Genomic DNA, 115343 nt, shown 5'->3' with positions numbered 1-115343 from the left:
GCAAGACAGATCCGCCCGTCTGCTGTGCCAAAATACACCATTTGTCCGTCAAGTTCACGAAGAGCTCCGGATGATGTATGAGGAGATGCGACCCTTTGGTCCCACCGATATAGCGTGTGTTGAAACCGAGTTGCGCGTTGATCGTGTCAATCCACGCGCCGCCTGCATTGATGATCAGTTCGGTATGTACATGTTCGACTTTATCGCTGGATATATCCCCGAGGGTGAGAATGCCATCCCTGAAGGACGAAGCGTGCGTGTAGGTTCTGACCGCACAGCCGGGGTTGAGACGAAGTCCGTCTTCAACACATTCGAAGCCCAGTCTCTCCGGCTGGGAGATAGCTGCGTCATAATAACGCCCGGTTGCAATGACCTTGCGGGTCATATGTGGCCATCTACGCCTGACAGCCCTGCCGAACGACAGATGATGTCGCGGCATGACCCGCTCGCGCCGACCGAGAAAGTCATAGATCTGCATGCCGATCTCGGTAATGATCACTCCCCTGTCAGCCAGTCTGGTCTTGATCCCGCAAAAACGCTTGATTGAAGGCAGGATCCCTCCGAACCAGGAACATATAGGGATGACCGTTGGTAGTGGTGTAACCATATGGGGCGCATTGCGAAGCAGCAGGTTGCGCTCGAGAGTGGATTGCGCCACGAGACGGAATTCGCCTGTTTCAAGATACTTGATCCCGCCATGGATCAGTCTTGAAGCGCTGCCGAAGCCCCGGTGCAGATATCTCCACGGTCAATCAACAGGACATTGATACCCTGAAGGGCGAGTTCCCGGAACAGACCGGCGCCATTGATCCCTGCCCCGATAATCGTGACATCAAAACGAGTGGAACCGACCTGTGGGGCGCTATGAATCATCAGGGCTCTCGATCTGTCGAAAAGTGTGAAGCGGCTTGTGTGTGGCGCGCAGACATTTGGTGCCTAGTTTCCGCTTTCGGATGCATCCGGCCTACATTGAGGGCCGTGCAGAGAAGGCCAGTAAGGTTCCAGAAGGCGGGCTGTGGCTCTGTAGCGGTCATAGACATCATCATAGAAGCCCGAGAGTTCAGTCCGGGGCGTAAAATGATGGGGTTGCATGGCAAGCGAGGCGACTGCCTCTTCGAGAGAATTATGGATCGAGCAGGCAACGCTTGCGGTCAGGGCCGCGCCGAGGGCGCCGGCTTCACGCACGGGGGATGTCATGACACGACGCCCCAGAATATCAGCAAAAATCTGACCTATCTCGGCCGACGGCTTCCTCCTCCTGAAATGCCGATAGAGGTGACCGGGCCCGTTTGCATAAGATCGTCCACGTGATGACGATGATTGAAGATTGTTCCCTCAATCATGGCCTGGAAGAGATCCACGCGGTCATGCCAGGATTGCAGACCCAGAAATGAAGCCGTTGCCGGCGCTTCGAAGGGCGACCCGAAAAGATAGGATGGTAGAGCGGGATCTGACGGGATGCACGCTGGCTTTCAAATCTCCCGATACAGGAATCGATGAGCATCGCGGCAGAATCCGGGGTATCCGGCGCGACACAGCGCGCCATCCACTCCAGATTGCTTGCCGAGGCCGGAGAAATAGCCATGCAGTTCCACAGACCTTTACGATATCCGGCTCGGCAGGCCCATTCCGATCCGACAAGAGGACGGTCTCTTATGACTTCGTTGATCGAGAATGTACCGGCCGTTACGGTCATGTCTCCGGGAGAGATCTGCCCAAGACCGACAGCCGCTGCTATGACATCATGCAGTCCTGCCGAGACAGGCGTACCTTCGAGCAGACCCGTCAGACGGGCTGCTTCTGCTGTCACTTTCCCGGCCTGATCGCAGGAGCTCAGCATGGGGGGTAACGCGCTGGCGATGTCTTCAAGACCAAGAGCTTCCAGAATCTCCTGACTGTACTCCTGTGTGTGAAGATCGGTAAAAGCAGTACTGGCTTCCGTCAGTTCGGTCGCAATCTGGCCGGTGAGACAGAATCTGAGCCAGTCCTTTGCAAAGAATACCGTTCCTGCTGCTCTATAGCGCTCTGGTTCAAAATGTTTGATCCAGGCCAGCAACGTATTGGCAGAATACGGATAAGGCCGCTGACCTGCGATGGGCATCAACGCATCCAGCTGTCCCGAGCGCTTCCATTCTCCATGGAGGGCAAAGGCGCGACTATCAAGGGACATGATGCCATGACCGAGAGGTTGTGCGCTTCGATCAAGCAGAAAGAGTCCGTCACCATGAGCTGTGACTCCTATTCCGGCAATATCTGCCCCGTTACAGTCGGCATCGTCTAGGGCATCGCGAATGGTTTTGGCCACCAACCGCCAGGCTTCGTTCATATCACGCTCGACATGACGAGGCGTTTTTGTAAGCTGGGGAATACGGACCTGGCCTGTTCCGGCAATACGGCCATCGGGAGCAAAAACGACTGATTTGGCTGTCGTTGAGCCACAATCAATGCCGATCAGATAGGGCGCGCCCATCTTTCCCTCTCTGTTCATATGGCGGGCTCTCCGGGAAAGGCTGAGCCAGCATCTGTTCTAGAGAGAATGCATATGTTATTAAAATCACAAAATTGTGTGATGTGTGATATAAATAGGTACAGCCTGCTTTACCTTCTTGTGAGGTAAAACATCGTATTACAGGAGTTTCATCTATAACTTCGACAGGATACACCTTGTTATAATGATACATTTGTGATATTTTTTGTTATCTTGTTTTTGAGTATAGTTTATCCTGTCAATTATTGTACCCTCGTCAAAGGCAGTCTGAGAAAATGAGTGATGACATCAGGTCAGCGCCCTCCATGGAGAATTTTCCGGGAATCAAGCGTCAGAACCTCAAATCGCGTCAGCAGCAGATTCTGGATCTGCTATTCGAGCAGGGTAATGCAAGTATAGAATCTCTGGCTGATCATTTCGATGTCAGTCGAATGACCATCCATCGTGATGCCCATGCCCTGGCAAATCAGGGCCTGATCGACAAGATCCATGGGGGTATCACGCTCAAGAACCGTGCCCGTACAGAAAAGAACGTTGCTTATCGACAGCACCGTGCGGCGAATCTGAAGAAGACAATCATCCAGCGCGCTGTCTCAATGATCGAACCTGGGCAGGTCATTATCCTCGACGACTCAACGACCGTTGCCGAAATGCTTCCGCTTCTTCCGGCCAGGGCTCCACTGACAGTCATCACCAATGCTGTTGGTGTGGTGCAGTCCCTTGCGCCCTTCCCTGGCATCAAGATTATCTGTCTTGGCGGTGATTACAGTAATTCACGCAATGCATTTTTCGGGCTGGTATGTGAGCAGGCTGCGCGCTCCTTGCGTGCCAATATCATGTTCATGTCAACATCCGTTGTTTCGGGCGACACAGCGTTCCAGAACGATCAGGATGTCGTCAAGATCAAGCGTGCACTGATGGCGATTGCTGACGAAACCGTTCTGCTGGTCGATAGCACAAAATTCCGTCAGGGGGGGCTGCATCGCCTTACCTCTTTGTCGGATTTCGCACGCATTCTTACTGATAGCCAGATCAAGCCCGAGACGCTGTCCGAGCTTGAAATGGCGAATATACCGATCGAGATCTGCTGATCTCCCCCTGATAATTCAGAGGAAAGACCAGGGACAGAACTCTCAGGCGGCGTTTTCAAGCGTCGCCATATCGATGACGAAGCGGTATTTCACGTCTGATTTCATCATCCGTGAATAAGCTGTTTCGATTTCATCCATGGCAATCATCTCAATATCAGAGGTGATGCCGTGTTTACCGCAGAAATCGAGCATTTCCTGCGTTTCTGCAATGCCGCCGATCAATGAGCCGGAAAAATTACGGCGTTTCATGATCAGGCTGAATACGGCAACAGGCAGAGGCTTTTCTGGTGCCCCGACCTGAACCAGTGTTCCCTCGCGCTTGAGCAGGTTGAGATAGACGTTGATATCATGATCAGCGGCGACAGCATCCAGAATGAAGTCGAAACTTGCATTCTGTTTTGCCATGGCATCGTCATCTTTCGATAGCACGACCTCATGTGCACCGAGGCGAAGTCCGTCTTCAACCTTGCTTTGTGACGTGGTGAACAACACGACATGAGCACCAAAGGCACGGGCGAATTTCACGGCCATATGACCGAGGCCTCCCAGCCCCACAACGCCAACGCGCTGGCCAGGGCCAACCTTCCAGTGACGCAGTGGGGAATAGGTGGTGATCCCTGCACAAAGCAGCGGTGCAACTGCTGCAAGATCGAGATTTTCAGGTACCTTCAGAACGAAAGCCTGATCGACCACGACTGCTTTTGAATAGCCACCATAGGTGTTGCCACGACCATGACGGTCATTACCATTGTACGTACCGACAAAGCCGTTTTCGCAATATTGCTCAAGACCATCCTTGCAGCTGGCGCACTCGCGGCAGGAATCGACCATACAGCCGACTCCCGCCAGATCACCAATCCTGAATTTCCTGACATTGCTGCCAACCTCGCTGATGCGCCCCACGATCTCGTGGCCAGGCACACAGGGATAAACGGTGTTGTGCCATTCATTGCGTGCCTGATGAATATCCGAATGGCAGACGCCACAATAGAGAATGTCTATACGGACATCATCAGGCCCAGTATCCCGGCGATCAAATCTGAAGGGGGCCAGGCGGTCGGTCGCCTTCTGTGCGCCATATCCAATGCAAGACAGCATGGGTTTTCTCCGGTTTCATTGTTCTGAAAATTACGAAAAGCGGATTGCAGGCCCGGACGGGCCTGCATGCGCTGGTTACGTAACATAACATGGCAACGCCGCCAGAGCGTTTGGGTTCGGTTCAGGAAACCAGAGGGTTTTTCTCCCGGTTTTCACGAAACCGTGAAATCTTGATATAAAGCGTCGGCAATACAAGAAGAGTCAGGGCGGTGCAGGAAATCAATCCGCCAATCACGACAGACGCGAGAGGTTTCTCGACTTCTGCTCCTTCGCTCATTGAAAAGGCCATTGGAAAGAAACCAAGACAGGCCACCGTTGCTGTTGCCATGACAGGTCTGAAGCGTTCGCGTGCGGCACTCACAGCTGCCGAAACGGCATCGAAGCCCGCAAGTCTTTTCCCGCGGATATATGAGATCAGTACGACGCCATTGAGCGTTGCAACGCCGAAGAGCGCGATAAACCCGATCCCTGCGGAAATACTGAAGGGCATGCCGCGCACCCACAAGGCGATGATCCCGCCCGTTGCTGCAAAGGGCAGATTGACGAAAACGAGCCCTGCCATCCAGATATCGCCCAGAGCGAGTATGAGCAGACAGAAGATCAGGACCAGCGTGATCGGTACAACAATGGCCAGTCGCGCAACAGCGGTTTGAAGATTGCGGAACTGACCGCTCCATTCGATCCGGTACCCTGGTGGCAGTGTGATCTGCGTCCTGACAGCCCTCTGGGCTTCCTGGACGAAGGAGCTGAGATCGCGACCGCGCACATTGGCTTGTACCATCATGCGTCTTTCACCCTGATTGCGCCTTATGGCAGCGGGACCATCACGCATGGTGATATGGGCAACCTGATCAAGACGTACCGTATGGTCGTCACGTGTGAGAACGGGCAGAAGCCGGATATCGTCAAGTGTCTGACGTGCCTCAGGCATGATCCGCACTTCGGTAGGAATAAGGGCGTCCTGCAGTGAAACCGGTGGACCGATATGGCCGCCGATTGATTCAACCACATCGAGCACTTCGGACGTGTCGACATTCAGGCGAGCGGCGGCTGTGCGGTCAGCATCGATATGCAAGTAGGATATTGTACCAACATCCTGAGGTGCCACATCCGCTGCCCCCTGGACATGATCAACCACACTTGCGGTTTGAGCGGCAAGCTGCATCAGCTTGTCGATGTCAGGACCATAAATCCCTATGGCAATCTGCGAGCGCACACCGGATTGAAGATCGTCCATGCGCATCTGGATTGGCTGGCTCCATGAATAAAGGGAGCCCGGATTGTTCTTGCGTAACGCGGTATCAAAGGCGCGTATCAACCCTTCCTGGGTCTTGGCCGTCTTCCATTCCGAACGTGGTTTGAGCAGGACATAGGTATCTGACTGCTCTCCACCCTGAGGGTCCGTCGGAATGGCCGACGTGCCGCTATTGCTGACCAGCATCCTGATATCGGGGAACTCGCGAAGAGTCCGTTCAATCTGGGTGATGGAACGTAGCGAGGCATCGAGCGAAATTCCGGGCAGGCGTGTGGAGGTGACGATCAGATCGCCTTCCTGGAGCTGCGGAATGAATTCCCCTCCCAGGCGTGTGGTCAGCCCGGCAGACATGACAAGGATGACAAGGGCAATTCCTATGACGACCCTGCCATGGGCTACACACCAGCGTGAAGCCGGAGCAAAGCCACGTCGCAAAAAACGGATGAAAAATGTATCGTGTTCTGTCCCTATGCTGTTTTCATCGGAGATCTGGTCATGTCCTGTTGCATGTCCCGACCGGATACGCATGAGGAGTGCGGCAAAGGCAGGCACAGCAATCAGGGCATAGATCAGGGAGGCAATGAGCGCGAGAATCACGGTCTGTGCCATGGGTCTGAACATGCGTCCTTCCACGCCCTGAAGCGTCAGAACAGGCAGATAGACCATGATGATGATCAGAATGGCGAAAATAACCGGCCGGGCTACTGTCCTAACAGTATCAGCAATACGCTGTGTCAGCGGGACATTGGCTGCTGCCTGGCTGGAGAGGACGCTTTCTACAATTACCAGCGCACTATCGACCACCATACCGAAATCGATAGCACCCAGGCTGAGCAGATTGGCGGAAATGCCGAGATGGCGCATGCCGACCATGGCCGCAATCAGTGAGAACGGAATGACCGAGATGATGACAACAGTGGCCCGCCAGTCGCCAATCACGACAAGAAGCACGAGAAGAACCAGCAAGGCGCCGAGAGCGAGGTTTTCCTTCACCGTATGAATGGTGACGTCGGTCAGAGTGGCGCGACTGTAGAATGGTTCGAGAGTGACTCCCTGAGGCAGGGTTGAAATGATACCGGGTAGGGCATTCTGAATACGGGCCAGTGTGGCTTTTGCATTGGCGCCCTGCTGTAGCAGCACCACGGCGGCCACGATCTCGCCTTCTCCGTCTCTCGTAACACCACCCAGTCGGGGAAGATTGCCTTCCTGAACCTTGCCTACATCCCGTACATGAACAACGCCCCCGTTGGGCATGGACCGGACCTGAACCTCACCCAGCTCGTGCAGATTGTCGATCAGCGATCGTCCTACGATAACATGCTGTTCGTCGTTATGTTCGATCCAGGCACCGCCGGCAGCTTCGTTGTCACGATCAACGGCATTGAAGACGTCCGAGACCGAAACCTGGAATTGCCGTAACGCCATGGGGTTGAGAGCAACCTGATAGGTCTGGGAAGCGCCTCCGTTGATATTCACGTCAATGACGCCCGGAATGAGTCTGAGCTTTGGCACGACATTCCAGGTCATGATCCGGTTAAGGGCAGCCAGAGAGCGCCCCTTGCCATGAATCTGTACCTGCAGGATCTCACCCATACCGGTCGCCATCGGTCCCATGGTGATCGCGAGACCTTTTACCGAAACGGCTGAGCGGGCCTGTGGCAGGCGTTCGGCGACGAGCTGACGTGCCCGGTAAATGTCCGTACCGTCATTAAACTGCAGATAAAGGACGGAGACTCCGGTGCGCGAAACCGAGCGCATTGAGGTCATTCCAACCAGACCGGACATGACTGTCTCGATCGGAAAGGTAACGAGCCGCTCAACCTCTTCGGTCGGCAATCCCGGCGCCCTTACCGAGACAAGCACCTGCCGTGGCGAGATATCAGGGACAGGCTCGACAGAGAGCGATCTCAGATCAGCGATACCGGCAATCATGAGCAGAACGACGGCACCAAGAATAGCGGCGCGGCCTTTCAGCAGGGCAAGCATGAAACGCATGATCAGCGCTTGCTCTCTTCATGACGGGCCGGGGGCGTCAGGAGGGCCTGGGATTTGAGGACAAAACTGCCATCGGTGACGACATTTTCACCGGAATGAAGCCCTTTGGTCACAACGATCATACCATCCAGATCAGGGCCGATTGTAACCTTTCGGGCTTCGTAATGCGTGTCGTCTATCCTGACGAAAACGCATTTCTCGCTGCCGATTGTCTGGATGGCGGCTTCCGGAATCAGCACCCCTTTCACGGTATCCGAGGAAAAAAGGCGCGTCTTGACCAGCATTTCGGGACGTAGCTGACGTTTCTCATTCTCGACGAGACTGCGCACCAGAACATGACGTGTCATGGGATCGACACTGCCCTCTATCAGATCGATATGAGACGCAATCGGCTGAGTATCGGGTGTAGGCCAGGTCAGTTGACGGCCACCACGACTGAGCCGTGTCGCCTGTTGTTCGCCGACCTGGGAGACCACCCATACCTTGCTCAGATCGTCAATTTCAACAGCAGGGGCCGTCCGGTTGGAAACCTCCTCGCCAACACCGACTGTTATCTTGTCCACGATACCGTCGATGGGAGAAATAACTGCGGAATGAAGGCCGTCAGTGCGCTCGGAGGAAGAGCTGAAGCGAGCGAGACGTTCGCGTTCATTCTGCACGATGGCCTGACTCCGTTCGACTGTACCTTGCGTTTCCCTGAGGCGGGAATAGCGTCTCTGCGCCTCGCCCTGCGAGACGGCGCCTCCCTGCAAGGCGCGACCGCGCTCATAGGCGAGACGGGCATCGTCACGCAGTGCCTTGGCCTGCTGGAGAGAGGCTTCAGCTGATAACAGGCGTTGATGTGCGTCGCTGAGACTGAAATCGTCATAAGTGAACAGAACCTGCCCCTTTTTGACGAGCTCTCCGGGCGTTACCAGAACCGTTTGTACCCTACCCTGCCCCACCGGATGAATACGGGCACTTCGTCTGTCATCCTGATCAATATAGGCGGGCACATCGATATGTGGCGGCAGAGCGCCAGGCTCAGATTTTGCCGTATGAATGGCCTCGCTCCTGAGAGCTTCTTTTGCAATCACGATCGGCTGGTTAGGCCAATTTTCTGTCGATTGAGCCTGGGCAACGGAGGCATAGAGAGGAAGGGTAAACAGGAGACGCAAAGGAGAAAATTTCATGGATAATGTCCAGCCATCAGGCTCATTCTGATCATGGCCGCATGCCAGATGACATCAGCCTCCGCTCGTCTCTGACCGGCATCAAGCGCTGCCCGTCGGGCGCGCAGATATTCGATAACCGGCGTTTCACCCACGCTCCAGGCATGCTCGAGATCGCTGGCGCGAGCATCCAGCGCTTGCTGTGCCGTATTTGAATGACGAAGCATGGTCAGGGCAGAGGCCAGACTGGCACGTGTCCGACGATATTCGACAATCACCTGTCTCTGGGCCAGAACGGCGTCTCGCTCCGCGGCTCCCATCGCCTTGACCTCTTTCATGACGATAGGCGTGTTGCGCGCCTCACTGGGGAGAGTCATCGAGAACTGCAGGCCCACCTGTGTGTCCCAGGGGCTGGCGTACTGGCCCTGCTTGAGCACCTGCACGCCAACCTGCGGAGCAGGCATGTATGAATGTCTGGCAAGGCTGTAGGAGGCTTTGGCGCTTTTTGTAACGGCCTGAGCCATCTCGATGCGGGGATCCTGCGAAGGTCCAGTGTTAATGTCCGAGTACCGAGCATACGTCCGTCAAGTGACAGAATATCAGGAATATCGTCTGTGCCGGTCAGGGCTTCGAGTTCGGCGCGAGCGCTTTCCAGTGCCTGTTCTGACTGGGCAATCTGGGCGTCGAGATCGCCTTTTTCGCCAATAACGGCATCGAAATCGGCAGCTGCAATTTCTCCCGCGGTCAATCCCTGATGGGAGCTATGAGCCACCCGTTCCAGCAGCTGACTGGTCGCCTTCAGATTACCGATTTTTTTTTTGAGAAGAGTCGCGTTACTGGCGAGATCAAGTACACGAACGGCGCTCAGAAGATGCTGTACCTTGATCCTGGCTTTTGCAACGGCTTCGTCTGCCAGTGCGGTCCGCATGGTCGCCGTACCTTGTCCCGGCAACCATAATGGTACGCTGATGCTGCCCTGATAGGTCGTGTAACCGACATTGGAACCTATAAAGTGATCATCCAGATATTGCCCGGCGATGATCGGTCCGTCCGGAAACCAGGATTGGGCAGCACGGGCGTTCCTGGCAGAGGCCTTGGCATCAATGGAGAACGACCGGTTTGCCGGATCCCTGTCCCAGGCTGACTGGATGGCTTCGTGAAAGCTCTCTGCCAGACAGGGCGGGGCCATGGCCAATGCGCCCATGACAAGCAGAGCGCTCCGCAACAGGGAGCCTCCGGGAGAGATGGAACAAGCCCATGCCCTGACATGGCGTCGGGACGACCTAGGAATCACTGACATGGGAAATGATATTAGGGACTAACTTCCCATCGTCCGCGACAAATCTTGGCTGAACAATAAAATAAATAATAATAACTGGCAGACAGAAAGTTTCGTTGCCATGATTGCAAAGCGCGAAACCAGACCCTGTATGATCAGGTTTCGAAAATAGGATCCTGCCTACCTGTTATTCAGTGTCAGTCGTCGAGGCTTTGCACATGCGAGACCTTGCCGAAGCGATCATAGTAGATCACGGCATTGCCCCGACGCTGCGCGTAGCCGTCAGGTGTTCCGTCCGGACGTTTGAAGAGGATACGATTGGCATCTGGCTGTTCGATGACCTTGTCCCCTCGGGGGCGGAACTTGAACATGCTGAAATCGGCCTCAGCCTTGGGCAATGCCGAAGACCGTGCAAGCTGATGCATGTCCGGCTTCTTCTTGCTGTCATCGTCATCCTGAGCGCAGGCTTGGCCGAGGGGGACAATCCCCCCGGCCAGCATCACTCCCAGAGCGGCGCACAGTTTTACCTGTTTCATGCTTGGTTTCCTGTATCAGCCTCTACGTGGAGCCTCACGTGATGTGCCTGCTGCGGTAACATCCGCAGCGCTCCAGCCACCACCAAGAGCCCGGTAAAGGGTTACCAGATTCTGGTAACGGGCGAGTTGCACAACAATGAGGTTTTGCTGCGCATCGTAAAGAGAGCGCTGCTGGGTCAAAGTCGTGAGGTACGGATCGATACCGGTACTGTAGCGCATCATGGCAAGATCGAATGCCTGCTGCGATGAGCCTACCAGAGCCTTGAGATGCGAGTCCTGTGCGAGATAGGTCTCGCGTGCAGTAAGCGCATCCGACACCTCCTTGAAAGCAGTCTGAACGGTTTTCTCGTAGGTGGCGATCTGGGTCAGACGCCGCGCCTTCGAGACTTTCAGATTGCCTTCGTTCTGACCCCAGGTGAAAATCGGAAGCTCGATATTGGGCGATACCGACCATGTCTGGGCACCGGGCGTGAAAAGATGCCTGAACTGTAGCGAACTCACCCCTTCCTGCGCAGTCAGAGTGACCTTGGGGAAAAACGCTGCACGGGCCGCACCGATATTGGCATTGGCGCCCATCAGATTATGCTCAGCAGCCTGAATATCGGGGCGCTGTGCGATCAGATCTGACGGCAGGCCGGCCGGAAGATCGCTGAGCAGGGTCTGAGACCCGAAAGGCTGTGGGGGGGGGAGCGTGTCTGGCAAGGGCACTCCGACCAACAGCTGCAACTGATGTTCGTCCTGAGCCATCTGGCGTTCATACTGGGCCTTGTTGCTGGCAGCCTGCTCGACCTGGGTCTGCGTCTGGGCCAGCGTCAGGGCATCCGCCTCGCCATGATCGTATTTCAGCTTGGTCAGGTTCAGGGTTTTAGTCTGGGATGCCAAGGTTTCGTTCGTGACACGCACAAGCTCCCTGTCTGCCAGCCAGGCAAGATAGGTGTTGGCAACCTGTGATACCGTACTGATCAGTACGGACTGGGCACTCATACGCGTACCGAGAAGCTCTTCAGCCTGTTGTCTGGACAGGTTGCGAATACGTCCGAAGAGATCGATTTCATACGCTGAGAAGCCAATGCCCATGCCATAATAGCGGAGCATTGAAGCACCACGTCCTAGACCGGGCGCGAATGAGAATCCTGCCGTGTCAGAGGGAGAGAAATACTGTCCCTGTCCTGATACCCCAATCGGCGGAAAGAGCGAGGCGTGCTGAACTTCATAACTGCCTTGGGCTTCCATGATGGCAGCAGCCTGGCTTCTCAGATCACGGTTGTTTTTCAGGGCCAGTTCAATCAGGGCCTGCAGACGTGGATCTGTGAAGAAATGCTTCCAGCCGATATCCGAAGCCGCCTGCCCGATGAGAGGCTGTGTCTTGCCTGAATCCCTGGGATAGGCATTCTGGACTGGCTGCGACGGGCGCTCGTATTTGGGCGCCAGATTGCAGGAGGTCAGCATGGTGAACGCCATAAAGACGCTCACCGACTTGAGTTTCCTAAGCTGGCTCATGCGCCCTCTCCCTGCGCAGCTTGATTGCGGCTTTCATAAGGGTCCACCCGATCCTTTATGCGCTGTACACGGAAGAGGCGCAGGATAACGACGAAAAAGACCGGCACAAAATAGACCGCCAGAATGGTGGCAGAGAGCATACCGCCCACCACGCAGGTACCGATGGCGACACGCGCTGCCGAGCCTGCTCCCGTGGCGATTGCCAGCGGAAACACACCACAGACGAAGGCGATCGAAGTCATCAGGATTGGTCTGAGACGTTCACGACCTGCCTTGAGTACGGCTTCTTCCAGACTGTCGCCGTGTTCAAAGAACTCTTTGGCGAATTCCACGATCAGAATGGCGTTCTTGACAGAGAGACCAACGGTTGTGAGCAGTCCCACCTGGAAATAGACGTCATTATCCAGACCGCGCCACAGGGTCGATCCAATTGCGCCCAGCACGCCCAGAGGAGCCACGAGAAGCACCGAAATGGGGATCGCCCAGCTTTCGTACAGAGCGGCGAGGCAGAGCAGGATCACCACCGCAGCGAGGGCATAAAGAGGCCCCGTTGCACCGGCAGAGGCAACCTGTTCGTAGGAAATGCCGGTCCATTCGAAGCCGATGCCTTTCGGCAGGGTTGCCATGATCTTTTCCATCTCAGCCATGGCGGTGCCAGTGCTTGAGCCCGGAGCAGGCTGGCCCTGCAGTTCGAAGGCGTTCAGGCCGTTATAGTTTTCGACTTTCTGGGGGCCAACGACCCAGTTACCTGAAGCAAAGGCATTGAACGGTACCATGGAACCCGCAGTATTGCGGATATACCATTTGTTGAGATCTTCCGGACGCATGCGCGCCCATGATTCACCCTCGATGTAGACCTGTTTCACGCGGTCACTGCGCATGAACTGATTGACGTAGATCGAGCCGAATGCACCCTGGATGGTCGTATTGATTTCGGCGTTTGTGACACCCAGAGCATTGGCACGGGGGCGGTCGATCTCAAGATGATATTGTGGCTGATCTTCAAGGCCCATGGGACGTACCGCCTGAAGCAGCGGGTTTTTGGCCGCAGCGCTCAGAACCTTGTTGCGTGCATCCAGAAGAGCCTTGTGACCGAGATGACCATTATCCTCTAGCTCCAGATCGAAGCCTGCGGCGTTACCAAGTTCCAGCACGGCTGGCGGATTGATCGCATAGATGATTGCCTCTGGGTCCGTCCAGAAATGCTTCATGATCTTTCCGGCAACAGCCATGGTCGTATTCTGGCTGCCCGGACGTTCATCCCACGGCTTGAGACGGACAAAGAAGGCACCTGCGCTCTGCCCTTGGCCAGCAAAGTTGAAGCCATTGACGGCAAAGACAGACTCAGTGATGTCGCCGTAGTTCTTGAGAACGTAGTCAGTAATCTTCTTGTTAACGGCTGCTGTCTGGGCATCGTTTGCACCAGGCCGCATCGTCACCTGGCCGAAAATAATACCCTGGTCCTCATCGGGCAGAAATCCGGTCGGGACACGGGCAAAAAGCAGGACCGTACCAATCGTGAGAATGGCAAACAGCACCATGCTGAGTGCACGCCGGCGAACGAGGAAATTCACCCCTTTGAGGTAGCCCTCGGTCATACGGTCGAAGTTTCTGTTGAACCAGGCAATCGGACCACGTTCCGGCTTCTCGTGCGTCGGCTTGAGCATGGAGCCGCAGAGTGCGGGGGTCATGATCATGGCGACGAGAACAGAGAGCCACATGGCCGCGACAATCGTGATCGAGAACTGACGATAGATCACACCTGTTGAGCCATTGAATGCTGCCATTGGCAGGAACACGGCAGTCAGAACGAGCACGATACCGACGAGCGCGCCGGAAATCTCGTCCATTGACTGTCGGGATGCTTCCTTGGGTGACAGGTGCTTTTCGGTCATCACGCGTTCGACGTTCTCAACCACCACGATGGCGTCGTCGACCAGCAGACCTACCGCAAGAACCATGGCCAGCATGGTCAGGGTATTGATCGAGTAACCCATCGCAGCAAGCACGCCGAATGTTCCCAGAAGCACGACCGGCACGGCAATGGTCGGAATAAGCGTTGCGCGGAAGTTCTGCAGGAAGATGAACATCACGACAAAGACGAGCGCGATGGCTTCAAGCAGGGTCTTGACGACTTCTTCAATCGACAGGGTGATGAAGGGCTCCGTATCCAGAGGATAGACGGTCTTCAGTCCCGGCGGGTAGTAGCGCTCAAGTTCGGCAAGTTTTGCATGAACGGCCGCTTCAGTCGTGATCTGGTTTGCGCCCGGAGCGAGCTTCAGTGCCATACCGACAGTAGGCAGGTTGTTCCAGTGCGAAGTGAAATTGTAGTTCTGGGCACCAAGCTCGACCCGTGCGACATCCTGAAGCAGAACCTGCGAACCATCCTGCTGGACTTTCAGAACGATTTTCTTGAACTGGTCGGGATCGCTGAAGCGTGTGGGGCCGATGATCGTGGCGTCGAATGCCATTTCCTTGGTAGAGGGCAGCCCGCCCAGCTCACCTGAGGATACCTGGATATTCTGCTGCTGGATCGCGGTCTGTACGTCACTGACATTCAGCGAGTATTTGAACAGCTTGTTAGGATCCATCCAGACACGCATCGCGTATTCTGTTCCGAACAGGGTGTGGTCACCCACGCCTGTCACGCGCGAGAGCGGATCAGAAATGTTCGAGGCCACGTAGTCGGAAATATCCTGGCCGGTCATGCTGCCATCGGTGGAGATGAAGGCAATAACAAGCATGAAGTTCTTGACGGCCTTGGTGACACTCAGTCCCTGTGCCACGACTTCCGTCGGCAGACGGGGTTGTGCCAGCTGCAGCTTGTTCTGTACCTGAACCTGAGCGATGTCGGGACTGGTGCCCTGCACGAAGGTCAGGTCGATTTCCATATGTCCGCTGCCGTAAGAGGAGGCAGAGAGATATTCGAGCCCGTCCAGACCGGACATCTGCTGAAGGATTGGACGTACAGTCGTATTATTGACCGTATCGGCCGAGGCTCCGGGATAATCGACCGTGATGGCGATCTGCGGAGGGGCGATAGAAGGATACTGGGCAATCGGCATGCGCAGGATCGCGACGCCGCCGACCAGCATGATAATCAGCCCGATGACCCAGGCAAAAATGGGTCTGTCGATGAAGAAACGTGACATGAGGAGCTCTTATCCTGCGTGCGCGGCTGATTGTCTTCCGTCTTCTCGACAGGTTTGACAGTCGCGCCGGGATGGACCTTCTGAAGGCCCTCTACAATGATGCGATCACCGTCTTTCAGGCCACCAAGCACGACCCAATCGCCACCAAGGGCACGATCGAGCTGGATCGGACGAATGGTGACCTTGTTGTCCTTGTCGAGTGCGTAGACGAACGGATCGCTTTTGGAATCCCGCTGCATCGCAGGCTGGGGAATGGTGATGGCCGTCGGATCGACACCTTCAGCGATCTCGGCATGAACATACATGCCGGGCATGAGCAGGCGATCCGGATTCGGAAACTCGGCGCGGACGACCATCGTCCCGGTCGCGGGATCAACCGTGACTTCGGTCAGGCGCAACTGACCTGTTTTGTCATAGCTGCTGCCATCTTCAAGCATGAGCTTGATGGCAGCGGCATTGCCTGAAACTTTCTCCAGTTTGCCAGAAGCAAATTCGCGACGAAGACGCAGCATATCCGACGTTGCGAGATTGACGTCGACATAGATGGGATCCATGCGGGTCACGGTAGCAATTGCGTTCACCTGCCCTGCCGTGACAAGCGTACCAGGTGTCACGAGCATACGACCGATGCGACCATCGATCGGCGAGCGAACCTGTGTCCAGTCCAGATTGACTGCCGCGCTGTCGACATTGGCTTTGGCCTGCGCAATATCGGCTTCAGCCTGTTTCGCAGACGAGAACGTATTGTCGTATTCCTGCTTGCTGACCGCATTGGCTGCAGCAAGGGGGCGATAGCGATCAAGCTGGGCGCGGATGCTCAAGGCAGCAGCCTGCGCATGCAGAAGCTGCGCCTTGGCCTGATCATAGGCAGCTTTGTAAGGAGCCGGATTGATAACGTAGAGCAACTGTCCTGCCTTGACGTCCGTACCCTGCTCAAAGGTACGTTTGAGAATGACACCACCGACCTGAGGGCGTACCTGCGCCTGTTCGAAAGCTTCGACACGTCCAGGCAGGGAGGTGCTTGTTTCGAGAGGATGCGGGTGTACGGTATAGACACCGACCGTCTGGGGTGCTGGTGGCGGGGCAGCAGTCTTATGTTTGCAGCCTGTCAGATCAAGCGTCAGAAGAGCAAGGGGAATCAGACGCAGGGAAAGGCTGGTTGAGGTCTTCAGGGTCCACGGTGTTCGTGGAGAGAGAGACGATAATACTCGCATGCTGGCGCTATCCAAAAATACCAATGATCTCAAGTGTAGCCGCCAACCCCGCGCTTGCGTAAAAAAGGTTTTCGGAAACTCTTGAGTTTCTCATGCATAGGGAACTATACGGTTTCCGAAACCTGGTCAACGGACCGGATGCAGCGCCGGAGCGGTTTGTTCAATTACTATGTCAGATGTGATTTCACCCTGCCCTAACGCATCAATCAATGATCCCCTGACCCAGGGAAGGCGTCATAGTGGTCGGCCTCCTGTGCTTTGTGAAGCAGAAAGACGTGACCGGATCTTCGATGCTGCCGAGCAGGTCCTTCAGAAGCATGGTTATTCGGGCGCGTCGATGGACCGGATTGCCCAGTGTTCGAACATGTCGAAAAAAACTCTCTACCATATGTTCAGCTCGAAGCAGGAAATGGTGGAGCAGCTTCTGCGGGATCGTCTGCTGCTCTCGGGTCTGCGTGATCTCGAGCTTCAGGGCGAGACGATCGAGGACAAGCTGGTTTTCGGGCTTCAGGCTCTGGGCACAACAATGATGGAGGAAAAGCGGCTCAATCTTATCCGCGTGGTTATTTCCGAGGTTTCACGAAACCCGGAGGCGAGCCGGTTCGTACGCGAATTCTTTTCAAGCGAAAACGGGCCATTTCCACTGAGGCTCTGGCTGGAAAAATTCTGTGATCAGGGCCTGCTCGTCATTGAGGATGTGGAAGAGGCCTCGGATATACTTTTTGGCGGGGCACTGGCGACATTTGTTCTGTGTGAGTTGAGCCATTGTCGGCCAAGGCAATACTGGCGTGAAAATCCGGAATATCTCCACAAGGTTGTGGCGATGTTTCTCAAGGAACTGAAAAAAGAAAACGGGGCCTGAGCCCCGTTTTTTCGGACTGATGCGATCTGATCTGTCAGGCAACCAGACGTCCGTCCTTGTCGACCAGCTCGATTGGATAATCGCCTGTAAAACAGGCGTCGCAATAACGCCCTTCAGCAGCCACACGTCCTTCGTGACCAAGTGCACGATAGAGACCGTCGAATGAGATGAAAGCGAGGCTGTCAACGCCAATCACTTCAGCCATTTTTTCGATCGTGTGGGTTGCTGCAAGCAGCTGACTCTCTTCGGGGGTATCGATACCGTAAAAGCAGGGGTGCTTCGTCGGGGGGCTGCTGATACGCATATGGACTTCGCTTGCTCCGGCGGCGCGTACCATATCAACAATCTTGCGAGAGGTTGTGCCTCGTACGATCGAATCATCAACCAGAACCACACGCTTGCCTTGCAGCACAGGCGTATTGGCAGAATGTTTCATGCGGACACCCAAATTGCGGATCTGGTCTGTCGGCTCGATGAAGGTACGCCCGACATAATGGTTTCGGATGATACCCATTTCAAACGGGATACCGCTCTCTGCAGCGAACCCCATGGCGGAGGGTACCCCGGAATCGGGTACCGGAACGATAACATCGGCTTCCACGCCACTTTCCCGGGCCAGTTCGACCCCGATCTGTTTGCGCGCTTCATAGACAGAATGATTTTCGAGAATGGAATCAGGGCGAGCGAAATAGATGTACTCGAAGACGCAGAAGCGCGGACTCGTCTGGGCGAAGGGGCGCATGGAACGTACGCCATCATTGTCGATAATGACCATTTCGCCTGGCTCGACATTACGGACGAACTCAGCACCCACAATATCCAACGCACAGGTTTCGCTCGCCAGCATCCAGCCTCCATCGGCAACGCGACCGAGGATAAGAGGGCGAACACCGAGAGGGTCACGAAGTCCCACTAGAAAATCCGGACTGAGGGAAACAACCGAATAGGCACCCTTGACCTGTTTGGCTGCGTCGACAAGCCGTTCAAGCACGGTGGCGTAAAGCGAGATTGCGATCAGATGCACGAACACTTCGGTATCTGTCGTCGACTGGAAGAGGCAGCCGCGCTTGACCAGGGCCTGACGAAGTGTCGCAGCATTGGTGAGATTGCCGTTGTGAGCAACTGCAAGACCGCCGAATTCGTAATCAGCGTAGAGTGGCTGCACGTTCCGTAACAGCGTCCCTCCGGTTGTGGCGTAGCGGTTATGGCCGATTGCAGCGCTACCCTGGAGCGAAGCCATGACACGGGTACCACTGAACACATCGCCAACGAGCCCCAGTCCCTTGTGCTGACAGAATTTTTGCCCGTCATGCGTGACAATGCCTGCGGCTTCCTGACCACGATGCTGAAGTGCATGCAGACCGAGTGCTGCGAGTGCGGCCGCGTCGGGCGCCCCCCAGATACCTACGACGCCACATTCCTCATAAGGACGGTTCGAAGCTTCAAGTGTGTCGGGTAACATAATCTGGTGGCGCTCCTTTGCATGGTCACGCATAGGCGGTCGAGGCTGGGTCGATCAGAAGGCTGCGTCATGGCCTGTTGCGGGCGGCAAGGCAAGATGAAGTTGCTCGAAATATGGTGTGAGACCCTGCAACATGTGCACGCCTGCCAGTATGTAAGGACCGGACCGGCTTCCTGCAACGAGAGCGTGAGCAGTAATTTCACCACCGACCGCAAGGAGTGCCATGTAAAGAACCACAAGCACGAGCGCGCCGCGAATGACACCGAAGCCGCAGCCGAGAAGCCGGTCCGTGCCCCCAATCAGAACGCTGCGCAGACCCGTCGCAAAACGTTGGGCGATTGTCGAGAATACGAGCAGGAGCACGATGAATGAAATGATATAGGCCAGAGCACTGGCGGCAAGTCCGTCATGGATATGGAGTAGCAGCCACGGAAGAATGAGCGGTGCAATGCGTGTTGAAGCGAAAAGAGCTCCTATCCAGGCAGCCAGACTGAACAGTTCACGGGCGAATCCCCGCATTCCACCCCAGAGCTGAAAGAGCCATTATGAAAAGAACAATCGTATCGGCGATATTTTCCATCATGGAAGCTTGGTTGAGGACGGTCGCCAGAACTTGCGTGTTGTTTGCGGGCTCAGCGGAATGTCGCGGTTGATCTGGGTCAGCAGGTTGCCCAGTTGAAGACGATGGTCGATCTCGCGCCAGACATCTGCTGCCTCGATTCCCCGTTTCCCCCAAAGGCGCATGAGCGCCTCGAGAAACGCCGCGCTCTCGTCAACAAGATCCTGAGGCTGTTCGAGAGTGTAAAAAGTCGTGCAGCGTACGATGGCATGGGCAAGATCCCGGCGTAGCTGTTCGTCGGAAAGAACGACTTTTTCCAGCTTTCTGACGTGGGTGCCTGTACGTTTCCCCTTCCCTTTCGCTGTTGTCACGCTTCGGCCTTCCTGATCACTCCTGACGACAGGAACGATCTGATGGGCCTGAGCGATGCTGTCTAGGATATGGGGAGAGACCATGCGTGCCTTCATACTCCAGCCATATGAACTTGCTGGGGCAATCGTCAATATGATGCGCGTTTTCTGAGTGTTATTTACGTTATCAAATCATTAATGAGAGACTGATCTTGAGAAAACATTAACGATAACGACCCCGAAAATGATGAAGCCAAGCCCGATCATGGCGGGTATGTCGAGAGCCTGACGAAACTTCAACCAGCTGATGGCCGAAATCAGGACGATCCCGACCCCTGACCAGATTGCGTAGGCGATTCCTGTCGGCATGACGCGCAGGGTAAATGACAGGGCGTAAAATGACACACTATAGCCAAGGATCGTGAGAAATCCTGGTATGGGACGGCTAAAGCTGTCGGACAGTTTGAGCATTGTCGTTGCAAAAACTTCCGAACAAATGGCGATGAAGAGGAAGAGATAGGTCATGGCGCTTCCGTCGGGGCCTCAATTGCATCAGCCAGGCTTGCGCAATAGGCTGTGTTACTGCTCGAAACCTGCTCTATCAACTCCATTAAAGCTGTCACGCCGGATCGGGATTATGACGCATGCTGCAGATGCTCCGGTCAGAAATCTTCATCCTGTCCGAAGCATCCGGGCGATATCAGGTTGAAAACATATCGGGTGGAGCAGGTCAGACTTTTTCTGTTTCCTGAGCAGAGACATAAAGTCTGCTGCCGCCTGTTCTGAAGGCTTCCTTCATCTGCTCCATACCCTGCTCGCGCTCTGCATTGCGTCGTATGTCATGACTGATTTTCATAGAGCAGAATTTCGGACCACACATGGAACAGAAATGAGCGGTCTTGTGTGCTTCTTTCGGCAGGGTCTCGTCATGGAAGCAACGCGCTGTGTCCGGGTCCAGCGCAAGATTGAACTGGTCCTGCCAGCGGAATTCGAAGCGCGCGCGCGATATGGCATCGTCACGGATCTGCGCCGCAGGATGACCCTTCGCGAGATCGGCGGCATGGGCGGCGATCTTGTAGGTGATCACCCCCACCTTCACGTCTGACCGGTCAGGCAGTCCAAGATGTTCTTTCGGCGTGACATAGCAGAGCATGGCGCAGCCATACCAGCCGATCATCGCTGCACCGATGCCAGAAGTGATATGGTCATAACCCGGGGCAATATCGGTTGTGAGCGGCCCAAGCGTGTAGAACGGAGCCTCGCCGCATTCGCGCAGCTGTTTGGTCATGTTGATTTTGATCTTGTGCATCGGCACATGACCTGGCCCTTCGATCATGACCTGACACCCTTTGGCCCAGGCGATGCGGGCCAGCTCACCTAGTGTTTCGAGTTCAGCGAACTGGGCCGCGTCATTCGCATCGGCAATCGAGCCGGGGCGCAGTCCGTCACCGAGCGAGAACGAGATGTCGTAGCGACGCATGATGTCGCAGATCTCGTCGAAATGTTCGTACAGGAAGTTTTCACGATGATGGGCCAGGCACCAGGCCGCCATGATCGAGCCTCCGCGGGAGACGATGCCCGTTGTGCGACCGGCCGTGAGAGGCACATGGGCGATGCGTACCCCTGCATGGATAGTGAAATAATCTACCCCCTGCTCTGCCTGTTCGATCAGCGTGTCGCGGTAGATTTCCCAGGTGAGATCCTCGGCAATACCGCCTACTTTCTCGAGGGCCTGGTAGAGAGGTACGGTGCCGATTGGTACCGGGGCGTTGCGCAGGATCCAGTCGCGGATATTGTGGATGTTACGGCCGGTTGAAAGGTCCATGACTGTATCTGCGCCCCAGCGAATGGACCAGACCATTTTTTCGACTTCCTCCGCGGCGGAGGAAGTAACGGCTGAATTGCCGATATTGGCGTTGATTTTGACCAGGAAGTTGCGCCCGATGATCATCGGTTCAAGTTCGGGGTGATTGATATTGGCCGGAATGATGGCTCGACCCGTGGCGATCTCAGAGCGTACGAATTCCGGCGTGATAAATGCCGGAATTTCCGCGCCAAAATCCTCTCCGTCTGCACGGCGCTGCTCGGCGCCTTCAACCATGCTGGCACGACCCAGATTCTCACGATGCGCGACGAAAATCATTTCTTCTGTGATGATGCCGGCACGGGCAAATTCATATTGTGTGACATAAGGTGCACCAAGGCCATCGAGCACCTTGTGCGGCGCCGGACAATGGGGCACGGCCTGTGCGCCATTGGCAAAGCCGTTATCCTCGGGTTTTATCGCGCGTGTCTCGACAACCGGGGTGAGACCGCGCCTTGCCAGCCAGGGGGTACGCAGGGTCGGCAGACCGAGCGAGACATCTGCATGATAGGCCGGATTGGTATAGGGGCCGGATGTATCGTAGACCCGCACAGGTGGCTCGTTTGCGCTTGGATCAAGATCGATCTCGCGAAACGGCACCGTGATATCACTTCGGTCTTCCGGGCTTGAAAATATCTTGCGTGAGCCGGAGATAGGTCCCGTCGTGACCTGCCCATGGGCAGGCGCCTGATCGCGTGATGCGACCTTGTTCTGTGTTTTAAGCGTTGAGTCGTCCATTTTATGTCCCCTTGCGGTGTGGGGTTATGTCCGACAGCGCAAGAGCAGGATGAACGGGGTCGCAATACGGGACTGGCCGCTCACACCAATCCCTACGCCGGTACGAACCGGATCAGGTTCTTCGCCCACATGCCGGGGCGAAAGGGTCGCTGCGCTGCGGGTGAACCGCCATCAGCCTCTCAGCCTCTTGTCGAGGCCCCCCCTGGTATGGTGTGAGTGTTGCGTTGTTGGCGGCGGCCTGTCAATCGAATTGAAGCAGGTTCTGCCAAAGTTGCCGGTACCGGCCGGTTTCAGGCACGGATACGCGAGGCCCGTGCCGACATGGGCTTGAGCTGACCGATTTCCTGATCATGCCGGCTCAGTCCTGCTGCTGTGATATGAAAGCGCCCGTCCTGCCCCAGTGCGACAAAGCCCATCTTTTGCAGACGTTCAAGGCAAGGCTGATCACGGAGAGCTTGCGGTCGGCCGATCCCTTCGCACAGGAGCGTACGATGCAAGGTCGAGCGGCAGCAGGTTTCCAGATAGGGTTCATCCCACATGATGGCTTCTCCAAAACAGGCATCATGACGACCACCTGACAAGCGGGTGCCCTCTTTCCATGAATGCGACCCGACGGGCAACCGATTTAAATGGCTGTGCGCTATGGCAGGCATCATTTCGACCAGAGCGTTTCAGCGGGACGTGATGCTGGATTAAGGGGCTCGACCCAACCCGGCAGCGGGTTATAGAAGGGCCACGACCGACGCTCACACGCTCAGGATACAGCATGGCCATTTCTCCTTTTTCGCATCTTGCGACAAAGCTCTTCCATGGGCTCGACCCCGAATCTGCCCATGAGGCAGCAATCGAGAGCCTGGCCCTTGGTCTGGGCCCGACAGCACCGAAGGATCTGCCCGCTCTCAGTACACGCTGTATGGGGTTGCGGTTTCCCAATCCGATCGGTCTGGCGGCTGGGTTTGACAAGAATGCACGTGCCGTCATGGGGTTGGCCCGCATGGGTTTTGGCCATGTGGAATGCGGTACGGTCACGCCCCGCCCCCAGGACGGAAATCCGAAGCCTCGTCTTTTTCGTCTCTCCGAAGATGCTGCGATTATCAACCGGATGGGCTTCAATGGCTGTGGTATTGACAGTTTTGTCAGACGCCTGGAGCGGTTTCGAGGGTTACAGGCAAGCCGCAGTGCGCGCTGGCGTGCAGTACCGGTCGGTGCCAATCTCGGTATAAACAAGACAGGAGCTCAGCCACTCGAGGACTATCCCTATCTCGTTTCACGGGTAAGCACGCTGGCCGATTATATCACCATCAATCTCTCATCGCCCAATACCCCAGGCCTGCGTGATTTGCAGAGTGCGTCCAGCCTTGGAGATATCCTGAACGCAATCGGACGTAACAACGCGACCGTGCCGCCGCTTCTTGTCAAGCTGGCGCCAGATCTGGATCCGCAGAGTCTGCCTGATATCGTTGAAGCTGCTGTAGAGGGGGGGGCGTCAGGCTGATCGTCAGTAATACGACAATCAGCCGCCCGCCATCGCTTTGTTCGCCTCAGGCAACCGAGACAGGTGGTCTGTCCGGGCGCCTCTGGCACAGCTCGCCCTCCAGATGCTTCGTCATGTCGTGCCTCTGGTCAATGGCCGCATGGCAGTCGTCTCATGTGGCGGTATTGAAACGGGTTTCGATATCTTCGAACGACTGAAGGCCGGGGCTGATATGGTCCAGATCTACAGCGCCCTTATCTATCATGGCCCTGCCTGGTGACCCGATTGAAGAAAGAGCTTCTGAAAGAGCTCTATAGAGGCGGATATGACTCAGTCGATGATCTCAAAACGATATCAGGCTGAGTGTACAATCCGGAACGAAGAAAACCACCATGTGTTTTCATCGTTCCAGTCCCTACGACCGTCGATTTGAAAAGGCAATTATCGGAATGTCAGCTTTGAAAAAGCGACTAGCTACACGGCTTATCTATGTTCTTTGCCTTGTTTCTGTTCTTGCAAGCCTGCCACGTCTGGCTGCTGCTGCTCCGACAGGCAACGCAGCAGGCTCTGCGCTGGTACCTTCTGCGGCTGACGGTTACGGGTGGACGACGGTTTCTGCCAGTCTCAACAAACAGATCGTATCGTCACAGAACCGCCTGAAATATATCTATACCCAGCTCAATCGTACCGACATTGTGCTCGGAAGCGAAACGCTTTCTGATCTAACGGATCAGCTGGATACAATTGCAAGTACTGTTCAGGTAATCCAGACCCAGGCCACGTCCTACCAGACAGTTTACCAGAGTTATCTGGAAATCATCGGTCCGAAAGTGGAAGGCGAAAGCCCTGCGATTGTTGCGCAGCGTGAGCATCTTCAGGCTGTTGTGCAGGATATCAAATCGGCGATCATGCAGGCCAAGCTTTTGGGCTTGCAGGCCAAGCAGGTCGGGCTTGAAGTGGCCCGTCGTGGCGCTGTGACCCAGAAAGCGCTGCTTTCGGAGCACATGGCATCTCCCTTGTCTTTCCAGTTCTGGCGCGATCTTGTGAACGAAGGGCCGGAACTGCGGCTTACTTTCGCGCCGCCGGTCAACAATGGGTATGCTGGTGTTCTCTATAACTGGCCGCTGACCTTGGGGGCGCTTGTCGCGGTCTTCATTCTAACGGCACTGTTCTCGCGGCCGGTGTACTGGTTTTTTCGTCAGGCTGAGGCGAGAATTGTGCATCGTGCCACAGGCGAAGCCCTTCCTGAAAGCCATAGCTCGACCATTCCTGTCGCACTCAGTGGCCTGTTATGCGGGATCGTGATGTTCCTTCTCTGGGAGATCATTGCGGGTATTCTTGATCTGGATGCAGGCCGCAGCCCGGCGCTGCTTCGCGGTATTGCCGGAATTATGCCCCTTTGCGGCTTTGTACTGGGTGCAGGTCTTCCTGCCCTGAGTCAGTTTACAGCTGTTGATGGTGCCGCACAGCGCTCGGCCAGAGCACTATGGGGGGTGGACTGGTGTGTTGCCGTCTTTGTGCTCATCCAGACCATCTTCATCATTGTGGGATCTGAAAACGCTTTTCCGGTTACCGCCCGTCGCTTCTTTGAAGCAACATTTGCTCTTGTGGTGACTCTTCTTTTCGTATGGCTCTGCAAGCGCCTGAGCCAGAGAACGGACGCCCGACTGGCTCCTGCTATCTATGGCCTGGGCTGGCTCGTTCTGATCGTATCGGCTGCTGCAATAGCTCTTGGTTATCTGGCTTTTGCTTTCGCGGTTGCTGTCTGGGCAATTACTCTCTCGGTCAGTTTTGCATCTCTGATGCTGATTGCCATTGCGACAAAAGAGTTCACATCGAGAACTTTTTCTGCTGGCTCTCCGATATCGCGTCGCCTGTCCCGTCTAGGGGTACATCCGAACAGGGTGGCACAGTTTGGTGTCCTGCTATCCGGCCTTGTCAATATTGCTTTGATCATTGTGTTTGTGGCGATCTGCTTGTCCAATGGCAGTCTTGATATTCCTGTTGTTGCCGACCGTGTGCAAAGTCTGTTTGTGGGGCAAACAATCAACGGTGTGCAATTCTCGCTGAATACAGCCGTTTACTGTATCATTATTCTTCTGGTCGCCTATTACGCCATCAAGGCGTTCAGTAAGTGGATGGAATCCAGACTTTTCCCGACGACCAATCTTGATATTGGCGCCAGAACGTCAATTCTAAACATATTTTCCTATGTCGCCTGGATCGCCGTGTTTCTGCTCGTATTGTCAGAAGCCGGGGTCACAGTAAAAAACCTGACCTGGGTTGTCAGTGCGCTCTCGGTCGGCATCGGTTTCGGTTTACAGGCGATTGTCCAGAACTTCGTATCAGGCGTTATCCTTCTTGCAGAACGCCCGATCCGTGTTGGTGATCTGATTGAACTTGGCGGTATAAAAGGGGACGTCAAACGGATCAGTGTGCGCTCAACGGAAATCGGACTTGGCGACGGGTCGACCATGATCGTTCCGAACTCGCAATTCATCACCTCAGCCGTGCGTAATGCAACGCTGGGTACCTCGCTCAGTGCTGCTTCGGCTACAGTAACGATTTCGCCGCGTGCTGATGCCACCAAGGCACAGATGGCCCTTATGGAGATGATGAAACAGCGTGAGGATATCCTTCAGAACCCGCCACCCGGGGTAGCCATTTCCGCTATTACCGAGACAGGCATTACCCTTGCACTTTCTGCCAAGGTTTCATCCGTGCGGGATGTTGGTGGCGTAACCAATGCCATCATGCTGGATGCTTATCGTGTGCTGCAGGAAGCCGGACTGGAGCTGGGTAAACCCGCCTGATCCAGACTGTGTGAACACGAACGGCATAAGAAGCCCTCTTCTGCCGTTCGTGTTAGTCAATGTGAGTTATCAGTCTTCAGGCCGCGTGGTCGCGGTCCATGAGAAAGCCGGTAACCAGGGCTTTCAGCGGGGTCAATCGTTCTGCGATTGCCAGCCCGGCTTTACGCAGTGCCAGAGCCGGTCTGGCATCATGGGTATAGAGTGATGCAATACCGTTGGTCGCAGCGAATAATGGTGCTGTAGCCCGTCGGTGGCGTCGTTCGAAGTTGCGCAAAACACTGGTACTTCCCGGATCACCGTCGCCCCTTGCGATCTCTTCGCACAGGATCTCCTGTCCACGAAGACCAAGATTGAATCCGTGCGCTGTAATCGGGTGCATGCCCACTGCAGCGTCACCAATCAGGGCAAGACGTGTGGTCTCGAAACGATGAGCGAAAACAGTTTTCAGAGGATAGGTGCAACGTGCGCTTTCGAGCCTCATATCTCCCATACGGCTCTGGGTGCGACGAGTAATGTCCCTGTCGAATTCGGCCTTGCTCATGGTCTTGAGGACAGCAATATCTGCAGGGTCCAGCGTGAGAACGAGCGATGAGAGATGGCCAGGCTGATCATCATCGGCGACGGGCAGAAGAGCAATGGTCTGTCCCTCGTCAAACCACTGGAGTGCAACGCCATCATGCGGTTCCGGATGGCGCATCCGGCAGACAAGGATTTCCTTTCCGAAATCATGGATGATGGCACCAATCCCACGCGTCTGTCTTATGCGTGAGAAGCGTCCGTCGGCGGCAATGAGAAGACCCGACCGGATGAGTGTCCCGTTATCCAGAAGAGTCATTGCTTCGTCGCGGTTGCCTGAGGTCGCTACAACGCTTCTGCCTGCCAGTATCGTGATCTCAGGTCTCTCCCTGACCACCTCATGAATTGCCTTGCGGATGAGGTGATTTGGAACCAGATAGCCAAGTGCATCAGACGTTGTCTCCGGTGCCCTGAAGAGGAGCGCAGCTGAATGATTGCCTGGCGCTTCCTGACCTGTCTCGATACGTGCAGTACGCAACGGAGAAATAGCGCCTGCCGGAATATGTGGCCATATTCCGTTCCGCACCAGCCAGTCTCGCGAATGATGGGTCAGGGCGATTTCACGTCCGTCAAAGGACGGGACTGCCAGCGTGGTCTCCGGGGCGGGATCGACAATGGCCACACGCAATCCGTTCTCCGCGAGTGACAGTGCACAGGCCAGGCCGGCCGGACCTGCGCCAGCGATGGTTACATCATGGAATTGTGTCACCGATCCGCCTCGAATTTGACGGGTTCCCCTTTGTAGAAACCCATGAAGTTGTCGATATCAGGGCGCTTGCTGCCTTCTACCGGCTTGTCCGGTGTGCCAACAAAGAGGAAGCCAGCGAGGCGATGTGTTTCACTCAGGCCCAACGCCTCACGAAAACAAGGCTGATCGGCGAAATCTCCTGAAACCCAGAAACCGCCAAATCCTTCTGCATGCAAGGCGTTAAGGACGTTCATGGCTCCGGCGGCAACGGACATCTCCTGCTCCTGAACCGGAATTTTGCTTTTCGGCTCCAGTGCCATGACCAGAGCAATCGTCATGGGCATTTCGGAAAAACGCTCACGACGCTTGGCGATTTTCTTCTCTGGTACCTCAGGATCGACAGATATCATGGCCTTGACGACCTGTTCCGCGAATTCCGCGCGGTGTTTTCCCTTGATGACGATATAACGCCATGGCCTGATCTTTCCGTGATCAGGCGCCCTGAGTCCCGCAGATAATATACGTGCGATCTGCACCTTGTCGGGTGCAGGCGCAGTCAGATGGTCGGTAGAAGCTCTGCTCAACAGGACTTCAAGGGCGGGAGAGGATGGGGGGGCACTGCTCATGAGCGTTAGATGGCAAGTTCCGCCTCTCGCGCCAAGAGGCCCATCGCGTAATCGCTTCGAATAGTTTAGGGTGGTTTTCATGACAGACGCCAGACAGTCCCGCATCCACCGCAAGACCGGTGAGACCGATATCTCCGTTTTCGTCAATCTTGATGGAAGCGGGCAGGCCGATCTCGATAGTGGAATCGGATTTTTCGATCACATGCTTACCGCCTTGGCCAAGCATGGTGGTTTCGACCTCGAAATCCGCTGTCATGGCGACCTTCATGTGGATGGTCATCATACAGTTGAGGATATCGGTATTGCGCTTGGCAAGGCTTTTGCCCAGGCCCTGGGGGACAAGCGCGGGATCACGCGTTTCGGTCACGCCCTGGTGCCCCTTGATGAGGCGTTATGTGAGGTCGTTGTCGATATCTCGGGTAGACCATATCTGGCGTGGAACGTCACTTTCGTGCGTGAACGTATCGGAGAGATGGACACCGATCTTTTCGAAGAGTTCTATCGTGCGTTTGCCATGGCCTCCTCGATGGCTTTGCATGTGACCTGTAAGGCTGGTCGTAACGCCCACCATATTGCAGAAAGTGGATTCAAGGCTTTTGCCAGAGCACTGCGGATGGCCGTCGCACTTGACCCGCGGGCTGCGGGGAGTGTTCCCTCCACGAAGGGGGTCTTGTGAACTATTATCAGGCTTACCGCCTACAGAACGCCGATCCGGCCATGATCAGGCAGGGTTTTTCGTGGCGCTTCCTTATTCTTGGTCCTGTGGCTCTTCTTTTCCCAAGATGCTGGATCTCGTTTGCCCTGACGGCCAGTCTGAACATGCTTCTGCTCACCTGTGGTGGACGTGGCGGCACGTTTTTGACCCTTGCGGTCAATCTCACACTGGCATTCTTTAGCGCCGAGCTGATTGGCTGGGAAGCACGGCTCAAGGGTGGCGTGTGCCAGGGGGTCTGGCTCGGCCGCTCAGAGGATGATGCCCGGCTACGTCTTGTTGATAGAATGCGGATCTCTCAATGAACAGGATTGTCGTAATCGATTATGACGGTGGCAATCTGGCATCGGCAGCCCAGACAGCACGTCATGTTGTTCGTGAAAACGGGTTTCGGGCTGAAGTTGTGATTTCAGGAGATCCAGAAATGGTTCTCAGGGCTGATCACCTGATTCTCCCGGGCCAGGGTGCTTTTGCTCATTGCGCAGCTGGTTTGCAAGCCGGGCTGCGTGAGGCGTTGATTCAGGCTACCGAACAGGGAACACCTTTTCTGGGTATTTGCGTCGGTATGCAGCTCATGGCGGAATGGGGTCTCGAGCATGGGCGTACCGCCGGACTGGGATGGATAAGTGGCCAGATCGACAAAATGAGTTTTGCGCTCGATGCCGGACTGAGGCTGCCTCATATGGGCTGGAATGTACTCGATTTCGAACCCGGCGCGCACCCGCTGACCCGGGATCTGCAAAAAGGCGATCACGGCTATTTCGTCCATTCCTATGCTCTTGCTGGCTGGGATGAGGCGGATATTGTGGCAACAGCCGAGTATGGAGGGCGTGTACCTGCCATCGTGGCACGAGGTAATCGCTGTGGTACCCAGTTTCACGTCGAGAAAAGTCAGAAAACCGGTTTGACCATCATGAAAAATTTCCTGAGCTGGAAGCCGTGACCTGTAGTGCCGAGCGCCTGACCCGTATCGATGAGACCGACATGGCGGCATTGTGCGAAATCACAACGGCGACCATTCTGGATGGCGGTGGACTGGGCTGGTTGACGCCGCCGGGGCGCGTGGTTCTTGAGCGTTATTTCAACGGACTGCTTCTCGTACCGGAAACAAGATTCTTTGTTGTGCGCGACGAGACAGGCCAGATCCAAGGATGTGCCCAGCTTGTCCGACCGCCGCGCAACAACGAAGCCCAGGCCCAGACCGCACAGATCCGGGGCTATTTTGTTGTTCCCTATATGAGGGGACGCGGTCTGGGGTATGTGCTGGCTGATGCTGTCATCAGCGCTGCAACCGCGATGGGATGCCGGGTGCTCAATTGTGAAGTCCCGGAAACGCAGGAATCAGCTCTTGCCATGTTCCGGTCTTTGGGGTTCGAGCATTGGGGTACACATCCCTATTATGCCCGCAATCATGAAGGGACGGTAAAGGGTATCTTCATGACCAAACGTCTTGAAGCGATGCCTTCCCTTCACAGACACAAGAAACACCCGGCAAAGGATATTGGTGTGGCGAATACAGATAAACTGCAGAACCGGAGCCTCACACTTTATCCTGCCATTGATCTCAAGGATGGTGCTTGCGTCCGGCTTCGTCGTGGCGAGATGGATGATGCAACGGTCTACTCCGATAATCCTGCCGCCCAAGCCCTGGAATTTGCGCGAGCGGGGTGTTCCCGGTTGCATGTAGTCGATCTGAATGGGGCGTTTGCCGGTCGCTCGGCCAATGGAGCAGCCGTAGAGGCTATTTTGGCTGCGACCGCCCTGCCCGTCCAGCTTGGTGGTGGCATTCGTGATATGGCTGGTATTGCGCGCTGGCTGGAAGCTGGTCTTGACCGGGTTATTCTGGGTTCCGTAGCGGTCAAAAATCCAGATTTGGTTCGTGAGGCGTGTAAGGCGTTTCCGGGGCGGATTGTAGCGGGTATCGATGCAAGACAGGGACGTGTTGCCACTGAGGGCTGGGCAGAGGTTTCGGAACTGAATGCCCGTGATCTGGCCTTGCGCATGCAGGATGCAGGAGTGGCTGCGGTCATTTTTACCGAAATCACACGTGACGGTATGCTCGAAGGGCTTGATCTGGAGCAGACTGCGGATCTGGCTTGCCGGCTTTCAATACCTGTCATCGCCAGTGGCGGCGTCGGATCAGCACAGCACCTGCGCGACTTCCGGGCCGTTGCACAGGAAGTACATGGGCTCGAAGGTGTTATTGTCGGGCGCGCGCTTTATGACGGGCGTATCCCGCTTGCTGAAGCAATCAGCATTGTTGAGGGGGATTGATGCTCAAGCTGCGTGTTATTCCCTGTCTTGACGTCAAGGATGGTCGTGTCGTCAAGGGAGTCAATTTTGTTTCACTGCGCGATGCCGGAGATCCTGTCGAGCAGGCAGTCGTTTACGATGCAGCTGGAGCAGATGAACTGACTTTTCTTGATATCACTGCCAGCGTTGAAAACCGCGACACCATCTACGATGTCGTCAGACGTACAGCTGAGCGTGTTTTTCTCCCTCTGACCGTTGGAGGTGGTGTTCGTGCACCCGAAGACATGCGACGCCTTCTGCTGGCTGGCGCTGATAAATGTGCAGTCAATTCAGCGGCTGTGGTGAACCCGGATCTGATCAATGAGTCAGCCAACCGTTTCGGCAGTCAGTGCGTGGTGGTAGCGATCGATGCCCGCTCCGATGGAAAAGGGGGTTGGGAAGTTTACACCAAGGGTGGAAGGGAGCCGACCGGCATTGATGCCATCGCCTGGGCTACAGAAGCACAGACGCGCGGCGCTGGTGAAATTCTTCTCACCAGTATGGATCGGGACGGCACCGGAGAAGGTTTTGATCTCGAATTGCTGCACCGGGTGTGTAGCAAGATCACGATCCCCGTGATCGCCTCTGGTGGCGTGGGTAAACTGGAGCATTTCGTTGAAGGTGCGAAATCCGGTGCCAGTGGTCTGCTTGCGGCCAGTGTCTTCCACTTTGGCACTTTTGGTATTGCCGGAGTTAAAGCCGCTCTCGAAAATGCCGGCTTGCCTGTTCGACCTGGCAACTGAATTCCAGGATTCTTTCTCTAGATAACGGCGGATAACAATTCATGGCGCTGGCAACAAAACGTACGACACGCAAAACCGAAGGTGGCAGCGGCAAGAAGAGTGGCGAAAAACGCTCGGTCGCCAAAACCGCCGTTACCAAAAAACAGCAAGGCAAGAAGGTTGCAAACAAGCAGGTTGTTGAAAAGGGGCAAGCAATAGATGCACAGGTTCTTGACCGGCTTTTTGAAACGGTAGTCTCACGTCGAGGTACAGACCCTTCCCTGAGTCATTCGGCACGTCTGCTTTCGCGCGGCCGGAAAAAGATCGCGCAGAAATTTGGTGAAGAAGCGGTCGAGTGTCTGATCGAAGCGGTCGCCGGCAAGCAGTCTGAACTGGTAAGTGAAAGTGCGGACGTTCTGTATCATCTGATCGTCATGTGGGTTGATGCGGGTGTGATGCCTGAACAGATCTGGCAGGAGTTACAGCGGCGCGAGGTGATGAGTGGTGTAGAGGAGAAAGCCTCCCGTTCTCAAAAAGAGGAGATATGACAGGATGAGTGTTGATCTGAAGCGTCCCTATGATCCCGAAAATATCTTTGCAAAGATCCTGCGGCGGGAAGTCCCGGTGCAGATCATTTATGAAGATGAATATACCCTCGCCTTTCCTGACATTGCCCCTCAGGCCCCAGTTCATGTGTTGATTATTCCAAAAGGGCCGTATGTTTCGTCGGCCGATTTTGGAGCTGTAGCGAAAGATGCGGAAATTGCGGGGCTGGCGCGTGCAATTACAAAGGTTGCAGAGCAGCTGAAGCTTTCCGGCTCAGGATACCGCTTGATCAGCAATACGGGACCGGATGCTGGACAGGAAGTGCCGCATTATCACGTGCATCTTCTTGCGGGTGAAAAGCTTAGCTCAAAACTAGTCAAAAAAACTTCCAATTAGTCTCTTGCGAGATGCTCTCTGATGTCATAGAAGGCACCTCGCCTCGTCCCATTCGTCTAGAGGCCTAGGACACCGCCCTCTCACGGCGGCAACAGGGGTTCGAATCCCCTATGGGACGCCATTGATAACATTGAGGTTTCTCTGTTATCCACAGGCGGGTTATTGGTCCACTTGGACCACTACAGCTTGAACCCCTCCGCGATATTCTTCAGATAAGACGGGTCAAACTTCCGATAGACTCGACGCAGTGTCTGCGGATCTGTAGCCAACCAATCCGAAGTCTGGTCGATCGGTACGCCATCCATCGCAAACCACGATGCCAGAGAATGCTTCAGGTGATGTGGTGTCGGCTTCCATGTCAGCCCTGCCCTTTCGCAAGCCTTGCTGAATGACCAGCGCAGCCCACTCGGAATCGGCTTACCGTGCCAGTTTACAACGTAGTCACCATTCCGCTCCTGATAGGCTGATTCCATCTCGTCACGCAGGGCTCTGGTCATTGGGACAGTTGCGCGCCTTTTTCGTGTGAGCGCGCGGCCTGGCTCCTGAAAGTCTATCATGTTGGTGGTCCAGTGGACCCGGTCCCAAGTCAGCGCCAGTATCGAGCCTTTACGCGCACCGGTGTAAATGGCGAGCGCCATGAACAGGCGGACATGAGGTGTCTTTGCTGCCTCGATAAGGCGTCGGGCTTCTTCCTTTGTGAGGAAACGATCGCGCGGGGCGCTGTCTCGTGGCGGTTCGATCTCTGGCGGGCGGACAAGAAACCCGTCTTTCCAGGCCCGGCGAAGCGCTGCCCGCAGAACGTTGAACTCACGGCGCAGTGTGCCGGCAGAGACCGGCACGTTCTCGCCTCCGTTCTTTTTCACGCGCCCGCTTGCATATGTGTCCCACCGCTTCTGGTCGATCTGGTCGATGCGAAGATGACCGAAAGCGTCTGCGAGTGGCACCACGGCCTCTTCCAGCCGCTTGATTGCCGATATCTTGCCGCGCCTGCTTTCGACGTATCGAGACAAGCACTCCGTCATGGCTGCTTTTATTACCTCGGCTGATGCCATCTTTGTTCTGACCATTGATACCCTGTTCAATGCGCCCATCACGCTCGAAAACTGGTCGGCAGACCGGGCATGGGAGGCGGCTGCGATTGAACAGGTCCAAACCCGCATGTCGATCGATGGCAAGCTGAACGCCGGGTGGGTGCCGAACCCTGTTGATATGACGCTGAATATCCAGCCCAACTCACTGAGTATTCCTGTATTCGAGGCGCTCCAGACGGCCCAGGCCACGGCCCGCACACCGTATCAGCTAGGCGCTGAAATTACCCTTCCCGGCCTCAAGCGGAAATACACGCTCACCACGGGTTATTTGGTCACAGGCTCTGTCATGCCCGCTGCCGGTCGCCTGCTCGAAGAACGCTCTTTCACGCTCCGCTGGGAACGTGTGATCGGGCTTGGCATCTGATGGCACTCAAGCAAACGGAACTGACGCTGACAGACGGCGGCGTCGATAAGCGCTTCATCATCACCCGCATGACCGCCATGCAGGCCGATCGGTGGGCGCGTCATCTGGTCACGGCCCTCACCCGCGCAGGCGTGCAACTGCCGTCCGAGGCGATGGAAATGGGCATGGCTGGCCTTGGCGGAATTGCCCAGGCGCTCTATGGCCAGCTTGATGACGAGGCGGCTGACGTAGCCATTGCGGAGCTGCGGAAGACGGTCAAGATCGCTCGTGATCCATCAAACCCGGCTGCGACGAGCGGGCTAACGGAATTCGACATTGTGGATGCGGAGGCCCTTGGCAAGCTCGATCAGGAGGCATTCCGTCTCCATGTGGATTTTATCAGGGCCGCCGCGCGGTTCATTTCCCCGCTCGTGGGAATGCTGGTGCCGGTGGCAAGTCCAGACCCCTCGCCCGCTGCGTGAACGTGTCCCGCCCGATCGCCTATGTGGTCGGGTCGGGCCTTGCCACGCTGCATGAGCTGGAAACAATTTATGACACCGAAGACCTGCTTGACCTCATGGAGATCGGACAGGTGCGGGATTTTAACGGAGGGTAAGCCTGATCAGCGTGCGGCCTGTTCAATCGCATCCTGCACAAACTGGTTCAGGCTTACGCCGCGAGCCGCCGCCGCAGTGACGGCCTGAGCGTGGACACCCTCAGGCACCCGCACCTGAAACTTGCCGGAATAGCGCCGAACCGGCTCAATCCCCTTCTCAGCACACATCTCAAGAAATACGCGCAAGGACGTTTCACCCTCTGCGACCAGACCGGCCACGCTATCCGCATAAAAATCAGCCCCACCATTAAGCCCTAGGAATTCGCCCCGGAACATGCCGATCTCAGGGTCAAACTGGATGACGGCCTGATGGCCGCCGATGGTCATGGTGTTGTTCATGGCGTTACTCCGTTTGCTTCGAGCCACTTCCGCACCGCTGCGACGGCTCCCTTGTCGGTGTCCGGCTTGGGGTGCGGACGGTGGAAAACCCTTACTTCACCGAACAGGAACACACCGACGCGTGAGCCTTTGCGTTCACTGATTTCAGCGCCCAGCACTACAAAGAGGGCTTCGATTTCACTCCATGCTACGTTTCCCGAAACGGGGCGCTTGAAGATCAGTTCGAGGGTGCGGCGGTGCTTGGCTTTCATGAGTATTTTAGTGCTAACTTTTAGTACTAAAGGCAAGCGAAAAATAACCACTTCGCCGGATAAATGCTGTAATGTTTTGAATGGAGGAAAAATGTCTGGAAAATACGGCCTACGGTTTGCAAGAGCGTGCGTCAGCTACGCAGAAGCAGCTCGGGAAAATAAAACCGAGCCCCGTCAACCTCACTTGATGAGACTCAACAAGTGTTGAGCCGGATCATGAAGAGTACCGATCCCCATTTCGACTAATTTGGCGACGACTGCTTTCAGCGCTTCTTCAGATAGGCCACGCAAAAGACTTTTTGCTTCAGCTTTCTTCGCCGCAGGCTCGGAACTTGCGTCGATCCTGGCGGTGACAAGCTCTCGAAGGGTTTCTGCCTCAAGCCGCACCGTGACTACGTTGAGAATGGCGCTTAGGCCGCCGTCATCCTGAAGGAAGTCGAGGCCTTTGGGGGTGATCTTGAAGGCAACTCCGTCGACAGTACCCGTTTTCTTCGCATCTTCGCATCTTCGCATCTTCGCCGGACACCGAAACACACAGGCCATGTCCCTCTAGGTAGATCAGGTTTTGTGCAATCTCCAGGTACTGATCGGAATCCCTATTAAGCAAATGTAAATTTTCTGGCTCCGGAAACGTCTTTGCCATCTCGTGTAGCAATTTGCGCTGCAGCCCCCTATCCATCCATGCAACCATAACCGTTCCCTCAATTCAGATACTTCATCACCTCGAAGGTCTGGGCTTAGCGGCAGACAGAACCATCGTTCAAGAAATCCACGGCAGACGTGTCCCCATGTAGCGCTCTGGCGGCCATTATACCGCAGGCACCGTTTGGTTTCTTTAGATATTCTTCTGCCACACCGCTTGCACAGGCGTTACATAATCCAAGAGCAAGTAGTTTCTCTGTCGTCTTCTGGTAGAGAATATCGTAGGCATTCTCTGCAGTATCATTCAATGTCAACTTGTAATAAGGGTCAGACGTTGTTTTACTGATGGTACAATTCAGGATTTTCACGCGATCGGCTGGATATATTCCGCCGCCATGCACAGCATAAGTAAGCGGCGTTCCGTCTGGTTTCCCCTCGTATTCGTGGAGCATTTCGACTATCTCACCCGCTTTGCCGTATTCAGGATGGTCGGGGATAGAGCTTAGCAATACGCCCTTGCAATCATCAGCGAATGCAAATGTTGGAGCCAGGAGAGCCAGAATTCCGACGAGTGATCCTAATCTTTTCATTGGGAATACCTCTCATATCGCTTCTATACTGCTTTTACTACAAAGCACTGTGCAACACGACCGCACCGCATAGAGTCTTGTCAATCCGGCGCTAGTCGAGGTACTTCAGGACGATGAAGGTCGGGGCGACTGTCTGCGCACCGGAAATAGCCGTGTAAGAAGTCGGGCTTGCGCCAATGACTAGCGCCCTGTGCCCAAATCTCAAATGGCTGCGAGGGTCCATAAACACGGTGCTATATGACTGCGTGGTTCCTGGGATGACAGTCATCAGGAGGATCGTGTTCTCATCAATCCATTGTTTGCCGCCCCACTGGTCGGAAATCAGGGCTGTGTAGCATTTTCCCTTGAGGGCATAAGGGTCATCAAAAGCCATTAATGGGGCCATTGCGACAGGATTTCCACCGCACTTGCTCACAAGATCTGCGCCGTAACGTCCGATGGAGTCGAGTGTTTGTGCCTCATCCTTTCGTTTCTTGTCTTGGGCAAGATATTCACCATAGACCTGTTCGGCATTTGCTCCACCATGAACGGCAACTGCCTCACGGAATATCTCTTCAGCCTCCATCCTTTGCGATGGCGGATTCTGCCTACGGCATCGAAGATAGCGCCGAGGTCTGCGGCGTCGAAACCGAAATGTTTCCCTGCCTTGTAATAGGTGCCAATTACATCGGGAGCGACCTGCCCCGCTTTTGATAGGACCGATGACCATTTTATAGCCTCGTCCCCATTCGGAAAACCCGCAGCAATAAGCTTGTCGCGCTCCTCTGCGGTAAATCCGTTCCGCGCCCATCCGTTCTGTGACATTGGGTAAGCTTGCGCACTGAATCCATTAGAGGCATCGCCGTTTGCGTAATCAGCCTTATCTTGCGCGACGGTCTCCCCGCAAAGAGTGGCGCATATCATTAGCGCCAAGAGCGTATCCGTTGCTTTGCGAGTAAGTTGCCGACGCATGGTCTTACGCATCCTTGTAGTTTATATTATGCCTACATATCAGTAATAAATCGGTTCCATAATGTGACCATCTGCCGATATCGGTATTGTCACACGGTACAGCGTTAGAGCGTCTGAACATTTCCGCATGTAAAAAGAGCCATCGCTATCGTTTGGTTCAGACAAGCAAATATCTTGTCTTATAAGTTCGGTTTCGGCCGATTTGAACGCCTGTTCACCTTGCACATGGTTGTCTGCGGGATTGGTGCTGTATCGGATCATCTCTCCCTGCAAAAGCCGGAGCAGCGTGCCTTTTTGATCTTCAGGAAAGGCTATGAACACAGGCACATGCGGATGGCTAAAAAGTTTGGCGTATGAGGGGATTTTATTGAGATTATGTTCAGCAACGCCACCTATAAGCAAGCCAAGCAAGAGCCAAGCAGAGTTTCGCATACTGAAAAATTCCAAGTTGAATTGGGTATCTAATCTAAGCGTCCGTCATTTTTCCGTCAATGTAACAGACCTGAGTTTGCAGAAGATCAGCGTCAGAAAGCGCCCTGCCCTTGCGTAACCCTTGCTTCTGTATGGCCCGATAGAGCATACCTGCCTGGTCAAATCGAATTATTACACCCGCATGGCTTCTGGCTGTGCGGGTTTTTTGCGTTTGGAGCTCTGAATGTCCGTCATCGATCGCTTCGTTGTTGAGCTGGCTCTCGACCCGAAGAAGTTCTCCGGTCCGGCGAAGAAGGCGGTCGAGGATCTTCGCACGTTTGAGAAGCAGGCCGGGAATACCGGGAACAGCATCGAGGGCGTAGGCCGCAAGGGGGCGGATGCCTTCGCTGGGGTGCGTCGGGAGGCGCTAGCCATGTTCGCCGTGTTTACCGCTGGTCGGAGCCTGAAGGCATTTGTCAGCGATACGACCAAGGCAAACATGCAGCTCGACTATATGTCGCAGCGCCTGAACATGGACCCCGGCGGCCTGACACGGCTTGAGACGGCGGCGAAAGCGGCGGGCGGGACGTTGGGCGAGGTCACGCAGTCATTCGCAGCTCTTCAGCAGCGTTTGACCGATCCTCAGCAATGGGCCCAGGTGACGCGGGCGTTCACGCAGCTTGGCGTTTCGGATTTTACTGACGAGCACGGGCGGCTCCGGGCGGATATCGTCTTACGGCTTAATCAGGCATTCATGCCAATCATGTCGATAATGCTGTCGCGACTGGATACCTGAAGGATCTCGGGTTTGGTGATGGCGTCATCAATCAGGCGCTCATGGACCCGGCTAAGCTAAAAGAACTGCAAGCTGAAGCAGCAAAAATTCCCGCGCTCAGTCGGCAGCAACTAGAAAATTCTCGCGAGCTATACCAGAGCTTAACCATTCTAAGGCAGGAATCAGAGCAATTCACTAACTCCCTTGTGGCCAACCTCTCGCCAGAGCTAACGCAGGTTATTCGGCAGTTCATGGATTGGGAGCATGAGCATCCCAAAATCGCGGCTGGCATTGGCGGCATCACGCTTGCCGTGAATGAATTGACTCAGGCATTCGGAGGGCTCGGCGGCATTCTGGCAAGCATTGCAGGATATCGCATATTGAAGGCGATGGGTGGCGGGGCTGGTGCAGTCATGGGCGCCAGTGGGGGCGCATCGGCGGCGGGGGCAATAGCTTCAGCGGCTGGCGTAGCTGCTCTACCTGCAATCGCCGGTGGAGCAGCCGTTTATTATGGAATGCAGGGGGAAAAAGCCACAGAAGCCGAGATAGCACAGTCGAGGAAAGACGCAGATAAGAACAAGGATGAAAGGCGCAGATATCTTTATAAATCTCTGATAGATGCGAAATTTTCGAGAAATGCGGCACTCGGAATCGTCGGAAATATTGACCAGGAGAGCCAGCTCAACCCTCTTGCAAGAGGCGATGTCGGCCTATTCGGTCCGCAGGCTTTCGGCATCGGTCAGTGGCATAAACAACGTGTAAGAGAAATAAAAAACAGGTTTGGCATCGACGTAAGGTCTGCAAGTTTCAAGGATCAGGTTCGTGCACTGATCCTTGAAATGCAATCAGGCGACGACGCCGGGGCAAAGCAGGCCGGGGTGTTGCTAAGCAACCCTGAAATTTCAGTAGAAGAAGCAACATAAGCAGTCAGAAAACACTTTGAGAGGCCGCGCGATGCTCAAGGCAAGGAAGATGCTTGGCGTACTGCTCTCGCCAGAAAAGCGCAGGATGCCATACCTGAGGACGTAAATAGTATTCAGGTCGACGCCAACAGCTCGGCAATTTCGCAAGCCGCGAAAACGTTCGATAAGACGAATAATACCCTCCCCAAAGCCGAGCAGGATGCAGCGGTAAAGCGGCTGATTTCCATACAATCGGCACTCAAGGACCAGATGGAGCAAGTTCCCAAGCTCATCGGGACCGACCCATCCGCCCAGATGGCGGCGTCTGTCACGGCGGGCTACAGCCCCGGCTCTCAGAACAACCAGACAACGACGAACAACGCCACCAACTTTCACGGCGATATCGTCATCAACACGCAGGCGACTGACGGCAAGGGCGTGGTGGATGCGTTCAAGGATCACTTCAACCGGCGCAGCATCCTGGCCGTGAACTCACCGGGGCTTCAATAATGGCTTTTCCTGACATTCCTCTTCCGTCCGTCTGGGATATCCCTGTTGCAGTCGGCGTCCCTGCCCTGCTTGGGCAATCCATCGGCGCGGGCTGAATATGCATCGGCGAGAAGGCATACGGCTGTAAGCGCCCTGCGCGAATGTCTGTTTCTTGGTTAGACGTCCTCAACAGCCGCCCTTCCGCTCCCCCCTCCATCCCGGACAATGAATTCCGGTATGGCTTCCTATGCGCTGACCTACTTCGGATGGCTTATATTATCGGAAGTAGGTTTGATGTGCGCGAAATAGCAGCGGATGGGCCGGAAAGCGTGCTTCAGGGGCTCGCCGCTCTTACCAGTGTGCTCCAAGCCGGCCGGCAGCTTTCGCCTCATCTCGGACGTCAAAGCATCAGCATATAGCGTCCAAAAGCGGACGCCGCTCGCTAAGAATAGGCGCAGTCGCTCTCCAACGTCAGCGCCCTACCTCGTCGGGAACGGCGGTGAGAGCCTCGTTGACAACGATCTGCAGCTGATCCCGTCCGAAACCGTCACGCGCCTGAATGGCCATGCCCTGCATGACAGCGGTCACAAAGCACGACAGCCCTTCCGCCTGCTCCCGCTCAACCCATCGCTGTAACGTATCGGCAAGAAGCGCGCGAAACTGTGCGCGACGCCGCGCCAGATCGCGCGCCAGGCCCTCAAGGTCGGGATGGTTCGCGATCATGCCGGTATTGAGCATGCAACCGACCTCGCCCTCGGGGTCAACCAGCCCGCTCGCCGTGCCGTCGAGGAGAAGGCGAACCGCTTCGCGCGCAGAACGCGCGCCTTCCATGAAAGACAAATCCGACGCGCCGCGCTTGTCCGCATAGCGATTCAGCGCCTCGCGATAGAGCGCTTCCTTGTTACCGAATGCCGCATACAGGCTCGGCGCACCGATGCCGAGTGCTGCCGTCAATTGCTGAAACGACACACCCTCGTAGCCGTGCTTCCAGAACATGCGCATGGCAGTCTCAAGCGCCGCATCGCGGTCAAAGCTTCGGGGGCGCCCTCCAGCGCGTTTTACGGCGTTTTCCATAACGATCATTAAACAACGTTTGACAGCCCGATTCAATCTCGACATTCTAGAACGGTCGTTACAGAATATGGGATCAGATAATGTCGTCCAGCAAACCCGTCGCCGTTATTACCGGCGCCTCCTCCGGCATCGGCGCCGTCTATGCCGATCGCCTCGCCGCCCGCGGCTACGACCTCGTGCTGGTCGCGCGCCGCGCAGAGCGCCTGCGGGAGGTGTCGAAAAAAACAGCGACACGGCATGGCGTCGGGATCCGAATTTTGAAGGCCGATCTTACGGTTGAGGCTGATCTCGCCTCGGTGGAGGATCTTCTACGCTCGGACGATCGTATCGCATTGCTGGTGAACAATGCGGGTAACGGCAAGCTAAGCAGCACGGTCGATATGCGCGATGCCGATGCGAACGCGACGCTTGCGCTCAACGTCGTCGCGCCTACCCGCCTGGTCCGTGCCGTGCTGCCCAAACTCGTCAAGCGCAACTTTGGTGCGATCATCAATATCGGCTCGGTCATGGCGTTTCATGCCTTGCCGATCACGACCCTCTACAGTGCCACCAAGAGCTATCTCCTGACGTTCAGCCAGGGCCTGAAGGGCGAGCTTGCCGAGACCGACGTGCGTGTGCAGGTCGTACTCCCGGCTGGCACCGCGACCGAGTTCTACGACCACACGGGCATTCCGCTCTCGGCCTTCGATCCGGCTGCGATCATGACGACCGAGAATCTGGTCGACGCCGCACTGGCTGGGTTCGATCAGGGCGAGGACGTGACGCTGCCGTCCGTTCATGATGCGGGTCTGTGGGCTGCCTATGAGACCGCGCGTTCGACCCTGTTCGGCGCGACACAGACCGGTGATCCGGCACCGCGTTATGCGGCCGACTGAACCGTAGCCAAATCAGCAGGAAAGGTCCGCTTCCCGGCAGTTGAGATGGGAAAGCGGATCGTCTGCGCTCCCACAATTTTATACATGGAGCTCTGGAATGGCCTCCAATATGCCGCCCTAGTTCCGATTACCAACATACATCATCGGAGTAGGGACGAAGGCCGCCAAATGGCGACGGATAGACTCTGAATTGCGTCGCGAAGACCTTGCCACGGCACGGCTGTGCTCAGTCTGGGGCCGAGATTGTCTTGTCGTAAGCAATTAACCCATTCCACGGGATGTTATCTGCGTTCCTGCAAAAAAAAACATAAAACGGAAGTGGAATATTATTTTCACTATGTTTGCATTGTAATTAAGCAACAGCACGATACAAATGGTAGATTAAGATCATTCTGACATTGCATCGGTGTAACCAACAATCTCAATTGGTGTTCGTACCTTTGAGGAGTAGGTCATCTTGCACGCGCCCTTTCGAAATTCAGAAACGTATCCGAAAGAAAAGAGCCCGAAATTTGCTGCCGTAGGTTTCTGTTTGATCGTTGGGGGCATCCTGCCTTTGTCGCTTTCGGTAGAGGCGGCAAGTATCCAGCATTCCACGCACAGCAAGGCTGGAAACGCGCGGCACCAGGCGAAGGCGAAAGGGCCGGAAAGCCCTCATGGCATTGCGAAAGCCCCCCGTAAAAGCGCCTCGGTGCACGCTACGCCAGTCGTACCAGAGGCATCTGCCACGCGAACCACGCCTTCGCTCGCCTCGGTTACAACGCCTTCGGCCGGTTCTGACGTAATTACGGTTACAGGTACACGCCTTACTCAGTCTCGCCTGACCAACGTTATGGCAGGTGTCACAGTAAGCGCGGCACAGCTTCAGCGCCGTGGTTATTACGATCTCGGAACTGCTCTTTTGCGCGAAAATACAGCCTTCAGTGTGAGCGGGACATCCCCGATCGGAAGTCAAGGCAGCTCTGCTGGTCAGTCTTTTGGGGAACTGCTTAATCTCGGTTCCCAGCGGACGCTTACGTTGATCAATGGCATGCGGTTTGCCGGCGGCTCTTCCGGTGGATTTGGTTCGCAGGTGGATGTCAGCGCCCTCCCCCTTCACTCATCAAGAGTATCGAGACAAAACTCGGTGGAGCTGGAGCTGCCTACGGCGCAGATGCCGTTGCAGGTGTGGTCAACTACATTCTCGATGATCATTATAAGGGTGTCAGCCTTAATGCTCAGGGCAACTGGTCCCAAAAGCTCGATGCACCAGGTGAGCGTGTCGCATTCAAAGCTGGTACGGGTTTCGATCATGACAAGGGCGGTCTCGTTTTCGATGTCGAGTATCGCAATATCGGTGGCATGGTTGCCAACGACCGTCCCGATGTCTTTGGCCGGAATGCGACGCTCTATACGCGCGTCCCACTCGGTCAATCATCACCGTATACCTACATCCTCCAGCCTGGGAGCCGTTTGACGCAGGTCACGGTGACCGGTGTCCCGCAACTAACGGGTCAAGCAAATCCTATCTATACCGGTTCAGCGGGGGCCGCTCTCGCTGGGCAGGCCAATGACGGCATTACCAACGGGTTGAGCAATGTACCGCTGACTTTCAGCCCCAATGGAAGATCCTTGGTGCCGCTTTACGCAAATAGCTATCTGAAGCGCGACGGCACTCATGGAATTGGCGGCAACGGTGTAGCATTGCAAGACTACAATCAGCTTGTCGCCCCTAATAACAAGCTTAATCTTACCCTGCTCGGTCATTACGATCTGACAGAACATCTGCATGCCACATGGCAAGGATGGTACGCGCGCGGTACGGCGCAGAGCCAGGTCGCTCAGGGAACCTGGAGCACGCCTCTCTTCGATAGCCCACTTACCCAGAATACGGGTGGGCAGCTCGATAGCTCGTATTACTCAACTAACGGGACGTGCTCGACGCATTGCGTCAATGGTGCCTATCAACTCAGCACGAGTAATCCCTATCTGACATCTGCTGAGCGATCAACGATCCAGAATGCGCTTATTGCAAATGGCCAGGATCCCGGCACTTTTTATCTCTCACGCCTTAATCAGGATCTGGATGCTGGCCTGTACACGACGACAGTGCAGACCTATCGTTTTCAGGGCGGATTAAACGGTGATTTTACCGCATTCAACCGTGTTTTTTCATGGAAGGCGCAAGGCGAATATAGCCGTTATCTCGATAGCACCCTTCAGCCATCGATCGTTACCGCGAACCTCGTCAACGCCCTGAATGCAACAACCGATAGCAGCGGTAATATAGTCTGCGCACCAGGTTATCAGAACGCGCCTGTCGCAACCCGCAGTTCGACCTGTGCTCCGCTTAATCCATTCGGGTTTAACCAGATGACGCCTGGCGCGCGAGACTATGTTATCTCGGATGCGCGTTATCGCGACAAGAACGCACAACGCGATCTCCAGGCGGAGATAAGCAGCACTGTTTTCAAGCTACCAGCTGGCGATATTCGCTGGGACCTGGGTTACGAACATCGTCGCGAGTCTTATCATTACGATTCCGGTGCATTCTTCCGCGGCTGGCAACAGCCGGATGAAACCTATAGGCAATATGGTAATTCTGCTCCGGTCCCGAACAGTGGCGGTGCTTATCAAACTCATGAGGCTTTTGGTGAACTCGATATACCTCTCGTTTCACCTGATATGCACCTACCTGGCGCGTATAGCCTCTCAGCCACCGCGAATGGTCGCTTCATTCACAACTCTATCACCGGAAATTACTGGACGTATATGTTTGGCGGCGCGTGGTGGCCGACGAGAGATTTCGGTTTTTCTGGTAATGTTTCACGTTCGGTTCGCAATCCGTCAGTAGGCGAACTCTACCAGCCTCGCCAGACCGACTATGAAGCAGGCACTGATCCATGCTCCGATGCAGGATCACGCAGGGGCCCAATCCAGCTATGCGCGCAGCGAACTGCGCCAAGGCAGGCATCAAACAGCCATTCACATCCAATTATAATTTCTTCACGATCCCGGGAACCGTTGGCGGGAATTCTCACCTCAAGAATGAGACCTCAAAAAGCTATACGGCTTCGGCAGAGTTCGCCCCACATTTTATACGCGGTCTCGATGTGAAGGCGTCGCTTGTGGACGTAAAGGTAAAGAACGCCATTACGAGCCTTGAACCGGATGACCTGATGGCAGCCTGCTACGATTCGTCGTCCTATCCGAATAACGCTTATTGCAACGCTTTCCAGAGAAGCTCGGACGGACAGCTCGCAAACTTTCAGGCAGGTTACTTTAACATTGCTCAATATGAGACGCGCGCGCTTCAGAGCTCGATGGATTATTATACGCCGCTGTCGCGCTTTGGCTTGTCGCAGAATGCCGGTGATGTCGAAGTGAGCGGCAACTATACGCATTATCTCAAGAGCCAGCAGAGCTATCTCGGCAACACCTATCTTTTGAGTGGAACAACGAGCGCACCGAACGATCTATTCACCCTGAATGCGAATTACATCAAAGGCCCGTTTTCGGGACAGTGGCAGACGATCTGGTACGGTAAATCAAATTATAAAGTTCAGGTCCCTGCAACGACATATGAGAATAACAAACGGCCATCTTTCGCGTACTTCAACCTTTCACTTTCCTATCAAATCACCAAGAATTTCTCCGGGAGCTTCGTTATCAACAATATTACCGGGGCTCTGCCTAAATATCCCGGCACATATAGCGTGACACGGTATTACGACATGCTGATAGGCCGCTCGTTCCAAATGAGTATTGGGGCGCATTTCTGAGCGAGATAAACCATGAAACTGAGAATTTCTTACTACACAGGACTTCTGTCGGCACTCGCCGTCTGCGCATTCAGCATTTACACGCCCGTGCGAAGCGAGCCCATAAAAAGCACTGTAATAGCATGGCGCGAGGGAGACATCGAAGATGCCTTTGCGGAGGCGCAGGAAAAACATCGACCCGTGTTACTCTATTGGGGGGCCAAGTGGTGCCCTCCCTGTAATCTTTTAAAGCAGACCCTGTTCAAGGATCCGGGTTTTATCGCTGAGACAAATGAGTTCATCCCTGTTCATCTCGACGGGGATGCAAAAGACGCCCAGATTTGGGGGGAACGTTTCAGGATCCAGGGCTATCCAACGGTAATCGTGCTTTCGCCGAACCGTACAGAGATAACGCGCCTATCCGGCGGGTCTATGGCTGCCAGCCTGACCGAGACATTGAAGATTGCAGCGAAGCGCACTGCTTCGGTCGACGATCTGCTGAGCAGGGCTGCCGATCCAGCCCATTTGTCACCTGATGACTGGTACCTTCTGGCAAATTTCGACTGGTTCGATGATGCACAGCGTCGGGGCGATTTTGAGAAAAAAGTTATCACGTTGACGTACCTGGCTGCCTCGGCCCCCACGACTGCAATGCAGAGGCATTTCGCCCTTACCGCCCTGATCGAAGCTTCTGGCAATCAACATCCTTCCAAGCTCACACCGACGCAGCAAAGGCAATTGCGTACGATTCTTCCTCTAATTCTCCCGGATGCATCTGAAGTCAGAGCTAATCGTCAGGAACTCAGCGACAACGTAGCGTCGCTGATACTAGCATTACCTGATCGCGCAGTAAGGCGAAGCCTAGCTAGTCAGTTGACAGTCGCGCTCGACCGTTTGGCTGTAGACACCGCCATCTCACCGGCGGAGAGGCTATCGGCTATTGGTGCGGAAATAGAGTTATCCAAGGCTGATAACAGCGGTAAGATATCGCCCAAGCTGCTTGATAAACTTCATCAGCGCATCTCGTCTGCCGATAAGACAATCACCGACCCGCTCATGCGGCAGGCAACGATGCCAGAGGCGGGACAATTGCTTAAAGAAGCAGGCGAACTGGGAGCTGCAGCTAAACTTTGGGAAGCTGAACTACCCCGTTCAGTAGCACCCTATTACTACATGGCAGACCTTGCGGATCTGGCCGAGTCCCTTAAGGATAATCGTGCCGCAGTGGGGTGGTTGGCCAAGGCGGCAGGTAGTGCACAAGGGCCAGCAACGCGGCTTCAATGGGCAGTATTATACTCGCGCGGTGTGATCAGACTGGCGCCGGACGACAAAGCGGCGATCAGCCGCTCAGCAGACACAGTCGTTGCCGCCTTGCGTGCTAATACCAGCGGATACGCAGCACGTTCCGCAAGGAGGCTCAAAGACTGGGGTAGTATGTTAGAAGCGTGGAGTATACGCCATGACGGTGACGCTATACTCGTGCGTGTTAGTGCGGAATTGGATGATGTCTGCGCGCGTGGAAATTGTCGTAATGTAATAAGACGCTTATAAATGGTCGTCTGGATGTCATGCATCAGCGTTGTTTTCTCAAGGATGGATGGTCTGGCGGCCAGCAGATTGGATCACCAGACGATCATGATTTACGCGACCTACCTGAAGGCGCACAGCACGGCCTCGAGCCTGCGGGTAAAAAAGGGGCTCCAGGCCGCCTGATCGGGCGGACCAAAGGCGGCGTGAGCACGAAGCTGCACAGCGGTGACGGAGAGGAATGGCCGCCCGATCAGGTTCGTCATGACGGCAGGCCAGATCAGCGATCACACCGGGTCGCTGCCCTGCTGGACGATCTGCCCGCTGTAAAGTGGCTCCTGCCTGATTGCGGCTATGACGCCGACTGGTTCAGGGAAGGGCTGGAGGAAAAGGGGATCAGACCCTGAATCCGAGGCCGGAGATCCCGCACGACGCCCGTGAATTACGACAAACGCAAATACCGGCGCCGCAATTGTATCGAGATCATGTCCGGCCGGCTCAAGGGCTGGAGGTGCGCTGCCACACGCTACGACAGATGCCCGACCGTCTTCTTTTTCGCAGTCTGCCTCGCCGCTACCGTCATGTTCTGGCTATGTGTCCTGAGCCCAAGATGAGCAGTTGAATAAACCCCTGCCCTCCCTACACGACGGAATGTTGCCTCAAACACGCCGCTTCACGGTATCAGACCGGTTTGGGAGTGCGAAATGCTGAATGCACAGATTGCTCGCATACGCTCTGGCCTGGGCAAGGTCGAAGGTGCTCTGCATTCTCATCAGCGTTTCGGCTCGCACGCCAAAGGCCTTTTCGAAGCGGATTGCCATCTCTGCAGTTAGTCCGCACCTTCCATTCAGCAGGGCGCTGATCGCCTGGCGGGAAACGCCCAAGTGCTCGGCGACAGTGTTGATCCTGAGATTCTGAGGCTCAAGAAGCTCGGTCTTGATCCAGTCCCCGACATGGACTGCAAGTGAGCTATGCATTTTAAGCGCCATGGTAGTCCTCCAACGCCATATCGCAGAGTTGCCCCTGCTCGTTGAGACGAAAAGTAAGCCGTCAGTTTTTAGTGACGGTCACGGACCAAGTGCCTGCCTGCTCTCCGACCAAAGGATGCAGGCCATAATTTGGAGGCACCTTGAGCTCGTCAAGTGACTCCGCAGCGTTGATGAATGCGAGCATCTTTCGTAATCGGTTTACGTCGCCGACCAGCCCTTTGGCATTTCCCGTCTCGAAAAAGCGTCGAAGGCCTTTGTGGCTGATACTCTCGATCTCCATATATGTAAGGTATGGCATTACGTCGATAACGTAAAGATGATCGTTACGTCGCGCTCGTGTTTGGCGTAGAGTGATAAGATCGATGATCTCAGAAAACGGCTGTTTCCCGCCATTTACCTCCTTCCGTTTCTTTTGATTAGCGGAAGTAGGTTTAAGGCTTCGAATTGGCGAAGGATCGACCGAAAAGCGCACCCCAGAGACCGAAGCCGCGGGTTTCAATCTTCACGCGGCGCTGCGCGTCCGCGCTTGATTCCCGCACGATGGGATTTGCCGTCCATCCGGCGCGCGCGCGCCGCCCGACCCGGGCGGGTAGGCACCCGAAACGCCTGACGATGGGCGGCTTCGCGGATCATCATGGCCAGACGTTCGATTGCGTCCTCGCGATTGCGGACCTGCGTGCGGAAGCGCCTGGCCGTGATGACGACCACGCCATCTCGCGTCGCCCGGCTACCGGCAATTTCCAGCAGCCGCACGCGCACCCGTTCGGATAGGGATGCGGAACGCGCGGCATCAAAACGTAACTGCGCTGCGGTCGCAACCTTATTGACGTTCTGCCCGCCGGGCCCGGACGCCAGGATATAGCTGATCTCGAGTTCATTGTCGGCAAGGGACAGGCCGGGGAGAATAGGAATTGCCATGACGCATCCCATAGCATATCGCACCGGGAAATACCCGCATGCGCTGTGCATGAAGCTTTCAGGCGCCTCCATAAAGAGGTCGGTTACCCCGCATCCTCCTCTATGCGCGTGCCGCAGAGCATGCCTCTATCGCGGTTGCTTTTGGGTGCGGTCGAGAGCAAGCGACCCCACTGGCTTCGCCATGCACATTTCAAATAAGAATTTTAGGGCGTCCTCAGATAAGTTCATCGCGATCGGGAATACTTTCATCAATTCAGGAACTTTCAGTTGCCCGCTTTGAATCATTGTCTCTTGGTGCGGCTCAAGCATTTCCTCTACGTGACGAAAGCTCAGCGGGAAGCAGAAATACAGCCATACCGCATGAGAGATCAGTTCACGCGGCAACCGGTGCCGTTTGCAGCTCGCAGGTGACGCTCTCATCACACGCATCTACCATGCCCGACCTAACGTGATATCACCCTTTCACCCTGCCTACAGCGCACCAGTCACGCCGCAACCCGCAGGTAACCGATAAGAAACTTGTATTTTAATGTAAGACGCAGTTGAGGCCAGCAGAACTATCTTTTCCGAAAATATCGTTTCCATTTGGGAGTGATGTTTTTTCGGAAACTATGCTTGGGTTACCAGGATATTTTTGGCCATCGAATCTCAATACTGCGAAAGAACTCTTCTCATCACGAGCGGAAACATGCACGGCCATATCACGCCAACCATGACTTGAAGATTGGAGTAATATTATTGGAAGTTTGACAACAGTTAATCTGGACACAAGTCGTAACTTGTTATTTTCCTTCCCGTATGATAATATAAGCGTAGTGCACCCACCGGACCCACAGTAGTTGGTTCCGTCTAAATATGCGATTATAGTATTTTCCTGTATATTCATATTGACACGAGATATCAGTATATTGCTATTTTTCCATTCATCTTCGGAAATAGAATGAAGGAGGGCGGATGAAATGCCATCCTTTAGCGAGCTAATCTGGGTACCAGATATGCCTGCCTTTCCACAATCAGGAATATTCTCTGCTTTGGATAAATCGTTTGCAAATGCATTATTACATACAAGAATAGAAATTAAGACAAAAGCTTTTTTCATCTTCACCGCACCTTAATAGAGAACGATTGAGAGCGATTTCATTATCGTCACTAGATTCTACTAATATTTGAAGAGGACCGATGTTGCCTTTCGTGGGGTCCTGACGAAATAATAAACAAGTGATTTAACTGACGACCAGTCTTTACGCTCTCAGAAATATCCCCGGCTTCTGCAGGTGCTCCGACAGGGCTATTGACCGGTGCTGTCACGGCTGTTCGTCGCCTAATACGCTTTCGCTGTCACAGCCCCATTGGGAACGATCAATCCCTTGTTCCAATGATTTGAAGCCTGCGCTACGCAACTTTGACTGGATGGCGTGGATCCGGTCATCGATCTCCACTGTATCGACCGTCGTGAAATCGTCGGTCAGCTTCAGTAGCAGCCCCTCTCCGAATGGGGTTATATCAGGCTCATCCCTGAGCAATGGAATGATTGCCGGGTTGCCGAAATACTGCAACGGTCCAATCACGGGGCTGCCAGTCTCAGCAAGGTTTTCTCCTCTCAGCGTCGGACCATACGTGCAGCTTCTGTATAAAAAACTTGTTGTTACCCTGACATCGCTGCAGAAGCGGAAGCGCGACAGAAAGAAGCGCAAGACCTGCAGAGCGACTTCGCCTCCAGCCCATTTCTCATTGGCCTGACCTTGTCCGAATCCCCCACAATAAAAAGCGAGTGTTCTCAGGTCATTCACACGTGTCTGATAGGAGGGAGAGATAATTGAAATGCTGCAGCGGTCCTTCGATTTCCTGATCTTGAAGCCATCACTGAATATCGAAGTAAAACCGGTAGAGGAATACGAGCCCGGTAGGAGACGATTATCGCCGTTACTCCCGACATTTCGAAAGCCGTCGTTTTTTGAATCTGATTGCGCCAGAGCACACATGGCGTCGAAATTCGAGAAATCTGCCTCAATACCGAGATTGCCATGGCGTGGCCTGCGGCCACTGACCGAGCACGGCATCTGCCAGGGGGAGTGCTGCGCAAACTGGGTTATGAAGTCGCGGCACCAGGCAATATGTTCTGAAGCTGTCAGGATGGGATCGACACCAATTGCCTGAATTAAGAGTTTGTTTTCGAATGTCATTATGGCACATCCATTGTGTCAGGGCCTTCGCTCAATGGAGCAGAGCGACCGCTCTCAATGTCTGAATATCACTTTCTCAGCTTCAGCTCACTTACTTCAGTTAATGTGACATTACCTGTGCCTCACACCATTTTCCGCTAACAAGCGTCAGTTGACGGGATCTCATCGGGACAAAAGGTTTGGTCCATTCAGGTGGGTAAGTCTTGGTTCTTCAACAGGGCAGCGGATCGACCAATATATTGCGGCTCTTTCATACGAGCTGGATGCTAACGAGAAATGCATATACTCCATGTCGATTGTAGCCCCAGAAAGACCAGCAAGGGTCGATGCATTCCGGCGGGAGTTGCTGCACAGCTTCGTGCTCTCGGGCCTGAGAAGTTCGTGACCAAACGCACTATCAGTACCCTGTTTCCATTCGATCATGTGGTAATCGAGAACCGGACAGTCGCCTTGGGTCCAGACGGAAAAAAGGATTTCATTGCGGATAGAACCCTTCTGGTCGATGTGGCAGCAGATGGCATCACACTGGGCAAGGAGGCGCAACAGTCTGATTTTTTCATCCCCCTATCTCAAGGCTGTCCGGGGATGTATCGGCCTTCAAAACATACAATCTATTCCGGTCAGGCCACCCTCTCTGACGATTCTGGCGCTCAGACAGTTGCACTGGAGCAGGCTCCTTCAGGAGTGGCTACAGATCTCCGGGGCAAAACAATTCTTAAAGAGCGAGCCGCCGGAGCCAATTATGACGCCTGAAAGTGTCACGACCAAAGCTCACCCCCCCTTGGCGGCGATCAGTCTGGACAGGAATAGCCCGCGCGCACTGAGCGAACAGATCGCCCTGCACATTGAAAGGGCCATTATCTCGGGCGCACTTCCTGCAGGAACCAGACTTCCTTCCTGGCGTGATCTCGCGACGCAGCTAGGCGTGGCGCGTGGCACGGTACGCGCGGCGTATGACAGTCTGATCGACCGCCATCTGCTTTGTGCAGCGGGCGCTGCCGGAACGCGGGTGGCGGAACGTCTCCCCACGGCTCTCCCTGCCTGTCTCGACAGTCAGCTTCATGGTTCGTCTGATGGAACGGCCGCCCGAGCAACCGGCGGATACGGGCCGCTTGCCCTGTTCCAGTACAAGAGTGACCGGCCGCTTGCGTTTCAGATGGGTATTCCGGCGCAAGACGCTTTTCCCGCCACGCTCTGGGCGCGGCTGCACCGCCAGGGTGTGCAGGTCTCAGCGCTGCAGGCAGGCGCGATGGACCCGCGCGGCTTGCCGGAACTGCGCGCTGCCCTGGCATCGCATCTCGCCTTGGCACGCGGTCTGACCTGCACGCCCGATCAGATCCTTATCACGACTGGCTTTCGCAGTGGCCTCGCATGGTGCTGCGTGCCATTGATTGCGCCGGAAAGCAGGTTTGGGTGGAAGATCCGGGCTTTCCCGTCACACGAATGGCGCTGGAAAGCGCCGGAGTACATCCCGTTCCGGTTGCAGTAGACCATGAGGGGATCGATGTGGCGCAGGGGCGTGTCATGGCACCTGCCGCAGCTTCCGCCCTTGTTACACCAGGACAGCAGGCCCCGATGGGGGTTTCTCTGAGCCCCGCACGGCGCAAGGCCCTGATCGACTGGGCAAGGGAGAGCCACAGCTGGATCATTGAGGATGATTATCTTGCCGAACTGCATCTTGAGGGACGCGCGCTGCCCGCACTGGCCTCGGGCGATGGTGCAGACCGTGTGATCCATATTGGCACGTTCAGCAAGACACTCGCCCCCATGATAGGGCTTGGTTTTATCGTGGCACCCCGGGGTCTGGTTAAACGCCTTACCGAAATGGCCTGGTGGCTTGCAACACCACCCAACAACGCTGTCCAGATTGCCCTGACACGCTTCATGCGCGATGGGCATTATTTCAGGCATCTGCGCAGGACACGCCAGATCTATACCGAGCGCCGGTCGCTTCTGTGCGATACCTTGCAGCGATGCAACGTCCCTGTAGCACTAGGTGCAGGGCTTTCCGTCATATTGCCCCAGCCATCCGGCTTTGATGACGCCCGCCTTGCCCTTCAGGCGCGTGAGGCATTGCTGGCTGTCTCTCCTCTGTCAGCGTGGTTTGCAAAAGGATCACGGGCTCGATCGGGCATCATTCTTGGTGTCGCGAATATTCGCTCCGAGCGGGTCGAGGCTGATTGCCATCACCTTCTCACCCTGATGCGCAGCACGAGCTAGCATATGACGCTGATCACCGCTGTGCCTGACACCCTCATATTCTCCTGACAACAAGGATCCATCCCATGCCCGATTTCCGCCATGGCCTTACGGCTCTCACCCTGCTTGTGCAATGCTTAGCAATTTCATCTGCCTGCGCAGAGACACAACCTGTGCCCGGTTCGGCAGCCTTTGTTGCGGAGGACCCTGCTCTCAAGGCAATGATTGGACGCCCTGTGCCGGCCATGAGCTGGCAGACGCTGGATGGCCAAATGCTCGACATGTCAGGACTTACACGCAAGGGCCCGGTCTATCTCAAGCTCTGGGCGACATACTGCATTCCTTGTCGTGCTCAGATGCCGGGTTTCGAGGCGCTCTATCAGCGGTATAAATCGCGCATGAGCGTCGTTGCCGTCGATATCGGTTTTGGTGAAAAACGGGAGAAGATCGCCGCCTTTGTGCGTAAAACCGGGCTTACCATGCCGGTCGTGGTTGATGACGGAAGGCTGAGCGACTGGCTGAATATCCGTGCGACACCCCTCCATGTACTGATCGATCGTGATGGGCGTCTGGCCTATCTTGGGCATCAGGACGGTTCGGCACTTGAAGCCGCACTTGAACGTATCGCATCCGCCCCCCGTAGAGCGAAAGACCTTCAATCTGCAGACGTCACCCGCATACAGCCTCTCGAGGTTGGCGCCGGGGTACCGGATGTGAAACTGACTGATGCAGCGGGATCCGAGACGACTTTGCGTCCAGCGGGCACAGGCCGCGCTCAGGTCGTGATCTTCAGCGCCCCCTGGTGTGAGAGCTATCTTGCCACCATGGACCCCCCAACTGCACGCCACTGCGCCCGCACAAGAGAACTTGCTCAAAAGCTGATGCCTCGTTCCGGCATCGAGTGGACAGTAATTGGCGCCCGGCTTTGGACCGAGCCAGGGGATATGGCGGCGTTTCGTACCCTGTTCGGCCCCGGCTTCAGGGTCTTGCTGGATCGTGACAATCTTGCCTTCAGCGCTTCGGGGTGCGACAGATCCCGGCCATTGCCTGATCAAGAAAGATGGTCATCTGGCAAAGATACTCGACGGTTCGCGGCCTGACCTAGCCACAGAACTACAGAATTTTTCTGTCCAGAATCATTGAGAGCATTCGGTTGTTCCGGGATCAGGTCCGGTAAAGGCGGCTGATGAGAGCGTCGTCCGTTAGCTGCAGACGGTACTGTCGTTCCCTCAATGAGCTGATAGCCAGTAGAATGTAGCTGGATTTCTGCTTTCCGCTGAGCTTTTTTGCGGAGGAAATGCGGCTTGAACGGGGTATTTTGATCACTCATGAGACGATCCGCCGCTGGAGCCTGAAATTCGGTGCAGCCTGCACCCGCTCTTTACATCGCGGAAAGTCCGGTCTGGCGATCTCGTGCATTCAGACAAGGTGCTGATCGAGATACGTGATCGGGTCCACAGGCTCTGGCGGGTAGTAGATCAAAACACTTATGCTTCCGGCGATATTCTGCAGAAACGCCGGAACACCAGAGCCGCAAGGCGTCTTCTGGCCCTGCAAAAACGCGAGAGCAACCTCCAGACGTTTCGCTTAATGGGCAGGATGGCGCTACCAATCTATCTGCACCAAGCCGACGTTGCCAACCATTTCGCTTTTTTCCATCTCAGCCATGAAGCCGAAATAGCACCCAGACGCGGTTCGAGCCATGCCCTAAAGAGCTGCATCACCCTCTCCCAATCACGATCCGCTTTGCCTGCCTTTCGGAATATTTTCCGCCATTGATCGCAGATACGAATGAGGTCCAACATGGTGATAGACTGCAGTTTCATCATTCCCCACCTTGGGCTAAGAACTCATCAATCAGATAACGGCATTCTTGTTTGGGTTTTGCAACGAAACTGAAGATAAGCGCCCTGTTCTGACTGGTGGATAATCGGATGCAGCGCCTGCTGCCGTTGTATCGCAGGAGCCACTGCAAATCTCGTGCGGGAAGGAAAAACACGCAACCATTTTGCGATCATGTCAGAGAGACACAAGGACTGGAGGTGGGTCATGACATGCTCTTACAGATCGAACATCTTCTTCTCAGCTATCTGCCTCATTACAGCCGTCATCTCCCGGCTATGAGACCTGAGTTTAGGCACCCATGATCGAGGCGGTCCGTCCGAAAGGCAAAACTCTGCCTGGTAAACTGCGACGGACAATATCGACAATTTTCTGGTGCTACCAAAATGGGGTGAAGTGGCGAGTCATTCCTTCAGAACTCGCCACTTGGGGGATTACAGCCTAACTTTTGATCGCTGGGTAAAATCCGGGGTCTTGTGGGTTCGCTTTGAACAAATGAAGGGCACGGCCCGGTTCTGGATATAGTCTTCCTTGCTAGCAGATAACGCTTTTGTTGCTTGCACCATGCTCCATGCAGACAACCTGTATGTCCATTGCTAGACTTCTTGGCTGCGCAGTCCGGAAGAGATTTCTGTATAAACACCAATGCACAAATAGTCTGATTATACCTTTGCCTTTAGCGCATATGGTGGTGATGGCTAAGTGCCGTGGGTGATGTCACGTCAACTGGGTATGCCTGCATCTGAGGCTACTCTTCTACAAAATGGTGGTAAGGATCCTGAATTGCCACCAGTCCTTCCCCATCTCCACATGTGGACGCCACGGGATGCGGCCGTTCCCCGGCATCGTCGAGGCGATCAACTTTGCTGTTTTGCCTGTCGGGTGGTCTGGGGACTGACACAAAAGTCCGCATCCTCAGTGGGTTATTCTTCTCAAAAAGCGCTGGTTCATCGAGACAATGAATGGCGAGAGAGTGGAGATGGGCCCTGGGAATATCCATTTTGGTTAGGATCAGGGAACATCCGATGCAAAAGGAGACTTATCTGGACAATTCGGTGATACACCCTGCTATCGGATGCTTGTCCAGCTTCAGGAATCACCGGCAGCTCAAACAAAGGATCCGTTCCAATAATGACACGGCCAACAATGACCAGACGAACAGTTTTCGGAACCGGTGCAGCTCTGGCTGCAATGCGTATGCGTAAGGCGAGTGCTGCGTCTTTGAACGAAAATCCGTTGATGCCCGCACGCCTGCGCTCCCCCGGCCCTCCTGAAATGGTGCAGGTATCGTCGCCGCAGATCCATCACTCTGATGCAAAACCTGTTTTGGAAGCGGCACGGCTTTTCTCTCTTTACAGCCAGGCAAGCTGGAGCGAAGGACCCGCCTGGTGGCCGCAACAGAGAACGCTGATATGGAGCGACGTGGTAGGGCGCCGTGTACTGGGCTGGCGTGAAGATGGGGCTGTTGACGTTTTGCTCGACGCTACGCCTTTTATCAATGGTAATGCTGTGGCACCTGACGGACGAATTTTTCACTGTGAACATGGTCATCGCGCCATCAGTTGCTCTCGCGGTGCGAGAAATCCGATGGTCGTCGCCACTCATGCCAGCGGACAGCGTCTTAACGCGCCTAACGATATCGTCATCGCGAATGACGGGACGGTCTGGTTCAGCGAGCCTACTTTCGGTATCGAAAATCCCAAGCAGGGAGTTCCGTCCCGTTCCGAAAGCGGCAAAACCTCTGTTTGCTGCATCGGGTCCGATGGGATTACGCATCGTGTTGCTGACATGACCCAGCCTAACGGCGTCGCATTCTCCCCAGATGAACGCGTTTTCTATGCATCCCAGACGCCTGAACACAATGAGGGTGAGATTGCCATCTTTGCATTCGATCGCGAAGGCCCTCGCCTGTCTAACCGGCGCCGCTTTGCTGTAGTTCCCCATGGTATACCGGACGGATTCACCGTTGATCGGCGCGGATGGGTCTGGAGTAGCTCTGGGGTCGGTGTTGAGGTGTTCAATTCATCCGGTCTTCATCTGGCTACTGTTCCGACACCGCACCTCTGCAGTAATTGTGAATTCGATCATGAACAGAACCGCTTATTCATAACAGGAGCGGAATCACTGTGGGTATTACATCTCAATGCTTAAATTATTGAAGATATGACCGTGATTTCTGTACAGGAAGACGTCGATCATAATAACTACATTTTTTTGAATGAGGCGATCGGTTTCAGCCTGTGGTTCCGGGCGGCTCACTGTTCATGTCAGGTAAGCCGTCCGGAACATTTGAAACTTGTATCGCTAAATGCCTGGTTCAGCCAGTTTTCGGATCCAACCAGGTGCCGGCTGAAAAAGTGTGATTCTGGGCACAGGACCTATTAATCTATTAAATAGAGCCAGAAGATGATGGTGGCAGTGATTGTAATGTAGGAACTAGACTCTAGGGCCCTGTTGCAGCGGATCGCAACGTGGGGCCAGGCTTTGTGTATCAGAATATAATCTTGATGCGGGTGCGTTGTTTACAGGGGCTTTTGTCGTGCCTGACGGCTTTTTCCGGCCTGGATGCAGGACTTCATGCTCTTTGCCTGCAAGGCATCCCTGAATCTGTCGCCATCTTAGCTCCGGTCGGCGGTTATGAAGAGTCTCAGAGGGCGGCCCGTTCGCATCGGTAATGGAGTTAATCCTGATATTCATGCTGTTTTTTCGCCAGTCTGGCGATCTACATCCTTTTTTCCACTGGCGGGCCAGCAAGGAGGACATGCCTTTAAATAGATCGCGTCGATTATCACCGCCTTACCTATGGAAACCTCGGATACAGCCGGATCCTTTGTCGTTCGCAGGAAGCGTCCTCTATCCCCCTGCAGCGTCCAGCGTCCAGCGACCATCAGCCAAGGGCTTGCCGTAGTTTTTCGGAGAATATGAGTCAAGCCGCGCCACCTACTCGTCCGTCAATCATAATATATCACGCATCTTTCTAAGCTTCTTGAGGGAATACCTGAATGAATGCAGCCTTATGAAATCAGCAGGTCCTAAGCCTACCCGGCGATCAGCGCCCAGAGCGTGAGGAGCAACCCAAGAACCGAGATTATGAAAACCACGGTTCGAACCACAGGAACACCGGCTGCATAAAGTGGCAGATAGGTTACTCTGGCTGCCAGATAGATGCAGCTGCCCCATTGCGTTTTCCATCCGGCATGACCTGCGAGCAACGCCGCCAGTAGCGTTGCGAGGAACAGGGGCAACGTCTCGAAAAGATTGGCCTGCGCTCGCATCAGTCGTGCCGGTAAAGGCTGTAACTCTGGCATATTGCCGTCTCGTGCGCCCATATTCCAGTCCGTGCCATACTGGCGCGTTTTCGCAGCACCGGCCCAGAAGATGTTCACCAGCGCCAGCAGCACCAGCCCCGCAATGACATAGAATTCGATAAGCATAATCAGGTGTCTTTCCTTTAGTTGGTGGCTTAACCGTACAGCGTCGGCAGGCTGTAGGCTGACATATATCGTACGGCTCGTCTGGGAATTCAGGCGGGGATTTGCTCGATGCCAGCTGGCTGAATTTCACTTTGTTTGTTCTGACCGTGGCGAAAGGCAGACAGGGCTTTGTAAACCTGCATTCTTGCGCGCATGACCGAACCCAATGGCCGATGAGCGCTAAGACCCTGTGACGGGCTGAAAACGAGATGATTCTCGAAAAAGGCCGCCCGCTGGGCACTGAAGGCGTTCTGTACGGGAAAGCTCAGTCTGCCCACTGAACGGAAAGGCGCTTCATCCGCTGACCACATGACGGAGGCATCCTCGATAGGCTGCGTCTCGGCATTGTTCCAGAGCTGAATGCGGATGTCGAACACGACCTCCCGTCCACCGAAATAAGTGACCGTTTCATGCCGGAACCCGTCCTCATCATGGTGTGGATCAAGCCGCCAGGATTGCAGGGCTTCAAGATCCGGCATCATCGGAAATGCTGCGATCTTGGCGACATACGCGCCATAGCGCAGGGGTGCCTGACTGTAATACGGCTCCGAAAGCGGGTGGGAATAGGGATGGCCCAGGAAATCAGCCATCGGGCTCTGCGTTCCCACATGACCGAGAGCATAATTGAAACCACGCGCCAGTGAGGAGACTGCACTTTTCGCCCCCTCGGGCAGCGAGGCGGCCTTGCCGATCACCCCACCATCACGCAGGAAACCTGCGGCTGTGCCCGATGGAAAAGTCTGCCCGGATGCCAGGATGAAATCCTGCGTTTCGGTTTCATGGCCTGGCAGTTTTTCTCCTTTGACCCCAAACAGCTTGAGGGAGAGGCCACGGTGAACGGAGACACGATCGCCCAGTGTCTCTCCCGCGCCTGTGCAAAACGTGCCGCTACAGGGTACTGCCCTGATGTGGCAAAAACGCCTTGGGCCAGTTCGCCCGGAAGATGCGGTGCAACATCGAGTGTGCCAACGACAAGGGCCGTAGGTTTGGCATGGCTGGCTCGCACCATGCGCCCCTCGCGCTTGCCGACCACACGGCTCTGTTCAACCATGCCATCGATAATGCCCTGAATGACATGCTGCTCGTCTTTCTCCGGCGTTTCGACATCCGGGGAAAAAGGCAAGGGTGGGGTGAGCATTATCTGAGGTTCCTGCGCTGCCGGTCAGCTCCTCCAACAGGCGAGGCCTGAACAAGTTGCACACAGGATGTAATGCCTCTCGCTCCATGAGGCCCTATTGCTGCGTTGTGTGGGACCGGATCGCTAATTCTCGACCCAGACCTCATGGTGCAAGTACAATTATATGAAATACGATAGAAGTAATTGCCCGTACATTGACTATATCTTTCGCGGTTCGATCCGTTCTATTCGGACTCTGGGTTTATCAAACTCCATCCTTTCGGCTTGTGCTAGTATGAACATATCGCCAGAAAAAAATAAGTCGCGTGTATCACTCAGGCGTATTTTCCCGCTTGGTGTTTTCAGGATGGTGCTCGGCCGAAGCATGAATAAGCGAATATTCTGCTTCCCGAAACTTGCAGATATCGTATGGACGAGTTCTTCACTTAGTCCGTCACGGATATTCTCAGACATACGATTTACCTCAGCCAGCACGAACAATATCTGCATGTCCGCGGTTGTCTCCACAAATATACAAATCGAAGAGAGGCGAATTTCAGCGCTGAAAGGATTCAGACATGAAACCAGATCGTCGGGATCGAACACACAGTCGTTAATCGCAATCCGATGATCGCTCCTTCCTGTGACGAAGAGACAGTTATCCAATATGAAACCACGATCACCCGTTCTTAATAAATAATTTTCGGGATCATTCCTGTTTTCAAAAAACGTTTTTTTACTTTCCTCAGATCTGTTTATGTATCCATGCGCAATGCTTGCGCTGCATACAAAAATTTCTCCGACCGTTTTCTCGGGCATTATCTCGTTTGTATCTTCATCGATAATAAAAACATTGATATCTTTTATTATAGAGCCGCAGTTGGCTAACAGACGGGTGTCTTGTTCATTCAATGGTGGCTCAACGACTCCACGCGCAAGACCAACTCTGGAGACTCTCTCAAATGAAATACCTTTTCTTTTCTCCGAGGCAGTCACCAGCAGCGTCGCCTCGGCTAAACCGTAACACGATAAAAACGCCTGTCTTTCAAAGCCACAATCTGAAAAGAGATTGTCGAATGCCTCGATAGTATGTGGCCTGATATGGTCCGAGCCAGTGAAGGCGACTTTCCATGACGACAGGTCCATAACAGCAGTCTGTGCAGCACTGATCGCCCGAACGCTCATGTCATACATGAAATCAGGGCCACCAGAAAAACTTGCACGGTAACGACTGATCGCTTTAAGCCACCGACCAGGTTCTTCGGCTACAGTCTCGGGAGGCAACAACACACAATGCCCTCCGGCGGCCAGTGCCATCAACGCGCCACCGATCAGACCCATGTCATGCGAGAGAGGTAGCCAGTTGACCCCACAGTCACCATTTTCGTAGCCGAATGCTTCGCCCTGCTTGTACAGATTGAAGAGAATGTTCCTGTGGCTTAGTTCAACCCCTCTGGGCGATCTCGTCGCACCGGATGTATATTGCACCATCGCAATAGAATCAGGCGATATCCTCCTCAGGTCAAAGTCAGTATCATTTCCTCTGTTTTCGGTAGAAATCCAGCGGAATGTGTTGTCATTTTCGACTGCTGCACATGCTTTCTGGAAATTTCGAAGAGTCGTTTGATTCCCGATAGCCGCCACTGCTCCGGAATCCTTCCTGATGTTCAGAAAGCGATCTCTTGCACCGAAGGCCGTGGCTTGTACGCCGGACACGGGTATCAGACCCGCATTCATGCCGGCCATCAATCCAATTAAGTAATCCAGTCCGTTATCATATAGCAGGATAACATGTGTCCCCTGCGGAAGAAGGCGTAGAAGCCATCCGGATAATGTCGTGACATGCTGTGCGAATTCGCACATGGAGACACTCTCTGTCTCGTTTTCTCCATCACCAAGAAACGTATATAATCTCTGATCCGGTTTCCTACTTACCTGAAAAGAGAGAAGGTCGATAAGACTGTTGCAACGCCAATCAAGAATTTCCTGACCATCTGCCCGCGTTACGACTGTGAAACCATCGCTCATACTGGAGCCGAAGCGTCGTCGACATACAGCTTTTCAAGGAAGCTTTGAGACATCTGCTGTATCGTTTCATCACGGGCGAGCATAAGCACAGAAATATTGACTCCCATTTCGATACGTAATGCGCTCTGCAACTCAACCCCGGCAAGGGAATCAATTCCCAGTTCTGAAAGCCGTGCCGTGTCGCTGATTTTCGAAGCGTCCACATAGAGAATCTTGGATACAATTTCTTTCACCTGTGAGATGATATAATCGAGCCTCTGGTTCTCGTTCAGCTCACGCAGGCGCATCATGTGCTTGCCGCCCCGGCCGTCCCCGCCCCTGGCGAACCGTAACTGCGAGAACCTTGGCAAGCTGTCCATGGCAGGAAACACCGTTGCCCATTTCTCCCAGTCAACCTTGGCGCAAGCAAGTGCAGGAAACCGAAGCGCAAGCATACCCGGCAGTTTATCAAGTGCTTCTTCAGGAGACATACTACCGATCCCTGCTGCCTCGAACAACCGGGCTGCAGCCTCATTGGCATGCAACATGCCAATACCGGAAATGGCACCCCATTCTACTGAAAGAGCAGGCTGTCCTCGTCTGAACCTATTGGAAGCTATGGCGGCCAGCGCAGTATTTGCCGCAATATAGGCACTCTGCCCCAAATTGCCCAGTAATGTTGTGATGGAAGAATACAGTACAAAATAATCGAGATCGAAGCCGGCAGAGAGCTTGTCGAGGTTGATTGCGCCAGATACCTTGGGTTCAAGGACGTTGATGATCCTGTCGATATCGAGATTATGTATCAGTGCATCATCGAGCACGCCTGCACAGTGGAATATGCCTTTGAGCGGAATGTGCCTTAGTGAGATGTCCTCGAACAGGGCTGCCATCGAGATTGGATCAGAGACATCGATTGCAAATGTAAGAACCTCTATGCCCTTCTCTCGGTACGCCAGTATCTCTTTATGGTACTCAGACTGTTCTTCAGGACGCCGACCGACAAGTATCAGGCGGGTTGCTCCTTCGCGGACGAGCCATTTCGCAGTTGCCCAGCCAAAACCACCCAGACCGCCAGTGACAAGATACACACCTGCGACATGAACTGATGGCAAAGGACGGAGCAATACGTCGGCCTGTAGCTCATCAAGATTGGTGTAGTCGATGATCACCTTGCCAATGTGTTTGGCCGACGCAAGGAACCTGAAGGCTTCCGAAGTACGATAAGCAGGGAAGCTCGTATAAGGCAAGGCGCGCACACCACCGTTTCGGGCCAGCTTTACGACGTCGGTGAGAAGTGTCCTCATCAGCGCAGGACGCTGCAGCATAAGCCGGTCGAGATCGAGAGAGAAGAAGGACAGGTTGTTATTGAATTGCCTCAGAGGAAGTGATCCCGCCTCCACAATATCCTTCTTACCGATCTCGACAAATCTGCCATAAGGCGCAAGCAGCATCAGGCTATGGGTCTGCCCATCGCCCGATAGGGAATTCAAAACTACATCCACGCCCCTGCCGTGCGTTACGGCATTGATTTCTGCCGTAAAAGACAGGGATCGGGAATCGTACACATATTCGCAGCCAACGGACCTGAGATAGTTCCGCTTCTCTTCGTTACCAGCCGTTGTGAAAACTTTGGCCCCGATCATTCTGGCCAACTGTATTGCTGCAAAACCGACCCCGCCCGAACCGCCATGGATCAGAACAGTCTCTCCTGCCTCAAGACGGGCAAGATGAATAAGAGCATAGTAGGCCGTAACGAATGCTATCGGCAGTGTTACCGCGTCTTCCGGCGAGTAAGGTTCCTCAAGCGGGAATGCCAGAACAGTTGCCGCGTCTGCATAGAAATGCGTTGCAAAACACCCTGGCCATGGCATCAGGTAACGCTGCCCCGGATCAAAACCATCGACACCGGCTCCCACTGCGATCACCTCGGCGGATGCTCCATACCTAGTTTGTCACCATTGAAGGTGTCGTCAATTACGCTGTCCGGAAGTAGCTGCGTTGCCTTCAGCACATCCTTAAAATTCAGGGCACTCGCAATTGTTCTGAACAAGATTTTCCCTGGTGGCGGGGGCTCGCAGATCATGCGTTCATAGTGCAGTTTGTCGAGCAAACCGCTGGGATCGGAGACCAGGCGAACCCCGACTGGCTGGCCACCAGCCAATTCATCCCGTGAATAAAAGGTACGTTCGGCAGCCGCGCCCGATCTGACCTCGCAGATCCTTCCTACAGCCCTGAAACCGGGACGTAGGATAATGTCATCCTCCTGATCCTGATTGGAGATCTCGGCACAGATTTGCAGAGCCGTTGCTTCGTCTTGCAAGAAGTTGCCAATATCGACGAGACGCACCCCGAGATCCGCTCGTTCGGCGGACAACCCTTTGGTGAATCCACGAATACATGCCTGCGCGACATCAATGGCCTCCCCCTTCAAATCGTCGGCTGTCACGGCACCCTGAGTGACGACCACAAGTTTCTTGCCAATCGTTCCGTTTCCGGCTGCTGACGAGAGTTGTGCAAGGCGCAGAAGATCCTTGATAGATTGTTTTCCTGTTCCTTCGGTTTCCTTGCGGGAGATGTAGATCAGCATACCTATCGGATCGGACAGAACGTGGAGTAATGCCGCATCCTCCAGTGTACTGATGTCATGGACATCCACCGTCATCCCATATGACAGGAAGCTATTATGGAGAAGTGAAACACAAGCCGGCGCCGCGGTCAGCACGGTTACTTTTGTCGCTTCGATCAGCAGCGCGGGCTGTTCTGTATCGAACCAGGTCTGGTGATAAAACCTTGTTGCGGCGGGATCGTTCCGCACACGATTTTCCCCTTTCGGGAGTGAAGTGGCACGGAAACCTGATATCTGGATTACTGCTTCACCTTCCGGGGTCGTCAGTCGTATATCACCTTCCACATATTTATCAGATCTCTTGGTAATCCGGGCATGTGCAATGAGCTCTTTATGCTTCCCGCCCCAGTAAATAAATTGCTCTATCTCGGTTGGCACATATACAGTGCGCTCATGCCGATTATAGGCGGCACCAATGAGTGCCTGAAATGCACCATCAAGCAACGTTGGATGAATATAGTAGTCGTCGATTTCATCAGTAAGGCCAAGTTGCAGACAAGCTGAGGCTATACCATCATCAATACGCAAGGACTTCAGGACTCTGAATTCCGGTCCATAGTCGAACCCAAGTGAACTCAGCCTGCTGTAAAAATCTTCTAGATTTATCTCCTGAGTTCCGGATGAATCAAACAGAAATACATCAGAATCCGGCCAAGGCTTGCTCAACAATAGCGTGCATGACGCATGCTCGGTCCACTTTCTGTTTTCTTCTACGTCATACGTTGATGAAACTTTCAGTACGCGATTATGTGAGTCGAAAGCCCATTCTATTCGCACAGAATCTGAGTCATCGAGTGTTAGCGCATAAGGGATTGTGAAACGCTCAAGGACCAATGCGGATGACGGTTCGATCTGATTAGACAGGGCAATACATCCCTCAATAAAGCCCGCAGCAGGAAACAGACATATGCCATCAACCTGATGGTGTCTGACCCACGAGATAGAAGCCTTGTTCAGATAGTAATGCCACACAGGTGCAGAAGCGGAAACCGGATCTCCAAGTAGTGGGTGAACGATAATATCCAGGCGGTCTCTGCGGGATTCATCGGTCTCCGACCAGAAATATTCACGAACCCACGGGTAATGGGGCAATGCTATACGCTTGCCTCCTAGGATTTGATGCCAGTCCAATGGTACGCTGGCAATATAAAGCCGTGCCAAGCAACGCGAGATCGCCAGACTTTCACTTTCATTACGGCGGAGAGTGGGAATAACTGCAAGATCCTTTTTTGAGCCTTGCGCCGACTCACGGATCAAGGCTGACAGCACAGGATGGGCGCCAATTTCAAGAAAAGTCTGATGCCCGGCATCAAGCATCCGCCGGATAGCGTCGTGAAACAGTACTGGTTCACGAGCATTGGCAAACCAGTATAGGGCGTCATGACGCTCCTCCCCGCTCCAACGTTCCCCGGTTACCGTAGAGTAAAGAGAAAGCTGCGGCACCTGGGAGTCGATATCAGAGATCGAGCTTAGCAACTCGTCGTGGATCTCATCCATCAGCGGGTTGTGATACGGAATTGTGACGTTGAGCTTCCGGTTGAAAATGCCATCCCTGTGGCAGAATTCAGAAATTGCCGTCAGGGCATCCGTATTCCCGGCAAGTGTACACGAGGTACCACTATTATAGGCGGCAACTGATACAAGTCCGGGGTATCTGCTGACAAATCTCGATGTCGCTTCTGCACCCGAAAGAGCGACAGCAAGCATCGTCCCTCTTCCAGAAAGACGGGCCTGCAGGCGACTGCGGTGATAAATGATCGTTATCGCGTCTTTCAGGGACAGAACTCCAGCCGCATAGGCTGCCGCTACTTCACCCAGGCTATGGCCCACAATTGCTGAGGGCACGACACCTTTTGCCCGCAAAGCCGCCACCAGAACGACCTGAATGACGAAAATTGCTGGCTGCGCGATGATCGCTTCATCTAGTCTGGATTCTTCTGCGGGACGCAGTATCTCATCAATGATCGACCAGCCGGCCAATCCGATGAAAAGACTGTCAACATGCTCAACGAGCAATTGAACGGCCTGATCAGGGTCTCGCAAGATATGATGACCCATACCTTTCCACTGTGATCCCATTCCGGAGAAGACGAAAACAGGGTTCTGCATCGTCTCGCTCAATCGTCGACCTGTTACGATTTTGTCGGATGCTTTTTTCTCGGCGACAGCTTCAAGACCCTCAATGATGTCGCTTGCGCTCTCGCCATATATGACGGTCTGCAGCTGCAACCGTGCGCGATGCCGGGCAGCGGAAAAACACAGATCCTCTATTGCTGGACTGTTGGAGCTTCTCAGGAATTCCAGATAGGAAATAGCCAGTCTTTGGGTTGCAACTTCAGCCATTGCATTCAGAGGAAGTAGTAATGTTTTGTCTGGACAGACCGCTTCAGTATTGTCAGGGTTGGAGCCGAATGATGGCGAGCGCAGAAATGCAACCGCATTTGTACCGCCGTATCCAAATGAGTTCACACCGATAAAACTATTGCTTCCACTTGAGGGCAGCTTGGTCAGCTCTCCTTCCACGACCTTAATTCCGAGTTCGGCAAACGGTATCGTCTTGTTCAGCTCAGGAAGATTGGCCTGTGGTGGAATTGAGCGCTTGTTTAGACAGAGGATCGCCTTTATCAGCCCGGCCACACCCGCCGCACCCTCGAGATGCCCGATATTAGCTTTTACGGAGCCAATCAGAAGTGGTGTTTCCGGGTCTCTTCGCTGACCGATCGATTTGCCGAGTGCATTGACTTCAATAGGATCGCCCACAGGGGTACCGGTGCCGTGAGCTTCGACATAACCTACATCGTCTGGGGTCAGACCTGCTTTTGACAGAACGTCGAGGATCAAACTGCGCTGTGCTTCCTCGCTTGGGGTAGTAAGGGTGGGTGTGCGACCATCCTGATTGACACCGGTCCCGACAATGACTGCGTGTATCTTGTCGCCATCTCTCTCAGCATCAGAGAGACGCTTGAGAACCACGATACCGCAGCCTTCCCCGCGGCCATACCCGTCGGCCATTGAGGAGAAACTTTTGCATCTTCCATCCACAGAGAGAAAATGCCCTTTCGACATCGTAATGGACGAGATGGGAGAAACCATGATATTGACCCCACCAGCGATCGCAGCGTTACTCTCCCCTGTTGCGAGACTGAGACAAGCCTGATGGATGGCCGTCAAAGATGATGAACACGCGGTATCAATCGACATGCTTGGCCCCTTGAGGTCAAGACTATGGGAGACACGCGCAGCGAGCATGGTCACCGATGCCGCGGTCGCAGAATAATGATCTTTTATGAGACGCCGGTTGTAGACGGAGCCGCTCACTCCCATCCAGTCGAGGGAAAAGGTTCCCATGAATACGCCTGTCCGGCCGGTAGAATATGTTGCCGGAAGAATGCCGGAATCTTCCATCGCTTCCCACACGACTTCCAGTACAAGCCGTTGTTGCGGGTCCATGCAGGCCGCTTCGCGAGGCGAAATCCCGAAGAAGAGCGGATCCATATGTGCAATATTCTGGTCGATGAACGAGCCGCGGCGCATATAAGTCTTGCTGGGCGCAGCAATATCTTCACTGTAGTAGCGCTTGCTACCCCAACGATCATCCGGAACATCAGAAGAAGCATCGCCCTGATCGCACAGGAAGGCCCAAAGCTTCTCGGTATTATCAATTCCCCCCGGAAAACGAAGACCAATACCAACAACCGCTATTTCGCTTCCCCGGTTTTCCATATGGTGTGAATTTCCCTTTTTTGTTGGATCTACATGTGGTCTCGATCACGAGAGTTTAAGAAGCTGCGAAAGCAGTAAACGATCAGGCTGTCCGTTTCCTGTCCGGGGAATACTGTCCACCCAGATAACGGTTACTGGGGGCATTGTCGGAAAGGCGCCCCGTATCCATGAAGATAAATGATCGAGGGAGAAATTCGCCTCCGTTACAAGAGCTACATAAGGACAGGCTAATCCCAACGCATCGGGTACGATAAACATCGCACACTCGCTCACGCCCTCACAGGCATGGATATGAATATCAATCTCAGCAAAATTGAATTTGTCGCCACCCAGACTTACCAGATCGTCGACGCGACCAGTCAGGTGGAGGATACCCTGCGTATCAAGATATCCTAGATCTCCAGTATGGAACCATCCATCCCTGAACTGCTTATCGCAGCTGTCAGGCATACTCCCGTGTCTGTGAACAACTCCCGTCCCACACACCCTGATCTCACCAGGAGTCTCAGCGGTGACCGGTTTACCCTCATGACTTACGAGGTCGAGCCCTACCCAGGGCAGAACCCTGCCCACCGCCGTGTCTGGCAAATCGTCACGTGAAAGCGAAGCAATAGCGCCACACTCATCGGTACCATAAACGACTTCCACATTCGGTGTCAGTGTCTGCTGTATCAGCTCTCTCAATGCAGTGGGAAGTTTCCCTCCCACAACTGTCAGATAGAGATTTTGCAGTGGAGCCATTCCCGGTGGCAACTGGGATATAATTGCTTCGGCGTGTCGGGGAGAAATCAATGCTGCGGTAGGTTTCTTTTGGCTGAATGCGATGCCCAGCTGGTTTGCTTCCAGTATCTGGACGTGAAGCCTGGCCAGAAGGCAGGAAATCACAGTCAGAAATCCTGTTGCTGTGGAGAGCGACAATACAGGAATGACGCGCAGATTGGCTATATCGAGGTCCCGATCAAAGACGCCACCGAAGAATACGTGGTACGCCGACATCTCGATGTATGAAGATGTCAAATCGAGACGTCTCAGTTGGTTGTCCGTCCCGTCTGTTACAGCAACACGCACAATTTGATCCGGATGCACGATCACTGGCCTTTGGGCAGTATTATCCTGACGCCGCGCGTTCTCGAACCAGTTTATATCCAACACAAGCTGACGGATCGTAACGGACGATATGTTGCGATCGCTCAGGATGATATCAGGTCGAATAAGATCAAGTTCTAACCGAAGCTTTCTACCCTCATTATTTGTCAATGATGCCGACGGTATACCAAGCTGTGCGAGTGCCAGAATGAATACGAGATGCACATACTTTTCGGTATAGTTGATAGCAACGACGCTCGGAGATAGCTCACACAATACGCGAAGTACGCATACGACACCATTAACATCTCTCTCCAGCTGACGATACGTGACTTCGTATCCAACTGAGCTCACTGCTGTCTTGTCTAGTGATCTGCCAGTATCGCGAAATGCAAAGCGACCAAACATCTAGGCAACGCCTTTGTATGTAGCCTTTTGGGGAAATCAATCGGCGCCCAGCCAGAGCTTATGGCTGGGCGCACTGTATCAATTGACTGACGACGCCCGCTTTGCGGCCTCCTGAAGGATGTAAGGTCCCCCCGCCTTGACCTCAAACGAGAGAATTGATGGCTCCTGGGTGTCAGTTTTCGGAAATCTCACGAGCGCGTTTCCGCTGGTCCAACGCATATTGCCATCTTTCACATTATTCCATCCTGAAAGCCCTTCCTGCGACAGGAGCATCTTTAGATCAACGCAACCGAAATGCGTCCAGAGTTCAAGGTTTGACACCAATACCCCGAGATGACGTCGATCATTGACAAAGGCCCCCTCGACATCACAGGGCCGTGAGGCACGGGAGATGATACGTACCTCGGTTATGTCAGCCGGTATCATGAATACAAAACGGCCGCTTTCCGTGACGCGTGTAATGTCAATGCGCTGTCCGGCCGGGGTCACGAGATGAAGATCCATGTCTTCCGTCTGATCGCTGGTTGCTTCACGCGGAGCCACACCCATTGATGCTGCTCTTTCGAGCAATCGTTTATATAGTGGTTCGACATCGGCGCGCTCAGTCGAGAGAGGTACCGCAGCGTCTTCGCTCCAGCTCAATGCTGTATCACCTGTGAAACGAACAACATTGCCGTTTTGAGTAAATTCCTTGCGGTTGCCTGTATTGAGATAGCTCTCGCTCAACGCCCCGTTTGCCCACAGAACAGAGTGTGACGCTGTTTCGATGTGATAATACGTATAAGTACTTTCATTCATGACATAATATATTGTTCTGTTATTTACCAACATGCGTGCGGGAATAAATTTTCCTTCAAAATACATGCAATGCTCAGGCGTCACAAAGAGGTCTTTGTTTGGAATACCCGGTGCGATTGCATCTGCTGTGATGCAAACCGGATAGCCTGCGCGGTCGGGAGGAAGATCTTTCCTGATCTGGGCTGTTTTTTTACCCACCCAGGTAACCGTTTTGATGACTTCCCGTCCGCCTTCGTAGGTTACAACCTCGTCTCCCACCCTGAAGTCCTCAACGGTCTTTTCGCCAGTAGCCGTGCGTATCATTGTACCAGCGAGGTAGCAGATAAACGTCAGTATTGTGCTGCCATCGGCATCTTTGGACAGGATAAAGTAATCAGTACTATTAAATGATCCATTGAATGTGGTTGACCACGTATCTTTGCCCTGCACTACAGTGATCGTATTGCTGTTCAAATGGACGGTTCCGCCGGACACATACTGCATCCAGTCGATATCGATAACAGCTCCGGAAGTAAGGTTGGTCCTTGTCAACAGCGCGCCAGCTTGCAGAACAAGCGAACCGCCCGACCCAACACTGAGATTGTCTGCCGACCCTCCGGAAGAGACAATTTCCGCACCACCAAGCAGAACGCTTCCTCCTGAATTTATACCGCCAGACAAAACAGTTTCCGTGCCGCCCGAGCCGACAGTGGCGCCAGACACGGTCGCGCCACTTGAAACGGTCAGTTGGCCCTGTATGAGAACTATTCCTCCAAACTGTGCAGCACCCTGCTTCAGGAAAACCTGCCCGTTCGAAATGACCGGCGCTGATATTGTTGCCCCGGAATTAGCCACCAGAGTGCCCCCGTGGCCGACTGTCGTGCTGACAACCGATCCGCCTATATAAACGTTCTGAACGCCTCCGGCGCTGACCGTATTGCCTATGGTAGTACCACCAGAGGAAACCGATTGCTGACCCTCGATTATGGAGTTTCTGTCAGTTCCGCCGCCAAGCACGTATCCGGTACCCCCGGATCGTATTGTCCCGCCGGAGGTAGCGCCGGGACCACTGAGATCAGTAAACCCTTTCGCGGTTAATATTGCGCCCGCCGAAGTTCCTGAAACATTACCTGCATAAATTTGGCCACCAGAATTGATCTGATAGCCGTTGACAGTTCCGCCCATCAAGGCGAACACAGCAGCATCGGACTGGGTGGCAGTGGCGCCGCTAAGCGTTCCTCCCCGTGCGATCAAGGCACCGCTGGCTGTAGCAACGAGGTTTCGGCCTACGCCCGCACCCTCAGCAATGAAAGCACCAAATCCGGCTGCCGTTGCGCCTGACAGATTAGCTCCACCAAGCTGGTAGTAGTATTCCTTCACATGAAAAGTGCCGCCACTATCGATCCAAGAGGACCCTGACAGTGATCCACCATTTGTCATCGAACTAACACGTACGGATGACTCGTACACGGTGGCTCCGGATGTGGCGCGAGCCACAGCGGCTCTTACATAGAGAGTCGCACCAGTTGTTGTAGAGTTACTATTGCTCGTCCCAGCTGACACTTGGCGGCTCCTTTCTTGGTGAGGGCTACTGTTCTAAGTTGCCAGACTGAGAGCTTCGGCGGCCAGATTTGGGGAGTGGAGCTCACAGACAGTCCAGTTCATCACTCTACCCCTTCAGACTAACACAAAATCTCGATTGACTGGAAGCCCAGTGAAGTTATCAGCGGATATAATATCTTCTTAACGATCAGTAATATTATTTTAATGTTTGATCAGACCAAACGGACAACGCTTTATCCTACTGGTTGTCTTGATTGAAATCTTTGAGATTTAGTGCCTGTCAGGTCACGATGTAATCTGCGCTGACAACGGTGCAGAGTATAAAGAAGAAGGAAGCGACGGGTTCCTCGTATCGGGTACCAAAGGCTCTCCGTTCCCTGAGTCAAGTCCGATGATTTGCGACCTGGTGGCTGTGTCGATAAGCTTATTTGAGGCCCGAACGGGACGGCTCATTCTTTTTGGCTGGAATGACCGGCCGCGAAAATCTGCTTCACAAATCCTAACGAAACCGGTTGAAGCGTATTTCAGGTCATAGATGATATAGCGCGGCACAGTCGGCAATGTGTTCAAGACTGAAAGAGCAGACAGCAGTTCATGCGCCTGCACCGGTGTCAGGATGAATAAAAGGGCTTTCCCGCACACGTCGACCGCTAAGCATATCTTGCCACCAAGGCCTCCGCACGAATGCCCAGCTGGTTGACAGTTGCTCAGGGTTCTTCTGGAATCTCCTTTTCGGCGGCTTCTACCGCCTTGTGATGGGCCCTTATGTTCCTGCCGTAAGGAAAGACTATGTCCAAGGCTGGATACCGGTTCTTCACCTCCCCGCAGCGTGTCTTTCACACACCCGGCTTGGCCTAGCGAACGAGCAGGGACAGAATTCCGCGTTAATCATCATAGGTATCATATCGATTAAAGTAAATTATATCTCATAAACGAGCTTGCTATTATTTATGTTAGAGTTTTATATAAGTGTTACATCATAGAACACAAGATCAATGATGATAATTCGATATATATATTCCAGATAACTTGTTTTGATGGTTCTCGTACATCAAATTCTGCTTCCAGAGGATACAGTGACGGCCCTGACTATAGATGAAAATACAGCCAAGGCCGCTCGCTCTATGAGTGTAACATTACGCGAAAGCCAAATAATGCTTCGTAAAATTTTCAGTAATTATCTCCCAGAGCGTCGGCGTTCCTTTCGTTACAAACCAACTGTCGCCAGGTTTATAATGCTTACTCTGTCCGGTCGTTTCATCCGTCAAAATGATTTCGCCTCTAATGAGAGTCGCCTGTTCACTGAACGGATAAACAAGGCGAAATTTTCCCTTGGTCGTTCCGAAATAAGCGGCATTGATTGGATCCGTCGGTGCACCGTAAGTCATTTTACCATACGCTAGTACATCGCCTTCAAGAATTTCTGCTCCAAGGTCTGAGAACCTACCCCAAGCATCCAGATCCGAAATGGATTTATTAATCTCTATTTTTGTAATAGTCATTACTTTCTCCTTTTTTAAGCAAAGAAACATTTAAAGTGCACGGCGTCTGATATAATCGCAAAGTCTTATTGAAAAGATGGGAATAACAATTTAATTTTCCCATATGTAAAGTATATAATTAAATATATTTGTTTATACCATTTATATTTCATAAGGTATTATCAATATTTAGTGAATAACTTATAAGATAATTTGCTCGCAATAATCCCGCAAGTACGGCTAGCGGTAGAAGTGACAGGAGTGTCCATGCTATCTGACCTGACTGCCCTGTCAGAACATGGAATTTATCAACGGAAAGAATAAATATTATTAGAAAAACAATACCAGATAGTATGGAAGAAAAAAGTATGATTGAATTATTTATACCATTATTTTTATTATAGTAAAAAAATCGCGTAATTGATAATGAACATAGAGTCATCAAGCAGATAATACAAAGCGTAGCAAGATTCGTAAGCCATGAAAATACTGTGTTAATTGGATCAGCTCTACACAATACAAAGCACGTTAATACAGTAATTGCAATTAGACTTTGAAGAAGAGACCCTGTGTGCGGACTCTGATAATATAGATGTGCCTCACCCAGTTTTCGTGGTAAAAAACCTTCGCGGCCGGTCGAGAAAAAATAACGGGCAATAGAATTGTGGAATGCCAGAAGCGCTGCATATACACTAGTTACAAGCATGATACGCATGGCTATCGATAGCCAGGGACTGCCGTATTGATTAGCTAGTATAAATGTAAAATCCGTGGGATCAGATAGACTAATTATCGTTGAAGCAAGGTTATTATACCCTGCGCCAACAACCAGACACCATGCCGAAAATGTATAGAACCCTCCAATTAGCAGAATGGATACATAAGTTGCAATCGGTATGGTCTTGGCTGGATTTTTGGCTTCTTCGCTATAAATGGTTGTGGCTTCAAACCCAACGAAGGCAGCGAAGCAGAAAAGTACCGCGATAGCGGGTGCACCGCCAAGTAAGGCCGAGAATGTAAACGGGACCATCGAGAGTCCACTATTCCCTCCTGCATGAACGATAAGAAAATCAAATATCAGGACGACTAGGTATTCGCAAGCTACAAGCGTCATCAATAATCTGGCAGAAAGATCAACGCGACGATATCCCAAGAAACCGATAGTTATTATTGATGCATAAGCCCAGACCCACCATGGACTGCTTATTCCAGTGAGTGATCTCAATAATGCCGCACTAGCCACACCATGCAAACCGTAAAGACCTATTTGCATGGCGTTATAACCCAAGATTGCCAATGAGGCTGCTATTCCTCCCATCCGAAAGCCGAGTCCTCGCGATATCAAGGCATAGAAACCGCCTGCATTGGTCACATGACGTGACATTGAAGTATACCCTACCGAAAATAGCAGTAATACTATGATAACAAGGATCAACATAAACGGTAAGCCGGCACCATTACCAAGCATCATACCCATCGGTAATCCTCCGGCGATAACTGTGAGCGGTCCAGCTGCCGATACAACAAAAAAGATAATGAACCAGACTCCGAGCGTACCTTGTCTCAGCCCATTAATTTTATTATCAGTTGGGTTTCTGAAATCCACGATCTATTTCCTTAATTTCTTAATCAAATTCATATATAGTAATAAAGAAAGGAAAATATACTTATGTAGCTCTCAGCGCCTACCATTAAAATGGCCGCATATTTGATGCCATGTCTTTGCAGCAGTCATCACAGTGGGGCGGAAATAGTCTCTTCCTATAATCTCTCGATGAGGGATTGCGCTCATCAAATCGTAACGCGCGGAACCTTCGCTCATACCTTCTGCAAGAACCTTGCAAACAATATGACTTGGCGTAACTCCGAACCCTGAATAACCCTGAACAAAGAAGGCGTTCGGCTGGCCAGGTAAAGTACCAATCTGCGGGAAAAGATTAGCCGAACAAGCCATTGGCCCTCCCCAGGCGAATTCCAGCTTTATGTTCGCGAGATAGGGGAAAATCTTGAGTATTCTGCCAAAGTTCCATTGCCGGAAATCTCTTGGCGCATATTCGATATACTCTGTCGCAGATCCAAACAGGAGGCGGTTCTCATTTGTAATGCGGTAGTAATCGATTACTGGACGAATGTCACTGTATGCACCTCGAATTGGGCTTATCCGTTCAACCAGAGCATCCGACAAGGGTTCACTCGCTACTTGGAAAGAGTATGTATTGATTGTCTTTTTCGAAATTTTTGGCTCGAGATTGTTGAGGAAGCTGTCACAAGCCCATAACAGCTTTGTCGCCTTCACGCTGCCTGAATTAGTTCGTACAAGTATACGATTGTTATACTCAACGGAGATGACAGGACTGTTTTCAAAGATTTTTGCACCATGACTAGACAGCGCCATGGCTTCCCCAAGAAGCAGATTCAGGGAGTGAACCTGACCTCCCCCCATATGTTTCAATGCTGCGCTATAAGCACGGGAGCCTACAACTGTCTCTACATTTCTTCCTGTAAGTAGTTCGATCTCTTCTTCGGGAGCAATTCTCCGGAACTCATCCAACCACGTTCGTAACGTATTTTTCTGACGATTATTAAAAGCAAGATACCCGTAACCATTACGGAAATCAGCATCAATACCATATCTGTCAATTCTATCTTTTATGATTCCTGCTCCAAGATTTGCAATGCTGAAGAGTGTCTTAATGCCTTCTGTTCCAACATGCTTCCTTACGGCTTCTATATCATGACCTATCCCTGCCATTACCTGACCACCATTACGGCCTGTCCCACCATAACCTAGATGTCTTCCTTCAAGTATAACAGTATTCGTGATGCCTTTTTCTGCCAATTCGAGAGCTGTATTGATGCCAGAAAACCCTCCCCCGATAATAACGACGTCAGCTTCTATATCGTCAGTAAGCCGTGGAAATGATAGGCTGTATTTTCTGGTTGCTGTATAATAGTTTATTGAGTCCAGTTTCGACAAGAACGTCTTCATCTATGGTTACCTCGTTCTAAGAAATATCTATCCGGATTACAAAAAAGCCTATAAGCCGATATAAGTTTGTGAACAAAAGTTAATCACGTGTGTGATAATAAATCCTGACAATTCGTGCCATTTTATTGACTATTTATGCCAAATGGAGCTTGTATTTCTGATCAGGCATAGTTTGGATAGGAGCTTGAAGTGACTCAGGAAGCATCAGCTGCAACGATCAGGCTGCCAATTTTTTTATTGATCCTGGATGTACTGAACTCCGGAGGAGAACAAGCAAGAAAGTTTTTAAAACGCAATGGTCTGAATGTATTCCGTAAAGCAGATTTCTACGATGTTATGCCGTTAGCTCGCTATATTGCCTTATTCGAAGAAGCGGCACTTGTCCTCAATGAGCCCTCTCTTGGTGTGAAACTGGGTAGAGGCATATCTCCAGCTTCACTCGGTCCGTTGGGGTTGGTTGTTGCGGGGCAGCCGACACTCAGAAGTGCATTGAAAGTACTGACGTCTCGCATAACGGCATTGCAAAGTGGGACGATGGCTAGACTTTCCGAAGTGGGTGATCTTGCGATTTTTGATTATTGTCTTCTGAATCAAAAATCTGGCCACGCTGTCAGGATGCTGAATTCTCGATCGTATCAACCTGCTCTGTTATCCGTGCGATAATGGGAGCAGCATGGAGACCTCTTGATATTCACTTTGAACATCGGCGTGGTCTGAGTGCCAAAACACTGGAGGCGTATTTCGGTGTGACACCAAGATTTGGAAAGTCATCAAACAGTATTGTTTTCTCTCGTATTGATCTTGATCATGCTGCATATGAAGGAAGCAGAACAATAGATTCGTCACGTTCCATAAAATTCTTGGAGCGTCATCTAACGGACTTGATGATTGAATCTGAGCCAGATGATATTGTAGAGAAGGTTGTCTCTATAATTGACAGGTACCTGGGTGAAAGCCGGCCAACGCTTTCTAACGTTGCCAGAGACCTGGGTTTGTCTGTACGGACGCTACAACGTGAACTGTCTGTTCGCACGATCTCATTTGGTAAGATTCTACGTCAGTGCAGGTTGAAACGCGGCCATGCGCTTTTGGAGCGGGGTGAGTTAAGCCTTGATGAAATTGCGAGTGACCTTGGATATAGTGACTCTACAGCTTTCAGCCGCGCTTTCCGACAGTGGACAAATGTCACCCCCCGTCGTTTTGTCAGATCTGACGATAAGACAAGAAAGATGATGTCGCGCTAACTGAGGCGGTGCAACAGCATGCCTGAAGAGGAATTGTCAGGCAGACAACATTCACATTCTCACGCAAAGAATGCGAGTGCATTACGCAGAAAACCTTTGTTGACCGAGCGGCTTCCAGCGCCTCGTACAAGTCTTCTCCCCGCTCGGAATCTGTCGATCCCACCAGTCTCCATCACCATCGTTCTTTCTCGTCATATCCACCTTGTCAGGACTTTCGTCCAGTCAAGAAACGCGATTGCTCTCACCGCCTGATTTTGATGCAAACAGTGAGGTATGCGGTCATGGTTGGTAAGCGTGATAATAGCTCTGTAACAGCTCAGCTCATGATCAGACCTCCGTCTACATTAATGGCCTGCCCTGTAATATAGGAGGCATCCGGACCAGCGAGGAATGACACCAGAGCGGCTACTTCTTCAGCTGTACCAGACCGACCCATCGGAATGTTACGCACCCATTCCTCCATCAACTCGCCGGGTTTATAATTGCCAAGCAGCTTGCCCCAGTTCGTGTCATTGTAAGACCACATATCAGTGCCGATGATACCGGGACAGAATGCATTGACGGTAATACGCTCCTTGGCCACTTCCCTGGCAAGGCTCTGGGTAATACCCAGTACTCCGAACTTGCTCGCAGCATAATGTGGCGTGAATATGAAGCCCTGACGCGCCTGTCCGGACGCCGTATTGATGAGACGCCCCCCCTGCCCATGCTTTCTTATCCGGGCAATAGCCTCGCGACAGCACAGAAATACACCTTTGGTATTGACCGCGAGCACCTTGTCCCACTCGCTCTCGGTCATCTCCTCAATGCGAGCGATCGTAATCACTCCGGCATTCTGAACCGAGATATCCACGCGGCCGAATGCGCGCTCCGCCTCGTCATATAGAGCCGATACGGACTCCGCGTTTGTCACGTCGCCTTCGACTGCAATGGCCCTTCCCCCCGCAGCACGGATACGATCAACCACATCATGTACCGATGGTTCATTTGCATTCAGCACGACTGCCAGACCATCCTGCGAAAAGCGCGTGGCAATAGCTGCGCCGATACCGCGACTGGCCCCCGTAATAACAGCCACTCTGTCTCGAGATTGCATTCTTATGGCCTCTCTTGTTTTATAATATGAAGTTGTTATTTGGCTATTTTCTTTTTTATTAAGCCGTTGCCATTTCCATTATATTGACACTATTGGCACCGTTGCGCGGCAATATTCCCATCTGACGGCCGCCAGCCAGTACCATTACACGGTGGGAAAGACCGAGCACCTCTTCAAGGTCGGATGATACGACAATAACGGCCATCCTGTTGGCCGCCAATCTGGCTATAAGCTCGTAAATTGCTGCTCTCGCACCCATGTCAATACCGCGGGTAGGCTCATCAAGAATGAAGACCTTTGGTTCCCGTGCTAGCCAGCGCGCAATAACAACTTTCTGCTGATTACCACCGGACAGAGCGCGTGTCTTTTGTTCCGGGTCTCCTTTGACGCCAAGACGTTGAATCAGATCTTTTGCGAAATGACCAATCTTACTAGGGGGCAACCATCCGTTTGGTGCCAGCCGATCATAATTGCCCAATGCAAGATTATCGGCGATCGACTGGTCCAGTAATACACCCTGACTTTTGCGATCCTCGGGTACAAGCACAATCCCACGTCGGATCGCTTCACCTACATTATCTGGCTGAAGGATGTCGCCTTCAAGTAAAACCTGACCATCGCGGATCGGATCAATGCCAGCAATGGCGCGCACGAGTTCTGTCCTGCCCGCACCCACGATACCTGCAATCCCAAAAACCTCACCGGCTTTTACCGAGAAGTTGATATTCCGAAAATCGTCAGATGCAGAGGTGAGGTTTTCAACGCGAAGTACCTCCTCTTCTCCGGGATCTGAAACCGGCGGGAAGATACGATCGATTGACCGTCCAACCATGTCGCGCAAAAGTACATTCACGGGCACAGACGCAGATTCGTGTGTCGCGACAAGATTACCGTCTCTGAGCACCGTTATCCGATCGCATATCTGGGCGATTTCTTCGAGCCTGTGGCTGACATAGATAAAAGATACCCCCTCGCTTCTGAGCCGTCGTATCTGTGCAAAAAGATTGTCGGTTTCCGCCATCCCCAATGCCGCTGTAGGCTCGTCAAGTATCAGTAAACGCGCCCCTAACGTCAGGGCTTTGGCTATTTCAACCTGTTGCTGCGCTGCGATCGATAATCCCCTGACCATGCGAGCCGGTGAGACATTCAACCCAAGGGCTTTGAGGTGCACTTCTGCGCGACGCACCATGGCCGCACGGTCCACCCGACCATGACGCATCGGAATGCGCCCGATAAACATGTTCTCTGCAATGGAAAGGTCAGGAACAAGTTTCATTTCCTGATGGATGAGAGCGATACCGCTTCTCAGCGCATCACCTGGCGTATCAGGCGCGTAAGGGTGTGATTCCCATAACATTTCACCTTTATCAGGGTGATGAAGGCCTGAGATGATTGACGACAAGGTAGACTTCCCAGCGCCATTCTCGCCCAACAACGCGACAACTTCACCTTCGCGTACATCCAGATTGATGCCATCAAGAACGATATTCGCTCCAAAGGCCTTCTGAATGCCACGAAGAGACAATCTCACTGGCCTGAAGGACAACGAGGGGTCTTCGTTCGACATAGGAGATTCCCCGACTGAAATGCTCACACGACGCTCATGGATGCTGTGCAATGAAGGGGGCAACGTTCTCTTTCGTTGTCAGAATAGCTTCTTGCAACTGGAGTGCAGGAACCGGCTTTTTAGCAATAAGATCCAGTGCTGAATCGAGCGCAAGCTTACCCATAAATTGCGTTTTCTGGGTCATTGTCGCAGCAAGTGTTCCCTTCTGTACGGCCTTCAGGCCAGCAACATCCCCGTCATGACCAACAATCAGAACCGGATGATCAAGATTGGCAATCTTGGTCGCTTGCGCAGCCCCCAGTGCAAGCGCATCTGCGCGGCCAAAAAACACTGTAATGTCGGGATGCCGCTGCAGCATATCCTGTCCAATGTTGAAACCGTCGCTCTGCGACCACATCTGGCTAGGTTGCTGGGCTACAATTTTCAGACCCGGACATTTTGCAAGTGCCTCGTCGAATCCCTTTGCCCGATCGCGTTCAGGAGTGGTTCCCGTTTGGCCCTGCACAATAGCGACCTGGCCTTTTCCCCCTGTTTTTTCACAAACGAACTCACCGATCTTGCGGGCTGAGGCGACACTATCGGTCGCAATAAACGTCTGAGCCGGGGCGTCAGGCGCATTACGATCTACTGCGACAACCGGTATATGAGCCAACTCTGCCATACGAACTGGTACGCCTGCGGCGGTGGCACCTGCCGGAATGTAAATGATGGCGTTAACCCCGCGTGTAATCAGATCCTGTATCTGGTTGACCTGAGTGGCGCTATCACCATGAGCGTCGACCACAATAAGATCGACATCCTTCTCTTTGGCCTCTTTAGCGACCGATTGTTTGATCTGATTAAAGAAATCCGCCTGCAAATTGGCTACTGCCAACCCGACCATGGGCTTGGCCTGAGCTGCACCCATAATGGCGCAACTCAGAAGACCACATGCCAAAATCGAGCGGACCGAATAGAAACTGGACATGACGTTATCTCGCAAAAAAATAAATTGAATCGAACGATGTATTGGAGAAAGCACTCACTCAGCTACGGCGACGCAGCGTGTCGAATGTCACCGCAACAGCTATGGCAATGCCGATTACGACCTGTTGTATGAATGGTGAAATACCAACGAGATTGAGGCCGTTATGCAAAACGCCGATAATAAACACGCCTGTAACAGTGCCAGCAATTGACCCGATGCCCCCTGAGAGACTGGCACCGCCAATGACCACGGCAGCAATTGCATCGAGTTCATATCCAAGACCCGAAGATGGCTGCGAACTATCAAGCCGGGCCGCCATAACTGCAGACGCAATACCTGCCAGCAGGCCCGAGGCAACATAGACAAGGATCGTCAGTTTACCGACCTGAATCCCAGCGAGCCGCGCCACCTCCACACTTCCACCAATCGCATAAAGGGAGCGGCCGGTAGCGCGAAATTTGAGGAAAACCCAGGCCGCGGTTGCGAGAACGATAAACAAGCCTACGGTAACCGTTAATACGCCGAGATAACGCTCGGTCGCCAGTCCGGTAAACCATTCCGGATATCCAACGACCTGTTGGCCGTCTGTTGTGATGTTGGCAAGACCACGCGCAACAGACATCATTGTAAGCGTTGCAATGAACGCAGGGAGCTTCGCTCGAGTCACCAGCAGGCCGTTAACAAGACCACATAATCCACCAACCAGAATAGAAAGTGGCAGTGCCAGCCAGAACGGCACACCAAAATCCTGCGGGAGCCACCCTAATACCATAATTGACAGGGCCAGAACCGAGCCGACGGAAAGGTCAATACCACCGATGATAATGACACCCGTCATACCCAGTGCGAGAATTCCCAGAATCGTGCTTTGATCTATTATATTCAGGCCGTTTCGCAGCGTGAAAAAAGCACTGCTGCAGAAACTGAAGCCCATGATCAGCAAAAAGAGACCGATTAATGGCCCTTGAGCACCGCTGAGAAATGATTTGCGATCACGATAAGTCGATGGTGGAGAGGATATCCCGGTAGACGTCGCAGCAGGGTCAGTAACGGATGAGCGATTACTCATAAAAAGCCCTTCCTCACGTACGAAATCAGCAAAAGACTGCTATTGTCGGATTTGTATCCTTCAACCTTCGCGGAGTTCGTCATAAGAATCATGGATGTTGTTTAATGAAATTTCATTAATGATAATGCTCTGGCTCTTGTAAATGTCAAGAAATCAGACATCACATTTAATTTTTTATATTGGAGAACACATTTACGAGGTCAGCGTTATTTAACGAAAATATTATAATTTAAGCAGGGAAGATATGCTGCGAAATAGACCTCAGGCTTGCGGGTAATATATCGTTAAAAAGGACTGGACTGTGCGTTTCTACCGATACTGAAATCAGACACAGAGAATGGGGTCGTATTAGGCCAACGTCCTGAGCCGTTGGATGTGACGCCAAAGGACGGTAATGATGGAAGCTAGCGGTAAAGAGAGATCAAGGATCGTAGAGAAGATAGAGGTAAAGCTCTGACACCCGCTCAGCTGTTCATCCTGCCAATGCGGAAAGACACACTGTGCGCTTGGCAGAGCAAAGACTGTATTTTGTCAAGCGAGGTATATTTCAGCTTTTGGAGAGAGGAATCAGAGGCTTCCAATGAAGTAGCATGTCCGCTCTCGCTGTATAATTGAGGCGCGGGCATATGACACGCGGTCAAGACTGTTTCAGGCCTGGAATCATATCCAGCGCCCAGAAGGTTCACTGTCCGCATGTCAGCCGATAAGCCGGATCTTGCACTCAATTCTGTGAGGGGAAATTGCGAACCTGGCGATCGCTCCGGCTATCTCTTCAAGTACCGCGACAGTGCTCATACTGCGCGCGGTCCCATGCCTATCGTTGAAGGCAGATCAGGCGCCTTGTTTGGAGGTCTTGGGGGCTCGCCGTGAGCCATCGAGTTCACACCAGAGCATGTGCGCCGCAGCCACAATGGCCGGTCCGATGAAAAGGCCTACCAGGCCAAGCATGTGCAATCCCCCCAGGATGGCAATCATAGTGTGCAGGAACGGCAGGCGGGTCTCGTCGGAGATAAACTTCGGACGGGCGAAATGCTCGCCGCAGAACAGAACAAAAAGTCCCCAGCCAGCAACAGCAATGCCCATATTCATCGACCCTGAAGCCGCGATGATACCGCCGACCAGAATGGCCGCCGGGTAGCCGCAGAAGGGGATCGATGCGGCAATGGCCAGAAGGATCGTCAGAATGACGGCATGCCCGGCATCGGCAATGAAGATCAGGGGCGAGCAGACGAGCGCCTCACCGATACCTACAAGAACAAGCCCATTGACGGCACCACGGACGCTGCGAACGATGTGCAGGAGAATGTCATCGCGCTGTGTGAGTTCAATGCTGACCGTGCGGAGAGACGAAGTAATCCGCCCATAGGAAAGAAGGCAGCACGCTGCGGTCAACATGGCAATGAAAAAGGCTTCCAGAAGATGTGGAATACCTTTGAGAACAGAGAAAGCCGCAAGCCCTGCGATCTTGGAGATGGATTTGACCTGAGCCTTGGCCATTTTCATGATCTGTTGTGGGTCGATCTTGTTTGCGAGGCTCGCAGGGAGAGCGCTTTTGATCTTGTCGATCCTTGAGGAGACGGCCGGCGGCAGGGAAGGCTTTGACCCGTCGGTTGAGCCCGAGCCAGCATCTTTCTCGTTCTGATCCGCCGAGGCAGGATTCCCGGCACCCCCGTTACGCTGCGGCAATGCAGCATGGTTCTGCGTGGCGGTGTCAGAACTGTTCGCCGGAACCGATGTCTCATGAGGTGCGATGAAACGATGAGCTTTTGCAGAAAGCGAACCAATTTCGGTTACTGCTCCATAACCCGCTATACCCGCCATGATCGTGAAGATCATGCATGTCAACCCAATAAGACTGACGGCTGCGAGCTTCGCACCGATAAATTGCCCGAGTTTGCGTTGTATTGGCCGTACGGCAATGGCGATGACTGCTCCCCATGCCAAAGCGACAATAAGTGAGAACGAGATCCAGATTGCTCCGGCATAGATTGCAACGCCCATGCTGATGAGTGCAAGATACTTCACCCAAGGATGACGTTCAGAAATGAGAGGAGAGGCCATGTGTTCGTTCGTTTCGTTCATTTTTGGATCGGCGGAAGAGGTGTGAGACTGCTCACAAAGCTGATTGGTTGAGACGCATTACCAGCAGAACGTAAGAGACGCGAAATCGATCACAAACCGTGACCTGACTTTTGAAAGAAGCATCTTATCCGCAAGCTTTGTTTTTATGTTCGCAGTCGCAAGACCCGGTCTCGATGATCGCGAGGCAGAGAAACAAAAACTCTGGCCGGGTCATTCTGCTGTCCTAAAGCCAATCGATCCTGATCTCACCGTGCGCATTCGTAACCTATTCCGCATGCCTACCATACACTAACCAATGGCAGCATGACGGCTACTTCAAAGGAAACTCTTGAAGGTCCTCGCCAGATCAGAGAGGCCCATGCCAGAACAGCAGCATGGTGCGGCGCGAGCGGTGGGCCAGAGCTGTCAGTATTCTCCAGCCGTTGACTCCATCCGGGCGGGTTCAGGGCGTGGCTGGTTGTCTAGCCACCATGCGCCATAGCGCGTGTACTGGTCTGGCCGCTCGATCGACAGGCGAAGCTGATCTGCCGCGCTGCGCGGCCAGAAAGGATCACGGAGCATAGCACGCCCAATCAGCACCAGATCGGCCCTGTTATTGCCGATGATGTCGGCAGCAATATCGCCGGTCTCAATCAGGCCGACGGCACCGGTCATGATTCCCAACTCGGTTTTTAGTCTTGTCGCCGCAGGCACCTGGTAGCCCGGAAAGCCGGGCACTTTGACAGGGGCGATTCCGCCCGATGAGCAGTCAATCAGATCGACCCCCTGCTCTTTCATCCAGCGGCCATATATTAAAAAATCATCGCTGGTGTTGCCACCTTCAGCATAATCGGTAGCTGAAATCCGCACGAAAAGCGGGCCACTCCAGTCACGGCGAATTTCGTCGATAATCAGACGCACAATGCGGTACCGATTTTCATGGCTGCCCCCCCAAGCATCGTCTCGCTTGTTCGCCAGAGGGGAGAGAAACTCATTGAGCAGATAGCCATGCGCTGTATGAAGCTCGATAACATCAAAGCCTGCCTGCCCTGCCCTCCTTGCCGCTGCGTTGAATGCTTGGATCACGTTGAGGATTTCGGCTTCAGTCATAGAATGCGGCACCCGGGTGTCTGTCACAAAGGGGATGGCAGAAGGTGCTATGGCGTCCTGATCGGCAAAGCCAAGCATACGGCCGGCATGGCCGATTTGTGCACCAGCCTTTGCGCCCATTTTATGCACCACGTCGACCAGACGCGTCAGTCCAGAGAGATGATCGTCGCTCCAAATGCCAAGATCGCCGGGGCCGATCATTCCGTTTTCCATAACAGCCAGTGTCTCGGGAAAGATCAGCCCGGCGCCTCCGAGCGCGCGCGCGCCATAATGAACAAGGTGAAAGTCACTCACAAAACCGCCCGGTGCAGCGGAATGCATGCACATGGGCGACATCGCAATCCGGTTTCGTAGCGTCATGTTGCGGATGGTGAATGGATCGAAAAGCTTCATTGCTTTGCCTCTTTTGCAGTCACGGGACAGGTTTCAGGTTCCCTTGCATCTGAGGTAGGATGTGATGAGAAAATCGAAAATACTGTAAAGTTTTCAATACAGTATAAATTTTTATAGTGTCAGGGTCCTATGAAGAAGCTCAAGCGTTGGGAAAAAATACCGGGATGCTCCCTCGAAGCCACGCTCGATGTGATCGGCGGAAAGTGGAAAGGCGTTTTTCTGTATCATCTGCTTGATGGAACGATGCGTTTCAATATGTTGAGCAAGCTTGCCAAAGGTGCATCACCAAGGCTGGTCGTGAAACAGCTGCGCGAACTCGAATGCGACGGGCTGGTCACGCGCACTGTATTCCCGGTCGTGCCGCCGAGGGTAGAATATACCCTGACGGCAGAAGGCGAGAGCTTCGTCCGTTACTGACCTGCCTCAGTGATTGGGGTGATAAATGGCTTGAAAAGCGTTCTGTCTTGCAACCGTGCAACGCCGATGATCGGCATTCCATCTGTCGCAAACCATAACGCCAGAGAATTATCCTAATGAAACGAGGTCAATTCCTAGGTTTAGGACTTATGAGCAGAATATGACGGTTGCAGTAAAACAGATGGCCAAAAAGAACACGGTCGACCGTTGATCCATCAGCCAGACAGGCTATTCATCCATAGGCTCCTTGCAGAGCCTGGATCAGATTTCCGCTATCTGGTCGATGAAGCCAGAGCTTGGTCGAGATATATGAAAAACCTAACAGGATGAGCCAGATGACATTATCTGAATGCTTAGCAATGACTGACCTTCAAGAACACATGGATCTGAGCATAGATCAATATAAGCATCTCCACTTGTCCAACGCAGCTCCATCCCTTGCTCATACTCTCTCCAGCCTTTCGTATTTCTGGAGACAAGGTGATCATTCAAACTCCTGGTAGAATCACAGCTGAATAATTTGATATCTCCGACAAGCACGCCAAGTTGCCTTCGGTCGTCTACAAATGGGCCAATTGAATCACTTGGCCGGACAACCCTGGAATGTAACAACACATGATGCACGGACTCAGGCAACATAAATGTCACCCACTCCCCGCTTTGGCGCAGAGGTCTTATTACAGCCCCGGCCTCCGTTCTTAATGTCAATTCGGAATCTGACGCCTGTTGTCCAACAACTGGGCGAAAATCGGCGTGGAGCATCTTGGCTCGTTCCAATAGTTCATAAAACAAAGGCTCAACAAAATGACGCTCTGTCCGTAGGGGAGCAGCAGAATCATGCTCCCAATTCTTTCGTAGTTGTGGCGGTTGCGGAGTACTCGACCTGTTTGCAAATTGCTGAGAGTTACCTGTCGACAGATAACTCTCCGCTTTCAGACCATTGGCCCATATGACGGAGTGATCTTCAGTTTCGATATGATAATAGGTATAAGAAGATATATTGCTTTCGTAGCTAATAGTGCATCCATTAACAAGCATTCTGGCAGGCACAAATGATTTATTTATAAATATACAATGCTCGGAAGTTATGAATAGATCCGAATGAGGTATATTGTCAGAAATTGCATCCTTTTCTATTTTTATGGGATGATTACTTGAATCCCCCGGAATTCCATCTGTACAACAAGCAACTGACTTTCCAAGCCATTTAACTTTCTTACATATTTCAGTTAAACTGATCGGATCCCATACAGAGATAAGATCACCAATCTTCAGATCCTCTATCGCAACCTCGCCAGAGGGCGTTCTTATCTTGGTTCCAAGCAGATAGCATACCGTTCCTGAAAAACTCCATGACCCCCAAGGAGCGATAGAACCGGTAATTGTCTGATTCGGTGTTATATTTAGAGGATTTCCCGGGATTCTGTATTCTATAGCGGCATTATTGGTGGCTCCAATCCAGACTTCTATATGTGTTGTATCAGAAGCAGAATCGTATGTTTGCGTAGTTTTTCTGGCAATTGCAGAAGAGTTACTTGCATAGAAAGTAAATTTCGTTCCCACATCTGCATCAAACGTAAATATATATCGATTACCCTGGAATGCTCCTGCGCCGACAGTGGTTCTAATATCAGTTCCGGACGAACCAACATTAACAGTATAATATATATTCGTATTCCAGGTCTTTATCGGCAGAGAAGACGATCCTATATCAAAATAGTCTCCATCCACGTTATAATCGGTCTGAGAATTTACAAAGCTTACCATAATAGTTGCCTTTTATATTTTATATTTCAGAACGATTTGTTCCCAAACTCTATCTACTGTAATTCTGCACAACCCGGCGAGGTGGCTCTTGTGTTCCTCGATCGCGTCAACAACAGAAAGGGCGCTGATCTTACGGTCTCACCTAGCAAGGACATGACTGCTTTTCATCTCCTCTGAAGCATGGAAGGTTCCAGCCTTCTGCGGCTTGGACAGGAGCTTCACCATAAAAGAACCTGGTATCTCCTGCAGATGAGCCGGATCAAGGCTGCTCAGAGGATCTTTGGTAGCAACCAACCAGAGCAGGCTATGGGGAACATATTCAGTGTCTTCACCATACAATACCATAACGCGGATAATATGAGTCCTTGTTTTAATCTGCAAGGGTATATTTGGAAGATTCCAGAAATCCCAACATTATGAGGCCCACACCCTGCTTCTGTTTCCCTTGCGTTGTCTGGAGTAAGTAGATGATGACGCAGCTTTTTCTGTTGAATAGTGCGTGGCCCGCCTGTGCGTGACTGGTCGTCAGCTTGGAGCATTCGGTCCGCGTTTAGGATGTCAAAACGGTCTGGCCGTTTCGTTAATGTCTGCGACTGTTTTTCCCAGAAGCCACGGCTAACCTCGTGCTGATGACCGCCGCTTGCTTGGCGGCATCATCTGGTATACCACAACGGTCTGTGCTGGCGTGGTGCGCCCCGGGAATACAGTCCTCACTAGACGCTCCCTAATCGCAGGAAGCGTTGAGGCGACACTGGCATTTTCATACGCACGATCGCTAAGCTTCTTTATGACAGATGACCAATCGTCTTCTTCTCAGCCGTGCGCCTGGCTAGAGCGGCTATGGGGCCTGAGACCGGGCTCAGCTGTGTCTGAAAAACGTGGCCTCCGGGCCGAGAGCTTGCATATGTGCTCTTTTATGATTTTTAGTTCAATCCATAGAGTAATTGACGGGAAAATCGCGGTCGACGTCTTCGACTGGCACTCCATTCATCGTGGCGGCCCTGAATCCCGATCGCTGACAAAACTGAAGCGCAGAGGCATCGAAACGAGAGTTGCTCGAATGAGTGATCCGACAGTTATGGGGATTTCCGTCCCGGTCAACATTAACCTTGAGTACAAGATTTGCACTTTCTGCATTCTTGAAGGCGTCAAAAGGGTAGTAAGGGTTTGGACCGGAGATTCTTTTTGATTTGACAAACCCTGTGTCCGTATTCTTTGCCGGGATAGTGGCAGAACATGCCGGGAGCAGGGCAATGCTGAAAAAGAATAATCCTCTCTTGAAAAAGATCGCGTTCATTTATTTCCTGTTACTCTGTATGAAGTTCTTATCTTTAAGAATAGCCATATCCAAGGCTATTTTCCTATGATCCGGTATTTGTCTGCATTTCGTCAAGAGTCCGGTCGTTCTCCAGATTAGCCATGCTCTCACTCATTTCTCGGATTATCAAACAGGCCTGAGTACCAAAAATGACCTTCCTCAACTGCGATATTACCTTCGGAAAACCGTACCTGTAAAACGTCTCCAAGGCGGTAAGACTGATAGGAAGCGCGATCTCACCGAGCTTGAAAGCGGCGAAGAATAAATCCGGAATATAACTTCTGATGTACAAGGTAAAACTTACATGCATTATCCAATATAACACCAAATCAACCATGAATGTCTCACTTATTATGTATAGATATATATATAAATTATATAGTGTTTGTAGAATTAGAATCTATAGAACTAAAAAATACTATTTTGAGACACTCTCTGTCTCTCAATCAATGCCATATGGCAAGATCTATTACGTGCATCGATTTCCAGCGCAAACACTCTGGACTGTATGACAGGTTGTGCCCATAGACACAGAATACAGGCAATATTCCACACATAATAACAGTTGTTTGTTGTAATTTGCGATTCCTGGTGATTGTATGTTACCACAAATTTCAATGATATATCTCAATCATACGCGGTAAAAAAGTGAAATATCCGTTCGACAGTCTTCTGCTCGCCAAAGATCCCAAAACTCACAGCGCAAAGTATCTGCTGCACGCGATGACGTTGGTGTGTCTTACTTTTCCGGCTAATCAGGCTGTTGCTGCGACGGGCAAGCACCCGAAGCACTCAACCATTTCAGGCCCAGGCTCTGAAGCGAATGATGTCAAGGTACCGCCCAATAACGAGGAACAGGTCACGGTCACGGTCCGGCGACGTAGTGAACCTCTCCAGAAAGTTCCTGTTGCTACCTCTGTATTTACAGCCAGAGAGGCTACCAGAAACAATGTTCACGACCTGCAGGGGATACTCCAGTTCATTCCTTCTGCAAATTTTCGAACCAGTGCTTCATCCAAAGACAGAACTGTTTTCGTACGGGGCATAGGAACGATTTCCACATCGCCAGGTGTCGAGCCTTCTGTGTCTACTGTTCTCGATGGTGTTGTTCTGGCCCGTTCAGGCCAGGCAACCGCGGATCTCTTCGATCTTGAGCATATGGAGGTGCTGAGAGGACCTCAGGGCACGTTGTTTGGCAAAAATGCCTCGGCTGGCGCAGTAAATATTGTTACTGCGACACCGACAGAAGATTTTCATGCACATGCCGAGGCCTCTTACTTTTCCGGCGACGAATATCGTCTGAACGCTGGAGCGTCAGGCACACTTGTTCCCTCAAAGCTGACGGCAATAGGGTCCTTTCTGGTTGGTGGTTACACCGGCAATGTTCGCAACGTTTATAATAATGAAACGGTCAACGGATATCAGCATCGCGGAGCAAGAACCAAACTGGCGTGGACACCGGACGATCAGACGCGAATCACGCTGGGTCTGGACTACATGTATTCCAACGATTCCGTTCCAAATGGAGTTTTTTCCTCAACTTCACGTATTGCTTATCCAACAGGTACAGTGACGGGCAATGCAGCATTGGCAAAGGCTTTGAGTTCTGAAGGTATTAATCCCTCATCGAATAATACACGACTCAGTAATAATATTCTCAGCAAATCAGTCGACCATAATGGCGGCGCTTCTATCACACTTGATCGGAAAATTGACAGCTATAACCTAACTTCCATTTCTGCGTACCGGCGCTGGCAAAACACACAAAATCAGGACTATGATCAACTTTCCCAGGCCTATGGGTCCCTTCCGCAGTTGGCGGACCATGGATGGCTGGATTTCTGGCAAGCCTCGGAAGAGGTCCGTATTGCTTCCCCGAAAGGGCATTTCCTCGACTACGTAGCGGGTTTGTATTATTTACATACGTCTGATTCGGAAACGTATGATCGATCCTTGCAGCCTTATGGCGCAACACCTGTTGCCGGACGCGCCAGCTTCGGAACCACTGGAAATAACTATGCCGCTTTTGCAGAGGGTAACCTGAATTTCACAAGAAATTTCAGAGCCATTCTGGGACTTCGCCTCCTGAGAGACGATCTGGATTATCGCTTCAACCGTTCATCAACATCCGCCGCAGCGGTCACCGGCATTCGCACAGGTTTTTCTTCCAATGGCTCAACAGCCCATAACGGTTATGTTGACCGGATTGGCCTGCAATACGATCTCAGCCATGATATTCATGCCTATTTCACTTACTCGCATGGATATAAGGGGCCAGCATATAACGTATTTTTCAACATGCAGAATACTGATGCCAATTCCCTGAGACCAGAACAGAACAACAGTTTCGAAATAGGTATGAAATCCCAGTTTTTTCACCGTAGACTCACAGCAAATTTTTCGGCCTTCATTGAAAACTTCTCGAACTACCAGGCGAATTTTCTGGATTCTGTTGCAGGTGCAACTGTTACACGCCTCATCAATGCAGGAACAGTTTCCAGCAAAGGCGTAGAGGGTGATATCACCACGCATCCCTTTCGATATGTGACGATCGGGGGTAATTTTGCCTACACCTATGCAACGGTCGATCATTTCAACTGCCCTGCAGGTGCGCCTTTGTCCTGCAATGTGAATGGCCAGCCCCTGCCTTTTGCACCGCGCTGGAAAACTGTTCTGAATGCGGACTACACCCGGCCACTGAATGATCGTTTCACACTCTCACTGGATAGCGATTATACATGGCAGAGTCGTACTCAGTATTCCCTGACTGAAACGCCCGACACAATCCAGAAAGCATACGGGATCTGGAATCTCGGCACTACAATCGAAGACAAAAAGCATCGGCTCCGTCTGACATTGATCATGCGTAACGCTATCAATACGCATTACGCGTCCTACATAGGTTATGGCAGTCTGGGCGGTGTCGTGAACTGGCTTCCAAGAGATTATGGTCGCTATGGTGGCTTTACCTTGCGCAAGGACTTCTGAGCCGATGACCGCACGGTTCTCCCCTCCATACAAGAACGCAGTCGGGATCGAGACAACCAAAGGACAGCCTGTTCTCATACCGCTTCTGTTGTTTCTTATTAGTATCATTGCCTATGCAGATCGACAGATCATTGCTCTGCTGAAGCCTGAACTCGACCGTGTTTTTGGCTGGACCGCCGCAGATTATGCTTCCATTTCTTCATGGTCGCAGGTCATGATTGCCCTCAGCCTGCTGGCTAGTGGATGGCTTGTTGATCATCTGGGAATAAAGAGAACCTTGGGCATAGGTCTGACCGGGTGGAGCATTGCAACCATGCTGCATGCTGTGGTCCGCAGCGTAAGCGGATTTATGGCTGTTCGGATCGCGCTGGGGTTGTTTGAGGGGGTGGGTACGCCCGCCAGCATGAAAGCTCTCAGAACAACATTTCCCCGCGAAACTCAGGGGCGCATGATCGGTCTACTCAATGCGGCTCCCAATCTGGCAGCGATGGGTACGCCTTTGATCGTGGCTCTTCTCTTTCCTCTGCTGGGTTGGCGCGGCACGATCATCACAGTTGGGGTGTCAGGTCTGTTCTGTGCCTTCCTGTGGTTCCGCTTTGCTCGCGTAAAGGACAACGAGGTTCCTGTTCTGGCAACAGAGTACGCCGAAGACCCTCCCCTGCCCGCATGGCGCTTTGTTACAGGCTTTGCGCTTGGAAAATTTCTTACCGACCCGGTCTGGTGGTTCCTGCTGTTCTGGTTGCCAGACCTGCTCCATCGGCGCTTCGCACTTGAGCCGTCTTCGATGGGCCTTCCTCTCGCTATAGCCTATGGTATGGCAGGGCTTGGCTCAATTTTTGGTGGTTACGCCCCTGTTTTCCTGATGCGAACCGGATGCAAACATGAGACGGCACGACGCGTCATTATGGCCCTGGCCGCATTATGTGTACTACCACTCCCTCTCCTTATCACAACGTCTAGTCTTGCCCTCGGCATTGCAGTCTGCGGACTTGCTCTGGCTGCGCATCAGGTCTTCGCCACCAATCTTTTCGGGTTCATCACCGAATGGTCCCATACCCGGATGACTGGACGCGCAACGGGAGTTGGCGCATTTGCAGGAAATATCGGTGGCGCACTTATGCTTCATCTTCTGGGGCGTTTTGCCGCTCCGGATCAGTCGATGGGCCCTGTTTTTGCTTACTGCGCTGTGGCCTATATTCTGGGATGGTTTGTCCTGACCTTCTTCGCTCCTGTCCGAAAACTTCTGGCCAGGCCAGCTGATCCAACTCTTAACCGTCCAGTTCTGACAGTCTGACCATTCTTTTTTCCCGGGCGCTGATCTCTGCTGCAACGCCGAGTTTTACTGCCAGAAGACCATCTGCAGCTGTTACCTGAACGAATGCGCGTCCAGCGGCCGCATCCAGAAACGCCAGTAGTTGAAAATAAGTCGCTCCATGATGATGTCCAGCAGCCAGTACGTCATCATGAACTTCAATACTCTCCCGCATAACAGGCTTGGGCTCGCCTACAGCTACGCGGGGAGAGAAAACCTTGTTCCCTGACGGAATACCTACTTCCAGCTTTGCGTAATCACCGATTGCCACAAGTTGCTCCTGCTCCTCGGCCCCTTCTGCAAACATGCATAGATCCAGCATGGCGCGCACACCGTTATCAAAATCGACGATCGTATAACTGTTGTCGATGATATCTGGCACTTCTTCGTCATAACGCTCATTGAGATGGTTCACATCCGCGGCACCAGAACAGAAAACGCTGACTGGGTTGGCGCGTATGATGAAGTTCATGAGATCGAAGAAGTGGCAGCATTTTTCAACCATTGTACCGCCAGTATTACGGTTGAAACGGTTCCAGTCACCGACCTTGGCCAGAAAGGGAAAACGGTGTTCATGCAACGCCAGTCGTCGCAAGGTACCAATTCTGCCCTCATGGATATCTTCTATAAAACGTGAAACCGGCGGCATGAACCGGTATTCCATCCCTACCCAGAAAATACCTCTTCGCCCTTGTGTGAGTGTGACAATATTCGTCGCATCGACAATAGTGGTGCAGAGCGGTTTTTCACAGAGAATATGAAGATCCGTGTTGAGAAGCGGTAAAAGCACATCGTGATGCGTGTAATTCGGTGAAGCGATAATTACAGCGTCAGCGTCAGTCATTGCAAGCATGGATGGTATGTCCGTATAGGACGGAATATTGTCCGCTCCATCACCCCAGCTCGTCCGAAGGCTTTCTTTTGCCCAGACAATAGATGAGGGTTCAGGATCAACAAGAGCTACAACGCTTGTTCCAGGCACAAGTGCCAGATTGCGAATATGTTCCTGAGCCATAAGGCCGGTACCAACGAGAATAAAACGCATTTTTCGCCACACATCCAGTTGCTGTCGTAAAACTCCATATACAGCAATTCCTCAGCGTGTTAAGTCATGATAGAACTATATAAAACTGTGGTTTCGGACTTTTATATGCAAGCCTCTTCTGAATCGTTTCCGTCCTGTGAAGTAAGCTGGTTTTCGGCTCTGTGTGATGACGATTACGAATTTCTCGGTGTCCCGGACAAAAATCTGGAATCATCATGGGAGCATTGCCGCAACATTGTTCTGGGTGCTGAAAAAGGTGGGTTTGACCGTATCTTGCTTCCGTCAGGATACAGCCTGGGGCTGGATACAATGGCCTTTGCAGGAGGTATGGCCCCACTGCTGCGCTGCCTTAAACTGCTGACGGCCATTCGCTGCGGAGAAGTCTGGGCACCTCAGCAGGCAAGACAGATTGCTACACTCGACCAGATGCTTGAAGGCCGCCTCGATATCAATATCATCTCATCGGATCTTCCCGGCGAGACACTGGAAAGCGCACCACGATACAGGCGCACACTGGAATTCATGCAGATCCTGCGCGCCCTGCTGAGCGGTCAATCCGTGGATACTGATGGAGAGTTCCACAAATTTTCTGTCACTCCACCTCGCTTACAGGGTTATGGCGGTAAGTCTCCCCTTTTCTACTTTGGTGGCCTTTCTGAAGCAGCGAGAGAAACAGCAGCTGCAGCGGCAGACGTCTATCTGATGTGGCCCGATACTCTCGAAGGAGTTGAGAGTGTTCTCTCTGACATGCGTGTTCGAGCTGCCCGGCATGGTCGCAATCTGAGGTTTGGCTACCGCGTGCACGTCATTGTCCGGGATACCGAAAGGGAAGCCCGCAAAGCAGCATCCCGTCTGGTTTCCAGGTTGGATGCATCAGCAGGGGATCGTATCCGCAACCGATCACTGGACGCTGTAACGGCCGGGGTGCTGCATCAGAGTGCCCTGCGTGATCGAGCAGACAGCGAGGGGTACGTTGAAGATATTCTCTGGACCGGCATCGGTCGCGCTCGCTCTGGATGCGGGGCGGCCTTGGTCGGCAATCCTGACCAGATACTGGCCAGGCTTCGCGCTTATCAGGAGCTTGGAATGGAGGCTTTCATTCTTTCGGGCTATCCTCATCAAGTCGAATGTGATCTTTTTGCCCGGCACGTACTGCCATTTCTGAACCACACGCCATTATCCCGGTTCAACTGAGATTTGTACTACGAGACATCCGAAAGGAAAGCCCATGAGCTGGACTGTGAACCCCTCCCGTTATGATGCAGCGACCTTCCGTCGTTGTGGTGGCTCTGGCCTTGATCTTCCCCCCATCTCGCTAGGTCTGTGGCACAATTTCGGGGGGATTGATGTGTTTGAGACCGGTCGTGCCGTGATCAGGCGTGCTTTCGATTGCGGGGTGACCCATTTTGATCTAGCTAACAACTACGGGCCTCCATACGGTTCTGCAGAAGAAAACTTCGGTACAATACTGAAGAAAGATTTTTCGGCACACCGTGATGAGATGATCATTTCCTCGAAGGCCGGTTGGGATATGTGGCCTGGTCCCTATGGCAACGGCGGATCACGCAAATATCTGCTGGCCTCCCTTGATCAGAGCCTGCGACGAATGGATCTCGACTATGTCGATATCTTTTATTCTCATCGCCCTACACCGGACGTTCCTCTGGAAGAAACGATGGGTGCCCTCGTGCAGATGCATCGTCAGGGAAAGGCACTTTATGTTGGTATCTCATCCTATGGTCCGGAGAGAACAAGGCAGGCAGCTGCCATCCTGAAGGCTGAAGGCGTACCACTCCTCATTCACCAGCCTTCTTATTCGATGCTCAACCGCTGGGTTGAGGTGGAACTGTTGGATACGCTGGAAAATCTCGGTGTTGGATGTATTGCCTTTTCGCCGCTTGCCCAGGGACTTCTCACTGACAAATATCTCAATGGAGTACCCGAAAACTCCCGCGCCGCCATTGGAGACTCGTTCGTCCGTACAATGCTATCGGATGACAATATCTCACATGTTCGGGCTCTGAATGATATTGCGCAGAAACGCGGGCAGTCCCTGGCACAGATGGCGATTGCCTGGATCCTGCGCGATTCCCGGGTTACATCAGCCTTATCGGTGCGCGCAATATTCAGCAGCTTGACGATTCACTCGATGCACTGAAAAATCAGTCTTTCAGCTCGGATGAACTGGCTCTGATCGATCAATATGCCCGAGAAGGAAATATAGACTTGTGGCGTGATCTATCAAATTAGATTTTACATCCCAATAAATTGGGCCTTGGATTGATTGTGGCTTTTTTTGGGGGGCAGCTGATATTTCGGTTGCGCGCTAGATGGTGATAAAGTTCAAGGTGGTAGAGGATTTTGAGCTTCTGTTCCCGGATCTGAGTGACCGCAAGGTTTAAGAGATCCGTTTCCAGTAAGTGATGGGCATCTTAATATAAGTAATTGAAAAATTGGAATCTGGATGTCCATCTTACTTTTTTTGAAAATGAAGAAAAATTTCATAAATATACCTTGGTATATATTTAATACAAAATTATTTAAGGAATAAGCATTTTGGATAGAACGTACATCCCTTAAGGAGCATTGAGACATCTATCGGAAACTTGGAGGAAGTCTCAATAAACGGAGTGAATGTGCATTTCTCTAGGTGAAACCAGACCTCACTTCATGCAGGAAATATCGTTATCCCGAAAAACACCAGATGTTAACTTTGGTACAGTAGTTACTCTTTATCGAGGTGAGAGCAAATCAAAACTCTTACGATTCCTGCGAGAGCAAAGTTGAAAGATGGACAAGGTCTGGAGCGAGCAAAAATGGTTAGACGAGATCGATATGATGTCGTCCGCATTGGAGTTTTATAATTCCTTACTACTTGCTCAAATCCAATGTGAGTCAGAGCTGCTAGATCAATCAGAGTTTTCTCCTGAGATGCTCCAAGGTAAAGCGCAAGAGATAAATCCGCTGATGACCGATTTATCAAGTTGGTTCAATATATAAAAGATTCAGAAAACCCTTGTCTTTGTCTATAGTTTCGTCCGCTCTACAGCGCTCAAAAAAGTAGAGCATGTGGCAAAAAAGGTTTCCGGTTGGACGGCTTGAGCAGATGATATCATATTCTCTGTCTGTTAGTCCGCCAACCGTGCATGTTATGTCAGTAAAGTGTTATTCGCGGCAAACCAGAATAGATTTCACCACGAAATAGCTGAAATGGCATTGGCCGGTGAGCCGTCGATCAAACCCTGACTGGTCACAAGATAGACAACAGCACTCTGCTCCGGATCGATCATTCTCGTGATAATAAGATTTGTGAACATAAAAGAATTTCGCAGCTTCGTAATGTTCTGCTGCTTGGGCAACTTGGAAATATCTGGCTGGAAATCGCCATTTTTTACGCAGGCAAGCGAAAAACGAGTTGGATTTCTTGCGACCCCGATCGCCCCCTTGATCCCCCCGGTCTGGGCTCTTGAAAGATAGCATGTGACGGACAGATCCGGATCCCTGAAGGATGAAACCTGAACATCATGCGATCCGAACAGATGGAACGATGTGTTTACTCCGCCGAGCGTTGTGGCCGTTTCGGCAAAGGCGGCGCCCGTAGCTAAGCCGGCCAGAAAAAAAACAAACGTCATACGGCGTAGAGTAGATACAGAAAAAAGGTTCATCACTTTCCTGTTCAATAAGAAGGATCCTTCTGCAGGATCTGGCAACCCCAATAAGTAACCAACGTTTGGTTGATCGATGTCAGACAGCATGGTCTTTTCTACTTCAGCTGGAATCGCTTATCCAGTCAGATCAAGTGGTCCTATTCTTTGATAAGTATTTGCTAGGTGACCGTAACCTCATATAGCGGATTTTTTGCAATTCCGTTTCAAGTATGGCCAGGGCATCGTGGTATCGTTTATGCAGAATGACTTATCGTTAGACCCAGAACATATTGATACAAGGCGATTAGTCTCGCTAACCGTAATGGCCTTTGCTGGCATGATATTCTCTGGGAATATCGATCCATACGAAACGCCTTACAACCTCTGGAAGCAATGGAGTGCTATGAGAATAGTCATCCATGTAATGGACGGACTGATAGCAGCGAAGACATAACCTCAGGCTGTCATGATTGATGCAGCCTGTCTCAAGGCATATCGTACGGCTTCAGGCTTACAGGTAAAAAGGGTTTCCAAACCGTCTGGTCGGACGCACAAAAGGTAGGATGAATACAAAGCTGCATGCTGTCATTGACAGGAACGCATGTCCGCCAAACTTCTTTTATAACAGCAGGTCAGATCAGTGATTACACCAATGCGGCACATTTTCCGGACAGTCTCCCGCCAGTTGAATAGATACAGGCTGACCAAGGTCATGACGCTGACTGGCTCAGGGATCGAATCCTGCATTCCGGGGCAAAATCTCGCTGGTGTTAGGTCTTGGATTGTTCTGGTCAGAAAGTCGGACAAGGAAAATCGCGTGCACGGATAAGGTAGGTGCACCGCCATCCTTGCAGAACTACCGTACGAAACCGGAAATCGCGCTAGTACTGCAAGCACATATTTCGGCTGTGTTCCGATCAATACCGGTTATAGGTTATTATCCTTATTCTGAGATATTCTGGCCTAAGATTGTATAGATACGATAAAGTTTTACAGTATTATTTATATGCATTATTCCTGAAATATTATACCTTTTTTTATATATCCGTACAATGTTCAATGCCACTTTCTTAAGGCTAGAAATTGTTTATAATAAGGTATATTAGTGAGACATTGTATGTAAATTCTTACGGTAGTAAAATAGAATATATTATTTTGTTCGGACTTTTGTTAAAACATTTCAAATTTCAACGACGGAGAGCCTGTATCGAGAAAGTCATGCGATATTCCGTTCCTGATTCGGAAGATATTTCTAGGGTGGCGCCTAATTGTCTTCCAAAACCACGTACCAGTTGCAGGCCAATACCTTCTCGTTTGTCGACGTCGTTTGGCGAGGCATTTGCGAGCCCTACACCGTCATCCCTGATAATGAGGAGCGCATTGTCCTCTACCCGATGCAATCCGATGAAAACAGAACCAGCACGTTCGTCGGGAAAAGCGTAGCGCAAAGCATTCGTCACGACCTCGGTAACAATCAAGGCAAGTGGGACTGCCTGATCTGGCGTGATAGGCATGGTTTCGACATTGAGTGACAGACTGATGCGACCACGATTGATGCGGTTGTTGGCGGTAAATATCTGACTTGCAAGCTCCTCTAGAAAAGCTCGTATATCGAGTGTCGACAAACCCCCTTCGGGGTAAAGATGTCGATGCAGGGTCGCCAATGACCGAACGCGATCCCTGACAAGATGAAACTCCTCGCGGGCTTCAGGCAGCTTGATTCTGTTGGCTTGCAGGTTCAGCAGGGAGGCAACGATCTGCAAGTTGTTTTTAACTCGATGATGAATTTCCTTGATGAGCAGGTCCTGCTGTTTTGCTGCTCTTTGGAGACGGGCCTCATGCCGATCGACCGTCTTGTCGCGCGACTGAATGCGCGCTCCATCTGGCGTATTTCAAGAGGCAATGCGTGCGGCAGATCAGGTTGAAATGTGCCGTGTCGACGCCAGTCGCAACGCTGATTGCCAATTTTTCCAGAGGTTCGACCAGATATCTTTGCGCTGCAAGAGCGACAAGCAGTAACTCAACGATCAGGATCAGGACAATCAACGTCACCCGAGCCAGAAAAAGCTGTAGTGCCCGCGTTTCAGCGATGCTTCGTGCAGAGACTGCGACTATACATGCAGGGCCATATCCTGGGCCAAGTGTGTAATAAATACCGCCAACCTGAAAATGATCGAGATGCCGGTTCGCTTTGAGGTCCATATTCAGGCGAGTAAGCGCTGATGGAGACCAAGGGGTAGCTAGTTTCTGATTGGGTGTAAGAGCGACGGGCGTGGCCTCTCCTGTATAAAGCCAAAGATCGGTCGCACCATCTTCAGGATCAGTGGCAGGATGCACGTATTCAGCCGAATTGACCAAATGAGAATTGACCAGCGGCCGAGTTGCCACTAGCTGGCCTGGACTAACACTTCCAGTCCGGTCGATGTAATTGAGCGGTACAGCAATCCGCAGAACTGGCACGTCACCCTGCAGAAGAATTTTTACATCGGAGGGAACACCTACAGCTCCCTGTTTCCTGATCTGTGTTTCAGGAGTGGGGGTTTCTTCCCCACCACAAAAATCAGGATGATTGTCCTGATGGGGCAAGGAAGAGACAGCCCTGCCATCACGGTCGATGAGTTCGAGAGAACAATAATGCTGCTGATTCAGAGATTGGATAAGATCGAAAGCTCTAGGCGCAATCTCTTCGTGAAGGCCAATGTGCGCAAGGATCTGAAGAGCATTCCGTGTACGGTCGATATCTCTGGTAATTTCATGGCGGGCACTTGTTGCGTCCGCTGGGTACGATCAAAACTGTTGTCAGAGGTAGCAAGATACGTGTGCCATGCGAGAATCCCGGCAACACAGGCCAGCGGCAATGACGTGCAAACGATCAAAGCCATTACGCGGGAACCAACAGTGTCGAAAAGGCCAGATCTCAATTGAACGCCCTTGAACGGTCTTGAAAAAACAAAGGATCAATCACAAGCCTCATGACCAATCAAGCCGGACGTTTTCACCCCACGTTCATGGAGCGCGATCGTCACGATCTTCTTCAATCAGACGTAGCAGTTCTTCAGGGATGGGCTCATTGGCCACGTCGTCGAAAAGCTGATGCAGTCCACGCTTGAGCCAAATGTCGAACGGGTTCTCGTGTTCAGATGAATTTTCTGCCTGGCGGGGCTTCTCCGGCGCGCCGTCCTTTCCCCCAGTCATGTTATCACCTCAACAAAAGAAATAGACCCATGCAGCCTTAACAAAGGTCCTGCCTCTGAGTTGCACCACGGAGATTTAATCAGCGTATTTTGAATAAAAGGAAAGCCGGAATTGCATTTGAGGGAGATGATACATGATCATCTCCCTCATCTATGGCGAGAAAATCGCACAATTTGCAGAAGATTGAGTCCGGACAGTATCTATTCACTCAGAACGTGAAAAGATCGTCAGATTTCAGTCCCTTGCGACGACGATCATCAAGCGTGGCACGAAGTGCAGCAACTTTGACGCGAAGCTTGTCGTTGGCCGGCAGATCGCCGGTCATCCATGCCTCAAGCTGACGACGTGCACGGAAAACGCGGCTTTTTGCTGTGCCGACAGCACAACCGGTGGCTTCAGCCAAAGCCTCGTAGCTCATGCCCTGCACAACCACCATTACCAAGGCTTCACGCTGGTCGGCGGGCAACCGTGACAGTGCCATGGAAAGGTCTTTCAGGGCGAGACTGTCTTCATGTGTAGCATTGCTCGCAAACGAAGATGCAGGCACATCGTCGATATCTGTTGTTTCACGACGTTTGCGCAAATCCGAGATAAAGCGATTGCGAAGAATACGATGCATCCAGGCAGAGAAGTTCGTACCTGGGATGAAGCTGTCCTGTGCGGCAAGGGCATTGCAGACAGCATCTTGAACCAGGTCTTCAGCGGCAGAGCGGTTTCGTGTGAGCGACAGAGCCTGAACTCGCAGCTTGGGGAGAATCTGGATAACCTGGTCATGGAAACTGGACATGCGAAAATCCTTCTTCGCTTTCAGTGCTTTTCACCGGACCAATGAACGGTATGAGAGATTGGTTGCGACAGGGCGCGATTTTTTGAATTTATTTTTTCTTGCCGAGAGAAAGCGGCCCCGGATGTCCGATTGATCCTGCTCTCTAGGAAGAGTTCCTTGTCTCTGTAGCTGGAGAGGCGGTGATCTCGGCCAGTTTGGCCCTTGCTCTTGAAACGCGTGCCTTCATCGTACCAACGGGGCAGGAACAGATCTCAGCTGCTTCTTCATAGCTCATTTCCTGCGCACCCACGAGAATAAGCGCCTCTCGAAGCGTTTCGGGAAGACGCCAGAGCAGAACGGAAAGATCAAGAACATGATCGTGATACCCTTGGCCACCGTCACCCCCCTCTTCACTATCTCGTGATATCTCAGAGAGGATTTCTGTTTCTTTTACCTTGCGGCGTCGCTGCTCGTAGAAAATGTTCCTCAGTATCGTAAACAGCCATGCCTTGATATTTGTACCCTCGACAAACTGGGCGCGCGCGCCGAGCGCACGCAACACCGTATCCTGCACAAGATCGTCCGCTGCAGCGATATCTCGTGTCAGATAGCGGGCAAAGCCACGCAAATCAGACAAGTGGACGGCAATCCCCCTCCTTACGGGATCATCTTTGCCGACACTGCCTGACTTTTGTGTTATATGGTTCGCACTCAGAGCGCGATCTCCTCGAACCGGGTCAAAGCATTCCTCTTTGCTGAAATCCGAAAAAGTGCCATTCTGACACTACAGACCGCTTTCTGTCCGTGAATTTTTCGGAGCTTCGTTACTCAATGGTCGATGCAGAGCGCCAAGACCTGATTCAAGCCTTGCCCTTTGCGCGTCGTTTTGCAAGGGCTCTTGAAGGCAGTCAGAAACAGGGCGACCAGCTTGTCGCCCTTGCCATCAAAGATATGGCTAATCGCAAGGGTGGACACGATATCGGGGCACGCTTCCGTCTCTATCGTTCGGTAATCGAGTGCTTCCGTCAAAAGAGTGAAGATACTCACAGCGCTTCCTCCCTGACCCTCACCCAGCGCCTTGTCCTGTTGCTTACCTCTCTTGAAGAGGTTCCACTGAGCGCGGTGGCGCTTATTCTGGGACGGTCTGAAAGCGAGATTCTCGCTGATATCACAAAAGCCAATGAAGGTCTGCGTTCGGTTGCCGAAACCAGCGTACTCATCATTGAGGATGAGCCAATCATTGCAATGGATATCCAGGATGTCGTGCAGCAATGTGGCCATCGTATTGCCGGAGTGGCTTATAACGAAGCCGATGCCGTGCGTATCGCAAAGGAAACTCGTCCGGGCCTTATTCTGGCAGACATCAATCTTGGCGGCGGTGGTGATGGCATGCATGCTGTGGGGCGCATCATGAAGGACCACCAGGCACCTGTGATTTTTGTCACAGCTTATCCTGAACGTCTGCTGACCGGTGAGCAGGAAGAACCCTCGTTCATCATTACCAAGCCTTTCGAGCCGACGACACTCGCTATCACGACCTACCAGGCTGTAACGGGCGGGTTGAAGTCAATCTGACTTGCATCACAAGGGGTCGTGCGACACATAGGCTTATGGCCGCACCGATCCTTCATCTTCGTGATATCGTCTACTCTCTTGGAGGTCGTCCTCTACTGGACGGCGCCGAAATCGGGGTAGCTCCTGGCGAGAAGCTTTGCCTGGTCGGGCGTAACGGATCTGGTAAATCAACGCTTCTTCGCATCGCTGCTGGCGAAATCCTGCCCGATTCGGGACAATGCTTTGTCCAGCCCGGCGTTAAAATTGTCTATCTGCCACAGGAGCCCGATCTTTCAGCCTTTGTGACCAGCTATGATTATGTCGCACAGGATCTTGAGCCGGAAGAAGATTATCTTGCTCGCAGCATGCTGAGCGAACTCGGTCTGACCGGTGAGGAAAGCACCGCGACCCTCTCAGGCGGTGAAGCAAGACGATGCGCCCTCGCCCGTGCCTTGCTGCCCGGCCCGATCTTCTTCTGCTCGACGAGCCAACAAACCATCTTGATCTCCCAACCATTACCTGGCTTGAGCGCGAGCTGGCATCCATGCGCTCAGCATGATTGTGATCAGCCATGACCGCCGTTTGCTTGAAACGCTTTCGCGCGCTGTTGTCTGGCTGGAACAGGGGGTTACACGACGCCTTGATCAGGGTTTTGCCCGTTTTGAGGACTGGCGTGAAGAAGTGCTGGCCCTTGAGGAACTGGCGGCCCACAAACTTGATCGTGAAATCGCACGTGAAGAAGACTGGATGCGTTATGGCGTTACGGCAAGGCGTAAACGCAACGTACGCCGTGTGGCAGAACTGGCTGGATTGCGCTCCAGACGCCAGGAAATTGCAAGTCAGTTCCGAGGGGCCCTCAAGCTAACTGTTTCTGAATCACAAACCACAGGAAAACTCACGACAGTTGCTGAAAACGTAACCAAAGCTTTTGGTGATCGTGTCGTAGTCAAGAACCTCGATCTGCGCGTGCTGAAAGGGGACAGGCTTGGTATTGTCGGTGCGAACGGCATGGGAAAAACAACTCTCCTGCGTCTTCTGACCGGAGAAGATCAGCCGGATAGTGGTCGTGTTCAGATCGGCCCGTCTACCAGACTTGTAACTCTTGATCAGCGGCGCGCCAGCCTCGACCCAACACTCAGCCTGGCTGATACGATGACGGGCGGTGCTGGTGACATGGTGCAGGTTGGCGACGAGAAACGTCATGTCATTGGGTACATGAAGGATTTTCTTTTTCGACCGGAACAGGCCCGCACGCCCGTTGGTGTTCTTTCGGGAGGTGAGCGTGGGCGCCTTGCTCTAGCTTGCGCTCTGGCGCAACCTTCGAATCTTCTGGTACTCGACGAACCAACAAATGATCTGGACCTTGAAACCCTGGATCTTTTGCAGGAAATGCTCGACGATTACCCGGGCACTGTCATGCTCGTCAGCCATGACCGAGATTTTCTCGATCGTGTCGCAACTTCAGTATTGGTTGCACAGGGTGACGGACGGTGGATCGAATATGCCGGAGGGTATAGCGATATGCTTGCCCAGACCGGCGGAACAGCCCCCGTGGAACGAGCAAGCGCCTCGTCACCCGCAAAAGAAAAAGGCAGTATCGCAAAGGCTGAAAAGACAAGCAGAAAACTCAGCTACAAAGACAAGCTGGCACTTGAAAAACTGCCTCAGGAAATTGCTCGGCTCGAAAAGCTGATTCAGTCTTTGCGGGACACTCTTTCCGATCCGGGTCTGTATTCAAAAAACGCAGCGAAATTCGGCCGTGTGAGCGACGAGCTTACCCAGGCTGAAACGGCTCTGACGGAAGCTGAAGAAGCCTGGCTTCTGCTCGAAATGAAAAAGGAAGAGCTTGAAGCAGGCGTCTGATAAGCGCTGATACGCCTAGCCGGTGATCAGGCCGGAAAGTTCCATTGTCTTTCTGGATGCATCCATACTGGCCTTCACTCTTATGGCAGCATCCAGCGCCCTGATCCCGGCTTCTGCATCCACAAGTATGGGTACCCCATCGAGGCATGAGGCCGCAAAAGCATCATGTTCGGCGGCAAGGCAGTCACAATCTTTCCATTTCAGCGCTTCGCGTCTGAATCCTCCGGTCCCCGGGAGAGGCAAGCCGCGCTTGCGTCCTATCATTGTGAGTTCCTGGGCCATAAAATCGGCTGAGAGATAGCCTTCTTCGGAAAACACGCGCATGCGGCGTTCTGTTTTGAGAGAAATGCGACTTGCCGAAATTGAGCAACACAGCCATTAGTAAAACGCACACGTGCGTTCGAAATATCCTCATGTTCGCTTGATACTGCCACACCAACCGCGTCGATCGACTCAATGGGGGAGTCAACGAAAGAAAGAACAAGATCCAGATCATGGATCATCAGATCGAGGATGACCGAAACATCCGTCCCCCTCGGTTTAAAAGGGGCGATGCGTGTGGCTTCTATGTAGAGTGGCTTGCCGATACGTTCGGAAATGGCCCGATGTTCGGAAGAATAACGCAAAAGGTGACCGACCTGAAGCACGCACCCTGTTTCCTGGGCCAGTGCAGCGAGTGCCCGCGCTTCCTCAAGCGTCGCGGCAATCGGTTTTTCCACCAGTACGTGCCGGCCTGCTTTCAGACAGGCAGCGGCAACAGGAAAATGATGCTCGGCGGGGGCTGCCACGATCACCGCATCGACCTGCGCGATCAGGCGTCAAGGCTTTCTGCCACACTACACCCTGTTTCCTGTGCGACCAGCCGTGCCCGTGCCGGGTCAGGGTCGAAAAGGGCGATCAGTGCCTCGCGGGCACAGCCACGTGCTTTAAGCGCATGGAACCGGCCGAAATGCCCGGCTCCGACAATTCCGACCTTCAACATGGTTTTTCCTGGCTTATACGCAACTGAATTCATGTTTTTGGTGTAGCAGGGCGCAGAGGGAGGTTGCAACGCGCAGCGCCACCCGGCATCTTCCCGCAGCCTGACCGCCATGCGGTATTTTTGATCTCCGGTTGTTACAAGAAGGACGCCGCTCAGTTCGATGATGTACTATAGTCGGCCTACCATGCTGGGAGTTCTGGGAGTCTGTTTCCTCGGACTTCTGCTCTGCCTGCCCAATTTCATGCGCGCGCCCTCGCCTAAACTTCCCTGGCACCAGATTCATCTGGGCTGGATCTGCGTGGCGGCTCCTATCTCCTGCTTCGACTCGATCAGCAAAGTCTTGTCGATGATCGACTGCAAAGTCTAGAAGATCAGGCCAAACAGGTACTGATCGAAAAAAATCTCGGCTATCGTGATTTCCGCAAGGATGACACCGCACGCACGCTCAGCTTTTTGCCTCGCGATACCAGCGAAGCCCAGGCAAGCCTTGCTGCTCTTTCAGCGCTTACAGGAACAGGCAATGAGGTTACGGCAGCCCTCGACCATGATCGTCTTGTTCTGACGCTGAACGAGGCAATGCTGAAGCAGCGGGCGCGTGAAGCGGTCAGCCAGTCGATCGAGATTGTGCGTCGTCGTATTGATGCCACAGGCGCGGTGGATCCTGAGATCACCCGCCAGGGCGATGACCGTATCGTGGTCGAGCTGCCTGGAATCAGCGATCCCGAACATATCAAGCGCCTTCTGGGGACGACGGCAAAAATGACGTTCCGCCTGCTTGCGAATGGCATGGGGGGGACTATCGCTCCTCCGGGCGCCACGATGCTGCCGGATCTGAGCGCCAATAATACCCTTCTGCCAGTCATGGATCATGTCGAGGTTGACGGTGCAGCCCTGACCAATGCCGGAGCCACGATCGACCAGCAAACAGGTGAATGGGCTGTCAGTTTCTCCTTCAACCGTGCAGGAGCAAGCGCTTTTGCGCGCACCACCACCCAGAATATCGGCCGTCGTTTTGCCATTGTCCTCGATAACAAGGTTATCGAGGCGCCTGTCATCCGCTCGGCCATCACCCAGGGCAATGGCCAGATTACCGGCAACTTCACTGCTCAGGCTGCGACAGATCTTGCCGTGATGCTGCGTGCTGGCGCGCTCCCTGCCCCTCTGGCTGTTATTGAGCAACGTTCGATCGGCCCATCCCTGGGGGCTGACTCGATCCGTGCAGGAGCAATCAGCCTCGGTGTGGGTTTTGCGCTTGTCATTCTGTTTATGGCGCTTTTCTATGGTCGCTTCGGCCTTTATGCGAATGTTGCCTTGCTTGCCAATCTCGTTCTGATGACGGCGATTCTCTCGCTCTTCGAGGCGACACTGACTCTTCCTGGCATGGCCGGCATGCTGCTGACACTTGGATGGCTGTTGATGCCAATATCCTGATCAACGAGCGTATTCGCGAAGAGGTAAAACGCGGCCGTACCGCTCTTGCGGCCATGCAGGCCGGTTTTGAACGGGCTTCGTCGACCATTATCGACAGTAATGCGACTGCCTTTCTCGCGCATGTCATGCTGTTCGTTTTTGGAACAGGGCCTGTGCGTGGCTTTGCGCTTACAATCACTATTGGTATCGTCACCACGCTCTTCACCACCATGCTGCTGTCGCGTCTGCTGATGGTGCGCTGGTACGCCCTCACCCGTCCCACAGAACTGCCGGTCTGAAGCGATGCTCTCACGTCCTCTTCTCCGCTTCGTCCGCGAAGACAAGCATATTCCGTTTATGCGTGGCCGCTTTGCCGGTCTCGCAACATCGGCCATTCTCTCGGCACTTTCTGTCGTGCTGTTTTTCGTCCCCGGTCTGAAACTGGGGCTCGATTTCCATGGCGGTATTGTCGTGGAAGCCCAGACCCAAGGACCCGCCGATTTCGAAAAGCTGCGTCATGCTCTGGCTGCACATCAGATTTCGGCAGCAGGTCTGCAGAAATTCGGCAGCGATAACGACGTGCTGATTCAGCTCGATACTCCTCCCCCGGGCCCGAAGCAGGAGGCAGCCACCCAGGCGCTTGTTGATGAGGTGCGCCATGCTGTCGTTGAGGCGCAGCCGGGCACGCAGGTTCTTCGTGCCGATGCGGTTGGTGCCTCAGTATCAAGCGAGCTTTTCCGCAACGGATTGCTTGCCCTTGGTCTGAGCCTTGTAATGATCCTGATCTATATCTGGGTACGTTTTGAATGGGAATTTGCTGTCAGTGCGGTGATCACGCTCGTTCTGGATCTGACGAAGACGGTTGGATTCCTCGCTATCACGCGCTTCCAGTTTGATCTCGTGATGGTTGCAGCTATCCTGACCATTCTTGGCTATTCAACGAATGACAAGGTCGTCGTCTATGATCGTGTGCGCGAGAATTTGCGCAAGTTCCGCACCATGCCTTTGCGTGAACTGCTCGATCTGTCGATCAATGAGACACTGAACCGCACACTGGGTACTTCCATGACGGTTTTCCTCGCAGCTCTTCCCTTGGCAATTTTCGGAGGGCACAGCCTCTCCGGTTTCGCTACGGTTATGCTGTTTGGCATCGTCGTCGGTACATCGTCATCGATCTTTATTGCAGCACCTCTCCTGCTGCTGATGGGCGAAAAGCGGCTTCGCCGCAGCAGGGTATCCTGACAGCATTCAGCATGCAGACATAAAAAAGGGCCATGAATGGCCCTTTTTTATTCATTCCGGTCTCAGGGCGATCCTGATTTCGAGACTGCTGACACCGGTTTTCCAGCTGGCTGAGGTACCGGAGTAGCATAATCCAGAATCTGGCTATGCCTTCATCGGCGAGACAGAAGTTATGGTCTGTCGGGGAATAGGCTGCCTGTCTTATAAGCTGCCACGTATTATGGTCGATAGCGATAAGACGGGCGATATCTGCCTTTGAACTCCTGTGCTGCAGAATACGTGCGATCATCCGTGCTCGGCCATACCATTGGCAATGGCATAACTCGTAAGGAGAACGCTGGGAGAGCGGTTTTGGAGAATGGCGTCTTCACCCCTGCCTGCACAGGCGGTAAGAAGGGCGAAGCTGCAAAGCAGTGTACGGGCGAAAAAGCGGCTCATGAGCCGATCATGCGCCCAGTTACGGTTCAGGCCAAGTCAGCATAGGCCAGAAGGCTCATTTGGGGTCTTTTGCGATCAGATCGCGTATCTCCGTGAGCAGCACTTCGCTTTTGGTCGGTGCCGGCGGAGCTGCCGGAGCGGCTTCCTGCTTGTGCTGAAAACGCGAAACCAGCTTGATGAGCCAGAAGACAGCAAATGCAATAATCAGGAACTGTATGACGGCATTCAGGAACACGCCGATATTGACCGTCACTGCACCGGCTTTTTGTGCTTCAGCAAGTGTGGGCAGGACCGGCCCCTTGAGGGTCAGGAAAATATTTGAAAAATCGATACCGCCTGTAAGCAATCCGATACCCGGCGTCAGGATATCCTTGACTAGACTGGAGACGATCGAAGTAAAGGCAGCGCCAACAATGATACCGACGGCCATGTCGATAACATTGCCACGCATGATGAATTTCTGGAACTCTGTGATCCAAGCGGGTGTAGACAGCTTTGATCGTATATCGGTCATAATCAGTCCTTTTCCAGGGCAAAATTGAATGAAACAATGACTTTCCGGCCTGCGGCGCAGCGTCCAAACGAAGGTTTCGGCTCGCAATGTGGGTCAGAAAGGATTTGCTGGATAGAAAAAACATTGCGCACATAAAAGTTTCTGCGTTTTTGTCGTTCCCCTGATCGTTTCTTTCCGTTATAGCCGCGCCATCCGCTCCGGTCGGCATCGGAGCATTCGAACAAGGGCATTCATAATGAAATCCGGCATCCACCCCGATTATCACGAAATCACCATCATCATGACTGATGGCACTGAGTTCAAGACGAACTCCTGCTACGGCAAGGCTGGTGACACATTGCGTCTCGACGTTGATCCGAAATCCCATCCGGCCTGGACTGGCGTGCAGCGCATGCTCGATACCGGGGGTCAGGTTGCCAAGTTCAACAAGCGCTTTGCCGGCATCGGCGCCCGCGCCTCCAAGAAGTAATTCAGGCACCCCTTCCCGGGCAGGCTCTTGTCCTGCCCGGAAACGATCCTACATGCAGAAGGTCACAACGCCCTCACCGGGTTGTGACAACTCTCTCATGCAGCTGCGTCTGCCATCACGGGGGCGCGCTGATGGATCTGCCTTGAAGGAGGTTCACACCATGTCTTATGATTTTGCACCGCTTCTCCGCTCCGCAATCGGTTTTGACCGCCTTGCACGCTTGGTCGATGATGCTGTCTCCAATGCGCCGACCCATACCAGCTATCCCCCCTACAATATCGAAAAAGCATCTGACGACGTTTATCGAGTGACCATGGCTCTTGCCGGATTTGGTCCTGAAGACGTTGAGGTCTATCTCGCTGATAACCAGCTGATCATCAAAGGAAATGCCCCGCGTCATGGCCGCACAGGTGAAATCCTGCATCGTGGCATTGCAACCCGCGCTTTCGAACGCCGGTTTGCCCTTGCTGATCACATCGAAATTTCCGGTGCTGAACTGGTTAATGGTCTGCTGATTATCAGTGTACAACAGATGAAACCCGAGGCGCTCAAGCCCCGAAGGATTCCTGTTACATTTGGCACTACTACTCGCCAGGTTGATACCGGGGTGACTGAAGAATGTGACATAGCCATAGGTCACGCGGCCTGATGGCTCCTGCATGGCGCGAATGCCACGCAGGACAGTTTTTCTAAAGGGTAGCTGCAGCCAGATTTTTCATGATTTCCGCGCGGAAGGGCTTGACCCTTCCGTGTTTCACAGACCATATCGTCGCAGACTTTGTAATGCATCCAGCAGGTGCCGTGCAAATCACTCCGGCATCGCCGGGGCGTCACATTCCTGATCGGTGCCTGCTGGAGCAATGCTCCTCATGCAGGATAGACCGAGATGACTTTGCCGCTTATGCCGAAAGCCACCGCAGTATGGCTGATCGACAAAACTGCCCTCACCTTCACACAGATTGCCGAATTCTGCGGCATGCATCCGCTTGAAGTACAGGCTATAGCTGACGGAGAAGTGGCGGCCGGTATCAATGGCTATGATCCGGTCAAGAATAACCAGCTTACGCAAGAGCAGATAACGCGTTGTGAAGGCAACCCTGATCTGCGTCTCAAACTGTCCCCCAAGGCCAATCCGGTAGCGCGTCGTGCCAAAGGTGCCCGCTATACGCCGATCGCACGCCGCAATGACCGTCCGGATGCTATTGCCTTCGTTCTGCGTCAGTTTCCGCAGCTCTCAGAGTTGCAGATTATCAAGCTCCTTGGGACCACAAAGGACACAATCGCGAAAGTGCGTGACCGTCAGCACTGGAACAGCGCCAATATCAAGCCGCGCGATCCGGTCATTCTGGGGCTTTGCAGCCAGACCGATCTGAATGCCGCGGTTCAGTCTGCCAATGAGCGTCTGGCCCGTGAAGGACAGAGTGTCCCTGTCGTCGCGGAAATGTCAGACTTCGAAGACAGCCCGCGCTAAGAAGAGATGGCACCAGCCCGCACCCATGTTGTAAGATTCCTTCAATAGTGCCTGTCAGTGAAGCGGAAAGAACACGATGCTCGTCGATCATGAAGTCATGCTCCGCCGTCTGCATGAGCTCCGGAGCGAGCATCGCGATCTTGACACGGTGATTGACCGGTTGGTGCAACACCCTCTTAATCAGCTGCAATTACAGCGGCTCAAAAAGCGGAAACTCATCCTCAAGGACGAGATCAACTTTATTGAGAACCGCCTGATACCGGATGATATTGCCTGAATGAGCGAAGAACTCGATCTCTATCGCCAGACGACAGACGCTGCCCTGACCCCTCGAGTGGGCATTGTCATGGGGAGCCAGTCAGACTGGGCGACCATGAATTTCGCCGCCGAGAAGCTGACTGAACTCGATATCAGTTTTGAGACACGTATCGTCTCTGCTCACCGTACCCCAGATAGACTTGCCGATTATGCGCGCTCAGCGCGCGGGCGGGGCTTGCAGGTTATCATAGCGGGTGCTGGTGGAGCTGCCCATCTGCCAGGTATGGTGTCAGCCTGGACGACCCTTCCCGTTCTGGGCGTACCGGTTGAGTCCCATGCGCTCAAGGGGATGGATTCCCTGCTATCAATCGTGCAGATGCCTGGTGGCGTTCCGGTTGGGACGCTGGCCATCGGCAAGGCAGGCGCAATAAACGCTGCCCTTCTGGCAGCCTCCATCCTCTCTCTCAATGACGAGGGTGTGCAGGCACGCCTGGATACATGGCGTGCCATGCAGACGGCCTCCGTGGCCGATACGCCTGAATCATGACCCAGGCTACGCTGCCCAGAGGGGCAACAATCGGGATTATCGGAGGTGGACAACTCGGGCGCATGTCTGCTGTTGCAGCATCGCGTCTTGGCTATCGGGTTCATATACTCAGTGCTGAGCCCGAGCCTCCGGCGCAGGATACGTCCCGCACAATCACTGTTGGCGCCTATGATGACGAGGCTGTTCTCAGACGATTTGCCGGGAGTGTGGATCTCATTACATTCGAATTCGAGAACATCTCCTCTGCCGGTCTTGAACTGCTTGCGTCACTCTGTCCTGTTCATCCAGCAGGTCGCGTTCTGGCTATCAGCCAGGATCGTATTCTGGAAAAGACGTTTCTTGGTGAGCGGAATATTCCTGTTGCTCCCTGGGTGTCCGTACCTGATGAAGAGACATTGGAGAATGCTGCGACTGAGCTCGGCTATCCGTTTCTGCTCAAGACAACGCGTTTCGGGTATGACGGCAAAGGTCAGTTCCGTATTGCCGATCCGGAGACACTGGCAAGGCTTGCCCCGGAATTGCCCTATCCGCTGATTGCCGAAGGATTTGTCGATTTCGAGCGAGAGCTCAGCGTCATGGTGGCCCGGAACGCCGATGGGGCTATGCGGTGTTTCAGTGTGACGGAAAACCAGCATCGAGACGGTATTCTCGATGTCAGTCTTGCGCCAGCGCGTATCCCGGTTTCCCTTGCAGAGGAAGCCGAAAAACTTGCTCGACAGATCGCAGAAGAAATCGGCCTTGTCGGCATTCTTGGCGTGGAGATGTTTGTCTCGTCAAAAGGAACGCTGCTGGTCAATGAGATTGCTCCGAGACCGCATAATTCCGGTCACTGGACAATGGATGCCTGTCTGATTGACCAGTTCGAAATGCACATCAGGGCGGTAGCTAATCTGCCCTTACCCGACCCTTTCCGTCACAGCGATGCGGTGATGAAAAATCTGCTGGGACCAGAGGGTATGGCCATGTGTGGGACAATAATGGAACATTCCGGTCTGGCACTCCATCTCTATGGCAAGAGCACCTGTCGCCCGGGGCGTAAGATGGGGCATGTCAACGCCCTGTTCCCGCTTGGTGCCTTGCCCGGTCCTTATGGGGTTTCAGCGCGCCTTGATGAAGCACTACAAGATCTTCAGAAGTCCTGATTCTTCAAAACTTACATATTTCCGTTGCCTACGATGATATGATCGGCAACGG

The 115343-nt window shown here is 52.9% G+C and carries 98 protein-coding genes, 1 tRNA gene and 10 pseudogenes (1 of these 109 running past the window's edge); 46 read left to right on the top strand and 63 right to left on the bottom strand.

Annotation, left to right across the window (positions count from 1 at the left end; translation table 11 throughout):
- The 4 genes and pseudogenes from JCM25354_RS22375 to JCM25354_RS17410 all read right to left on the bottom strand — a co-directional run.
- Positions 1-873 (bottom strand): annotated as a pseudogene (locus tag JCM25354_RS22375) (FAD-dependent oxidoreductase) (it extends 83 nt beyond the left edge of the window).
- Positions 874-936: 63 nt separating this feature from the next.
- On the bottom strand, positions 937-1197 hold the full coding sequence (locus JCM25354_RS22990) for a hypothetical protein (protein WP_279379554.1): 261 nt from the start codon (positions 1195-1197) through the stop codon (positions 937-939).
- A gap of 35 nt (positions 1198-1232) precedes the next feature.
- On the bottom strand, positions 1233-1361 hold the full coding sequence (locus tag JCM25354_RS22985; protein WP_279379553.1) for an FGGY-family carbohydrate kinase: 129 nt from the start codon (positions 1359-1361) through the stop codon (positions 1233-1235).
- Entirely contained in the window at positions 1340-2488 is a 1149-nt protein-coding gene (locus JCM25354_RS17410) for an FGGY-family carbohydrate kinase (protein ID WP_051537284.1), read from the bottom strand. The genes JCM25354_RS22985 and JCM25354_RS17410 overlap by 22 nt, the downstream gene beginning before the upstream one ends.
- Before the next feature lie 275 nt (positions 2489-2763).
- Between JCM25354_RS17410 and JCM25354_RS07490 the strand changes: the two genes are divergently transcribed.
- On the top strand, positions 2764-3579 hold the full coding sequence (locus JCM25354_RS07490) for a DeoR/GlpR family DNA-binding transcription regulator (RefSeq protein WP_025885557.1): 816 nt from the start codon (positions 2764-2766) through the stop codon (positions 3577-3579).
- 42 nt (positions 3580-3621) lie between these two features.
- On the opposite strand, the gene JCM25354_RS07485 is transcribed toward JCM25354_RS07490, so the two are convergent.
- The 9 genes and pseudogenes from JCM25354_RS07485 to JCM25354_RS07450 form a co-directional block, all read right to left on the bottom strand.
- Positions 3622-4677: an NAD(P)-dependent alcohol dehydrogenase gene (locus tag JCM25354_RS07485; RefSeq protein ID WP_025885556.1), complete on the bottom strand. Its 1056-nt coding sequence runs from the start codon at positions 4675-4677 to the stop codon at positions 3622-3624.
- A gap of 121 nt (positions 4678-4798) precedes the next feature.
- Entirely contained in the window at positions 4799-7927 is a 3129-nt protein-coding gene (locus tag JCM25354_RS07480) for an efflux RND transporter permease subunit (RefSeq protein WP_025885555.1), read from the bottom strand.
- Positions 7928-7929: 2 nt separating this feature from the next.
- Positions 7930-9099, bottom strand: a complete 1170-nt coding sequence (locus JCM25354_RS07475; protein WP_025885554.1) for an efflux RND transporter periplasmic adaptor subunit — start codon at positions 9097-9099, stop codon at positions 7930-7932.
- Positions 9096-9602: a TolC family protein gene (locus JCM25354_RS21045; protein WP_148301433.1), complete on the bottom strand. Its 507-nt coding sequence runs from the start codon at positions 9600-9602 to the stop codon at positions 9096-9098. Before JCM25354_RS21045 ends, JCM25354_RS07475 begins: the two co-directional genes overlap by 4 nt.
- A gap of 152 nt (positions 9603-9754) precedes the next feature.
- Positions 9755-10267, bottom strand: a pseudogene (locus JCM25354_RS22365) (TolC family protein); the annotation flags it as partial.
- Between the two features lie 287 nt (positions 10268-10554).
- Positions 10555-10893 carry a hypothetical protein gene (locus JCM25354_RS07465; RefSeq protein ID WP_025885553.1) on the bottom strand — a complete coding sequence of 113 codons (339 nt, stop codon included), beginning with the start codon at positions 10891-10893 and terminating at the stop codon, positions 10555-10557.
- Positions 10894-10908: 15 nt separating this feature from the next.
- A complete protein-coding gene (locus JCM25354_RS07460) occupies positions 10909-12393 on the bottom strand; it encodes an efflux transporter outer membrane subunit (RefSeq protein WP_025885552.1) in 1485 nt (494 codons plus the stop codon).
- Positions 12390-15545, bottom strand: a complete 3156-nt coding sequence (locus JCM25354_RS07455; protein ID WP_025885551.1) for an efflux RND transporter permease subunit — start codon at positions 15543-15545, stop codon at positions 12390-12392. The genes JCM25354_RS07460 and JCM25354_RS07455 overlap by 4 nt, the downstream gene beginning before the upstream one ends.
- Positions 15494-16759, bottom strand: coding sequence for an efflux RND transporter periplasmic adaptor subunit (locus JCM25354_RS07450; protein ID WP_025885550.1), 1266 nt, complete (start codon positions 16757-16759; stop codon positions 15494-15496). The genes JCM25354_RS07455 and JCM25354_RS07450 overlap by 52 nt, the downstream gene beginning before the upstream one ends.
- A 169-nt stretch (positions 16760-16928) precedes the next feature.
- On the opposite strand from JCM25354_RS07450, the gene JCM25354_RS20110 reads away from it, so the two are divergent.
- Complete coding sequence (locus JCM25354_RS20110; protein ID WP_025885549.1) at positions 16929-17621, top strand: TetR/AcrR family transcriptional regulator; 693 nt, start codon at positions 16929-16931, stop codon at positions 17619-17621.
- Positions 17622-17655: 34 nt separating this feature from the next.
- On the opposite strand, the gene purF is transcribed toward JCM25354_RS20110, so the two are convergent.
- From purF to thiC, 5 genes and pseudogenes are all read right to left on the bottom strand, one after another.
- On the bottom strand, positions 17656-19116 hold the full coding sequence (gene purF, locus JCM25354_RS07440) for an amidophosphoribosyltransferase (RefSeq protein WP_051537283.1): 1461 nt from the start codon (positions 19114-19116) through the stop codon (positions 17656-17658).
- A gap of 21 nt (positions 19117-19137) precedes the next feature.
- A pseudogene (locus JCM25354_RS07435) lies at positions 19138-19608 on the bottom strand (CvpA family protein); the annotation flags it as partial.
- 54 nt (positions 19609-19662) lie between these two features.
- Positions 19663-20109 (bottom strand): hypothetical protein, encoded by a 447-nt coding sequence (locus tag JCM25354_RS07430; RefSeq protein ID WP_148301431.1) that lies wholly within the window; start codon positions 20107-20109, stop codon positions 19663-19665.
- A 78-nt stretch (positions 20110-20187) separates the two neighbouring features.
- Positions 20188-20517, bottom strand: a complete 330-nt coding sequence (locus JCM25354_RS07425) for a DMT family transporter (RefSeq protein WP_025885545.1) — start codon at positions 20515-20517, stop codon at positions 20188-20190.
- Positions 20518-20722: 205 nt separating this feature from the next.
- On the bottom strand, positions 20723-22594 hold the full coding sequence (gene thiC / locus JCM25354_RS07420; protein ID WP_025885544.1) for a phosphomethylpyrimidine synthase ThiC: 1872 nt from the start codon (positions 22592-22594) through the stop codon (positions 20723-20725).
- A 3-nt stretch (positions 22595-22597) separates the two neighbouring features.
- Between thiC and JCM25354_RS23810 the strand changes: the two genes are divergently transcribed.
- A complete protein-coding gene (locus JCM25354_RS23810) occupies positions 22598-22810 on the top strand; it encodes a hypothetical protein (protein ID WP_456303683.1) in 213 nt (70 codons plus the stop codon).
- 74 nt (positions 22811-22884) lie between these two features.
- Here the strand turns inward: JCM25354_RS23810 and JCM25354_RS07415 are convergent, their stop codons facing one another.
- Positions 22885-23175: a hypothetical protein gene (locus JCM25354_RS07415; RefSeq protein ID WP_369345744.1), complete on the bottom strand. Its 291-nt coding sequence runs from the start codon at positions 23173-23175 to the stop codon at positions 22885-22887.
- A gap of 191 nt (positions 23176-23366) precedes the next feature.
- Between JCM25354_RS07415 and JCM25354_RS17395 the strand changes: the two are divergent.
- Positions 23367-24431 (top strand): annotated as a pseudogene (locus JCM25354_RS17395) (quinone-dependent dihydroorotate dehydrogenase).
- Between the two features lie 86 nt (positions 24432-24517).
- Positions 24518-26881, top strand: coding sequence for a mechanosensitive ion channel domain-containing protein (locus JCM25354_RS07405; protein ID WP_159103464.1), 2364 nt, complete (start codon positions 24518-24520; stop codon positions 26879-26881).
- A 76-nt stretch (positions 26882-26957) separates the two neighbouring features.
- On the opposite strand, the gene ubiM is transcribed toward JCM25354_RS07405, so the two are convergent.
- Together ubiM and JCM25354_RS07395 are read right to left on the bottom strand one after the other, a co-directional pair.
- The gene (gene ubiM / locus JCM25354_RS07400) at positions 26958-28166 is read right to left on the bottom strand and encodes a 5-demethoxyubiquinol-8 5-hydroxylase UbiM (protein WP_025885541.1); all 1209 of its coding nucleotides are present in this window, start codon (positions 28164-28166) and stop codon (positions 26958-26960) included.
- The gene (locus tag JCM25354_RS07395) at positions 28163-28771 is read right to left on the bottom strand and encodes a nitroreductase family protein (protein ID WP_025885540.1); all 609 of its coding nucleotides are present in this window, start codon (positions 28769-28771) and stop codon (positions 28163-28165) included. Before JCM25354_RS07395 ends, ubiM begins: the two co-directional genes overlap by 4 nt.
- 79 nt (positions 28772-28850) lie before the next feature.
- Between JCM25354_RS07395 and hisB the strand changes: the two genes are divergently transcribed.
- The 8 genes from hisB (at position 28851) to JCM25354_RS07355 (ending at position 33560) form a co-directional block, all read left to right on the top strand.
- The gene (gene hisB, locus JCM25354_RS07390) at positions 28851-29447 is read left to right on the top strand and encodes an imidazoleglycerol-phosphate dehydratase HisB (protein ID WP_025885539.1); all 597 of its coding nucleotides are present in this window, start codon (positions 28851-28853) and stop codon (positions 29445-29447) included.
- Positions 29444-29788: a hypothetical protein gene (locus tag JCM25354_RS20105; protein ID WP_025885538.1), complete on the top strand. Its 345-nt coding sequence runs from the start codon at positions 29444-29446 to the stop codon at positions 29786-29788. Before hisB ends, JCM25354_RS20105 begins: the two co-directional genes overlap by 4 nt.
- Entirely contained in the window at positions 29785-30426 is a 642-nt protein-coding gene (gene hisH, locus JCM25354_RS07380) for an imidazole glycerol phosphate synthase subunit HisH (protein WP_025885537.1), read from the top strand. Before JCM25354_RS20105 ends, hisH begins: the two co-directional genes overlap by 4 nt.
- Positions 30423-31757: a 1-(5-phosphoribosyl)-5-[(5-phosphoribosylamino)methylideneamino]imidazole-4-carboxamide isomerase gene (gene hisA / locus JCM25354_RS07375; RefSeq protein ID WP_243443953.1), complete on the top strand. Its 1335-nt coding sequence runs from the start codon at positions 30423-30425 to the stop codon at positions 31755-31757. The genes hisH and hisA overlap by 4 nt, the downstream gene beginning before the upstream one ends.
- Positions 31757-32518, top strand: a complete 762-nt coding sequence (hisF, locus tag JCM25354_RS07370) for an imidazole glycerol phosphate synthase subunit HisF (protein WP_025885535.1) — start codon at positions 31757-31759, stop codon at positions 32516-32518. The genes hisA and hisF overlap by 1 nt, the downstream gene beginning before the upstream one ends.
- A 41-nt stretch (positions 32519-32559) precedes the next feature.
- A complete protein-coding gene (locus tag JCM25354_RS07365) occupies positions 32560-33045 on the top strand; it encodes a phosphoribosyl-ATP diphosphatase (RefSeq protein ID WP_025885534.1) in 486 nt (161 codons plus the stop codon).
- Between the two features lie 4 nt (positions 33046-33049).
- Positions 33050-33439, top strand: a complete 390-nt coding sequence (locus tag JCM25354_RS07360) for a histidine triad nucleotide-binding protein (protein ID WP_025885533.1) — start codon at positions 33050-33052, stop codon at positions 33437-33439.
- 45 nt (positions 33440-33484) lie between these two features.
- Positions 33485-33560, top strand: a tRNA-Glu gene (locus JCM25354_RS07355).
- Between the two features lie 58 nt (positions 33561-33618).
- On the opposite strand, the gene JCM25354_RS20100 is transcribed toward JCM25354_RS07355, so the two are convergent.
- Positions 33619-34449, bottom strand: coding sequence for a tyrosine-type recombinase/integrase (locus JCM25354_RS20100; protein WP_159103463.1), 831 nt, complete (start codon positions 34447-34449; stop codon positions 33619-33621).
- A 10-nt stretch (positions 34450-34459) separates the two neighbouring features.
- Here JCM25354_RS20100 and JCM25354_RS07345 point away from each other — a divergent pair, with 10 nt between their 5' ends.
- From JCM25354_RS07345 to JCM25354_RS22980, 3 genes are read left to right on the top strand one after another with little or no spacing between them, the layout of a single operon-like run.
- Positions 34460-34894 carry a phage tail fiber protein gene (locus tag JCM25354_RS07345; RefSeq protein ID WP_025885531.1) on the top strand — a complete coding sequence of 145 codons (435 nt, stop codon included), beginning with the start codon at positions 34460-34462 and terminating at the stop codon, positions 34892-34894.
- Positions 34894-35355 (top strand): hypothetical protein, encoded by a 462-nt coding sequence (locus tag JCM25354_RS07340; RefSeq protein WP_025885530.1) that lies wholly within the window; start codon positions 34894-34896, stop codon positions 35353-35355. Before JCM25354_RS07345 ends, JCM25354_RS07340 begins: the two co-directional genes overlap by 1 nt.
- A gap of 2 nt (positions 35356-35357) precedes the next feature.
- A complete protein-coding gene (locus tag JCM25354_RS22980; RefSeq protein WP_279379552.1) occupies positions 35358-35489 on the top strand; it encodes a hypothetical protein in 132 nt (43 codons plus the stop codon).
- Positions 35490-35495: 6 nt separating this feature from the next.
- Here JCM25354_RS22980 and JCM25354_RS07330 read toward each other — a convergent pair whose 3' ends face one another.
- The 6 genes from JCM25354_RS07330 to JCM25354_RS07300 form a co-directional block, all read right to left on the bottom strand.
- Complete coding sequence (locus JCM25354_RS07330) at positions 35496-35828, bottom strand: type II toxin-antitoxin system HicB family antitoxin (protein ID WP_025885529.1); 333 nt, start codon at positions 35826-35828, stop codon at positions 35496-35498.
- Positions 35825-36079 (bottom strand): type II toxin-antitoxin system HicA family toxin, encoded by a 255-nt coding sequence (locus tag JCM25354_RS07325; protein WP_025885528.1) that lies wholly within the window; start codon positions 36077-36079, stop codon positions 35825-35827. The genes JCM25354_RS07330 and JCM25354_RS07325 overlap by 4 nt, the downstream gene beginning before the upstream one ends.
- Positions 36080-36259: 180 nt before the next feature.
- A complete protein-coding gene (locus JCM25354_RS17380; protein ID WP_148301429.1) occupies positions 36260-36592 on the bottom strand; it encodes a hypothetical protein in 333 nt (110 codons plus the stop codon).
- Between the two features lie 224 nt (positions 36593-36816).
- Positions 36817-37311 (bottom strand): hypothetical protein, encoded by a 495-nt coding sequence (locus JCM25354_RS07315; protein ID WP_025885526.1) that lies wholly within the window; start codon positions 37309-37311, stop codon positions 36817-36819.
- Positions 37312-37402: 91 nt separating this feature from the next.
- Positions 37403-37876 (bottom strand): hypothetical protein, encoded by a 474-nt coding sequence (locus JCM25354_RS21040; protein WP_148301428.1) that lies wholly within the window; start codon positions 37874-37876, stop codon positions 37403-37405.
- Between the two features lie 425 nt (positions 37877-38301).
- Positions 38302-38694 (bottom strand): hypothetical protein, encoded by a 393-nt coding sequence (locus JCM25354_RS07300; protein ID WP_148301427.1) that lies wholly within the window; start codon positions 38692-38694, stop codon positions 38302-38304.
- 223 nt (positions 38695-38917) lie between these two features.
- Here JCM25354_RS07300 and JCM25354_RS07290 point away from each other — a divergent pair, with 223 nt between their 5' ends.
- The 3 genes from JCM25354_RS07290 (at position 38918) to JCM25354_RS07280 (ending at position 40860) form a co-directional block, all read left to right on the top strand.
- The gene (locus JCM25354_RS07290; RefSeq protein WP_025885522.1) at positions 38918-39469 is read left to right on the top strand and encodes a hypothetical protein; all 552 of its coding nucleotides are present in this window, start codon (positions 38918-38920) and stop codon (positions 39467-39469) included.
- A 41-nt stretch (positions 39470-39510) separates the two neighbouring features.
- The gene (locus JCM25354_RS07285; protein WP_025885521.1) at positions 39511-40371 is read left to right on the top strand and encodes a phage tail tip lysozyme; all 861 of its coding nucleotides are present in this window, start codon (positions 39511-39513) and stop codon (positions 40369-40371) included.
- 249 nt (positions 40372-40620) lie between these two features.
- Positions 40621-40860, top strand: a complete 240-nt coding sequence (locus tag JCM25354_RS07280) for a hypothetical protein (RefSeq protein ID WP_025885520.1) — start codon at positions 40621-40623, stop codon at positions 40858-40860.
- 450 nt (positions 40861-41310) lie between these two features.
- Here JCM25354_RS07280 and JCM25354_RS07270 read toward each other — a convergent pair whose 3' ends face one another.
- Positions 41311-41913 carry a TetR/AcrR family transcriptional regulator gene (locus tag JCM25354_RS07270; protein ID WP_025885519.1) on the bottom strand — a complete coding sequence of 201 codons (603 nt, stop codon included), beginning with the start codon at positions 41911-41913 and terminating at the stop codon, positions 41311-41313.
- A gap of 80 nt (positions 41914-41993) precedes the next feature.
- Between JCM25354_RS07270 and JCM25354_RS07265 the strand changes: the two genes are divergently transcribed.
- The 5 genes and pseudogenes from JCM25354_RS07265 to JCM25354_RS22355 all read left to right on the top strand — a co-directional run.
- A complete protein-coding gene (locus JCM25354_RS07265; protein ID WP_025885518.1) occupies positions 41994-42788 on the top strand; it encodes an SDR family NAD(P)-dependent oxidoreductase in 795 nt (264 codons plus the stop codon).
- A 1167-nt stretch (positions 42789-43955) separates the two neighbouring features.
- On the top strand, positions 43956-45884 hold the full coding sequence (locus JCM25354_RS20095) for a hypothetical protein (protein ID WP_051537282.1): 1929 nt from the start codon (positions 43956-43958) through the stop codon (positions 45882-45884).
- Positions 45779-46549, top strand: coding sequence for a TonB-dependent receptor domain-containing protein (locus JCM25354_RS22360; RefSeq protein WP_243443963.1), 771 nt, complete (start codon positions 45779-45781; stop codon positions 46547-46549). The genes JCM25354_RS20095 and JCM25354_RS22360 overlap by 106 nt, the downstream gene beginning before the upstream one ends.
- A gap of 12 nt (positions 46550-46561) precedes the next feature.
- Entirely contained in the window at positions 46562-48079 is a 1518-nt protein-coding gene (locus JCM25354_RS07250; protein ID WP_025885517.1) for a thioredoxin family protein, read from the top strand.
- A gap of 30 nt (positions 48080-48109) precedes the next feature.
- Positions 48110-48669: pseudogene (locus JCM25354_RS22355) on the top strand (IS5 family transposase); the annotation flags it as partial.
- A gap of 45 nt (positions 48670-48714) precedes the next feature.
- Here the strand turns inward: JCM25354_RS22355 and JCM25354_RS07240 are convergent.
- The 5 genes from JCM25354_RS07240 to JCM25354_RS07220 all read right to left on the bottom strand — a co-directional run bounded on the left by JCM25354_RS07240 (position 48715) and on the right by JCM25354_RS07220 (position 52145).
- The gene (locus JCM25354_RS07240; RefSeq protein WP_025885516.1) at positions 48715-49044 is read right to left on the bottom strand and encodes a HigA family addiction module antitoxin; all 330 of its coding nucleotides are present in this window, start codon (positions 49042-49044) and stop codon (positions 48715-48717) included.
- A gap of 61 nt (positions 49045-49105) precedes the next feature.
- Positions 49106-49324, bottom strand: a complete 219-nt coding sequence (locus tag JCM25354_RS17365) for a type II toxin-antitoxin system RelE/ParE family toxin (protein WP_243443962.1) — start codon at positions 49322-49324, stop codon at positions 49106-49108.
- Between the two features lie 215 nt (positions 49325-49539).
- A complete protein-coding gene (arfB, locus tag JCM25354_RS07230) occupies positions 49540-49962 on the bottom strand; it encodes an alternative ribosome rescue aminoacyl-tRNA hydrolase ArfB (RefSeq protein ID WP_025885515.1) in 423 nt (140 codons plus the stop codon).
- A 526-nt stretch (positions 49963-50488) separates the two neighbouring features.
- The gene (locus JCM25354_RS21035) at positions 50489-51061 is read right to left on the bottom strand and encodes a hypothetical protein (RefSeq protein ID WP_148301426.1); all 573 of its coding nucleotides are present in this window, start codon (positions 51059-51061) and stop codon (positions 50489-50491) included.
- Positions 51062-51266: 205 nt separating this feature from the next.
- Entirely contained in the window at positions 51267-52145 is an 879-nt protein-coding gene (locus JCM25354_RS07220) for a hypothetical protein (RefSeq protein ID WP_025885513.1), read from the bottom strand.
- Between the two features lie 276 nt (positions 52146-52421).
- Here JCM25354_RS07220 and JCM25354_RS07215 point away from each other — a divergent pair, with 276 nt between their 5' ends.
- The 5 genes from JCM25354_RS07215 to JCM25354_RS07195 all read left to right on the top strand — a co-directional run bounded on the left by JCM25354_RS07215 (position 52422) and on the right by JCM25354_RS07195 (position 58337).
- Positions 52422-52898 carry a hypothetical protein gene (locus JCM25354_RS07215; protein ID WP_025885512.1) on the top strand — a complete coding sequence of 159 codons (477 nt, stop codon included), beginning with the start codon at positions 52422-52424 and terminating at the stop codon, positions 52896-52898.
- Positions 52888-53634 carry a GntR family transcriptional regulator gene (locus tag JCM25354_RS21655; RefSeq protein ID WP_051537280.1) on the top strand — a complete coding sequence of 249 codons (747 nt, stop codon included), beginning with the start codon at positions 52888-52890 and terminating at the stop codon, positions 53632-53634. Before JCM25354_RS07215 ends, JCM25354_RS21655 begins: the two co-directional genes overlap by 11 nt.
- Entirely contained in the window at positions 53559-54365 is an 807-nt protein-coding gene (locus tag JCM25354_RS21650) for an aminotransferase-like domain-containing protein (protein WP_199899927.1), read from the top strand. Before JCM25354_RS21655 ends, JCM25354_RS21650 begins: the two co-directional genes overlap by 76 nt.
- Before the next feature lie 65 nt (positions 54366-54430).
- Positions 54431-55444 carry a TlpA family protein disulfide reductase gene (locus JCM25354_RS17355; protein ID WP_025885511.1) on the top strand — a complete coding sequence of 338 codons (1014 nt, stop codon included), beginning with the start codon at positions 54431-54433 and terminating at the stop codon, positions 55442-55444.
- Between the two features lie 1873 nt (positions 55445-57317).
- Positions 57318-58337, top strand: a complete 1020-nt coding sequence (locus JCM25354_RS07195) for an SMP-30/gluconolactonase/LRE family protein (RefSeq protein WP_199899926.1) — start codon at positions 57318-57320, stop codon at positions 58335-58337.
- An 887-nt stretch (positions 58338-59224) separates the two neighbouring features.
- Here the strand turns inward: JCM25354_RS07195 and JCM25354_RS07190 are convergent.
- The 11 genes from JCM25354_RS07190 to JCM25354_RS07155 all read right to left on the bottom strand — a co-directional run bounded on the left by JCM25354_RS07190 (position 59225) and on the right by JCM25354_RS07155 (position 77439).
- Complete coding sequence (locus JCM25354_RS07190) at positions 59225-59620, bottom strand: MAPEG family protein (protein ID WP_025885509.1); 396 nt, start codon at positions 59618-59620, stop codon at positions 59225-59227.
- A gap of 89 nt (positions 59621-59709) precedes the next feature.
- Complete coding sequence (locus JCM25354_RS21645) at positions 59710-60354, bottom strand: catalase family protein (RefSeq protein WP_199899925.1); 645 nt, start codon at positions 60352-60354, stop codon at positions 59710-59712.
- Entirely contained in the window at positions 60351-60797 is a 447-nt protein-coding gene (locus tag JCM25354_RS21640; protein ID WP_199899924.1) for a hypothetical protein, read from the bottom strand. Before JCM25354_RS21640 ends, JCM25354_RS21645 begins: the two co-directional genes overlap by 4 nt.
- 198 nt (positions 60798-60995) lie before the next feature.
- Positions 60996-62804, bottom strand: coding sequence for an AMP-binding protein (locus JCM25354_RS07180; protein WP_025885508.1), 1809 nt, complete (start codon positions 62802-62804; stop codon positions 60996-60998).
- Positions 62801-64711, bottom strand: a complete 1911-nt coding sequence (locus JCM25354_RS22350) for an SDR family NAD(P)-dependent oxidoreductase (RefSeq protein WP_243443952.1) — start codon at positions 64709-64711, stop codon at positions 62801-62803. The genes JCM25354_RS07180 and JCM25354_RS22350 overlap by 4 nt, the downstream gene beginning before the upstream one ends.
- Positions 64708-69135: a type I polyketide synthase gene (locus JCM25354_RS17340; RefSeq protein WP_243443951.1), complete on the bottom strand. Its 4428-nt coding sequence runs from the start codon at positions 69133-69135 to the stop codon at positions 64708-64710. The genes JCM25354_RS22350 and JCM25354_RS17340 overlap by 4 nt, the downstream gene beginning before the upstream one ends.
- Before the next feature lie 45 nt (positions 69136-69180).
- Positions 69181-70629 carry an AMP-binding protein gene (locus tag JCM25354_RS07170; protein WP_025885507.1) on the bottom strand — a complete coding sequence of 483 codons (1449 nt, stop codon included), beginning with the start codon at positions 70627-70629 and terminating at the stop codon, positions 69181-69183.
- 78 nt (positions 70630-70707) lie between these two features.
- The gene (locus JCM25354_RS07165; protein ID WP_243443950.1) at positions 70708-72969 is read right to left on the bottom strand and encodes a Hint domain-containing protein; all 2262 of its coding nucleotides are present in this window, start codon (positions 72967-72969) and stop codon (positions 70708-70710) included.
- A gap of 1136 nt (positions 72970-74105) precedes the next feature.
- Positions 74106-74471 carry a cupin domain-containing protein gene (locus tag JCM25354_RS07160; protein WP_025885505.1) on the bottom strand — a complete coding sequence of 122 codons (366 nt, stop codon included), beginning with the start codon at positions 74469-74471 and terminating at the stop codon, positions 74106-74108.
- A gap of 148 nt (positions 74472-74619) precedes the next feature.
- The gene (locus tag JCM25354_RS20645; RefSeq protein WP_084294667.1) at positions 74620-76056 is read right to left on the bottom strand and encodes an APC family permease; all 1437 of its coding nucleotides are present in this window, start codon (positions 76054-76056) and stop codon (positions 74620-74622) included.
- Positions 76057-76128: 72 nt separating this feature from the next.
- A complete protein-coding gene (locus JCM25354_RS07155; protein ID WP_025885504.1) occupies positions 76129-77439 on the bottom strand; it encodes an NAD(P)/FAD-dependent oxidoreductase in 1311 nt (436 codons plus the stop codon).
- 189 nt (positions 77440-77628) lie between these two features.
- Here JCM25354_RS07155 and JCM25354_RS20640 point away from each other — a divergent pair, with 189 nt between their 5' ends.
- Together JCM25354_RS20640 and JCM25354_RS23385 are read left to right on the top strand one after the other, a co-directional pair.
- Positions 77629-78102 carry an AraC family transcriptional regulator ligand-binding domain-containing protein gene (locus JCM25354_RS20640; protein WP_084294666.1) on the top strand — a complete coding sequence of 158 codons (474 nt, stop codon included), beginning with the start codon at positions 77629-77631 and terminating at the stop codon, positions 78100-78102.
- Positions 78018-78683 (top strand): AraC family transcriptional regulator, encoded by a 666-nt coding sequence (locus tag JCM25354_RS23385; protein WP_025885503.1) that lies wholly within the window; start codon positions 78018-78020, stop codon positions 78681-78683. Before JCM25354_RS20640 ends, JCM25354_RS23385 begins: the two co-directional genes overlap by 85 nt.
- Positions 78684-78999: 316 nt before the next feature.
- On the opposite strand, the gene JCM25354_RS07145 is transcribed toward JCM25354_RS23385, so the two are convergent.
- The 6 genes from JCM25354_RS07145 to namA all read right to left on the bottom strand — a co-directional run bounded on the left by JCM25354_RS07145 (position 79000) and on the right by namA (position 86946).
- The gene (locus JCM25354_RS07145; protein WP_199899923.1) at positions 79000-79761 is read right to left on the bottom strand and encodes an SDR family oxidoreductase; all 762 of its coding nucleotides are present in this window, start codon (positions 79759-79761) and stop codon (positions 79000-79002) included.
- Between the two features lie 76 nt (positions 79762-79837).
- Positions 79838-81346: a sugar ABC transporter ATP-binding protein gene (locus JCM25354_RS07140; RefSeq protein WP_025885501.1), complete on the bottom strand. Its 1509-nt coding sequence runs from the start codon at positions 81344-81346 to the stop codon at positions 79838-79840.
- A 34-nt stretch (positions 81347-81380) separates the two neighbouring features.
- Positions 81381-82313 (bottom strand): sugar ABC transporter substrate-binding protein, encoded by a 933-nt coding sequence (locus JCM25354_RS07135; RefSeq protein WP_025885500.1) that lies wholly within the window; start codon positions 82311-82313, stop codon positions 81381-81383.
- Positions 82314-82371: 58 nt separating this feature from the next.
- On the bottom strand, positions 82372-83382 hold the full coding sequence (locus tag JCM25354_RS07130; protein WP_025885499.1) for an ABC transporter permease: 1011 nt from the start codon (positions 83380-83382) through the stop codon (positions 82372-82374).
- An 831-nt stretch (positions 83383-84213) separates the two neighbouring features.
- Positions 84214-85443: an AI-2E family transporter gene (locus JCM25354_RS20070; protein WP_025885498.1), complete on the bottom strand. Its 1230-nt coding sequence runs from the start codon at positions 85441-85443 to the stop codon at positions 84214-84216.
- A 426-nt stretch (positions 85444-85869) separates the two neighbouring features.
- Positions 85870-86946 carry an NADPH dehydrogenase NamA gene (namA, locus tag JCM25354_RS07115; RefSeq protein WP_025885496.1) on the bottom strand — a complete coding sequence of 359 codons (1077 nt, stop codon included), beginning with the start codon at positions 86944-86946 and terminating at the stop codon, positions 85870-85872.
- Between the two features lie 129 nt (positions 86947-87075).
- On the opposite strand from namA, the pseudogene JCM25354_RS17330 reads away from it, so the two are divergent.
- Positions 87076-87461 (top strand): annotated as a pseudogene (locus JCM25354_RS17330) (winged helix-turn-helix transcriptional regulator).
- A gap of 220 nt (positions 87462-87681) precedes the next feature.
- Here the strand turns inward: JCM25354_RS17330 and JCM25354_RS20635 are convergent.
- Together JCM25354_RS20635 and JCM25354_RS07095 are read right to left on the bottom strand one after the other, a co-directional pair.
- Positions 87682-89130: a Hint domain-containing protein gene (locus JCM25354_RS20635; protein WP_084294664.1), complete on the bottom strand. Its 1449-nt coding sequence runs from the start codon at positions 89128-89130 to the stop codon at positions 87682-87684.
- 928 nt (positions 89131-90058) lie between these two features.
- On the bottom strand, positions 90059-90427 hold the full coding sequence (locus JCM25354_RS07095) for an energy transducer TonB (RefSeq protein WP_025885495.1): 369 nt from the start codon (positions 90425-90427) through the stop codon (positions 90059-90061).
- Positions 90428-91096: 669 nt separating this feature from the next.
- Between JCM25354_RS07095 and JCM25354_RS07085 the strand changes: the two genes are divergently transcribed.
- A complete protein-coding gene (locus JCM25354_RS07085; protein ID WP_025885493.1) occupies positions 91097-93436 on the top strand; it encodes a TonB-dependent receptor in 2340 nt (779 codons plus the stop codon).
- A gap of 4 nt (positions 93437-93440) precedes the next feature.
- Positions 93441-94730: an MFS transporter gene (locus JCM25354_RS07080; protein ID WP_025885492.1), complete on the top strand. Its 1290-nt coding sequence runs from the start codon at positions 93441-93443 to the stop codon at positions 94728-94730.
- On the opposite strand, the gene JCM25354_RS07075 is transcribed toward JCM25354_RS07080, so the two are convergent.
- Entirely contained in the window at positions 94705-95793 is a 1089-nt protein-coding gene (locus tag JCM25354_RS07075; protein WP_025885491.1) for a Gfo/Idh/MocA family protein, read from the bottom strand. The genes JCM25354_RS07080 and JCM25354_RS07075 overlap by 26 nt on opposite strands.
- 105 nt (positions 95794-95898) lie before the next feature.
- Between JCM25354_RS07075 and JCM25354_RS07070 the strand changes: the two genes are divergently transcribed.
- Both JCM25354_RS07070 and mgrA read left to right on the top strand, forming a co-directional pair.
- Entirely contained in the window at positions 95899-96987 is a 1089-nt protein-coding gene (locus tag JCM25354_RS07070) for an LLM class flavin-dependent oxidoreductase (RefSeq protein ID WP_025885490.1), read from the top strand.
- A gap of 34 nt (positions 96988-97021) precedes the next feature.
- Positions 97022-98043, top strand: a pseudogene (mgrA, locus tag JCM25354_RS17320) (L-glyceraldehyde 3-phosphate reductase).
- 941 nt (positions 98044-98984) lie between these two features.
- Here the strand turns inward: mgrA and JCM25354_RS07055 are convergent.
- The 6 genes from JCM25354_RS07055 to JCM25354_RS07020 all read right to left on the bottom strand — a co-directional run bounded on the left by JCM25354_RS07055 (position 98985) and on the right by JCM25354_RS07020 (position 104038).
- Positions 98985-99548, bottom strand: coding sequence for a CreA family protein (locus tag JCM25354_RS07055; RefSeq protein ID WP_084294663.1), 564 nt, complete (start codon positions 99546-99548; stop codon positions 98985-98987).
- Between the two features lie 1079 nt (positions 99549-100627).
- Entirely contained in the window at positions 100628-101227 is a 600-nt protein-coding gene (locus JCM25354_RS20065) for a sensor histidine kinase (protein WP_279379556.1), read from the bottom strand.
- Positions 101228-101276: 49 nt separating this feature from the next.
- Positions 101277-102026 carry a hypothetical protein gene (locus JCM25354_RS20060; RefSeq protein ID WP_148301425.1) on the bottom strand — a complete coding sequence of 250 codons (750 nt, stop codon included), beginning with the start codon at positions 102024-102026 and terminating at the stop codon, positions 101277-101279.
- Positions 102027-102446: 420 nt separating this feature from the next.
- Positions 102447-102635 (bottom strand): NepR family anti-sigma factor, encoded by a 189-nt coding sequence (locus JCM25354_RS07030; RefSeq protein ID WP_025885483.1) that lies wholly within the window; start codon positions 102633-102635, stop codon positions 102447-102449.
- 208 nt (positions 102636-102843) lie between these two features.
- Complete coding sequence (locus JCM25354_RS07025; protein ID WP_025885482.1) at positions 102844-103422, bottom strand: sigma-70 family RNA polymerase sigma factor; 579 nt, start codon at positions 103420-103422, stop codon at positions 102844-102846.
- A 142-nt stretch (positions 103423-103564) separates the two neighbouring features.
- A complete protein-coding gene (locus JCM25354_RS07020; protein WP_084294662.1) occupies positions 103565-104038 on the bottom strand; it encodes a sigma-70 family RNA polymerase sigma factor in 474 nt (157 codons plus the stop codon).
- A gap of 194 nt (positions 104039-104232) precedes the next feature.
- On the opposite strand from JCM25354_RS07020, the gene JCM25354_RS07015 reads away from it, so the two are divergent.
- Together JCM25354_RS07015 and JCM25354_RS17310 are read left to right on the top strand one after the other, a co-directional pair.
- Entirely contained in the window at positions 104233-104976 is a 744-nt protein-coding gene (locus tag JCM25354_RS07015) for a PhyR family response regulator anti-anti-sigma factor (RefSeq protein WP_025885480.1), read from the top strand.
- 35 nt (positions 104977-105011) lie between these two features.
- Positions 105012-106818: pseudogene (locus JCM25354_RS17310) on the top strand (ABC-F family ATP-binding cassette domain-containing protein).
- Between the two features lie 15 nt (positions 106819-106833).
- Here the strand turns inward: JCM25354_RS17310 and JCM25354_RS17305 are convergent.
- Positions 106834-107833: pseudogene (locus JCM25354_RS17305) on the bottom strand (Gfo/Idh/MocA family protein).
- A 127-nt stretch (positions 107834-107960) separates the two neighbouring features.
- Between JCM25354_RS17305 and secD the strand changes: the two are divergent.
- A pseudogene (gene secD, locus JCM25354_RS17300) lies at positions 107961-109509 on the top strand (protein translocase subunit SecD).
- Positions 109510-109513: 4 nt separating this feature from the next.
- Positions 109514-110452: a protein translocase subunit SecF gene (secF, locus tag JCM25354_RS06995; RefSeq protein WP_025885479.1), complete on the top strand. Its 939-nt coding sequence runs from the start codon at positions 109514-109516 to the stop codon at positions 110450-110452.
- Between the two features lie 285 nt (positions 110453-110737).
- On the opposite strand, the gene JCM25354_RS21340 is transcribed toward secF, so the two are convergent.
- Complete coding sequence (locus JCM25354_RS21340) at positions 110738-110890, bottom strand: hypothetical protein (protein ID WP_159103462.1); 153 nt, start codon at positions 110888-110890, stop codon at positions 110738-110740.
- 55 nt (positions 110891-110945) lie between these two features.
- Positions 110946-111404 (bottom strand): large-conductance mechanosensitive channel protein MscL, encoded by a 459-nt coding sequence (gene mscL, locus JCM25354_RS06985; RefSeq protein WP_025885478.1) that lies wholly within the window; start codon positions 111402-111404, stop codon positions 110946-110948.
- 235 nt (positions 111405-111639) lie between these two features.
- Here mscL and rpmE point away from each other — a divergent pair, with 235 nt between their 5' ends.
- The 6 genes from rpmE to JCM25354_RS06955 all read left to right on the top strand — a co-directional run bounded on the left by rpmE (position 111640) and on the right by JCM25354_RS06955 (position 115291).
- A complete protein-coding gene (rpmE, locus tag JCM25354_RS06980) occupies positions 111640-111873 on the top strand; it encodes a 50S ribosomal protein L31 (protein WP_025885477.1) in 234 nt (77 codons plus the stop codon).
- A gap of 160 nt (positions 111874-112033) precedes the next feature.
- The gene (locus JCM25354_RS06975; protein ID WP_025885476.1) at positions 112034-112522 is read left to right on the top strand and encodes an Hsp20 family protein; all 489 of its coding nucleotides are present in this window, start codon (positions 112034-112036) and stop codon (positions 112520-112522) included.
- A gap of 237 nt (positions 112523-112759) precedes the next feature.
- Positions 112760-113344 (top strand): DUF1013 domain-containing protein, encoded by a 585-nt coding sequence (locus tag JCM25354_RS06970; protein WP_025885475.1) that lies wholly within the window; start codon positions 112760-112762, stop codon positions 113342-113344.
- Between the two features lie 76 nt (positions 113345-113420).
- Entirely contained in the window at positions 113421-113621 is a 201-nt protein-coding gene (locus JCM25354_RS06965; protein WP_025885474.1) for a YdcH family protein, read from the top strand.
- Entirely contained in the window at positions 113622-114149 is a 528-nt protein-coding gene (gene purE / locus JCM25354_RS06960) for a 5-(carboxyamino)imidazole ribonucleotide mutase (RefSeq protein WP_051537274.1), read from the top strand.
- Complete coding sequence (locus JCM25354_RS06955) at positions 114146-115291, top strand: 5-(carboxyamino)imidazole ribonucleotide synthase (protein WP_025885472.1); 1146 nt, start codon at positions 114146-114148, stop codon at positions 115289-115291. Before purE ends, JCM25354_RS06955 begins: the two co-directional genes overlap by 4 nt.
- The last annotated feature ends 52 nt before the right edge of the window (positions 115292-115343 follow it).

The sequence above is a fragment of the Asaia prunellae JCM 25354 genome (assembly GCF_000613885.1).
In the GTDB taxonomy this organism is placed as follows: domain Bacteria; phylum Pseudomonadota; class Alphaproteobacteria; order Acetobacterales; family Acetobacteraceae; genus Asaia; species Asaia prunellae.
Note: the sequence above shows the minus strand (reverse complement) of the source record. Positions and strands in the feature narration are given on the sequence as shown.

Excerpts from the sequence above, each read along its gene's own strand:
- JCM25354_RS06955 (WP_025885472.1), top strand. The coding sequence starts at position 114,146 with ATGACCCAGGCTACGCTGCCCAGAGGGGCAACAATCGGGATTATCGGA.
- JCM25354_RS07140 (WP_025885501.1), bottom strand. The coding sequence starts at position 81,346 with ATGTCGAACGAAGACCCCTCGTTGTCCTTCAGGCCAGTGAGATTGTCT.
- JCM25354_RS22990 (WP_279379554.1), bottom strand. The coding sequence starts at position 1,197 with ATGACATCCCCCGTGCGTGAAGCCGGCGCCCTCGGCGCGGCCCTGACC.
- JCM25354_RS07030 (WP_025885483.1), bottom strand. The coding sequence starts at position 102,635 with ATGACTGGGGGAAAGGACGGCGCGCCGGAGAAGCCCCGCCAGGCAGAA.
- JCM25354_RS23810 (WP_456303683.1), top strand. The coding sequence starts at position 22,598 with ATGTCCCCTTGCGGTGTGGGGTTATGTCCGACAGCGCAAGAGCAGGAT.
- JCM25354_RS07285 (WP_025885521.1), top strand. The coding sequence starts at position 39,511 with ATGGACCCGGCTAAGCTAAAAGAACTGCAAGCTGAAGCAGCAAAAATT.
- JCM25354_RS07070 (WP_025885490.1), top strand. The coding sequence starts at position 95,899 with ATGCAAGCCTCTTCTGAATCGTTTCCGTCCTGTGAAGTAAGCTGGTTT.
- JCM25354_RS07395 (WP_025885540.1), bottom strand. The coding sequence starts at position 28,771 with ATGAGCAGTGCCCCCCCATCCTCTCCCGCCCTTGAAGTCCTGTTGAGC.
- JCM25354_RS07300 (WP_148301427.1), bottom strand. The coding sequence starts at position 38,694 with ATGCGAAACTCTGCTTGGCTCTTGCTTGGCTTGCTTATAGGTGGCGTT.
- JCM25354_RS07155 (WP_025885504.1), bottom strand. The coding sequence starts at position 77,439 with ATGAAGACGTTCTTGTCGAAACTGGACTCAATAAACTATTATACAGCA.
- JCM25354_RS21640 (WP_199899924.1), bottom strand. The coding sequence starts at position 60,797 with ATGCTCACCCCACCCTTGCCTTTTTCCCCGGATGTCGAAACGCCGGAG.
- JCM25354_RS07345 (WP_025885531.1), top strand. The coding sequence starts at position 34,460 with ATGGCTGCTTTTATTACCTCGGCTGATGCCATCTTTGTTCTGACCATT.
- JCM25354_RS17380 (WP_148301429.1), bottom strand. The coding sequence starts at position 36,592 with ATGCGAAGATGCGAAGATGCGAAGAAAACGGGTACTGTCGACGGAGTT.
- JCM25354_RS07265 (WP_025885518.1), top strand. The coding sequence starts at position 41,994 with ATGTCGTCCAGCAAACCCGTCGCCGTTATTACCGGCGCCTCCTCCGGC.
- purE (WP_051537274.1), top strand. The coding sequence starts at position 113,622 with ATGAGCGAAGAACTCGATCTCTATCGCCAGACGACAGACGCTGCCCTG.
- secF (WP_025885479.1), top strand. The coding sequence starts at position 109,514 with ATGCTCTCACGTCCTCTTCTCCGCTTCGTCCGCGAAGACAAGCATATT.
- JCM25354_RS07490 (WP_025885557.1), top strand. The coding sequence starts at position 2,764 with ATGAGTGATGACATCAGGTCAGCGCCCTCCATGGAGAATTTTCCGGGA.
- purF (WP_051537283.1), bottom strand. The coding sequence starts at position 19,116 with ATGCGTGACCATGCAAAGGAGCGCCACCAGATTATGTTACCCGACACA.
- JCM25354_RS21045 (WP_148301433.1), bottom strand. The coding sequence starts at position 9,602 with ATGGCTCAGGCCGTTACAAAAAGCGCCAAAGCCTCCTACAGCCTTGCC.
- JCM25354_RS07270 (WP_025885519.1), bottom strand. The coding sequence starts at position 41,913 with ATGGAAAACGCCGTAAAACGCGCTGGAGGGCGCCCCCGAAGCTTTGAC.
- JCM25354_RS20070 (WP_025885498.1), bottom strand. The coding sequence starts at position 85,443 with ATGGCCTCTCCTCTCATTTCTGAACGTCATCCTTGGGTGAAGTATCTT.
- JCM25354_RS07330 (WP_025885529.1), bottom strand. The coding sequence starts at position 35,828 with ATGAACAACACCATGACCATCGGCGGCCATCAGGCCGTCATCCAGTTT.
- JCM25354_RS07290 (WP_025885522.1), top strand. The coding sequence starts at position 38,918 with ATGTCCGTCATCGATCGCTTCGTTGTTGAGCTGGCTCTCGACCCGAAG.
- JCM25354_RS07135 (WP_025885500.1), bottom strand. The coding sequence starts at position 82,313 with ATGTCCAGTTTCTATTCGGTCCGCTCGATTTTGGCATGTGGTCTTCTG.
- JCM25354_RS07360 (WP_025885533.1), top strand. The coding sequence starts at position 33,050 with ATGAGTGTTGATCTGAAGCGTCCCTATGATCCCGAAAATATCTTTGCA.
- JCM25354_RS21035 (WP_148301426.1), bottom strand. The coding sequence starts at position 51,061 with ATGAAAAAAGCTTTTGTCTTAATTTCTATTCTTGTATGTAATAATGCA.
- JCM25354_RS07170 (WP_025885507.1), bottom strand. The coding sequence starts at position 70,629 with ATGTTTGGTCGCTTTGCATTTCGCGATACTGGCAGATCACTAGACAAG.
- JCM25354_RS07180 (WP_025885508.1), bottom strand. The coding sequence starts at position 62,804 with ATGAGCGATGGTTTCACAGTCGTAACGCGGGCAGATGGTCAGGAAATT.
- JCM25354_RS07485 (WP_025885556.1), bottom strand. The coding sequence starts at position 4,677 with ATGCTGTCTTGCATTGGATATGGCGCACAGAAGGCGACCGACCGCCTG.
- JCM25354_RS07195 (WP_199899926.1), top strand. The coding sequence starts at position 57,318 with ATGACACGGCCAACAATGACCAGACGAACAGTTTTCGGAACCGGTGCA.
- JCM25354_RS07430 (WP_148301431.1), bottom strand. The coding sequence starts at position 20,109 with ATGAAGGCACGCATGGTCTCTCCCCATATCCTAGACAGCATCGCTCAG.
- JCM25354_RS07280 (WP_025885520.1), top strand. The coding sequence starts at position 40,621 with ATGGAGCAAGTTCCCAAGCTCATCGGGACCGACCCATCCGCCCAGATG.
- JCM25354_RS07475 (WP_025885554.1), bottom strand. The coding sequence starts at position 9,099 with ATGAAATTTTCTCCTTTGCGTCTCCTGTTTACCCTTCCTCTCTATGCC.
- namA (WP_025885496.1), bottom strand. The coding sequence starts at position 86,946 with ATGAAGCTTTTCGATCCATTCACCATCCGCAACATGACGCTACGAAAC.
- JCM25354_RS17340 (WP_243443951.1), bottom strand. The coding sequence starts at position 69,135 with ATGGAAAACCGGGGAAGCGAAATAGCGGTTGTTGGTATTGGTCTTCGT.
- JCM25354_RS07425 (WP_025885545.1), bottom strand. The coding sequence starts at position 20,517 with ATGACCTATCTCTTCCTCTTCATCGCCATTTGTTCGGAAGTTTTTGCA.
- JCM25354_RS07160 (WP_025885505.1), bottom strand. The coding sequence starts at position 74,471 with ATGACTATTACAAAAATAGAGATTAATAAATCCATTTCGGATCTGGAT.
- hisH (WP_025885537.1), top strand. The coding sequence starts at position 29,785 with ATGAACAGGATTGTCGTAATCGATTATGACGGTGGCAATCTGGCATCG.
- hisF (WP_025885535.1), top strand. The coding sequence starts at position 31,757 with ATGCTCAAGCTGCGTGTTATTCCCTGTCTTGACGTCAAGGATGGTCGT.
- JCM25354_RS07015 (WP_025885480.1), top strand. The coding sequence starts at position 104,233 with ATGGTCGATGCAGAGCGCCAAGACCTGATTCAAGCCTTGCCCTTTGCG.
- thiC (WP_025885544.1), bottom strand. The coding sequence starts at position 22,594 with ATGGACGACTCAACGCTTAAAACACAGAACAAGGTCGCATCACGCGAT.
- JCM25354_RS07055 (WP_084294663.1), bottom strand. The coding sequence starts at position 99,548 with ATGCTGTCTGACATCGATCAACCAAACGTTGGTTACTTATTGGGGTTG.
- JCM25354_RS07025 (WP_025885482.1), bottom strand. The coding sequence starts at position 103,422 with ATGTCCAGTTTCCATGACCAGGTTATCCAGATTCTCCCCAAGCTGCGA.
- JCM25354_RS07340 (WP_025885530.1), top strand. The coding sequence starts at position 34,894 with ATGGCACTCAAGCAAACGGAACTGACGCTGACAGACGGCGGCGTCGAT.
- JCM25354_RS07450 (WP_025885550.1), bottom strand. The coding sequence starts at position 16,759 with ATGCGAGTATTATCGTCTCTCTCTCCACGAACACCGTGGACCCTGAAG.
- JCM25354_RS06965 (WP_025885474.1), top strand. The coding sequence starts at position 113,421 with ATGCTCGTCGATCATGAAGTCATGCTCCGCCGTCTGCATGAGCTCCGG.
- JCM25354_RS07190 (WP_025885509.1), bottom strand. The coding sequence starts at position 59,620 with ATGCTTATCGAATTCTATGTCATTGCGGGGCTGGTGCTGCTGGCGCTG.
- JCM25354_RS17365 (WP_243443962.1), bottom strand. The coding sequence starts at position 49,324 with ATGGAGATCGAGAGTATCAGCCACAAAGGCCTTCGACGCTTTTTCGAG.
- JCM25354_RS07405 (WP_159103464.1), top strand. The coding sequence starts at position 24,518 with ATGTCAGCTTTGAAAAAGCGACTAGCTACACGGCTTATCTATGTTCTT.
- JCM25354_RS21340 (WP_159103462.1), bottom strand. The coding sequence starts at position 110,890 with ATGAGCCGCTTTTTCGCCCGTACACTGCTTTGCAGCTTCGCCCTTCTT.
- JCM25354_RS07095 (WP_025885495.1), bottom strand. The coding sequence starts at position 90,427 with ATGAACGCGATCTTTTTCAAGAGAGGATTATTCTTTTTCAGCATTGCC.
- hisB (WP_025885539.1), top strand. The coding sequence starts at position 28,851 with ATGACAGACGCCAGACAGTCCCGCATCCACCGCAAGACCGGTGAGACC.
- JCM25354_RS07075 (WP_025885491.1), bottom strand. The coding sequence starts at position 95,793 with ATGCGTTTTATTCTCGTTGGTACCGGCCTTATGGCTCAGGAACATATT.
- JCM25354_RS17410 (WP_051537284.1), bottom strand. The coding sequence starts at position 2,488 with ATGAACAGAGAGGGAAAGATGGGCGCGCCCTATCTGATCGGCATTGAT.
- rpmE (WP_025885477.1), top strand. The coding sequence starts at position 111,640 with ATGAAATCCGGCATCCACCCCGATTATCACGAAATCACCATCATCATG.
- arfB (WP_025885515.1), bottom strand. The coding sequence starts at position 49,962 with ATGGCAATTCCTATTCTCCCCGGCCTGTCCCTTGCCGACAATGAACTC.
- JCM25354_RS21040 (WP_148301428.1), bottom strand. The coding sequence starts at position 37,876 with ATGGAGGCTGAAGAGATATTCCGTGAGGCAGTTGCCGTTCATGGTGGA.
- JCM25354_RS07130 (WP_025885499.1), bottom strand. The coding sequence starts at position 83,382 with ATGAGTAATCGCTCATCCGTTACTGACCCTGCTGCGACGTCTACCGGG.
- JCM25354_RS07465 (WP_025885553.1), bottom strand. The coding sequence starts at position 10,893 with ATGAAACAGGTAAAACTGTGCGCCGCTCTGGGAGTGATGCTGGCCGGG.
- JCM25354_RS07455 (WP_025885551.1), bottom strand. The coding sequence starts at position 15,545 with ATGTCACGTTTCTTCATCGACAGACCCATTTTTGCCTGGGTCATCGGG.
- JCM25354_RS07315 (WP_025885526.1), bottom strand. The coding sequence starts at position 37,311 with ATGAAAAGATTAGGATCACTCGTCGGAATTCTGGCTCTCCTGGCTCCA.
- JCM25354_RS07080 (WP_025885492.1), top strand. The coding sequence starts at position 93,441 with ATGACCGCACGGTTCTCCCCTCCATACAAGAACGCAGTCGGGATCGAG.
- JCM25354_RS07480 (WP_025885555.1), bottom strand. The coding sequence starts at position 7,927 with ATGCGTTTCATGCTTGCCCTGCTGAAAGGCCGCGCCGCTATTCTTGGT.
- JCM25354_RS06970 (WP_025885475.1), top strand. The coding sequence starts at position 112,760 with ATGACTTTGCCGCTTATGCCGAAAGCCACCGCAGTATGGCTGATCGAC.
- mscL (WP_025885478.1), bottom strand. The coding sequence starts at position 111,404 with ATGACCGATATACGATCAAAGCTGTCTACACCCGCTTGGATCACAGAG.
- JCM25354_RS07250 (WP_025885517.1), top strand. The coding sequence starts at position 46,562 with ATGAAACTGAGAATTTCTTACTACACAGGACTTCTGTCGGCACTCGCC.
- JCM25354_RS21655 (WP_051537280.1), top strand. The coding sequence starts at position 52,888 with ATGACGCCTGAAAGTGTCACGACCAAAGCTCACCCCCCCTTGGCGGCG.
- JCM25354_RS06975 (WP_025885476.1), top strand. The coding sequence starts at position 112,034 with ATGTCTTATGATTTTGCACCGCTTCTCCGCTCCGCAATCGGTTTTGAC.
- JCM25354_RS07365 (WP_025885534.1), top strand. The coding sequence starts at position 32,560 with ATGGCGCTGGCAACAAAACGTACGACACGCAAAACCGAAGGTGGCAGC.
- JCM25354_RS20635 (WP_084294664.1), bottom strand. The coding sequence starts at position 89,130 with ATGGTAAGCTTTGTAAATTCTCAGACCGATTATAACGTGGATGGAGAC.
- JCM25354_RS07240 (WP_025885516.1), bottom strand. The coding sequence starts at position 49,044 with ATGGCGCTTAAAATGCATAGCTCACTTGCAGTCCATGTCGGGGACTGG.
- JCM25354_RS07215 (WP_025885512.1), top strand. The coding sequence starts at position 52,422 with ATGCATATACTCCATGTCGATTGTAGCCCCAGAAAGACCAGCAAGGGT.
- JCM25354_RS17355 (WP_025885511.1), top strand. The coding sequence starts at position 54,431 with ATGCCCGATTTCCGCCATGGCCTTACGGCTCTCACCCTGCTTGTGCAA.
- JCM25354_RS07220 (WP_025885513.1), bottom strand. The coding sequence starts at position 52,145 with ATGACATTCGAAAACAAACTCTTAATTCAGGCAATTGGTGTCGATCCC.
- JCM25354_RS07460 (WP_025885552.1), bottom strand. The coding sequence starts at position 12,393 with ATGAGCCAGCTTAGGAAACTCAAGTCGGTGAGCGTCTTTATGGCGTTC.
- JCM25354_RS07325 (WP_025885528.1), bottom strand. The coding sequence starts at position 36,079 with ATGAAAGCCAAGCACCGCCGCACCCTCGAACTGATCTTCAAGCGCCCC.
- JCM25354_RS20110 (WP_025885549.1), top strand. The coding sequence starts at position 16,929 with ATGTCAGATGTGATTTCACCCTGCCCTAACGCATCAATCAATGATCCC.